The organism is Streptomyces sp. NPDC111520 (genome assembly GCF_055635295.1).
In genome coordinates this window covers 1-111546 of the sequence record NZ_JBVKBW010000017.1, presented here as the reverse complement: position 1 = coordinate 111546, position 111546 = coordinate 1, and the positions used below count along the sequence as shown (strand labels likewise).

The window sequence follows — 111546 nt, the reverse complement described above, 5'->3', positions numbered from 1 at the left end:
CTTTTACGGAGAGACGACAGTTTCGACGTGACATGTCCGCGGGGCGGACGTCGTGACTACCGCGTGAAGGGGGCCGAAGGTTGCGGCCGCCAAGAGTAAAGAGTTGGTAATGCAGCCGGATTCCCGGGGCGGTAAAGCGGAGCAATTCGGACGGAGCCGGAACTGCCGCGGAAACGTCACAGCCCTTGATCAGAAGCTTTTTTCGCACCCCCGAACGAGGGGATTCACATCTGATGGGTTTGGCGTATCAATCACCCGCCTGGGGGTGAATGCCCGCACTATTGCGCGACGGTGATCCTGACATCGCCCGCGGCGCCCCGCGCGGCGTCGGAATTCGACGCCGTCCAGCCCCGGTCGGATGCCTCCGCCGACCACTCGCGGTCCCCAAAGGTCACCTTCTCCACCTTCAGTTCATGGGCGTGCGCCACCGCCCACTGGGCCAGCTCCCAGCCCCGTCGGCCCTCGTCGCCGCGCGCCTCGTCCCTCGCCGGGGCCGACGGCACCGCCACCGTGCGGCGGGCCGGACCCCCGCCCCGCGCACCGTTCTTGGCGTCCTGCGTGGTCCCGTCGCCGGGGTCCGCCGGCGTCTCGGTGGTCCGCGGCGCCACGTCGGCACCGAACTCCCGCACCAGCCGGGCCCGCACCTTCGCCGGGTCGCCCCCGGAGACCGTCCCCGCGGCGACCGGGGTGACGCAGGTGAGCGCCCCGGCGTGCCGGCCGGTCAGCGCGCCGGCCAGCAGCGCGGCGTCCGCCTCGTGCTTGGCGTACGCCTGCGGGAAGCCGCTCTTCTGCACTTTCTGCGCGGCCACCGTGAGGGGCAGCCGGGAATAGCCGTGGATCTTCACCAAGCCGTCGAAGAATTCATTGGAGGCGTAGACCGGGTCCATGATCTGCGCGGCCGTGCCCCAGCCCTGCGAAGGGCGCTGCTGGAACAGGCCCACCGAGTCGCGGTCCCCGTGGTCGAGATTGCGCAGCGCCGACTCCTGCATGGACGTGGCCAGCGCTATCGTCACCGCGCGCTCCGGCAGCCCGCGCGAGGCCGCCACCGCGGCGATCGTCGAGGCGTTCGCCGCCTGCTGCGGCTCCAGGGTGAGGCTGCCGGCCTCCGTGGTGACCGTGCAGGCCGGATGGCGCGGACCGCCGCCGACACCGGCGAAGTGGTACGCGGCATAGCCCGCGACCCCCAGCAACACCAGCCCTGCGGTGGCCAGACGGGCGGCGCGCCCCCGCCTGCGGGGGGCGTGCGCGGCGGGTGTCGAGGTCGACGGTGGCTTCGGCACGCGCACACCGTACCGAAGCCCGCTGTGCCGGGGCCCCGACCCGCCCCCGGGTAGGGTCGGCGGCATGGAACGGCCCGTGCTCGATCTCAGTCAGGACGCCGCCGCCGTGACGGCGCAGCTCGTCGACATCCCCTCCGTCAGCCTCGCCGAGAAGCCGCTGGCGGACGCCGTGGAGAGCGCCCTGCGCGCCCTGCCGCACCTCACGGTCGACCGGGACGGGGACGCCGTCGTGGCCCGCACCCGCCTCGGCCGGGCGGAGCGGGTCGTCCTCGCCGGGCACCTGGACACCGTGCCGATCGCCGAGAACGTGCCCTCCCGCCTCGACGAGGACGGCGTCCTGTGGGGCTGCGGCACCTCCGACATGAAGTCCGGGGTCGCCGTCCAGCTGCGACTGGCCGCCACCCTCCCCGCCCCCAACCGCGACCTGACCTTCGTCTTCTACGACGCCGAGGAGATCGCGGCGGAGCACAACGGCCTCAAGCGGCTCGCCGAGAACCACCCGGAATGGCTCGCCGGCGACTTCGCCGTCCTCCTGGAGCCCACCGACGCCAAGGTCGAGGGCGGCTGCCAGGGCACCCTGCGGGTCCGTGTGGAGACCACCGGGCGCCGCGCCCACTCCGCGCGCAGCTGGCTGGGCGAGAACGCCATCCACAAGGCCGCGCCGGTGCTGGCCCGGCTCGCCGCCTACCAGCCGCGGCAGGCGGCCGTCGACGGCCTCACCTACCGCGAGGGGCTCAACGCGGTCATGATCGAGGGCGGTCACGCCGGCAACGTGATCCCCGACTCCTGCGCGGTGATCGTCAATTTCCGCTTCGCCCCCGACCGTTCCGAGGCCGAGGCCCTCGACCACGTCCGCGAGGTCTTCGAGGGCTTCGAGGTGCGGCTGACCGACAGCGCCCCCGGCGCCCTGCCGGGCCTGTCCCACCCGGCGGCGGCCGCCTTCGTCGCGGCCATCGGCACCGAGCCCGCGCCCAAGGAGGCCTGGACCGACGTGGCCCGCTTCTCCGCGCTGGGCGTCCCGGCGGTGAACTACGGCCCCGGGGACCCCCGGCTCGCCCACACCCGCGAGGAGCACGTCGCCGTCGCCGCCGTCCTGGAGGCGGAGGAGAAGCTGCGCGCCTGGCTGTCGTAACGAGCAATTCAGCGGCGCGTTCTTGATCCGCCCGGCGGACGCGGTCGTACCCTGACCGGACGGTAGTGAAAGGAGTCCGACATGGACAGGGACGCGGAGGAGGCGGCCGCCGCCGAGACGGCGGCGGCGGAGGGCCGGCCCATGGCACGCGGCTGGCCCGAGCGCCACACCGGGCCGGTCGTACGGCGCCGGGGCCAGGTGCAGAAGTCCACGACCGACCAGCGCCTGCTGGACACCCGGGAGCCCTCGGACTGGGTCCACAGCGACCCCTGGCGCGTGATGCGCATCCAGTCGGAGTTCGTCGAGGGCTTCGGCGCGCTCGCCGAACTCGGCAGGGCGGTCAGCGTCTTCGGTTCCGCCCGTACCGCCGAGGGATCGACCGACTACGAGACCGGCGTCCGCATCGGCCGGGCCCTGGCCGAGGCCGGCTTCGCCGTGATCACCGGCGGCGGCCCCGGCGCGATGGAGGCGGCCAACCGCGGTGCCTGCGAGGCGGGCGGGGTCTCGGTGGGGCTGGGCATCGAGCTGCCGTTCGAGCAGGGGCTCAACCCCTACGTCGACATCGGCGTGAACTTCCGCTACTTCTTCGTCCGCAAGACGATGTTCGTGAAGTACGCCTCCGGGTTCATCGTGCTGCCCGGCGGCTTCGGCACCCTCGACGAGCTCTTCGAGGCCCTCACGCTGGTCCAGACCCGCAAGGTCACGCAGTTCCCCATCGTCCTGTTCGGCTCCGCCTACTGGCGCGGCCTGGTCGACTGGGTCCGCGACACCGTCGTGGACGGCGGCAAGGCGTCCCCCGTCGACCTGGAACTCCTGCACGTCACGGACGACGTGGACGAGGCGGTCGCGCTGGTGACCAAGGAGATCGGCGACTGAACCGCCGGCGGGGCTACGCCAGCCCCCGTCGGGCGACCGCCGGGGGCCGGTGACCCGCGATCGAGGCCACCATGTCCAGCACCTGACGCGTCTCGGCGACCTCGTGCACCCGGTACACCCGGGCGCCGAGCCACGCCGAGACGGCGGTCGTCGCCAGGGTGCCGATCAGCCGCTCCTTGACGGGGCGGTCCAGGGTCTCGCCCACGAAGTCCTTGTTGGACAGCGAGACCAGCACCGGCCAGCCGGTGGCCGTCATCTCCGGCAGCCGCCGGGTCGCCTCCAGCGAGTGCCGGGTGTTCTTCCCGAAGTCGTGGCCGGGGTCGATGAGGACGGCGTCCCGCCGCACCCCCAGCGCGGCCGCCCGCTCGGCGAGGCCCACCGTCACCTTCAGGATGTCGGCCATCACGTCCGCGTAGCCCACCCGGTGCGGCCGGGTCCGCGGCAGCGCGCCGCCCGCGTGGGTGCACACCAGCCCGACGCCGTGCTTCGCGGCGACCTCGGCGAGCCGGGGGTCGACACCGCCCCAGGCGTCGTTGAGCAGATCCGCGCCGGCCTCGCAGACCGCCTCGCCGACCTCGTGGCGCCAGGTGTCCACGCTGATCACCACGTCGGGGTGGCGGCGGCGGACCTCGGCGACGAAACCGACCGTCCTGCGGATCTCCTCCTGCGCCGACACCTCCTCGCCGGGGCCCGCCTTCACCCCGCCGACGTCGATGATCGCGGCGCCCTCCGCGACCGCGCGCTCGACGCGTTCGAGGGCCGGAGCGTCGGTGAACGTGGCGCCCTGGTCGTAGAACGAGTCCGGCGTCCGGTTCACGATCGCCATGATCACGGGCTCGTGCTCGCCGAATTCCCGTGTGCCCAGCCGCAGCATGTCGCGCCTGCCTCCCTCGAAATGTCGTACGCCGATCGAAGATAGTCGCCGACCGCACGCCGCGCGCACGGCGCGACGTGGCACGATCGTGCCGTACACGTCGAGCCGACCCCGGGAGAGGTCTTGTTCTGGTTCATGCTCATCGCGTTGGTCGCGGTGGTCGGCGCGGTCGCCCTCGCGGTGCTCGGTGACGGCGGGGTGCTCCGTGACGTGCAGCCGGACCGGGTGGACGACCGGCTGCCGCCGGAGCGGCCGGTCGGCCGCGCGGACGTCGACCGGCTGCGCCTGCCGGTGACCGTGCGCGGGTACCGCATGGTGGACGTCGACGACGTGCTGGAGCGCCTCGGCGCCGAACTCGCCCAGCGCGACGCGCACATCGCCGACCTGGAGGCCGCCCTGGCCGGCGCCCACGCCACCCGGCTGGGCGGCCAGTCGCTGGTCAAGGACGCCGAGCAGGCCCCGCGGCCCCCCGAGGACCCGCGCGCCCCCGGGAGCGGGCTGTGAGCGACGGCGGCGTGGTGACCGGGCCGGACGGCCTGGCCCGCTGCCCCTGGGGGCTGTCCACCGACGACTACGTCGCGTACCACGACACCGAGTGGGGCCGCCCGGTGCACGGCGAGGCGGCCCTCTACGAGCGGCTGAGCCTGGAGGCCTTCCAGTCCGGCCTGTCGTGGATCACGATCCTGCGGCGCCGCGAGGGCTTCCGGAAGGCCTTCGCGGACTTCGCCCCGGAGGCGGTCGCCGCCTTCACCGACGAGGACCGGGAGCGGCTGCTCGCCGACACCGGCATCATCCGCAACCGCGCGAAGATCGACGCGGCCATCGCCAACGCGCACGCCACCCTGGCGCTGCGCGAGGCCCACGAGGGCGGCCTGGACGCCCTCGTCTGGTCGTACGCCCCCGACCCCGCCGGACGCCCGGCACCCCGCACGGTCGCGGACGTGCCGGCCGTCACGGCGGAGTCCACCGCGCTGGCCAAGGACCTCAAGAAGCGCGGCTTCCGCTTCGTCGGCCCCACCACCGCCTACGCGCTGATGCAGGCCTGCGGCCTGGTGGACGACCACCTGGCCGACTGCTGCGCCCGTCGCTGAGCGCCCGCAGGACCCACCGCGCCCCCGCCGCCCGGGCTCAGCGGCCCAGGAAGCGGGGCTTCTCCTTCTTCAGGAAGGCCTCGACGGCGATCCGGTGGTCCTCGGAGGCGCCGGCGGCCGTCTGCAGCTCGTCCTCCTTGGCCAGGGTGTCGACCAGTGAGTGCCCCTCGCCGTACGCGATGGAGGCCTTGACCGCCGCATAGGCGGCGGTCGGGCCCTCGGCGAGCTGCCGGGCGACCGAGGCGGCCTCGGCGGCCAGCTCGCCGGCCGGCACCAGCCGGTTGGCGATGCCCAGCTCGTACGCCTCCTGAGCGCCGATCGTGCGCGGGAAGAGCAGCAGGTCGGCGGCGCGGCTGCGGCCGACCAGCCGCGGCAGCGTCCAGGAGGCCCCGGAGTCGGCGGTCAGGGCGACGCCGACGAAGGAGGTGTTGAAGCCGGCCGTGTCGGCGACCACGCGGTAGTCGCAGGCGAAGGCGAAGCCCGCGCCGGCGCCCGCGGCGACCCCGTTGACCCCGGCGACGACGGGCTTGGGCATGCCGGCGATCGCGGTGACGATCGGGTTGTAGTGCTCGCGCACCGTGGACATGGCCGGACCGCCGCCCTCCTGCTGGAGGAACCCGACGTGCTCCTTGAGGTCCTGGCCGACGCAGAAGGCCTTGCCGTTCGCGGTCAGCAGCACGGCCCGCACCGCGGGGTCGGCGCCCGCCGACTGGAGGGCGTCCCGCAGCGCGACCTTGGTGTCGACGTTGAGCATGTTCATCGCCTCGGGGCGGTTCAGGGTGATGGTGGCGAGCCCGTCGCTCACCTCGTACAGCACGGTGTCGGCCATGTGGTCCCCTTCGTCGCGGCTCACGTTCGGGGTCAGCATGCCGGAGATCTCCGGGCGCGGACACGTGACCCCCGGCAAACGCGCCGGAGAGTGCGATCACCGAAATGGACGGTTTTGCGGGACAGGGTTCTCGAACGGATGGGAACCGATGTTGGTCATCAGGTCACCCGATGCGGGATAATGGCTGAGAACCAATGTGTTCGAGTCCGGTGGCGCCTGGGCCACCGGTTGCGAAGAGCTGGTTTCAGGAAGGGGAACGAGCATGGCGGCCATGAAGCCGCGGACGGGTGATGGCCCGCTCGAGGTGACCAAGGAGGGGCGGAGCATCATCATGCGCGTTCCGCTCGAGGGCGGCGGACGGCTTGTCGTCGAGCTGACTCCCGACGAGGCGGATGCACTCGGCGAGGCTTTGAAGAAGGCCATCGCCTGACAACCGGCCAATCCAAGCCTTGGGCCCCTGGCGGCATGTCGCCGGGGGCCCACTTGTTTCTCCGATTGGATGCCGGACCGGAAACAGGTGCATTCCGGGCGGGGAATTCTCAGCCGCGCCGTACCGCGCAGAGCAGCCCGTCGTCGGTGGGCAGCAGGACGGGCGCGAGGGCCGCGTGGTCCCGTACGGTCCGCATCAATTCGCGGAGCCGCATCACCTCCGGCTCGGAATGGGCGGCGTCCATCGAGCGGCCCTGGGCGAAGGCGCCCTCGAAGCAGACGAGCCCGCCGGGGCGCAGCAGCCGCAACGATTCGCCGAGGTAGTCCGGGTACTCCAGCCGGTCCCCGTCGCAGAAGACCAGGTCGTACCCGCCGTCGGCGAGGCGGGGGAGGACGTCCAGCGCCCGGCCGGGGATGAAGCGGGCCCGGTTCCCCGCGAACCCCGCCTCCCGGTAGGCGGTGCGGGCGAGCTGCTGGCGGTCCGGTTCGGTGTCGACGGTGGTCAGCACGCCGTCGGGGCGCATGCCGTGCAGCAGGTGGATCCCGGAGACGCCGGTGCCGGTGCCGATCTCGACGGCCGCCTTGGCGTCCGTGGCGGCGGCCAGCAGCCGCAGCGTCGCGCCGGTGCCGGGGGAGACCGGGCGCACGCCGGCCTCACGAGCTCGCCCGCGGGCTCGTATCAGCGCGTCGTCCTCGGCGACGAAAGCGTCCGCGAACGCCCAGCTCGCCTGCCGGTTGCCGGTAATTGCCCTCTCCTGTCCGCCTGACGGTTGCAGCCCGCCCGGCGACTGTATCCGTTGCGGTCGGGAACCCGCAGATGGGACCGCTCGTTGGTACCTGCGACGGACCTAGACGTCGGGGCCGGGCGAGATGAGCCCGGCACTTATCCGGAGCTAACGGGCGAGGTGGCTATGGTAGGGGCTCTACTGGACACCACCAGAGCCGACAGGGGAGGTGCGGCTGCGGCGGGTCACCGGGGAGTGCTCTCGCGCTTCCGCAGGTCGGCCGGCGAGCCGAAATCCGTGACCGATACAGCTGACGACCGTCCGCGCACCGACGAGTCCGCGACTGTGGTCGCCAACGCGACCTTCGCCACCGACGGGGACAACCAGGCGTGGACGCCCCCCTCCTGGGAGGAGATCGTCAGTACGCACAGCGCCCGGGTGTACCGCCTCGCGTACCGCCTCACCGGCAACCAGCACGACGCCGAGGACCTCACGCAGGAGGTCTTCGTGCGGGTCTTCCGTTCGCTGTCGACGTACACCCCCGGCACCTTCGAGGGCTGGTTGCACCGCATCACCACCAACCTCTTCCTCGACATGGTCCGCCGTCGCCAGCGCATCCGCTTCGACGCCCTCGGCGACGACGCGGCCGAGCGGCTGCCGAGCCGTGAGCCGTCCCCGGCGCAGCACTTCGCCGACACCCACTTCGACGCGGACATCCAGCAGGCGCTGGACACCCTCGCCCCGGAGTTCCGCGCGGCGGTCGTGCTGTGTGACATCGAGGGCCTGTCGTACGAGGAGATCGCCGCGACGCTCGGCGTGAAGCTGGGCACCGTGCGCAGCCGTATCCACCGCGGTCGTTCGCACCTGCGCAAGGCGCTGGAGCACCGCGCGCCGGCCGCCCGTCCGGGCCGCGCGCCCGTCCTGGCCACCGGCCGGCCGGCCCTGGAGGGCGGGAGCACGTGAGCAGCGGTGTCAGCCGGCACCTCACGTGTGCCGACCAGCACTTGGGTGACCATCTCGCCGCCTTCGTCGACGGCGAGCTGCACGACGACGCCCGCGACCGGGTGCTCGCGCACCTGGCGACCTGCACGGAATGCAAGGCCGCGGCCGACGAGCAGCGCCGGATGAAGGACGTGGTGGCCGCCGCCGCGCCGCCCACGCTCTCGGCGGGCCTGCTCGCCCGCCTCCAGGAGTTGCCCGGGGGTGACGGCGACGGTGGAAGAGGGCCCTTCGGTGACGGCGGACTGATGGAGACGGCCAGCCTCGGCGGCGAGCGCCTCGGCGGCGGCCTCTTCGGCAAGGCGCGCGAGGAGTTCTCGCTGCCCTTGTCCGCCTCCGCGTCCCGCGGCTTCCGGATCCACGAGAGCGGCCGCTCCGGCGCCGCGGTCGCGCCCGTCGGCCCCGCCTCGCCCACCAGCGCGGTCCGCGGGCGGCGCCGTTTCGCGTTCGCCGCGGCCGGCGCGGTCTCCATGGCCGCCATCGCCCTCGGCGGCGCCCTGCCGCTGGACGCGGCGGTGGACGGAGCCGGTGGCACCCCGCTCTCCCGCAGCGGCCCGGGCGCCCCCACGACGCCCTTCACCGGCGGCACCGCGCGTGCGGCAGCCGACGTGTGGAGCACCGCCACCAGCGACCTGCTGCACCCCGCCTCGGGCGGCATGCACCCGTACGGCGTCGGCGCCGCCGACGGAGTGCCCGCCGGCGCCGTCACCCGGCCGCTGGGTCTGTCCGGCGACGAGGGGCCGCTCACCACCCCGGCCGTATCGGCCGTTCCCGGGGTCACCCCGGCACCCGCCCTCGCCCCGCCCGCGACCACCGGCCCGAGCGCCTCCGCCACCTCGCCGAGCGGCACCACGGCCGCCCCGACCACGCCCGTTCCGTTCGACTCGGTCGTCCCCCTGGTCGGCCACTTCCCCGTGACCCGCTGAGCGGTCGGCTGCGGGCGGCGCCGACTCCTGGTTCAATCCAGGGAGGACTGGTCGTCGTAGGGGAGCACCGTGGACGAGGGGAAGGCCGAAGGGCCGAAGTGGTGGAGCCGGCCGGAGACGGTCACGCCGGTTCCCCCTGAGCCGCGGGACGGGCCCGCCCCGGACGCGCCCGACACACCCGCCGGGCCCCCCGCCGAAGCCGCCCCCCGGCACCCCCGGGACCCTTACGACACCCCGCCCTACGGCGAGCCCGGCCCCTGGGCGCCCGCGCCGCCCGTACAGCACCCCGCCGGCACGGCCCCGCCGCACCGGCCCGCGCCCCCGATCCCGCCCGGCGGCCCGCCCGCGACCCCGCCCCCGCCGCTGTCGGTGGGCCAGTGGCACCGCTACGACCCCTGGGCGCCCCCGGGCGGCACCACCGGCCCGCAGCGGCCCGCCGCCCAGTCGACGGGGAGCCGCCGCGCCCCGCTGGCGGCCGCACTCATCGCCGTCACCCTCATCGCCGGCGGCATCGGCGGGGCGCTGGGCGCCTACGTCCACGACAGCGGCGGCGCACCGGACGTGACCCTGCCGCAGGCCACGGCGGAGGCCGGCACCCGGGCCCCGGACAGCGTCGCCGGCATCGCCGCCCAGGTCCTGCCCGGCGTCGTGTACATCCACGTCAAGGGCGACGCCGGGGAGGGCACCGGCACCGGCTTCGTGCTGGACGACGAGGGCCACATCCTCACCAACAACCACGTGGTGGAGAGCGTCGCCAAGAGCGGCACCATCTCGGTGACCTTCAACGGCGGCCAGGTCGAACCCGCCACGATCGTGGGCCGGGACACCGGCTACGACCTCGCGGTCATCAAGGTCAGCGGCGTCAAGGGGCTCCACCCGCTGACCCTCGGCGACTCCGACGCCGCCCAGGTCGGCGACCCGGTCGTCGCCATCGGCGCCCCCTACGGCCTGGAGGGAACCGTCACCTCCGGCATCATCAGCGCCACCCAGCGCCCGATCACCGCCGGCGGGGAGACCAACAGCAACGACGTCAGCTACGTCGACGCCATCCAGACCGACGCCCCGATCAACCCGGGCAACTCCGGCGGTCCGCTGGTCGACGCCAAGGGCCTGGTCATCGGGATCAACAGCGCCATCCGCTCGGCGGACAGCGGCACCGACCCGTTCGGCAACAGCAGCCAGGGCGGGAGCATCGGCCTCGGCTTCGCCATCCCCGTCAACCAGGCCAAGCGGGTCGCCGAGCAGCTGATCAACGACGGCAAGGCCACCCACCCGGTGATCGGCGTCAGCATCAACCTGCAGTACTCCGGCGACGGCGCCCAGGTCAGCCCCGACGGCCAGGGCGAGGGGGACTCGGTCACCCCGAACGGCCCGGGCGCCAAGGCGGGCATCGAACCGGGCGACGTGATCACCGCCATCGACGGCAAGCGCGTGCACAACGGCGAGGAGCTGATCGTGCGGATCCGCGCCCACCGGCCGGGCGACACGTTGCAGCTGACCGTGAAACGGGGCGGCAAGGAGCGGGCCGTGGAGCTGACCCTGGGCTCGGCCAGCGGGAACTGAGCACGGCGAATTCGGGATTTACCGGGGCGCGACCTACTGTTGACCCTGCCTACTCCCGTGCAGGCGGTTGGGCCAGGTACGGTGAGATGCGCCGGATTCCGTCCGCCGGCCGAGGCCACGAGGAGCTGCACGGTGTTTTCAGACATAGGCGCGCTGGAGGTCGTCGCGCTCGTGATCCTTGCCGTGCTCGTGTTCGGGCCGGACAAGCTGCCCAAGGTCATCAAGGACGTGATGCAGTTCGTCCGCAAGGTCCGGGAGTTCTCGGACAGCGCGAAGGCCGACATCCGCAACGAGCTGGGCCCGGAGTTCAAGGACTTCGAGTTCGAGGACCTGCACCCGAAGAACTTCGTCCGCAAGCAGCTGATGGACAACGACGAGCTGGGCCTGAAGGAGATCCGCAACGGATTCGACTTCAAGGAGGAGATGTCGGCGGTCACGGACGCCGTGCACGGCCGCGACAGCGGCGGCGGCTCGGGCTCCGGGGCTTCCCCGGGCACCCCGGACCGGCTGCGCAAGCGCGACGTGTCCCCCGGCGAGGCCCCGCCGTTCGATTCCGACGCCACCTGATACGGGGGCCCTGCCCCGTTCCCGCTGCGCGAGTGGCTATTCTCCCTTTGTTTGCCCTTATGGAGGAGGCCCCGCGCGTATGGAGACCACAGCTGATCCGGCGGATCGTACGGTCGACGGCCATCTCACGGCCGACTTCCCCTGGTACGGGCTGGACGAGGCGTTCACCGGCGAGCGCTGGCTCGCCCCCGTCGGCCTGAACGCCGACGGCACGGTCGAGCACGGCTCCACCGGCCACGGCGACGAACCGTCCGTCAAGGTCGAGCCCACCCCCGACAACCGCCGCTTCGTGGTGGTCGTCACGGTCGCCGAGCGCCCCGTCCGGCGCAGCTCGGACGGCACCGGCGTGCTGGACGCCACCTCCGTCGCCACGGCGGCCTGGCTGGCGGGCTCGGGACTGCTCTCGTGCACCTGGCCCACCCAGATGGAGCGGCACCTGCGGCAGGACTGGCTCGACCAGCAGACCGCCATCGCCTGGGACCTCGCGGACAACCTCGAGGGCCCCGGCTGGTCGGCGCTCACCCTGCCCGTGGACGGCGCCCCGACACCCTTCCACTACCGGGAGTCGGAGTACGGCTGGGTGATGGCCGGATCGGCGCGCGGGGTGCACCTCGGTGCCTTCGGGCGCGGGATGAGCGCCTACGGCCTCGGCCTGGCCCAGGTGAAGGACATCACCACGTACCGGCCGTGAGAGACGACTCAGGGGCGCCTCCCGGACCGGGAGGCGCCCCTGAGGTGTTCACGGGGCCGGTACGCGGCCCTGCCGCCGCACGGACGGCCTGACCGTACGACCCGGCGTACCGGACGTACCGGGTCAGAACTTGTTGCGCGGCGTGATGCCCAGCGACAGACCGGCGAGACCGCGCTGGCGGCCGCCGAGCTTGCCCGCGATGGCCCGCAGCGCCGAGCCGGCCGGGGACTCCGGGTCGGTGAGGACGACCGGGCGGCCGTCGTCGCCGCCCTCGCGCAGCCGCACGTCGATCGGGATCTGGCCGAGCACCGGCACGGTGGCGCCGGTGGTGCGCGTCAGGCCCTCGGCGACCCGCTCGCCGCCGCCGGCGCCGAAGACGTCGACCATCTCGCCGCAGTGCGGGCAGGGCAGCCCGGACATGTTCTCGATGACACCGACGATCTTCTGGTGGGTCTGGACGGCGATGGTGCCCGCGCGCTCGGCGACCTCGGCCGCCGCCTGCTGGGGCGTCGTCACCACGAGGATCTCGGCGTTCGGGACCAGCTGCGCGACGGAGATCGCGATGTCGCCGGTGCCGGGCGGCAGGTCGAGCAGCAGCACGTCCAGGTCGCCCCAATACACGTCGGCGAGGAACTGCTGCAGCGCCCGGTGGAGCATCGGGCCGCGCCACACCACCGGGGCGTTGCCCGGGGTGAACATGCCGATGGAGATGACCTTCACGCCGTTGGCCGAGGGCGGCATGATCATGTTCTCGACCTGGGTCGGGCGGCCGTCCGCACCGAGCATCCGCGGCACGCTGTGGCCGTAGATGTCGGCGTCGACCACACCGACCTTCAGCCCGTCGGCGGCCATCGCGGCGGCCAGGTTCACCGTCACCGAGGACTTGCCGACGCCGCCCTTGCCGGAGGCGACCGCGTACACCCGGGTCAGCGAACCGGGCTTGGCGAACGGGATCTCGCGCTCCGCCTGGCCGCCGCGCAGCGAGGTGGCCAGCTCGCGGCGCTGCTCGTCGCTCATCACGTCCAGCTCGACGGTCACACCGCTGACCCCGGGGACCTTCGCGACGGCGGTCGTCACCAAGCTGGTGATGGTGTCCCGCATCGGACAGCCCGAGACCGTCAGGTACACACCGACCCGCACCGCGCCGTCGTCCGCGATGTCGACCGATTTGACCATGCCCAGGTCGGTGATCGGCTTGTGGATCTCGGGGTCGTTCACCGTCGCGAGCGCGGCCCGCACCGCGTCGGGCGAGGGGGAGGAGCCTGGGTGAGGATCGGTAGCCATGCGTCGATGGTACGTCCCGCACCGTGCCCGCAGGACCCCCGGTGGGCGGGTTCACACCCCCGCCGGCGCACCCCGTCGCTCACTCCGCCTCGGCCCGCTGCCGCTCCTCGATGTCCTTCAGCAGGTCCTGCAGTTCGGAGCGGATCCAGTCGCGGGTGGCGACCTCCCCCAGGCCCAGCCGCAGCGCGGCCACCTCGCGGGTCAGGTACTCGGTGTCGGCGATGCTGCGCTCGTTCGCCTTGCGGTCCTGCTCCAGGTTGACCCGGTCGCGGTCGTCCTGCCGGTTCTGCGCCAGCAGGATCAGCGGGGCGGCGTAGGAGGCCTGCAGCGACAGCATCAGGGTCAGGAAGATGAAGGGGTACGGGTCCCAGCGCAGCTCCCTCGGGGCCAGCGCGTTCCACGCCACCCACGCGATGATCACCACCGTCATCCAGACGATGAAGCGGCCGGTCCCCAGGAAGCGGGCGATCTTCTCCGACAGCCGCCCGAAGGCCTCCGGGTCGTAGGAGGGCAGCAGGCTGATCCGCGGTACCCGCGGCTGGTCCAGGCGGATGCGCGGGCGTTCCTCGCTCACTGCTCCGCCTCGTCAAGCTCCGCCTCGCGCAGCTCCGTCTCGCGCCAGTCCTCCGGCAGCAGGTGGTCCAGGACGTCGTCGACGGTGACGGCGCCCAGCAGGGAGCCGCCGTCGTCGACGACCGGCACCGACACCATGTTGTACGTGGCGAGGAAGCTGGTGACCGCCGGCAGCGGGGTGTCCGGCGCCAGCGGCTGCAGGTCGCGGTCGAGCAGCGCGCTGACCAGGGTGAACGGGGGGTCGCGCAGCAGCCGCTGGAAGTGCACCGTGCCCAGGTACTTGCCGGTCGGGGTCTCGTCCGGCGGCCGGCAGACGTACACCTGCGCGGCGAGCGCGGGGGACAGGTCCGGGTTGCGGACCCGGGCCAGGGCGTCGGCGACGGTGGCGTCGGGGCGCAGCACGATCGGTTCGGTGGTCATCAGACCCCCGGCGGTGCGCTCCTCGTACGACATCAGCCGCCGCATGTCGGCCGCCTCGTGCGGCTCCATCAGACCGAGCAGCCGTTCCTGCTCCTCCTCCGGCAGCTCCGCCAGCAGGTCGGCGGCGTCGTCCGGGTCCATCGCCTCCAGCACGTCGGCGGCCCGCTCCTCCTTGAGCTTGCCGAGGATCTCCACCTGGTCGTCGTCCGGCAGCTCCTCCAGGACGTCGGCGAGCCGGTCGTCGTCGAGGGCGGCGGCGACCTCGGCGCGGCGCTTGGGCGACAGGTGGTGCAGGACGTTCGCCAGGTCGGCCGGGCGCAACTGGTCGAAGGTGGCCAGCAGCGCCTCCGCGCCCTGTGCGTGCTCGTCCAGCGAGAAGCCGGTGACCGCCGACCACTCCACGGTCAGAGTCAGGCCGCTGCGCCGCAGCGGGCCGCCCTTGCCGCGGCGGACGAAGGCCTTGTCGATCTCCCAGTCACGGCGCGAGGCCAGGCGCACCATGGACACGTCCAGCACGGTCACCTCCTCGCCGGTCTCGACGAGCGTCACCCGGCGGTCGAGGAGTTCGCCGAGGACGAGGGTCTCGGTCGGGCGCTGTTCGAAGCGCTGCATGTTGACGACACCGGTGGTGATCACCTGACCGGACTCCACGCCCGTCACGCGCGTGATCGGCAGGAAGATCCGGCGCCGGCTGACGACCTCCACCACCAGCCCCAGCACACGCGGCGGCCGGCCCCCGACGCGCAGCATCACGACCACGTCCCGGACCCGGCCGACCTGGTCGCCGTTGGGATCGAAGACCCGCACCCCGGACAGGTGCGAGACGAAGACCCGGGAGGTTCCCGCTGGCATGCCGCCAGGCTAACGCCGCCCCCGCGGGCGGGGCGCGCGGTAATGCTCCACGGGTGCTTCGCACGGCGTTCACAGGGGTTCACCCGGCCAGCGGTACGCTGCGGTGGCTTCGGCTCCGCTTCGCCGCTCCCCTCGCGTGACGGGCGCGTACCACCGCAGGAGGAAGAGAACACGTGATCCTCGGCCGCACGTCGTCGTCGGTCCTCGTGAGCCTTCTGGGCACGGTCCTCGTCCTCGCCGGGGTGACAGCGTGCGCGGGCGACCCGGACGCGGGGACCAACGGCGTCGGCAAGCTGCCCGCCGGGACCATCGAGAAGCGCGCCCGCACCGCCGCCGACGCGGCCGACACGGTACGGCTGGCCGGCACCGTCGTCAGCAGGGGCCACACCTACACGCTCGACATGCGGCTGCGCGGCAACGGCGGCCTGGGCGAGGTCACCTCCGAGGGCAGCACCTTCGAGCTGCTGCGGGTGGGCGACGACCTCTACCTCAAGGCGGGCGCGGGGTTCTACGGCGACCAGGTCGGCGCCAAGCTCAAGAACAAGTACGTCAAGGTCCCCACCGCGGACCCCGCGTACGACCAGTTCAGCGGCTTCACCGACAAGGAGGTGCTGCTGGAGGGCCTGTTCGTGCTGCACGGCGCCCTCGCCGTAGGGGAACACCGCACGGTCGGCGGCGTCCGCACCATCGCCGTCACCGCGGACGGCGGCGAGGGCGGCACGATCGACGTGTCCCTGGAGGGCAAGCCGTACCCGCTGCGCTACGAACGCGCCGGCGGCGCCGGCACGCTGACCATGGACGACTGGGGCAAGGACTTCACGCTGCGGGCGCCCGACGAGGACGACGTCGTCGACTACGGCAAGGCCGTCACGCAGTAGTCCCGGGGGCCCCGGGACTCAGGACTTCCTGCGGCGCCGCAGCAGCAGCTTCGGCAGGCCCGCCGGCACCGGGCGGCGGGTGGTCGCGGGCGTCGGCACCGGGGCCGCCGCGCCGCTGCCGTCCGGCATCGCTCCCGGGCGCTCCAGCAGGTCGCCGACGGGTTCCAGGCGCAGTACGCGGCACTCGCGGGCCCAGCGCGCGGTCATCGTCTCCGCGTCCGGCGCGTTGAGGCGCTTGCCCTTGAGCTCCTCCACCGCGGCCGTCCACGCCTCGCCGTCCGGGCGCAGCTCGGTGACCCGGACCGGGAAGGCGACCAGCCGGCCGCCCTTGTCCTTGCTCCGGACGGTGACCGTGGCGGTGCCGCCGTCGGTGAGCCCGGGGCCGGGCAGCGGCTGCTCGCCGGGGCCGCCGCCGACGACCACCACGGCGCCGTCGACCCAGGCGTGCCACAGGGCCTGACCGTCGGCCCAGAGCAGACCGGACTTCTTCACGGCCTCCTCGACCAGGGCCTGGTCCAGCTGCGGCTGCGTCACGGTGTCCGTCATGCGTCCCACCCTATGGCGTGGCCCGCGCCGGGCGCCGCCGTGGTGCCGCACACATGGTGAGACGACAGGAGCTCAGGGCCGGAACGGGCCTTACGCTAAGGAGGTCACCGCCCCGCCCGCCCCGAGGAGACCCCGCGTGTCCGCCGCGCCGCCCGCCAGAACCACGCCCGCCGCACCGAAGGCGGACGCCGCGTCCGGCACGGTCCCGCACGGGAAGGCGCCGCTGGACTTCACGCTCCTCGCCGTCGCCATCGCCGGCGTCTCGCTGTCCGCCCCGCTGATCGCCGCGACCGCCGCGCCCGCGCTGGCCATCGCCTTCTGGCGGAACGCCATGGCCGTCGGGGTGCTGAGCCCCTTCGCCTGGCTGCGGCACCGGCGGGAGCTGCTGGGGATGGGCCGCCGGGCCTTCGGGCTCTCGCTCGCCTCCGGTCTGGTGCTGGCACTGCACTTCGGGCTGTGGCTGCCGAGCCTGACCATGACCTCGGTGGCGTCCTCCACGGCTCTCGGCACCACCACGCCGGTGTGGACCACCCTGATCCTGTTGATGCGCGGTCACCGCCCGCCCCGGATGGTGTGGCTGGGCTCCGCCCTCGCAGTTGCCGGCGTGGTGCTGCTGACCGGCGTCGACCTGTCGCTGTCGCCGCGCGCCCTGGCCGGGGACGCGCTGGCGCTGGGCGGCGGCATCGCGGCGGCCGGCTACGTCCTGCTCGGCGCGGAGGTCCGACGGACCGTCAGCACGACCGCGTACACCTACGTCTGCTACTCCACCACGGCCGTGGCCCTGCTCGCCGTCTGCCTGGCCTCGGGCTCCTCGCTCGGCGGCTACGACGGCGGCACCTGGGCCAAGCTGATCGCCCTGACGGTGGCCGCGCAGCTGCTCGGCCACAGCCTGCTCAACCGTGTGGTGCGCGGGCTCGGGGCGTCGACCACGTCCACGGCGATCCTGCTGGAGACGCCGGGCGCCGCCCTGGTGGCGGCGGTCTGGCTGGGCCAGACCCCGCCCGCGGCGGCCTACCCGGCGCTCGCGGTGATCCTCGCCGGACTCGCCCTGGTGATCCTGGCCGACCGCAGGAAGGCCGGTTAGCGCCGGCCCTACAGCCAGCCGTTGCGGCGCAGGATGCGGTGGATCGCGAAGCAGATCCCGCCGATGGCGACCAGCACCATCGGGTAGCCGAACCTCCAGCGCAGCTCGGGCATGTAGTCGAAGTTCATCCCGTACACGCCGCAGATCATGGTAGGGACGGCGATGATCGCCGCCCAGGAGGTGATCTTGCGCATGTCCTCGTTCTGCGCGACGGCCGCCTGGGCGAGGTTGGCCTGCAGGATCGAGTTGAGCAGGTCGTCGAAGCCGACCACCATCTCGTGGACGCGGGCGACGTGGTCGGCGACGTCCCGGAAGTACTTCTGGATCTCCGGGTCCACCACGCGCATCGGCCGCTCGCTGAGCATCTGCATCGGGCGCAGCAGCGGGGAGACGGCCCGCTTGAACTCCAGCACCTCGCGCTTGAGCTGGTAGATGCGCCCGGCGTCGGTGGCGCGCGGGGACTTGCCCTGGGCGGAGAAGACGTCGATCTCCACCTCGTCGATGTCGTCCTGGACGGCCTCGCTGACCGCCAGGTAGTCGTCGACGACCTGGTCGGCGATGGCGTGCAGCACGGCGGAGGGACCCTTGGCGAGCAGGTCCGGGTCGTCCTCGAGACGGTGCCGCAGGGCGCGCAGCGAGCCGTGGCCGCCGTGCCGGACGGTGATGACGAACTGCCGGCCGGTGAAGACCATCACCTCGCCGCTCTCCACCACCTCGCTGGTGGCGGTCAGTTCGGCGTGCTCGACGTAGCGGATGGTCTTGAAGACCATGAAGAGCGTGTCGTCGTAGCGCTCCAGCTTGGGCCGCTGGTGGGCGTGGACGGCGTCCTCCACGGCCAGCGGGTGGAGCCCGAACACCTCGGCGATCTCCGCGAACTCCCGCTCCGACGGCTCGTGCAGGCCGATCCACACGAAGCCGTCGCCGCCGCGCACCTTCTCCAGGGCCTCGCGCGGCGAGATGTGGTCGCTGCCGCGGCGGCCGTCCCGGTAGACGGCGCAGTCCACGACCGAGCTGGGCGTGGCCGACGAGGTGCGGGAGCGGTCCGGGCCGTAGTCGTATGACGTGCTGCTCTTGCGCAGGGCGGGGCGGACGACTGCGCGCAGGTCGCGGATCATCGACATGGCAAGCTCCTTCACGGACTGGCCGGGCTGAAATGCGGATCAGGGCAGGGGTGATCACCTTTGATCACTGCGCAGTTCAGGAGCTCTTCCGGAGGCGGCAGGGTGACCCGGACAGGTCCCGGGAGCGGGCACGCGGCGATGTCACGCGATCGCGCTCGCGGGAAATTCCGGGATTCCCCGGCGGTTCCGTGGTTCTTTGGTTTCAGGCCCGGACGACCGGGTACGGAACGCTGGGGATCAGGAGGGTTGCCGGGCGGAAGAGCTGCCGGTACTGCACGGTCGACTGGGATCCATTGCAGCCCCACCTCCTCCGGCCGATCCCCGCTGGGGGATGATGTGCACGCCTCAAGGGGCGTAGCCGACGGCCCACCTTATCAGGCGGCCCACGGGCGAAGCCGCGGCTTTGCACGTTCCATACGCGCTCTATGCTCACCCCATGGTCGACGTACTGGGGCTCGTTGAGGCGCGGCTGCGCATGGCCTTCGGTGAACCGGACGCCCGCGCCGCGGTCACCTTCCTGGGCGCCGAACGGATCGAGGTGCTCCGTTTCCGCGACGGTGAGCTGCTGCGGTACGTGACCCTCGGCATGTCGCGCGCGCCGATGAACGATCCCGTCGCCGTCGTCGCGGACCTCGTGCGCGGACCCCGCGCGGAGTTCGTGCTCACCCTGCGCGGCGGGCGCGGCGCCGACACCGACAAGGTCCTGCGGCCGCTCGCCGTACTGGCCGCCGGCCCCCAGGTCGAGGGCGTCGTCGTCGCGCCGGGGAACTCGCTGGACCTTGGCGAACCGCTGTGGCCCGGGGCGGCGTTCTCGGCCGTCTTGGTCGCCGAGCCCGGCGGTCTCGTGGAGGACCTGGAACTCGACGCCCCGATGGACCCGGTCCGCTTCTTCCCGCTGCTGCCGATGACGCCGAACGAGGCCGCCTGGAAGCGGGTGCGCGGCGCGGGGGCGCTCCAGGAGCGCTGGCTGCAGGCGGGGACCGACCTGCGCGACCCGCTGCGCGCGACGGTCGCGCTGACGGACTGAGCCCGGGCGGTCCGTGACGCCCCCTCAGACGGGCCCCGCGGGCGACGCCCCGGCCGGCCGGTGTGGCCGGTGGGGGAGGTGTGCCGTACGACGGCGCCACGCGCCGGACTCGGACGGGTGATCGTCCTTGACGCGGGCACGCCGCGGGAGGACCGTGGGGCGTTATGAGAGGCGAACCCAGTTGCCCGAAGTGCGGTGGCCGGGTCCGAGCACCCGGGCTCTTCGCCGACTCCTGGCAGTGCGACGAGCACGGCGCCGTGTACCCGTTGCAGCCTGTCGTCCCGCCGAGCGTGGAAGCCCTCGGCGTGGTCGTGAGCCGGTCACGCGTCCCGGTGTGGATGCCCTGGCCCCTGCCGGTCGGCTGGCTCTTCACCGGGGTGGCGTCCGCCGGGGACGACCGCAGCGGCGGACGGGCCACGGCGGTGGCGTGCTCGGGGCCGGGGCCGCTCGGCGGTCAGGGCGAGATGGTGCTGGTGGCGGAGGAGCTCGGGGTCGGGCTCGGGGCGAGGTTCGCCGGGATCCCGGGGCCGGACCCCGGACCGGCGATGTGCCTCGGCAAGCCGCCGGCCGCCAAGGTGATCGCGGCCGGCCGGCCGACCGGCCTGTGGCACGTGAACGGGACGCCACCGGACCGGGCGGTCTTCGCGGGGGAGTCCTTCGGGCTCTGGCTGTGGGCGATCGTGTGGCCGGAGGAGTCGGGCCTGCTCATGTACGACGAGCTGATACTGACCGATCTGCGCGAGGCCGGCGCCGAAGTCGATCTCGTTCCGTGCGGGGCGCTCTCCCCTCGCCTGCTCTCCTGAGATTCAGAGGTTGGCCGGACAGTTATCCTGGTAATCACAACCCCCGAATCCGTCCGAGCACCGAGCGCCTGGAGTGACCTGAGTGCGAATCGACCTGCACACCCACTCCACGGCCTCCGACGGCACGGACACCCCCGCGGAACTGGTCCGGGCCGCGGCCGCGGCCGGCCTGGACGTCGTGGCCCTCACCGACCACGACACCGTCGGCGGCCACGCCGAGGCCGAGAAGGCGCTGGCCGAGCTGCACGCCGCGGGCGTCGCGGCACCGGCCCTGGTCACCGGCGCCGAACTCTCCTGCCGCATCGACGGGGTGAGCCTGCACATGCTCGCCTACCTCTTCGACCCGCAGGAGCCCGAGCTCCACCGGGAACGCGAACTCGTACGCGACGACCGGGTGCCCCGCGCGCAGGCCATGGTCGCCCGGCTCCGTGAGTACGGCGTGCCGGTGACCTGGGAGCGCGTCGCCCGGATCGCCGGCGACGGCGCCGTGGGCCGGCCGCACATCGCCCAGGCGCTGATCGAGGCGGGACTGGTGGACAGCATCGCCGAGGCGTTCACCCCCGAGTGGATCGGGCCGGGCGGGCGCGCCTACGCCGAGAAGCACGAACTCGACCCCTTCGAGGCGGTCCGGCTCGTCAGGAACGCGGGCGGGGTGACCGTCTTCGCCCATCCCGCCGCCGTCAAGCGCGGCACCTGCGTGCCCGAGAGCGTCATCCACGACCTGGCCGCGGCCGGGCTGGACGGCATCGAGGTGGACCACCTGGACCACGACGGGCCGACCCGCGCCCACCTGCGCTCCCTCGCCGCCGAGCTGGGACTGCTCACCACCGGGTCCAGCGACTACCACGGCACCCGCAAGACCGTCCGGCTCGGCGAGCACACCACCGACCCCGAGGTCTACCGGGAGATCGTCCGCCGGGCCACCGGCGCGGCGCCGATCACCCCGTGAACCGCTGAGCGGCCGGAACCGCCGGCTCCCGAACATCCCCCCACCCCCCTGTCACCGCACCACCGCTAGGCCCATGGATCTTTTCTCCCTCACCCTGTTCGGCTCGGTCTTCGTCACGCTCTTCGTGATCATGGACCCGCCCGGGATCACCCCGATATTCCTCGCCCTCACCTCCGGCCGCGCGGCCAAGGTCCAGCGCCGCATGGCCTGGCAGGCCGCCGGCGTCGCCCTGGGCGTCATCACCGTCTTCGGCATCTGCGGCCAGCAGATCCTCGACTACCTGCACGTCTCGGTGCCGGCCCTGATGATCGCCGGCGGCCTGCTCCTGCTGCTCATCGCCCTCGACCTGCTCACCGGCAAGGCGGACGAGCCCACCCAGACCAAGGACGTCAACGTCGCGCTGGTGCCGCTGGGCATGCCGCTGCTCGCCGGGCCGGGCGCGATCGTCACCGTGATCCTCGCGGTGCAGCGCGCGCACGGGTTCGGGCAGCAGCTGTCGGTGTGGGTCGCCATCGCCGCGATGCACGTGGTGCTGTGGCTGACGATGCGTTACTCACTGGTGATCATCCGTCTGATCAAGGACGGCGGTGTGGTGCTGGTCACCCGGCTCTCGGGCATGCTGCTCTCCGCGATCGCGGTGCAGCAGATCGCCAACGGGGTCTTCGGCTTCATCCGCGGCGAGGGCTGACGGACCGTCGGCGCGATCCGGACGCGACGAGGGCCCCGTACCGTGATGTACGGGGCCCTTCGCGTTCATGGCGTCCGGCCGTGCGGCCACGCCGGGGTGACGGAGCCTTACTGGGCGGGGCGGATGTAGATGCGCTGGCCGATCGCGGCGGCCTGCTGGACGATCTGGTCGACGGAGGCGGCGTCCACGACCGTGCAGTCGACGGCACGGCCGTCCTGGTCGTTGAGGCGCATGATCTCGAAGCGCATGGTGTTCACGGCTTCTCCCTTCGCGTCCGGGCACTCCTCCATTGGAGTACGGGGCTGCTTCGCAGCCGTTACCTGCCGGGGTCATTCATGTATCAACAACAGTTGCCCCCGCGAAAACCTTCCCTGTCCTAAAGAAAATTTTTCCCACGCATCTACTGGCGGGTAGCCACCGGTACCGGCGGTCCTGGTTCCGGTTGTGTGTGCGGACGGAACCGCCGGACAATGTGATCTCTATGAACGACGACGCCCTTTCCGCCATCGCCGCCGGCATCGAGCGCACGAACGAGCTACTGCAGCGGGTGCTCGCCGAGGTCGCCACGACCCCGGCGACCCACGCCGTGTTCGTCGACGCCGGCTACGTGTACGCCGCGGCCGGTCGACTCGTCGCGGGCACCGAGGACCGGAGGGCCTTCGAACTCGACGCCGAGGGCATCATCGAGGCCTTCATCGACCGGGCCCGCACCCTGTTCGCCGACAGCCGCCTGCTGCGTGTCTACTGGTACGACGGGGCACGCCGCCGCATCCACACCGCCGAGCAGGAACGCATCGCCGAGCTCCCCGACGTCAAGGTGCGGCTCGGCAACCTCAACGCCAGCCGCCAGCAGAAGGGCGTCGACTCCCTGATCCGCAGCGACCTGGAGTCACTGGCCCGGCACCGCGCCATCAGCGACGCCGTCCTCATCGGGGGCGACGAGGACCTGGTGTCCGCGGTCGAGGCCGCCCAGGGCTACGGCGCCCGCGTCCACCTGTGGGGCATCGAGGCCGCCGACGGCCGCAACCAGGCCGACCCCCTGCTGTGGGAGGTCGACAGCCTGCGCACCCTCGACCTGGACTTCTGCAAGCCGTACATCACCCGGCGCACGGTCCCCGTCTACGGCGACGCGCCGATCCCCACCGGGCCCATCCCGTCCCGCGAGGACGTGCACTTCGTCGGGGCCCGGGTCGCCGCGCAGTGGCTGGCGACCCGCGGCCGCGACACCCTGGCCGAGCTGCTGCCCGGTCACCCGTACCTGCCGCCCGCCTTCGACCAGGAACTGCTCGTCGAGGCCGAGGGCATGCTCAACATCTCGCTGCGCGGCCACGCCGACCTGCGGCGCGTCCTGCGCGACGGCTTCTGGGAGCACCTGCAGGCGCGCCTGTAGGCCCCGGCTAGGCCTCCGCCCGGTCCTCCCCGGAGCCGGCGGTGGCCCAGAAGTCCAGGAGGGCGCGCGCGGTCGGGGCCGGCTGCTCGGCGTTCGGGGAGTGCTCGGCCCCCTCGACGACGACCCGGCGGGCGCCCAGGCGCTCGGCCATCGCGTCCAGCCACGGGACGGGCCAGGCGTGGTCCACCGTGCCGGAGATCACCAGCTTGGGGAGCGGGACCGCCGCGAGTTCGGCCACCCGGTCCGGCTCGTCGATCAGCTGCCGTCCGGTGACGACCAGCTGCTCCGGCACCGTCGCCAGCCAGCGGTCGTGCAGGAAGTCCTCGACCGGGCCCGTGGCGTTCGCCGTGCCTTCGAGGTCCTCCGCGTCCAGCTCGCGCATCGCGCGCCACACGCCCTCCATGTCCATCGCCGACAGCGCCCCCAGCAGCAGCTTCGTACGGGCCTGCTGCGCGGCCTCGATGGCCGCCGGACCGGAGCTCATCAGGGTCAGCGACGCCCAGGGCAGGGCGGCGCCCCCGCCGTGCGCGGCCAGGACGGCGGCGCGGACGACCAGGCCGCCCATCGAGTGCCCCAGCAGGTGCACCGGCTCACCGGCCGGGCCGGCCAGCGCGGCGGTCTGCGCGAGCACGTCGGCGGCCAGCTCGCCCTGTGCGTACGCCGTCTCGTTCCGCGGGCCGGGCGTCTCGTGCTGGCCCCGGCCGTCCACGGCGACGGTGCGGTAACCGGCCGCCGCGAGCGGCTCCAGCAGCGCGACGAAGTCCTCCTTGCTGCCGGTGAACCCGGGCACCAGCAGGGCGGTGCCGCGCCGCGGCGTGCCGGCCGGCGGGACGGCGTCCAGCACGGCGAAGGCGCCGCGGGCCGTCTCCAGCAGGTGCGCGGTGGCGTTCGGGGGCAGGGTCAGGAAGGGCGGTCGGCTCATGGGCCGAGGCTAGCCGTGCCGGATTGCCCCCACACGACGTGGGCCCCAACCCCGGACGCCGGGCGGGCGGAACGCCGACGGCCGGGCACCCCCGTCAGGGGCGCCCGGCCGTCGGCGGTACGGGTGCGCGTCAGCCGGTGGCCTCGTCGGCCGGCTTGGCCGTCCGCGTGCGGCGACGGCGGCGGACGGTCTTGGCCGCGCCCTCGCCCTCGGCGGGTGCCGCCTCGGGGGCCGTGGCCTCCGCCGCGGTCTCGGCGGCGACGGGAGCCTCGGCGGCGGTGGCGCCGGACCGGGTACGGCGGCGGCGCGGCGCCGGGACCTCCTCGGCCGCCGGGGCGGCCGCGACCGTCTCGGTGCCTGCCGTGCCCGCCGTGCCCGCCGTGCCTGCCGTGCCCGCCGCGGCCGCACGGGTGCGGCGACGACGGCGCGGGGCCGGGGCCTCGGTGGCCGGGGCCTCGACGGTCTCCACGACCGCCTCCGCCTCGGCGGGAGCCTCGCCGAGCGACTGCCCGCCGCGGGTGCGGCGGCGCTGGCGCGGCGTACGGGTGCGGGCCGGACGCTCCTCCGCCTCGGCGGAGGCGGCGGGGCCGGACTTGCGGCCGCCGCGGCCACGACCGCGGCCGCCGGTCTCGCCGAGGTCCTCGATCTCCTCGGCGTCGAGCCCGGCACGGGTGCGCTCCGCACGCGGCAGCACGCCCTTGGTGCCCTCGGGGATGCCGAGCAGCTCGTAGAGGTGGGCCGAGGTGGAGTACGTCTCCTCCGGCGCGTTGAACGGCAGGTCCAGCGCCTTGTTGATCAGCTGCCAGCGCGGGATGTCGTCCCAGTCGACCAGGGTGATCGCCGTGCCGGACGCGCCCGCGCGGCCGGTGCGGCCGATGCGGTGGAGGTAGGTCTTCTCGTCCTCCGGCGTCTGGTAGTTGATCACGTGCGTGACGCCCTCGACGTCGATGCCGCGGGCGGCGACGTCGGTGCAGACCAGGACGTCGACCTTGCCGTTGCGGAAGGCGCGCAGCGCCTGCTCGCGGGCGCCCTGGCCGAGGTCGCCGTGGACGGCGCCGGAGGCGAAGCCGCGGCGCTCGAGCTGCTCGGCGACGTCGGCGGCGGTGCGCTTGGTGCGGCAGAAGATCATCGCCAGGCCGCGGCCCTGCGCCTGCAGGACGCGGGAGACGAGCTCCGGCTTGTCCAGCGAGTGGGCGCGGAAGATGTGCTGGGTGATGTTGGCGACCGTCGCGCCCTCGTCGTCCGGCGAGGTGGCCCGGATGTGCGTGGGCTGCGACATGTAGCGACGGGCGAGACCGATGACGGCGCCCGGCATGGTCGCGGAGAAGAGCATCGTCTGCCGCTTGACCGGCAGCATGTCGATGATCTTCTCGACGTCGGGGAGGAAGCCCAGGTCCAGCATCTCGTCGGCCTCGTCCAGGACGAGCGAGCGGACGTGGCGCAGGTTGAGCTTCTTCTGGCCCGCCAGGTCCAGCAGGCGGCCCGGGGTGCCGACGACGACGTCGACGCCCTTCTTCAGGGCCTCGACCTGCGGCTCGTAGGCGCGGCCGCCGTAGATCGCCAGGACACGGACGTTGCGCACCTTGCCGGCGGTCAGCAGGTCGTTGGTGACCTGCTGGCACAGCTCACGGGTCGGGACGATGACCAGGGCCTGCGGACCGTCGACGACGTCCTCGGGCGTGGCCCGCCCGGCCTCGACGTCGACCGGCACGACGACCCGCTCCAGGAGCGGCAGGCCGAAGCCCAGGGTCTTGCCGGTGCCCGTCTTCGCCTGGCCGATGACGTCGTTGCCCGCGAGGGCGACCGGGAGCGTCATCTCCTGGATCGGGAAGGGAGTGGTGATGCCGACGGCCTCGAGGGCCTCGGCGGTCTCGGGGAGGATCCCCAGATCGCGGAAAGTCGTGGTGGTGGTCAGGATGCTGCCTCTTCTGGTTGGACGCGGCGCCGAGCGTTGTCCGGGGAGGGTCGGGCGCAAGTAACTGCGCTGACCGCGCGGAGTGTCGTCCGGCCGTTGATGGCCGAGGTGCGCGGGACCACTGCCCTCGTGCGCGCCGCGAAGCTGTCCCCCTCCATGTGAGGAGGGCGGTCGGTAGGAGCCGATCGGGCCACCGACCGGGCATCCATTCATGCGCGACCCGCCGGGTCACCTGGCGGGTCCATATCACTGTACCCCGGAATCACGCACCCGCGGCGGATGGATTTTCCGGTACGTGGGACAGGTCACCGCACCGCTCCCGCGCGGCGGGCCGCACGGGATGGTTGCCGCGCTGGTGGGGTTGGCTATTGTGCGCAGCATGGAGACGCCTGACACCCCCGCCGAGACCCCCGCCGAGACGACCATCGCCGCCAAGGACTGGGCCGCCGCCTCCGCGGACCCGCAGTACCGCGCGGCGGTCGTGGACCTGCTCGGGGCACTCGCCTACGGCGAACTGGCCGCCTTCGAGCGGCTCGCGGAGGACGCGAAGCTCGCACCGTCCCTGGCGGACAAGGCGGAGCTCGCGGCGATGGCGTCCGCCGAGTTCCACCACTTCGAGCAGCTCCGCGCGCGGCTCGCCACCATCGAGGCGGAGCCGACCGAGGCGATGCGCCCCTTCGCCGCCGCACTGGACGAGTTCCACCGCCAGACCGCGCCGTCGGACTGGCTGGAGGGCCTGGTCAAGGCGTACGTCGGCGACTCCATCGCGTCCGACTTCTACCGCGAGGTCGCCGCCCGGCTCGACACCGACACCCGCGAGCTGGTGCTGGCGGTGCTCGACGACACCGGCCACGCCTCCTTCGCGGTGGGCAAGGTGCGCTCCGCCATCGAGGCCGACCCCCGGGTCGGCGGGCGGCTCGCGCTGTGGGCGCGCCGGCTGATGGGCGAGGCGCTGTCGCAGGCGCAGCGCGTCGTGGCGGACCGGGACGCGCTCAGCACGATGCTGGTCGGCGGGGTCGCCGACGGCTTCGACCTGGCGGAGGTCGGCCGGATGTTCACCCGGATCACCGAGGCCCACACCAAGCGGATGGCGGCGCTGGGCCTGTCCGCCTGAGCCCTCCGGGCCGCACGGCTCAGGCCGTGCGCGGCGCGGACCGGCGGGTGCCGCGGGGCGGGCGCACCAGCAGCGAGAGCAGGGCGGCCGCCACCCCCACCGACACGGCGAGGTTGATCAGGAACCGGTCGGAACCGAGGACGGTACGGGTGATGAGGCCGCCCAGCACGGCGGCGACCACGCCCGTGGCGAGCACGAGCGTCGCCGCCGGAAGGCGGCGGCGGGGCAGCAGGCGCGTCGCGGCGTACGCGACGGACAGTCCGACGGCGGCGAACGCGAGCGCTTCCCACATCATCGTGCGGCCCCTCCCGGAGACTTCGGTCGCACGGGTCCTACCCCGCGGGCCCGCACGGCGAAACGGCGGGTCACCCCATTCGGGGGTGACCCGCCGTACGTACTCCCGTCACGGGAGCGGCGAGGCTGTGACCTGCCCCGGAGCGCCTGCCCCGGAGCACACGGCCTAGAGCTGGGCGCCGAAGCCGACCCGGCGGGCCGCCGGCTCGCCGATCTCGACGTAGGCCAGCCGGTCGGCCGGCACGAGCACGCGCTTGCCGTGCTCGTCGGTGAGGCTGAGCAGCTTGCCCGTGCCCGTCAGCGCCTCGGCGACGGCCTTCTCGACCTCCTCGGCCGTCTGCGCGCTCTCGATGATGATCTCGCGCGGCGCGTGCTGCACGCCGATCTTGACCTCCACGGCTTTGGTCCCTCCGAACGGTCTGCGGTGTGCGCGGTTGGAAATCGCGCCGTACGCAGGACACATTAGCCGCGCCCGGCAACCGGGCACCGGCGGACGGGCACGCCCAGAGCGAACAGGCCGGGGTCGGTCAGTGCTCGCTGCCGTGCAGCGGGAAGCCCGCGATGCCGCGCCAGGCCAGGGACGTCAGCAACTGCACCGCGGTGTCGCGGGGCATGGAGCTGCCGCTGGAGAGCCAGTAACGGGCCACCACCTGAGAGACGCCGCCGAGGCCGACGGCGAGCAGCATGGACTGCTCGGTGGTCAGCCCGGTGTCCTCCGCGATGACCTCGCTGATCGCCTCGGCGCACTGCAGCGCGACCTTGTCGACGCGCTCGCGGACGGCGGGCTCGTTGGTGAGGTCGGACTCGAAGACCAGGCGGAAGGCGCCGCCCTCGTCCTCCACGTACGCGAAGTACGCGTCCATGGTCGCCGCCACGCGCAGCTTGTTGTCGGTGGTGGAGGCCAGGGCGGTGCGCACCGCGTCCAGCAGGGCCTCGCAGTGCTGGTCCAGCAGGGCCAGGTAGAGCTCGAGCTTGCCGGGGAAGTGCTGGTAGAGCACGGGCTTGCTGACGCCCGCACGCTCGGCGATGTCGTCCATCGCGGCGGCGTGGTAGCCCTGGGCGACGAACACCTCCTGAGCCGCGCCCAGCAGCTGGTTCCTCCGGGCCCGGCGCGGCAGGCGCGTGCCGCGAGGGCGCGCCTCAGTCTGCTCGATGGCTGTCACGCCGCCTCCCAAGTGATGTCGTTCTGCGCTGCGGGTGCCATCGTACTTTTCGGTAGCGGGGGCATGCGCTGTGCGAACGCACATTCTCACCAAGTGGAACTCAGCGATAGTCGTCCTCGTCGAGTTCCACCACCCTGTGCTGCTCGGCGACGTCCGCCGGATCGGCGTCGTCCGGGCGTTCGGTGATCGGGACATCGCGGTGCTGCAGCAGTTCGAGGTGCTGTTCGGCGATGTCCGCCTCGGGCGCCTCGATGTCGGCCTCGGCGTCCTCCAGGTCGTCGATGACGTCGTCGTCGAAGGTCTCGATGTCGTCGGACACAAGCACCTCCCGTCTGGTCGTGCGCTGCCGTCCCCCGCTGCTACCCACTGTCCCCCTCTTTCCCCTTCTGCGAGCGTAGGAGACAGGGACGGGGTGTGCAGAGTGACGGGAGGGGCGCGAAATCCTCACGACGCGTGTGAGGGCGAACACACGAGCGTGCGCGTGATCACCTCGTAACATTGGCCCATGTCCTCGACGGAGTCATCCGAAGCCGCTCTCGCCGCCGTGCCCGTACCGCCTTCGGGAGCCGGAGCCGGGGACGGGGAGAAGGTCCGGACCGTGGCGTTGCCAGGGCGGACGGTGAGCGTGCGAGCGCGGGCGGAGCAGGCCGGAGGGCTGCCGCCCGCGCTCTTCGTCCACGGCCTGGGGGGCTCGTCCTCCAACTGGTCGGCGCTGATGCGGCTGCTCGCGGACCGGGTGTCGTGCGAGGCCCTCGACCTGCCCGGTTTCGGGTACTCGCCGCCGCCGGACGACGGCAACTACTCGATCGGGGGGCACGCGCGCGCCGTCGTGCGCCTGCTGGAGGCTTCCGGGCGCGGGCCCGTGCACCTCTTCGGCAACTCGCTGGGCGGAGCCGTCGCCACCAAGGTGGCCGCGGCCCGGCCCGACCTGGTCCGCACCCTGACGCTGATCTCGCCGGCCCTGCCGGAGGTGCCGCCCCGGCCCGGCGCCTGGCCGACCGCCTTCCTCGGGCTGCCCGGCGCGAGCGCGGTGGTCACCCGGGCCACCCGCGACTGGTCCGTGGAGCGGCGCACCAAGCAGTTGCTGGACCTCTGCTACGGGGACCCGTCGCAGGTCAGCGACGATTCCTTCGCCGAGCACGCCACGGAGTACGAGCGCAGGCTGGCGCTGCCCTACTTCTGGGACGCGCTCACCCGTTCGGCGCGCGGCATCGTCGACGCCTACACGCTCGGCGGCCAGCACAACCTGTGGCGGCAGGCCGAGCGGGTGCTCGCGCCGACGCTGCTGGTGTACGGCGGCCGGGACCGGCTCGTCTCCCCCCGGATGGCGTACCGTGCCGCCCGGACGTTCCGTGACGCGCGGCTGCTGACGCTCCCCGACAGCGGGCACGTCGCGATGATGGAGCACCCCGATGCGGTGGAGCGGGCCTTCCGCGAGCTGCTGGACGCCACGGACGCGCGGACGGATCACTGACTTCATGGGCAGGCACAGCGCACCGGGCGGCCGCGACGGCCGCCGCGACGACGTACCGGGCATAGCCGGCGGCGGTTCGGGCTCCGGCCGGCGCCGGCGTACCGGCCCGGCGGCGACGACCCCGCAGCGGCCGGGCGGGCCGGGCCAGGCGCCCGGTGGCCCCGTGCCGGGCGGCCGGGACGGCTTCCGGGCCGGCGATCCCGGGCACGGGGACGTCCCGGGCCACTCCCACCCCGAGCACCGGGAGCACTCGGCCTGGGGCCGGGCCGGTTCCTGGGCCCCGCCGCGCACACCGCGGGGCACCCGGCCCACCGAGCTGGCGGACGGCGCGCTGGGCACCGAGTACCCGGAGGACGAGGACCCCCTCGACGGGGGCGCCCGCACCGCGGCCCGGATAGCCGGCTTCCCGCGGCAGCGCCGGGCGCCCGGCGCTGCCGCGGGAGCACGGAACGTCCCCGGGCCGCGGAAGGACTTCGTCGCGGCCTTCGACGCCCCCTCCGTCCCCGCCGCCACTGAACCCGGGGCACCCGCCGGGGGCGCGGCGGAGGCCGGGGAGGCCGGGGAACCACCCGGACGGCCCAGGACGGCCGTCAGGACCCGGGCGCTCAGCGGCGCGGCCGCCGCGGCGGTCGTGACCGTGCTGGCCGTCGTCGTGGCGGGCCAGATGGCCGCCGGGGGTGAGAAGCGTCACCCGTCCGCCGCGGCGAAACCGGGCGGCAGCCGGGCCGCGGACGACTCCGCGTCCCGCTCCGAGGGCCGGGCCACCCCCTCCGGCTCACCCTCCGCGGTCGCCGCGCCGCTCACGTACGGCGAGGCCATGACCCGGGCCTACCCGCTCGACCAGGACCTGGGCCTGGCCGGGAAGTTCCAGACCGTGGGCGGCCACGAGAAGGCACCGGGCAAGGGCCGGCTGCTGCGGGTACGGGTGGACGTCGAGAAGGGGCTGCCGCTCAACGCCCGGCTCTTCGCGGACGCCGTCTACAAGACGCTGAACGACAAGCGCAGTTGGGCGCACGCCGGGGCCCGCACCTTCGAGCGGGTCTCAACGGGCCCCGCCGACATCGTGGTCACGCTGGCCAGTCCCGGCACCACGGCCACCTGGTGCGCCAAGTCCGGCCTGGACACCACGGTTGACAACGTGTCATGTGACGCGGCGTCGACCCCGCGCACGATGATCAACGCGTACCGCTGGGCCCAGGGCTCGGAGACCTACGGCCCGGACCGGATGCTCGACTACCGCGAGATGCTGATCAACCACGAGGTCGGGCACCGGCTCGGCTACGGCCATGTGCTCTGCCCCAAACAGGGCGCCCTCGCCCCGGTCATGATGCAGCAGACCAAATTCCTCTCCTACGGGGGCCTGACCTGCAAGCCCAACGCCTGGCCCTACCCCCGGGGCTAGCTTTTTGACATCGGGCGATTAATCGTTCAATGTTTTCGGCATGCCGCACAGCCCCGCCACCGACGACGACGCCAGCATCGAGCTGGCGCTCATCGGCGTGGCCGGGCACTGCGTGGCCGACATCCTGTGTCGGTGTTCCACGGTGCCGGGCGCGTAAAAGGGGCACGTTCCCCCCTCGCCCCGGACCTCTCCGCCCGTGGGCACAGTGCTCGACGCACGATCGATCCTTCCCGGCCTCCGCATGAGGCCGTCGCCGCTGCCTGCGGGCCTTCCACAGCCCTGCCCTCCTCATCTCGCAGCCGCGAAAGGGATCTTCGATGTCTCACCCGTCCGTCACACCCCGCCGCCTCGCGGCGGCCGCCGTCGTCCTCGCGATCACCGGTGGCGCCGCCGCCTGCGGCCCGGAGGACAGCGGGGCCAAGGCGGCCGACGGCAAGCCGGCCAAGGGCGGCACGCTGTACGTGCTCAACCAGTCCCCGCAGGAGGACTTCGACCCGGCGCGGCTCTACACCTCCGGCGGCGGCAACGTCCCCGGCCTGGTCTTCCGCACGCTGACCACCCGCAACCGGGAGGACGGCGCGGACGGCGCGAAGGTCGTCCCGGACCTCGCCACCGACACCGGCACGCCGAACGGGGACGCCACCGTCTGGACGTACCACCTCAAGGACGGCCTGAAGTACGAGGACGGCTCGCCCATCACCACCGCCGACATCAAGTACGGCATCGAGCGCTCCTTCGCCGCCGAACTGTCCGGCGGCGCCCCCTACCTGCGGGACTGGCTGACCGGCGGCAAGGACTACCAGGGCCCGTACAAGGACAAGGGCGGCCTGGACTCCATCGAGACCCCGGACGCGAAGACCATCGTCTTCCACCTGGACAAGCCCGAGGGCGACTTCCCGTTCCTGGCCACCCAGACCTCCTTCGCGCCGGTCCCGCAGGCCAAGGACACCGGCACCAAGTACGAGAACCACCCCTTCTCGTCCGGCCCCTACAAGGTCGTGTCGAACCAGAACGACGGCGAGCACCTGGTCCTGGAGCGCAACACCCACTGGGACCCGAAGACCGACGAGGAGCGCAAGGCCTACCCGGACCGCATCGACGTCCAGTCGGGTCTCGCCGCCGCCGTGATCAACCAGCGGCTGTCCTCCGGCGCCGGCAAGGACGCGGCCGCCGTCACCACCGACACCAACCTCACCGCCGCCGAACTCGCCAAGATCACCGGCGACAAGGAGCTGGCGAGCCGCGTCGGCACCGGCCACTTCGGCTACACCGACTACATCGCCTTCAACCCGAAGGTGAAGCCCTTCGACGACCCGAAGGTGCGTCAGGCCATCGCCTACGCGACCGACCGCACCACCGTCGTCAACGCCCTCGGCGGCTCCTCGCTCGCCGAGGCCGCCACCACCTTCCTCCCGGCGCAGGAGTCCTTCGGCCACACCCCGTACGACCCGTTCCCCGCGGGCCCGAACGGCAACGCCGCCAAGGCGAAGGAGCTGCTGAAGGAGGCCGGTTACGCGGACGGCCTGACCGTCACCCTCACCCACGACTCCGCCACCGGCGACGAGCAGGGCCCCGAGGTCGCCACCGCCCTCCAGGACGCGCTGAAGAAGGCCGGCATCACCGTCAAGCTCGAGGGCCTGGAGTCCAGCGCCTACAGCGAGAAGATCCACGGCCTGAAGACCGAGCCGGGCTTCTTCCTCACCGGCTGGGGCGCCGACTGGCCGTCCGGCGGTCCCTTCCTCGCCCCGATCTTCGACGGCCGGCAGATCGTCAAGGACGGCTACAACTTCAACAACGCGCAGCTGGACGACCCGGCCGTGAACAAGGAGATCGACGAGATCAACAAGCTCACCGACCTCCAGGCCGCCGCCACCCGCTGGGGCGCGCTGGACAAGAAGATCGGTGAGCAGGCGCTGACCGTGCCGCTGGTGCACCCCGTCTACAAGCGCCTGTACGGCAAGGACGTCAAGAACGTCGTCATCAGCGACTGGACCGGTGTCCTCGACGTCGCGCAGGTCGCGGTCAAGTGACCACCACCGACGTGCTCGCCGCGCCCGGCAGCTCTGGCGGCGGCTGCGCGCCCAGCGCGCCGCCCTCGCCGGCGTCGCCGTGATCGCCCTGCTCGTCCTGGTGGCCCTCGCCGCGCCGCTGCTCGCCGCCCTGGAGGGCCAGGACCCGGACGCCTACCACGCCTCGGCCGTCGACTCCGCCCTCGGCGGCGTCCCGCTCGGCTCCTTCGGCGGCGTGAGCGCCGACCACTGGCTCGGCGTCGAACCCGGCACCGGGCGCGACCTGTTCGCCCGGCTCGCCTACGGCGCCCGGATCTCGCTCGGCATCGGCCTCGCCGCCACCGTCGTCCAGGTCGTCATCGGGGTCGCGGTCGGCCTCGCCGCCGGACTCGGCAACCGCTTCCTGGACAACCTGCTCAGCCGGACCACCGACGTCATGCTGGCGCTGCCCACCCTGGTCTTCTCCATCGCCCTGCTGGCGATCGTGCCCGCCGGCTTCCCGCGGCCGGTGCTGCTGGTCCTCGTCCTCGGCCTGCTCGGCTGGGGCGGCACCTCCCGCATCGTCCGGGCCCAGACGCTCAGCCTGAAGTCCCTCGACTACGTGGCCGCCGCCCGGCTCGGCGGCGCCGGCCGCTGGCGGATCGCCCGCCGCGAACTGCTGCCCTCGCTGGCCGCGCCCGTGGTGACGTACAGCGCGCTGCTGGTGCCGTCCAACATCGCCTCGGAGGCCGGGCTGTCCTTCCTCGGCATCGGCGTCAAGCCGCCCACACCCTCCTGGGGACAGATGCTCTCCTCCGCGACCACCTGGTACCAGGCCGACCCGACGTACGTGCTGCTGCCCGCCGGCCTGATCTTCGTCACCGTCCTCGCGTTCACCGCGCTCGGCGACGGCGTGCGCACCGCCCTCGACCCGCGGGCGGGCAGCCGCCTGCGCGCCGTGACCCGCAGGCGGAAGGAGGCGCGCCCATGACGCTCCTCACCCGCTTCGCGCTGCGCCGCCTGCTGGCGGCGCTGCTCGTGCTGCTCGTGCTGAGCGTCGCGGTCTACGCGCTCTTCTACGTCCTGCCCGGCGACCCGGCCCGGCTGGCCTGCGGGCCCAAGTGCACCGCCGACCAGGTCGCCCAGGTCCGCACCCAGCTGGGCCTCGACGACCCCGCCTTCGCGCAGTACGCGCACTTCCTGCACGGCCTGTTCGCCGGTACCGACATCAGCACCGGCGTCGGCACCGAGCACTGCGGCGCCCCCTGCCTGGGCTTCTCGTACCAGAGCGGCGAACAGGTCACCTCCCTGCTCGCGCAGCGGCTGCCCGCCACCGCCTCGCTCTCCCTCGGCGCGATGGTGCTGTGGCTGGTCATCGGCGTCGGCACCGGTGTGCTCTCGGCGCTGCGCCACGGCGGGCTCACCGAACGGCTGCTGACCGCGGTCACCCTCGCGGGCAACGCCGTGCCGGTCTTCATCATCGGCATCCTGCTGATGCTGCTGTTCGTCTCGGTGCTGGGCTGGCTGCCCTTCCCGTCCTACGTCCCGCTGACCGAGGACCCCGAGCAGTGGGCCTGGAACCTGGTGCTGCCCTGGCTCTCGCTGGCCATCCTGGAGAGCGCCAAGTACGCCCGGCTGACCCGCGGATCGATGCTGGACACGCTCTCCGAGGACCACGTGCGCACCTTCCGCGCCTACGGCGTCCGCGAGCGCTCCGTCATCGGGCGCCACGCGCTGCGCGGCGCGCTGCCGCCGGTCATCGCGCTCACCGCGCTGGACCTCGGGACGATGTTCGGCGGCGCGGTGCTCACCGAGTCGCTCTTCGGCATCCCCGGCCTCGGCAAGAGCCTGGTGGACTCGGTGCGGACCGAGGACCTGCCGGTCGTCGTCGGGCTCGTGCTGGTCACCGGGTTCTTCGTGGTCCTCGCCAACGCCGTCGCGGACGTCCTGTACGCGGTGGCCGACCGACGGGTGGTGCTGGCATGACGTCACCGCTGATCGAGGTCGAGGACCTCACGATCGACTTCCCCACCGGCACGGGCACCGTGCGCGCCGTGGACGGGCTCTCCTTCTCCCTGGAACAGGGCGGGGCCCTGGGCATCGTCGGCGAGTCCGGCAGCGGCAAGAGCGCCACCGCCTTCACCCTGCTGGGACTGCACCGCGGCAGCGGGGCGCGGATCGGCGGCTCGGTGCGGGTGGCCGGCGTCGACGTCCTCACCGCGGGGGAGAAGGAACTGCGCGGCCTGCGCGGCGGGCTGGCGGCGATGGTCTTCCAGGACCCGCTGTCCTCGCTCGACCCCTACTTCGCGATCGGCGACCAGATCGCCGAGGTGTACCGGGTGCACCACCCGGGGGCGTCCCGGCGCGCGGCCCGCGCGCGGGCGGTCGAGGTGCTCGACCGGGTCGGCATCGCCGACGCCCCGCGGCGGGCCCGTTTCCGGCCGCACGAGTTCAGCGGCGGCATGCGCCAGCGGGCCCTCATCGCCATGGCGCTCGCCTGCGAGCCGCGGCTGCTCGTCGCCGACGAACCGACGACGGCGCTCGACGTCACCGTCCAGGCGCAGATCCTCGACCTGCTCGGCGACCTGCGCCAGGAGACCGGGATGGGGCTGCTGCTGGTCACGCACGACCTGGGCGTGGTGGCCGGGAGCGTCGACGAGGTCCTGGTCATGAAGGACGGCCGCGCCGTGGAGCGCGGACCGGTCGGCACGGTGCTGGGCGCGCCCCGGCAGCCGTACACCCGGAACCTGGTGGCCGCGGTCCCGCGGGTGGGGACGGCGCGGCCGCGCGGCGGCGTCACGGGCGAGGTGCTCCTCGAAGCCGTCGGCGTACGGCGGGAGTTCGGCCGGCGCGGCGCCCGGGTCGCGGCGGTCGACGGCGTCTCGCTCACCGTGCGCGCGGGCGAGACGCTCGGCGTCGTCGGGGAGAGCGGCAGCGGCAAGACCACGCTGGGACGGATGCTGGTGGGGCTCCTGGAGCCCACGGGCGGCGAACTGCGGCGGCCCGGCGTGCGCTCCGGCGCGGGCGCATCGGGGCTGCAGATGGTGTTCCAGGACCCGGTGTCCTCGCTCAACCCGCGGCGCAGCATCGGCGAGTCCGTCGCGGACCCGCTGCGGACGGCCGGCGTGCTCGACGACGCCGCGGTCACCGCCCGCGTGCGCGAACTGCTGGAACGGGTCGGACTCGACCCCGACTGGTACCACCGCTACCCGCACGAGTTCAGCGGCGGACAGCGGCAGCGCGTCGGCATCGCCCGGGCGCTGGCGCCCGAGCCGCGGCTGATCGTCTGCGACGAACCGGTCTCGGCGCTGGACGTCACGACGCAGGCGCAGGTCATCGGGCTGCTCGGCGAACTGCAGCGCGAGCTGGGTCTCGCGCTGGTCTTCATCGCCCACGACCTGGCCGTGGTGCGCCAGGTCAGCGACAACGTCGCGGTGATGCGGGCGGGCCGGGTCGTGGAGTACGGGCCCGCGGCGCAGGTCTACGAGGCGCCGGAGCACGAGTACACCAAGGGGCTGCTGGCGGCGGTCCCGGTCCTCGACCCGGAGGAGTCCGCCGCGCGGCGGGCCGCCCGCCGCGCCCTGGCACCCACCGCCTGACGCACGGCGGGGGCACGGCAGGCGTGCCGTCCCCCGGCGGCTGCGTCCGGGGCCGGCGGTGTGCCACCGGCCGGGAGCCTCCGCTCCCGGCCACCGGCCCGGGCGGGCCCTGCGCGCGGATGCGGGCGTTCCAGCGCGTGCCGGACGGCGGCGCCGTCCGGCAGCCAGCAGGGCAGTCCCGCGCCGATCAGCGGGTCGGTGTCGAACAGGCCGAGCTCGCGGCCGAGTCTGCGGTGGTCGTGCATGACGGTCTCCTCGCGGACGGAGGGCGAGTGACCGCAGACGAAAGCCCCGGGGCACTCGCCCCGGGGCTTCGTCGTGACATGGGTCAGCGCGCCGGGACACTCTCCGGCGTCGTCGTCATGGCAGCGCGCTTCATGCCGTTCACGGTGACAGGCACCCGCGGTGCGCGCGGGAGTGATCCGCGCCGCCTCCGCACGCCCGTGGACCACCCGGCAGACGTCTACCCGGTCACAACGCGCAACGCCGGGGAAAGTCACGTCTCTTCACCCCTTTCGGTGGCACGGCGGACAACCGTCCGTCGTGCCCCCACTTCGCCGGAATACGGTCATCGCGCCCGAACAGACCGGTGCCGAGAGGGGGCAGACGTGCGTATCGCATTACTCGCGGAGGGTGGTTATCCGTACGCCCGGGGTGAGGGGGGCGCCTGGGTCGACCGGCTCGTACGCGGGCTCACCGGGCACGAGTTCGCGGTGTACGCGCTGGGCAGGACCGAACGGGCCGAGGCCGGGGGGCTGGTGGCGCTGCCACCCCAGGTGACCGGCGTGCGCGCGCTGCCGCTGTGGGGGCCCGCGCCGGGTCCGGGGGCCGTGTCGGGCAAGGCGCGCCGCCGGCGGGCGCAGGCGCTGGAGCAGTACCGCGACCTCGTCGGGGTGCTGGCGGGCGACGCCGGCGCCAACGGCGTGGCGGACCGTTTCGCCTCCGCGCTCTACGCCCTCGCCGAACTCGCCCGCGAAGACGGCGGGTTGCCGGTGCTGCTCCGCTCCGAGCACGCGGTGCGCGTGCTGGAGGAGGTCTGCCGGGCGCCCGGCGCGCGGCCCCTCGTCGCGGACGCCGGGGTGGGCGACCTGCTGCTCGCCGCCGACCAGCTGGAGCGCGTGCTGCGGCCGCTCTCCGCGCCCTGGTACGACGAGTTCGGCGACGCCCTCGCCACCGCCGACCTCTGCCACGCCGTGACGGGTGGCACCGCCCTGCTGCCCGCGCTGCTGGCCAAACGGTTCTTCGGCACACCGCTGCTGGTGACCGAGTACGGCGTGCGGCTGCGCGAGACCCTGCTGCTGCACCGCGCCGCGGGCCTGCCCGCCCCCGTACGCGCCCTGCTCGCCGCCTTCCACCGCCACCTGGCGGGCGAGGCCTACCGCGGGGCCGCCCTGGTCACCCCCGGCAACGCCCACGCGCGCCGCTGGCAGGAGCACTGCGGCGCCGAGCGGGACCGGGTCCGCACGGTCTACCCCGGCTACCAGGGACCCCTGCCCGAGCCCGCCGCCGAGGCCGAGGAGGGCGACCCCACACTGGTGTGGGTCGGCCGGGTCGACCCCGGCAAGGACCTGACCGGGCTGCTGCACGCCTTCGGGGAGGTGCGCAAGGAGGAGCCCGGGGCGCGGCTGCGGGTCGTCCGCGCCGGCGAGGGCGACCCCGCGCACCTGGAGCGCTGCCGCGCCCTGGCGGCGCAGCTCTTCCCGGACGAGGCGGCCGACGCCGTGACCGCGGGGGAGAACCCGGTCACCTTCGAGGAGCTCGGCTCGCCGGGCGCCCCGGCGCTGCCCGACGCGTACGCGGCCGGTGACGTGGTCGTGCTCTCCAGCGTCGTCGAGGGATTCCCGGTCACCCTGGTCGAGGCCATGTTCTGCGGCCGGGCCACCGTCTCGACGGACGTCGGCGCCGTACGGGAGGTCATCGGCGGCACCGGCCTGGTCGTGCCGCCGCGCAACCCGAAGGCGCTCGCCGAGGCCTGCGTCGCCCTGCTGCGCGACCCCGAGCGCCGGCAGCGGCTGGGCGCCGCCGCGCGCGAACGCGCCCTGGAACTCTTCACCGTCGAGCGGAACCTGGCGGCCTTCCGCGAGATCTACCTCGACCTGGTGGCCCACACGCCCGGGCGGCACGCCCCGCTGATCGATCCGGACGGCACCCCCGTCCCCTTCGGCAGGCCCGCCGAATCCCGTGTCCCGGGGCGCTGGACGGCCGCCCCCGCCTGGGCGCTGGCCGCCCGTGAGCCCGCGTACGCCGGAGCCGAGGGGCGGGAGCGCGCATGAGCCACGTGCAGGAGGGCGAGACCGGCGCCCGCAGGACCGGCCCCCGCAGACGCGGGCCCGCCGACCCCGTCCGCGGCCTGATGCACCGCCACAAGGAGCTGTGCGCCGAGGCCGTCGACCCGCTGGAGATCGTGGCGGGACTGGAGGCGCAGGGCGTCACCGACCGCGTCGCGGCGGGTTTCCGGCACCGCGACGTCTTCACCCTCGCCGAGGAGCTGTACGCCCGGGTGCCCCGCGCCGGTGCCGCGCCCGCCACGGGCCGGCCCACCGGCCGCCCCGCCCTGCTGCTCGCCCTCGCCCCGGGCGCCGTCTGCGCCGCCGCGAGCGGGGCGCTGCGCGTGCTGCCGCCGCTCACCGTGGTCGCCGTGGCCGTGCCGCTGCTGCTGCTCGCGCTCCTGGCCGCCCTGCGCCGCGGACCGCTGCGGGCGCCGTACGGCACGGGCCCGGGCGGCGCGGTGTGGAGCTACTGGCTGGTGGGCTTCGGGCTGTACGGGCCGCGCGCCGTCGACGGTCTCGCCGGGGGCGTGCTGCCCGCCGCGGACGCCGCCGAACTGACCGCGCTGGCGCTCTCCCTCGCACCCGCCGCCTGGTGCGCCCACCGCTTCGCCGTGCGTTCCCGCGGCCATCTGCTGCGCAGCCGCACCCTGGAGGAGTTCGGCGGCTCCGTACGGCCGCTGCTGGCGGGCACGCTGGCGCTCTTCCTCGGCTGCGTGCTCGCGCTGCTGTGCGCAGCCCGCGCCGTGGCCGGGGCCCCGCTGACGCCCGGGGCGCTGGCCGGCCCGGCCGCGCTCGCCCTGCTGCTGTTCACCGCGCGGCTGCTCGCGGTGCACGGCCACCCGGACCCGGCCGCCATCGGCACCGGGCTCGCCTGCGCCACCGAGGCCGTGGCCCTCGCCGCCGCCCTGCTGGACCGGTTCCCCCTGCCGCCGGCCGCCGTCCCGGCCCTGGCCTGCGCGGCCGCCGCCCTGGCGCTGGCGGCCCACGCCCTGACCACGCTCTCGCGCGCCTCCGCGTACACGGCCGCGGCGGCGCCGCGATGAGCGGGCGGTGGCCGGCCCGGCCCGGCACACCCCGCAGTTCCGAAGAAGAAGCCAAGGAGCAACCCACGATGACCCACCCGCACCCCCGGCCACGGCACGCGCAGCGGAGGCGCTCGCGATGAGAGTCCTCCTCCTGGGCGCCAACGGATTCGTCGGCCGCCACGTGGCCGAGCGGCTGCTGGCCGACCCCGCCGTGCAGCTGACCGCGCTCGGCCGCAGCGACGACGCCGACGTGCGCTTCGACCTGTCGTCCGGCAGCCCCGGCGCCCTGGCCCGCTTCATGGACGCCGTCCATCCCGGGGTCGTCGTCAACTGCGCGGGCGCCACGCGCGGCGGGGCCCGCGACCTGACCCGGCACAACACGATCGCGGTCGCCTCCGTGTGCGAGGCGATGCGCCGCAGCGCCACCTCGGCCCGGCTGGTCCAGGTGGGCTGCGCCGCCGAGTACGGGCCCTCGCCCACCGGTTCCTCGACGGCCGAGGACGCCGTGCCCCGGCCGGGCGGCCCGTACGGGGTCAGCAAGCTCGCCGGGACGGAACTGGTGCTGGGCTCCGGGCTCGACGCGGTCGTGCTGAGGGTCTTCACCCCGGTCGGGCCGGGGACGCCCACCGCCTCGCCCATCGGACGGCTCGCGGAGGCGATGCGCCGGGCCATGCAGACCGGCGACGGCGACCTGAAGCTGACCGGCCTCGGCGTGCAGCGGGACTTCGTGGACGTGCGCGACGTGGCCCGCGCCGTGCACGCGGCCTCGCTGTCCGCCGCCCAGGGCCTGGTCAACATCGGCACGGGCCGCGCCGTACCGCTGCGCGAGGTCGCCGCGGCGCTGGCCAACGCCGCGGGCTACGCGGGCGCCCTCCACGAGGTCGAGGACCCGCACCTGACGGCGAACGGCAACACCCACCCCCACTACCCCGACGGCTGCGGCGTCTGGCAGCAGGCCGACATCCGCACCGCCCGCGACCGCCTCGGCTGGCGACCGCGCATCGCCCTCGAGGAATCCCTCGCCGACGTCTGGATGGAGGCGGCATGCCGCGTGTGAATCCGAGCGGCCTGCGCAGGCCGGTCGACCGCTGCGACGGACTGGGCTTCGGGGTCCCCGCGTACGCGCACCCGCTGGTCGCCCCGGGCGAGTGGGCCGAACTGGCCCGCCCCGGCGCCCCGATGCACTGGGTGGTGCTCAACGTGGCGCGCGGCCCCGGCGCCCGGGTCGACCCGCTCTACACCGAGGCGTGCGCCCGGCTCCGCGACGCGGCCGTGCCCGTGCTCGGCTACCTGGACACCCGGCACGGGGCGCGCCCCTTCGGCCAGCTGGTCGCCGACGCGCACCGCTTCCTCGACTGGTACCGGGTCGACGGCTTCTACCTCGACCGCGCCCCCACCACGAGTTCGGAGCTGCCGGACTGCCGGCGGGTGATCACCACCCTGCGCGCGCTGCTGAGCGTGGAGGGCGGCAGCACCGGGCACATCGTGCTGGGCCACGGCTGCCACCCGTACGAGGGGTACGCCCAGGCCGCCGACCAGCTGGTGACCTTCGCCGGGCCCTGGACGCAGTACCGCTGGTCGGAGGCCCCGGAGTGGACGGCCGCCCACCCGCCGGAGCGCTTCTGCCACCTGGTGCACGGCGTCCCCGCACCGCACCTGGAGAACGCGATGCGGATCGCCCGCTGGCAGGGCGCGTCGACGGTCTACTTCACCGACCGCACCGACCACGCGGCATGGGACGGCCTTCCGGCCTACTGGGACGAGGCCTCGCGGATGCTGCGCCGTCAGCCGCCGCCCAGCATGTGACCAAGAATCGTCTCGGTCCTCGGGACGGCGGTCTTGGAATGAAGAAGGGCGTGGCAGTGTTACGGGGAGAACCACCCGTAGTGATCGATCGACAAACGGAGTCCCCGTGTCGCTGCCACCCCTGGTCGAGCCGGCCGCCGAGCTCACCGTCGACGAGGTCCGCAGGTACTCCCGCCACCTGATCATCCCCGATGTGGGGATGGACGGGCAGAAGCGGCTGAAGAACGCGAAGGTGCTCTGCGTGGGCGCCGGCGGTCTCGGCTCGCCCGCCCTGATGTACCTGGCCGCCGCCGGTGTGGGCACGCTCGGCATCGTGGAGTTCGACGAGGTCGACGAGTCCAACCTGCAGCGCCAGATCATCCACAGCCAGGCGGACATCGGCCGCTCCAAGGCGGAGTCCGCCCGCGACAGCGTCAAGGGCATCAACCCGTACGTCAACGTGGTCCTTCACGAGGAGCGGCTCGAGGCCGACAACGTGATGGAGATCTTCAGCCAGTACGACCTGATCGTCGACGGCACGGACAACTTCGCGACCCGCTACCTGGTCAACGACGCGTGCGTGCTGCTGAACAAGCCGTACGTCTGGGGCTCCATCTACCGCTTCGACGGCCAGGCGTCGGTCTTCTGGTCCGAGCACGGCCCCTGCTACCGCTGCCTCTACCCCGAGCCCCCGCCGCCGGGCATGGTGCCCTCCTGCGCCGAGGGCGGCGTCCTGGGCGTGCTGTGCGCGTCCATCGGCTCCATCCAGGTCACCGAGGCGATCAAGGTCCTCACCGGCACGGGCGAGCCGCTGGTCGGCCGCCTGATGATCTACGACGCCCTGGAGATGCAGTACCGCCAGGTCAAGGTCCGCAAGGACCCCGACTGCGCGGTCTGCGGCGAGAACCCGACCGTCACCGAGCTCATCGACTACGAGGCCTTCTGCGGCGTCGTCTCCGAGGAGGCGCAGGAGGCGGCGATGGGGTCGACGATCACTCCGAAGCAGCTCAAGGAGTGGATCGACGACGGCGAGAACATCGACATCATCGACGTCCGCGAGCCCAACGAGTACGAGATCGTCTCCATCCCGGGCGCCCGGCTGATCCCCAAGAACGAGTTCCTCATGGGCAACGCCCTCCAGGACCTCCCGCAGGACAAGAAGATCGTCCTGCACTGCAAGACCGGTGTCCGCTCCGCCGAGGTCCTCGCCGTGCTGAAGGCCGCGGGCTTCGCCGACGCGGTCCACGTCGGCGGCGGCGTCATCGGCTGGGTCAACACGATCGAGCCGGACAAGCCGGTCTACTGACCGACGCGAGAGCGGAGGCCCACGGAGTCCGGCCGGTCCGGACGCCGTGGGCCTCTGCCGTTGCCGTGGGCCCCTGCCGTCGGAGTGGGCCGGACGTCACGGACCCGCCGGAGTGACCCCGGCCGGTTCGCGCCGTGCCGGGGCCGCAGCGACGGAACGGCGCAGCACCGGCAGGGACTTCCAGGAGCGGTGCCGTTTGAAGGGCAGCTCGAAGACCCGGGCGAACAGCCACGCCGCCAGCAGCGAAACGGGCAACGCCACCAGGAGCGTGAACCAGAACGTGGGCAGTCCCGGGGCGACGAACCGCGGCGCCACGCGCCGGATGACGGCCATGACGACCGGCAGGTGGACCAGGTAGAGGCTGTACGACACGTTGCCCAGGCCCCGGACGGGACGTGCGGTCAGCAGCCGGAGCAGGAAGGCCGGCCGGCCCGTGGCGACCGCGGCGATCAGCATCGTCATGGCGGGGACGACGGCGAGGTCCACCCAGAAGTAGTGGTCCACCGTCCAGACCCGGCCCTTGACGGCGGCGAGCGCCGCGACGGGCGCGGCGGACGCCACGGCGAACCAGTGCCACGGCAGACGCCGGACGCGCGCCGAGGCGACGACGATCCCCGCGCCCACCAGCCCGGCGACGAACACCGGCGCCAGGTGCGGGGTGAGCCAGTTGTCCCCCTCCACCGGGGACGCGCCCGGCGCCATCAGGCCGTACACCACGACCGGCAGCGCCGCCCCCGCGACCAGCACCACGGCGCCCAGCCGCCGCCGCACGAGCAGCAGCAGCGGGAAGAGCAGGTAGAGCTCCGCCTCCACGGCGATCGACCAGAACGTGCCGTTCGGCGTCGGCGCGTTCAGCACGTCCTGACCGAGGAGGCCGTACACCACGACCGTCGCGCCGGTGGGCGGCCCGAAGTGCGAGGCCGGCACCACGTACCGGGCGATGACCAGGCTCGCCGCGAGCGCCGCCCAGTACGGGGGCAGGATGCGCCAGGCCCGGCGGCGCAGGAAACGGGGGGCACCGCCCAGCCGCCAGCCGTCCCGCGCCGGGGCGACGGCCAGCGAGAACCCGGACAGCACCAGGAAGAAGACGACGGCGAGGCGCCCGTACATGAGCCCGTCCAGCCACCGCGGGGCCGAACTGTCGGGATACCCGGGGAACGTGTAGAGCCAGCAGTGGAACAGCAGTACGTACAGGGCGGCCAGGCCGCGGAGCCCTTCGAGGCCCGGCACCTCGGGCCGGGCGTGGCCTTCGCGCGCGGTGCTGACGGGACGGCTCGCATCCACGGGGATCGTTGGGCCCTTCCTCCGGCGTCGGCGGCCCGGTGCCACCCACAGAGACTCGTACGTCGCCGTGGGCCGGGCGGTTCAACGGGCCGCGCGGCCTCCCGTCCGGGTCACTGCACGCCGTTGCGGATGACGTCCGGGCGGTTGGTGATGATGCCGTCGGCCCCCAGGGCCGCCATGCGGACGGCGGTGGTCAGGTCGTCGACCGTCCACGCGTTCACGCGCAGCGGCTTGCCGTCGGGGCCGTCGACGCTGTGCACGGCCTGCACGTAGGCGTACGTGACGTCCTTCTCGTCCGGGTTGATCTGGTCGGCGAAGGCCGCGTACTCCTTCAGGCGGGAGACGGGCGGGCTGCCCAGGAACCCGGTCACGACGGCCGGGCGCAGTTCGTGGGTGCGGCGCAGGGCGTCGGCGCTGAAGCTCTGGATGACCAGCCGGCCGGCGAGGTGCGCCTGGTCGAGCCAGCCGGCCTTCTGGAGGGCGTCGACGGTCTGCTGCTCGACGCCGGGGTAGAGCTCGGGCTGCTTGAGTTCCAGCAGCAGCCCCTGCTGGTTCCGGTCGAGGAGCTGCAGGTACTCCTGGAGGGTGGGGACCCGCTCGCCGCGGAAGCGGGGCGCGAACCAGCTGCCGGCGTCGAGCCGGCGGATCTCGGCGAGCGTGAAGTCGGCGACGCGCCAGGGGGCGCGGTCGGGGAAGACCTGCTCGACGTCGGTGGTGCGGTTCAGCGTCGCGTCGTGGATCACGACCAGGGCCCCGTCCTTGGTGCGCTGGACGTCGTTCTCGATCCACGCGATGTGCTGCTCGTGGGCCCGGCGCACGGCCGCCAGGGTGTTCTCGGGGGCTTCGGTGGAGGCGCCCCGGTGGGCGAAGACCGTGGGGGACGAGGGGTCCGCGGGCGCGGCGTGGGCCGGCATGGTGACGAACGCGGAGGTTCCCAGCAGGAGGGCGGCCGTGACGCCACGGGCGAGGTGTTGGTGCATGCGTACTCCTCACGACGGCACGGTCCCCTCCCGACCGAGGTTCGCAGCCCGTACCAGGACACGGCGGTGCACGACATGACAAACGGGTGAATAACATCATCCCGTTCCCCCGTCAGGGTGGCACGGATGGCGTCCGGGCGCAGGTCGTGAGGAGCGCCCGCCCCCCCGGGGGGAGTCGCGACGGGCCGCGGGGCCGCCCGGGGCGCCGCCGTGGGCGCCCCGGACGACCCCGCGGTCACGGAACGTGAGGTCCTCGCCTGTCGCCGGGGTCAGCGGTGGCGGCCCTCCACCATCGCCTGCAGCGTGTCCCGGTGCAGGATCAGCGCGTCGGGGTCGGCCGGCGTCTCGCGCTCCCCGAAGTGGATCTGGCGGTGGCCGATCCGCAGCATCACGACCGCGTGCCGCAGCGCGGCGTACAGGAGGTGGAAGTCCAGGTCGCGCGGGGTGTGCCCGGTGAGTTCGGCGTAGGTCGCGGCGGTCCGGTCGCGGTCGAGGAAGTCCGGCATGCCGGGGAAGCCGGCGGTGACGGTGAGGTCCTGGAAGAAGCGGTGCAGGTACACCAGCCAGGCCAGGTCGAGTTCGCGGGGGCCGGAGGAGGCCATCTCCCAGTCGAGGACCGCGACCGGGGTGAAGTCCGCGTCGTAGACGATGTTGCCGATCCTGGCGTCGCCCCAGCTGAGCACCGACGGGCCGGGGTCGGCGGGCCAGTGCTTCTCCAGCCAGGCGAAGGCCCGCTCGACGAGGGGGGAACGGGTCCGCCCGTCGACGACCCATTCGTAGTAGGCCCGTTGGGCGTCGACGTGCGCGCGCAGGGTCCCCTCGCCGGGGACGGTGTGGAGTTCGGCGAGCACCCGCACCGTCGAACGCTCCAGCCGTGCCCGCTCCTCCTCGGAGGCGTCGAAGAGCCAGTTGCCGCCGTAGGTGTACGGCATGACGTCCGGCGGGACGCGGCCGGGGACCCGTTCCATGACGAAGAACGGCGCGCCGAGCGGCCCCGGGTCCGGCTCCAGCCACAGCAGTTCGGGCACGGGGACGCGGGTGCGGGCCGCGACCGTCCGCATGACGCGGTACTGCTCGGCCATGTCGTACGTCGGGAAGACGGCGTACGCGTCGGGGTCGCCGGCCAGCCGCAGCACGCAGGGGCGGATGCGCTGCCGCGCGGTGCCCGCCGGGTGGGGGACGGCCAGGTCGAACAGGACGGTCTCGCTGGACAGGCCGTTCGCGGCCGGCAGGTGCACGCCGCGGCAGTGGGCGCCGGGGTGCTTCGCGGCCAGCCACTCGTCGAGGCGACTGCGCAGCAGTCGGGGGTCGCGGGTGGTGGTGCGCACCGTTGTCACATGGCCTCCTGACCGGTGAAGCCGCTGGGGGAGTGGCGGCCGAAGCTGCCGTGCTCAAAGATGCCGTAGCCGACCCGGCCGTCCCAGGCGAAACGCGCGGCGTGGTCGGTGACTCCGTACGCGGCGGGCGCGGTCACCGCCGGATCCGTCAGGTCATACGCACGGCGGTCGAGCCAGCCGCGGCCCTTCCACTCGCCGTGCTGCCAGTCGCGGGCGGGCGGGTAGCCCGCGCCGACCGCGAGCGGGCTGGAGACCAGCACCTCGGCCCCGATCTTCCCGCCGTCGAGGTGGACGACGGCCGAGACCGGTGTGCGGGTGCCCTCCCGGTAGGTGATGTCGACCCGGGCGCGGCCCAGTTGCCGGTCCGGGCCGTGCTCGGTGATCTGCAGGGCCTCGTCCAGGGAGCGGTAGCCCTCGGCGTCCTCCTGGGCGATCACCATGACGAAGCGGTCGTCGAACCGGATCGGTATCCACAGCCAGTGGAAACCCCGCGGGCGGTGCTCCTCCTCGGCCCGCCCCGGAGCCTCGCCGGGCACCGGGCGCACGCCCCAGCTGCGGTCCCGCGTGGCCGTCCAGCGACCGCGTTCCACGCGGATCTCCTCGCCGTCGCCGGTGCGGACCACGCCGTGGCAGGTGCCGGCCTGCACGAAGCGGCTGGCCTCCAGGAAGAGCCGGCCGCCCCGGTACTGGGCGTGGTGCGGCTCCTCGACGGCCGGGAAGGCGGCCTCCCATTCCAGGTCGTAGGAGAGGAACTCGTCGTCGCAGGTCAGCCGGAGCCTGCGGAGCGGTTCCAGGACGTCGACGCGCAACGGCCCGACCTGCTGCCGCATCCGGTCCTCGCCGAGCGCGTCGGAGGCGCGCACCGCGAGCATGCCGGTGCCGCGGGTCAGGGTCGCGTAGGCGTCGGTGACGCCGAGGTTGGGGTGGACGCCGAGGCCCGTGATGAGCAGGGCCCGGCCCTCGTGGTCGAAGAAGTGGAAGATCGAACGGTCGTAGGCGTTGCGGTCACCGGTCGCGACGTGGCGCATGGAACGGGCGATCTGATGGACCGGGTACTCGTCCAGGGGCACGGGTCGAGGCGCGGGCATGGGCCTGATGATGCGTCAGTGCGGCCCCGCTGGGAAGGGGTCGCGCCGCCCTCCGGCCCCTCGGGGGCCGGGGGCGTGCCGCGCCGCGGGTCGTGCGTGGTGCCATGCGGGGCGCGCTGTGCCGTGCTGTGACGCGCGGCGTGTCCGTGCCGGGCCGCGCCGCGCGGCGGGCGCCGATTCGCGCCGTACCGCGGCCTGTTTCGTGCGGTGCGTGGGGTCGTAGGGGGTGCCGCGCCGTGCGGTGGTGCCGTACCGAACCGCCCGTCTCCTGCGCCGCCGCCCCGAGGCGTGCGACGTGCCGTGCGCCGTCGTGCCCGGCCCAGCGCCGCGCCGGGCGCCCGGGCACACGGGTCTGCCGCGTCGTCAGTCCCCGGCGCCCCCGTCGGCCGGCTTGCGGCGGGCCCTGCTCGGCTGGACGCGCAGCGGTTCGCCGGGCATCTTGGGGTGGTCCGGCGGGTACGGCATGTCGCCGAGCCCGTGGTCGTGTTCGTCGCGTTCGGCCAGTTCCAGCACGGCGTCCAGCCGGTAGGCCCGCTCCTCCATGTCCGCGTGGACGTCGCCCAGCTCGGCGTACCGCGCGGGCATCGTGACCAGGTCGAAGTCCCGCGGGTGCACCTGCGGCACCTCCTCCCAGCGCAGCGGCGCCGAGACCGGGGCGTGCGGCCTGGGCCGTACGGAGTAGGCGGAGGCGATGGTGCGGTCGCGCGCGGTCTGGTTGTAGTCGACGAAGATCTTCTCGCCGCGCTCCTCCTTCCACCACGCGCTGGTCACCTGGCCGGGCATCCGCCGCTCCATCTCGCGGGCGATGGCGATGGCGGCCCGCCGTACCCCCGTGAACGTCCACGCGGGCTCGATGGGGACGAAGACGTGCAGGCCCCGCCCGCCGGAGGTCTTCGGCCAGCCGCGCAGGCCCAGTTCCTCCAGCAGCCCGCGCAGTTCGCCGGCGACGACCACCGCGTCGGAGAAGTCGGTGCCCGGCTGCGGGTCGAGGTCGATGCGCAGCTCGTCCGGGTGGTCGAGGTCGCCCCGCCGGACCGGCCAGGGGTGGAAGGTGAGGCAGCCGAGGTTGGCGCCCCAGACGACCGCGGCGGTCTCGGTCGGGCAGATCTCGTCGGCGTACCGGCCGGAGGGGAAGCGGATGCGGCCGGTGGGGATCCAGTCCGGGGTGTTCTTCGGCGCGCGCTTCTGGAAGAACGACTCGCCCCCGACGCCGTCCGGGTAGCGCTCCATGGTCGTCGGCCGGTCGCGCAGCGCCCGCAGGACGCCGTCGCCGACCGCCAGGTAGTAGCGGGCCACGTCCAGCTTGGTGAAGCCCGGTTCCGGGAAGTACACCTTCCCCGGGTTCGAGATCCGGACCGTCCGCTCGCCGACGGTCAGCTCGACCGCCTCCGCCATGCCGTCACCGCCTCTCCCGGCACCGCCTCTTCCGTCCCCGACACGGTAGGCCCGACGGGCGGGCGGCGCCTGTCGGGCGGAGAATCGCCGCATGGACCTGCCGGTGATGCCGCCCCTGAAGCCGATGCTCGCCAAGTCCGCCGCCGCGATCCCGCCCGGCATGCTGTACGAGGGCAAGTGGGACGGGTTCCGCGCCATCGTCTTCCGGGACGGCGCCGAGGTGGAGATCGGCAGCCGCACCGGCAAGCCCCTGACGCGCTACTTCCCGGAGGTCGTCGAGGCGGTCCGCGCCGAACTGCCGCCGCGCGCCGTCGTCGACGGGGAGATCGTCATCGCCCGCGAGGGACGGCTGGACTTCGACGCGCTGCTGGAGCGCATCCACCCCGCCGACTCCCGGGTGCGGCAGCTCGCCGAACGCACCCCCGCCTCCCTCGTCGCCTTCGACCTGCTGGCGCTCGGCGACCGCTCCTTGATGGCCGACCCGCAGACCTGGCGCCGCCAGGCCCTGGTCGACGCGCTCGGCCCGGCGGGGGCGCCGGTCCACGTCGCCCCCGCCACCACCGACATCGAGCTGGCGCGGCGGTGGTTCGAGCAGTACGAGGGCGCGGGCCTGGACGGCGTCGTCGCCAAGCCCCCGGACCTCGGCTACCGGCCCGACGAACGCACCATGTTCAAGGTGAAGCACGAGCGCACCGCCGATTGCGTGCTCGCCGGCTTCCGCTGGCACAAGTCCGGTCCCGTGGTCGGCTCCCTGCTGCTCGGCCTGCACGACGCCGCCGGCCGTCTCCAGCACGTCGGCGTCTGCGCGTCCTTCCCGATGCGCCGCCGCGAGGAACTGGTCGGCGAGCTGGAGCCGCTGCGCATGGACTCCACCGAGGGCCACCCCTGGGCGGACTGGGCGGAGGCCGCGCCGGGCGGCCGGATGCCGGGGGCCCAGAGCCGCTGGAGCGCGGGCAAGGACCTCTCCTGGATCCCCCTGCGACCCGAACTCGTCCTGGAGGTCGCCTACGACCACATGCAGGGTGACCGCTTCCGGCACACCGCCCAGTTCCGCCGCTGGCGCCCCGACCGCGACCCCGCCGGCTGCAGCTACGCCCAGCTGGAGGAGCCGGTCGGCTACGACCTCGGCGACGTCCTGCGCTGAGCCCCGTCGGGTCCGGGCGCCGGGACGCGTACCGGCGCCAGCCGCAGCCGCTGCACGGGCCGCAGCAGCGGGTGATCGGCCACCCCGGCGGGCAGGACGGGCAGTCCGGGCCGCGGCCGGGCGTCGGGGAAGGCGGTGAACCACAGGACGACGTCCTCGCCGGTGCGGACCGGCAGCGCCGGGAAGTCGTTCACGGCGTGCTCGCTGCGGTGCACCGCGGCGTCCGGCGGCAGCCCGCCGGGCCCGGCGAGTGCCCCGGCGAAGGCCTCCGGGTCGGCGGGATGACAGATGGTCACGACGACCTGCCCCGCGTCCGGCGGCACCCGGTGGCCGGGGCCGCGCAGCAGCAGGACGTCGTCCGAGTCGGTCATGGTGGCGTTGGCGGCGTCCCGGTGCGCCCGCCACAGCGGGCCCCCGTAGAAGGCGTGCAGCGAGCGGAGCCGCGCGGGCATGCCGGGGAAGGCGCGCATCCACACGAAGCGGTCCGGGTCGTCCAGGTCGGTGAAGCGGCCGCCGACCCGGATCCCGGCGGCCTCCTGGCCGGTGACGAACTCGCGCTCGAACAGCTCGACCAGGGTGTCCCGGGCGCCGGGGCGCAGCGTGTACTGCCGTAGCTCGACGACGTGCGTGGGGTCCATGACCGGGGACCGTAGGGGCGGCCCACTGACATCTCCTGTCAGTGGGCCCTCGTCACAGTGCCTGCCGCCTGGTGAGCGTGGTGAACGCCAGCCAGCCGGGCAGCACCGGCAGCCAGAAGGTCAGCACCCGGAAGAGCAGCACCGCGGAGGTGGCCGTCGCCGAGTCCAGGTGGCCGATGGTGGTCAGACCGGCGATCAGCGCGCCCTCGACCGCGCCCAGGCCGCCCGGCGTCGGGGCCGCGGAGCCCAGGGCGTTGCCCGCCAGGAAGACCACCGCGATCGCCGCGAAGTTCACCTCGCCGTGGAAGGTGCGGATGCTGGCGTCCAGGCACAGCACGAAGGCGAGGGTCAGCAGCAGGGTGCCGCCGATGCCCGTGGTGAGCTTCATCGGCTGCTGCAGCACGTCCAGCATGCGCGGCACCACCCCGGCGAACAGCGCCCGCACCCGCGTGGAGACGAAGCGCCGCAACGGCGGGACGGCGGTGACCACCAGGAACAGCACGCCGGCCGTCAGCAGACCCGCCATCACCGTGCGGGACGGCGACAGCGAAGGCGTCTTCTCGGTGCCGGTGATGTAGCCGAACACCAGCAGCAGGCTGATGTGCGAACCGAGGCCGACCAGCTGCGAGGCCCCCACGCTCGCCACCGCGAGGCCCGGGCGCACACCGGACTTCTGCAGGTAGCGCGTGTTCAGCGCCACGCCGCCGATGGCGGCGGGGGCGACCAGCTTCACGAAGGAGCCGGCGATCTGCGCCAGCGTGGTGCGCAGGAAGGACAGCTTCTCCGGCACGAAGCCGGACAGCGCCATCGCCGCCGCCACGTAGCTGAGCGCGGAGGCCAGCACGGCCACGATGACCCAGATCCAGTTCGCCTCGCCGAGCAGTGTCGCCGGGTCGATGCTGCTGATCTGGGAGAGCAGGAAGTACGCGGCGAAGGCGCCCGCGATGATGCTGATCAGCGTGCGCGGCCGCACCCGTTCCAGCCGCACCGGCTCCACCGGTGCCTGCGGGCGGATGAGCAGCACCTGGTGACGGATCCGGGTGAGCAGGTCCTCCTCACGGGCCCCGTCCAGCGCGTCCTCCATCGCCTTCTTCTCGGCGCGCCGCTCCGCCTTGGTCTCCTTGCCCGTCTCCTTGGTGCCGCTTCCGTCGGCCTCCCCGTCCGCCCGCCGGGCCCGGGACGCGGCCAGCACGGCGTCGCGCTCGCGCTGCGCCCGCTCCCTGGCGAGCTGCTTGAGCGTGGCCCGGGTGGTACGGCTCAGGGCGATGGGCTGCAGCAGGGGCAGCGAGTCGGCGACGGCGTCCGGGCCCAGCACGGCGACGGCCGAGGCCACCGACCGCTCCGGGCCGACGCGCAGCGCCAGGGTGGTGAGCAGCTGCGCCACGTCCATGCGCAGCACGATGTCGCCCGCGGCGATCTCCCCGCCGCGCAGGTCGGTCAGGAAGACGCCGCCGCAACGATCCATCTTCAGGGCCTCGCCGACCAGCCGGCGGTGCGCGATCCGCCGCGACTGCAGCGCCCGCACCTGCTCCCAGGCGCCGTGCAGCACCTCGTCGGTGATCTCCTCGTCCGACAGCGCGTCCAGCGAGCGCCCGCTCATGTGCTCGTAGACCAGCATCACGGCGTCCGGACCCAGCTCCGAGGTGGCGATCAGCCGAGGCGCGTTGGCACCGGCGGCGATGGCCGCGTAGGCGAGCAGCGCCTCCTGCTCCAGCGCCTGGCGCAGCGACTGCAGGCTGCGCCGCTGGGTGATCCCGCGCAGCTGGAGCCGGCGCCACATCCGGTAGAAGAAGCCGTGCGCCTGCTGCTCGCGGTCCACCACGGTGACGTCGAGCAGCGGGCCGTCCTCGAGCGTCACCAGGTAGCGGCGGCCCCGGTCGGAGTCGGGCGCGTCGGGGAACTCGTCCTCCGCGCGGACCGCCGTCAGCGGGGCGAAACCCACCCGGCGCAGGCCCGCGAGCAGGTTCTGGCCGGTCGGGCGGACGTTGGGCGAGCCGACCCCGTAGAGCGTGCCGTAGGCGACGGTCCAGCCGATGAGCACCGTCACGACGATCGAGAACGGTGTGGTGTAGCCGCCGACCAGCACCGCGAAGGAGTCCACGACCAGCACGAACCACAGGGCCACTCGCCAGCGGGGGCGCCGGGCCATGCCGACGGCCGTCATGTAGGCGATGACCGGTGCCAGGTAGCCGTGGACGGGGTCGGTGATGCCGCCGCCGGGCGCGTCGCGGGTCAGCGCGTCCCGGATCGCCACGGGCGCCGCGTCCGACACCCACAGGTCGGTCGCGAGCGACACCCCGTGCGCCAGGACCGCGGCCAGCACACCGTCCGCGATGCGCAGTCCGTCCCGTTTGATCAGCCGTTCCACGGCGAACGCCACGGGGACGATCAGCACCGCCACGGTCGCCAGAAGCCCGGCGATGGTGATCAGCGGCTCGGGTGCGTGCGTCGCGCCCTCGGCGATGTCCTGCTCCACGCCGGAGGTCGTCGCGTGCGCGAAGCCCGCGATCATCAGCACGATCGCGATGCCGAGCAGCCCGAAGAGCAAGCGCATGAGGTCGACGGGCCGGTGCACGCGCGCGGGCAGCAGCGGTTCGTCGCGCGCCACCGGGTCGGTGTGCGGGGAGGTGCCGGTGGTCCGTGCGCCGTCGTCCGCGACGTCCGCGTCGTCCGCGCCGGGTTCGCCCGGTGGCCGTGCCGCGTCCGCGTCGTCCGCGGTGTCCCCTTCCGGCTCCCCGGCCGGGGTCTCCTCCGCCGGAGCGGCCGGGCCGTCACCGCCGGGGTCCGCACCGGCCGCGCCGCGGGCCTGCGGTTCCTCGTCCGGCCCGGGGTGCGCGGCGGCCCGCTCGTCACGGCCGGCCCCGTCCTCCGCCGCGGTCACGGCGTCGTCGCCGGAGGCCGGCGCCGCACCCGTGGACGGCGGGACCCCGGCCCCCTCGTCCGTGTCACCGGGCGCACGCGGGGCCTGCGGCACGGCGGTGGGACCCTCGGCCGGGGCGCCGTCCCCGGGGCCCTCGGAGGCAGCGGGGACCGCGCGAGCGGCTCCGTTCCCGCTCGCGTCGTGCTCTCCGGCTGTCTCTTTTTGATCTCGTATCACCAGTCACCGCCCGGATGATGGTGGCACGAGCGGCCCGCGCATGGGCGCAGGAGGGGGCAATTCGCCGTTCCGGGCGCCCCCGTGCGCGCTCCCGCCGCCCACGACTGTCGGTGCCGTGGGGCACCATGTGACGGATGAGCAAGGACACCGCGCACGACCCGGACGACGGTCCGGGCGACGTCCCGGAGCTGCCCGCGTACGCGGAGCGTGTGCTGGACGTCGCCGAGCGGATCCCGCCCGGACGGGTCATGACGTACGGCGACGTCGCCGAGTGGCTGGGGGAGGGCGGCCCCCGGCAGGTGGGCCACGTCATGGCGCTGTACGGCGGGGCCGTGCCGTGGTGGCGCGTGGTGCGCGCGGACGGCGGGCTGCTGCCGGGCCACGAGCTGCGCGCCCTTGAGCACTACCGCGCGGAGGGCACCCCGCTGCGCCCGGCCCCGCGCGCCGCGAAGGGCCACATACCCCGTCTGGACATGCGCGTGGCCCGCTGGGACGGCACGGACCCCGTGCCCGCCCCCGGCGGGGACGACTGACGACCGGACGCTCACACCATCCAGCTTCCGCCATCGGGGACCGGTTGATGCGATCCGCCGTCCGGAAGGAGTACGGCCCCCCGCGCCCGGCCGCTCCCGCATCCGTACCGGAAGGACGGGACGCGCGGCGCCCCCGGTGACCGGTGGCGTACCGTCGGCACCCGGCCTCCCCCGGCCACCGGGAGCCCAGGCCCCCGCATCCGCACCCGCACGCACACGGAACCGGCGAACCACGTGACCTCCTCCTCCACACGCCAGACGGACGCCGCCGCACGGCGCTCCGGGGGGACGGTCGGGCCTTCCGGCGGCTACCGCCTGCTACGGACCGCTCCGGATCCGGTGACGCCCCCTGAACTGGACGCCGCGCAGCGCGCCGTGGTTGAGCACCCCGGCGGTCCGCTGCTCGTCCTGGCCGGGCCGGGCACGGGGAAGACCACCACCCTGGTCGAGGCCGTCGCCGAACGCGTGCGGCGCGGCACCGACCCGGAACGGATCCTCGTCCTCACCTTCGGGCGCAAGGCCGCGGGCGAACTGCGGGACCGCATGGCCGCCCGGATGGGCGGCGCGGTCGCACCGCAGGCCACCACCTTCCACTCCTTCTGCTACGCGCTGGTCCGCGCCCACCAGGACCCCGAGCTGTTCGCCGACCCGCTGCGGCTGCTGTCCGGCCCCGAGCAGGACCTGGCGGTGCGCGAGCTCCTGGCGGGCGAGGCCGGACTGGAGCGCCGGGGGCGGACCCGGGTCCGCTGGCCGGACGAGCTGCGCGCGGCCCTGACGACCCGCGGCTTCGCCGACGAGGTGCGGGCCGTGCTGGCCCGCACCCGCGAGCTGGGCCTCGGCCCGCGCGCCCTGGCCGTGTTCGCCAGCCGCACGGGCCGCCCCGACTGGTCGGCGGCGGCCGGCTTCCTCGCCGAATACCTGGACGTCCTCGACCTGCAGGGGGTCATCGACTACGCCGAACTGGTGCACCGCGCGGTGCTGCTGGCGGGGCGCCCCGACGTGGCCCGCCACCTCGCCGGGGCCTACGAGGCCGTGTACGTCGACGAGTACCAGGACACCGACCCGGCGCAGGTGCGGCTGCTGCAGGCGCTCGCCGGCGGCGGCCGCCACCTGGTGGCGTTCGGCGACCCCGACCAGTCCATCTACGCCTTCCGCGGCGCCGACGTGAACGGCATCCTCGGCTTCCCCGAGGCCTTCCGGCACGCCGACGGCCGCCCGGCCGGCGTCCGGGTCCTGACGACCTCCCGCCGCTCCGGCGCCGGTCTGCTGGCCGCCACCCGGCTGGTCACCCGGCGGATGCCGCTGACCCGGCTCCCGGCCGCGGCGGTGCGCGCCCACCGCGAGCTCACGCCGGTCCGCGAGGGGGGCTCGGTCGCCGTCCGCACCTACCCGACGCCCGGCGCCGAACTCGACGGCATCGCCGACGTCCTGCGCCGCGCCCACCTGGAGGACGGCGTCCCCTGGTCCGACATGGCCGTGCTGGTCCGCGCCGGGTCCCGCTCGCTGCCCGTGCTGCGGCGGTCCCTGACCTCCGCCGGGGTGCCCGTCGACATCGACGGCGACGACCTCCCGCTGCGCGACGAGCCCGCCGTCGCCCCGGTCCTGCTCGCCCTGCGGGTCTGCGCGCAGGCCGTACTGCCCGACGCCCCGGAACCGGGCATCGGCGTCGAGGACGCCCTGACCCTGCTCGGCTCCCCGCTCGGCGGCATGGACGCCGCCGACCTGCGCCGCCTGGGCCGCGCCCTGCGCGAGGAGGAGCGGGCCGCCGGGGTGGCCGTACCGCGGCCGTCGGACGAGCTGATCGCGCAGGCGCTGGCGGAGCCCGAGCGCCTGGTGGCGCACGACCCCTCGTACGCGCGGGGCGCCCAGCGGCTCGGCGGGCTGCTGCGCAAGGGACGCGAGCTGCTGGCCGGCGGCGGCACCGCCGAGGAGGCGCTGTGGGAGCTGTGGGACGGCACCCCCTGGCCGGGCCGCCTGGAGCGCGCCGCGGCACGGGGCGGCGCGGCCGGCCGCAACGCCGACCGTGACCTGGACGCGGTGTGCGTGCTCTTCGACACCGCCGCCCGCGCCGAGGAGCGCACCGGAGGCCGCGGCGCGCTCAACTTCCTGGAGGAGCTGTCCGCCCAGGACATCGCCGCCGACGTGCTGACCCGCCGTGCCGTCCGGCCCGACGCCGTACGCCTGATGACCGCGCACCGCTCCAAGGGCCTGGAGTGGGGGCTCGTCGTCGTCGCGGGCGTCCAGGAGGGGCTCTGGCCCGACCTGCGACGCCGCGGCTCGCTGCTGGAGGCCGACCGCATCGGCCGTGACGGCCTCGCGGAGCCGCTCACCCCGGGCGCGCTGCTCGCCGAGGAGCGCCGGCTGTTCTACGTCGCGGCCACCCGGGCCCGCGAGCGGCTCGTCGTGACCGCCGTGAAGGCCGCTGCCGACGACGGTGACCAGCCCTCCCGCTTCCTCACCGAACTCGGCGTCGAGCCCGCCGACGTCACCCACCGGGCGCGCCGCCCGCTGTCCGTGGCGGCCCTCGTCGCCGAGCTGCGCGCCACGACCGTCGACCCGGCCGCCTCCCCTGCCCTGCGCGAGGCCGCCGCCCGCCGCCTGGCGCGCCTCGCGGGCCTGGAGGACGCGGGCCAGCCGCTGGTGCCCGCCGCCCACCCGGAACGCTGGTGGGGCCTGTACGAGCAGACCCGCTCCGGGGTGCCGCTGCGCGACCGCGACGAGCCGGTCACCCTCTCCGGCAGCGCGCTCGACCAGCTGGCCAACACCTGCGCCCTGCAGTGGTTCCTCGGCCGCGAGGTGAAGGCCGAGCCGCCCTCCACGGCTGCCCAGGGCTTCGGCAACGTCCTGCACGTCCTCGCCGACGAGGTCGCCTCCGGCAGCACCCCGGCCGACCTGGACGTGCTCATGGAGCGGCTGGACTCGGTGTGGAACGCGCTGGCCTTCGACGCGCCCTGGAAGTCCCAGCAGGAGAAGGAGAACGCCCGGGCCGCCCTGGAGCGCTTCCTGCGCTGGCACGTCATGGAGCGCGGCCGGCAGGCCGTCGCCTCCGAGCACGGCTTCGACGTCACCTTGGAGACGGGGGACGTGGCCGTCCGCATCCGCGGCAGCATGGACCGCGTCGAGACCGACGAGGACGGCAACGCCTACGTCGTCGACTTCAAGACCGGCAAGGCCAAGCCCACCGCCGCCGAGGTCGAGGGCCACCCGCAGCTCGCCGTCTACCAGCTGGCCGTCCGCGAGGGCGCCGTCGACGAGCTCTTCCACGGCACCCGGCCCGCCCCAGGCGGCGCCGAACTCGTCCAGCTGCGCATCGGGGCCGCCCGTCGCGACGGCGGCGACGCCCAGCCCACCGTCCAACACCAGGAGGCGCTGAGCGGCGACTGGGCCGACTCCCTGCTCGCCGGCGCGGCCGCCCGCGTCCTCGACGAGCGGTTCACCCCCTCCACCGGTCAGCACTGCGAGAACTGCGCCTTCCGCGCCTCCTGCAGCGCCCGCGCGGAGGGGCGGCACGTGGTCGAGTGAGGCGCGGGTCTCAGCAGCCGGGGGCCTCGGCCCGCAGCCCGATGTCCTGGGCGGCCTTCAGCAGGCGCTGGTCGTACGTGACGAAGACGAGCGGCTCCGCGCCTGCCTGACCGGCCAGGAGCTGCGCCGTCGCGAGGTGGATCGAGTCGAGCGAGCGGAGCAGCGGATCGCTGTGGGCGGAAGCCGTGGCACGGACGGCCGCGTCGATCTCGAACCGGTAGAGCCGGGTGATCACACCGGGGACGCCGGCGAGTGCCTGCGGGGCCGACGGGCGCAAGGCACGTGGCACCTCCACCTCGACGAGCGACGAGGACACCAGGGGTTCGTCAGGGCGGTCGTTCAGCCAAGCGATCAACTCGCGTGTGCCCTGCTCCCGGCGGACCATCTTCACGATCGCCGCCGAATCCAGGTAGATCACCAGCGCTCCTCCTCGCGCATGGCGACGAGTGCGGCCGCCGTGTCGATCCCCGGATCGCCGAGCACAGGCGGCGCCGGGACCGGACCCGAGGCCGCGGGTGGGGTGGCGCGTCCCTCGGCGACCATGCGGTCCAGCACGGACTGGCTGCCCGAGATGGGCACGAGACGGGCCACCGGGGTTCCGCTCACGGTCACCTCCAAGGTTTCGCCGTGCTGCACGCGCGCGAGCACGGCGCTGGTGTTCTGGTTCAGCTCGCGTACCGGGATGCGCTCCATGCTTCGGGCGTAGAACGCGATGTTCTACATCGGTAGGGCGGAATGCGCCCGAACCGGTGACAGCCCGCGTACCGGGCGGCGGCGGCCGCTGTCGGTGGTGCCCGATAACCTCCCCTTCGTGTCCTCCCGCATCACCGGTCCCGAGCAGCTGAAGGAGCTGCTGGGCATCCCGTTCACCCCGGAGCAGCTGGCGTGCATCACCGCGCCGCTCGCCCCGCAGGTGATCGTGGCCGGGGCCGGGTCCGGGAAGACGACCGTCATGGCGGCCCGCGTGGTGTGGCTGGTCGGCACCGGGCAGGTCGCGCCCGAGCAGGTGCTGGGTCTGACGTTCACCAACAAGGCCGCCGGTGAGCTGTCGGAGCGCGTGCGCAAGGCGCTCGTCCGGGCCGGCGTCGGCGATCCGGACCCGGCGGACCCCGACCACGCGCCGGGCGAGCCGCAGATCTCGACGTACCACGCCTTCGCCGGACAACTGCTCAAGGAGCACGGACTGCGCATCGGGCTGGAGCCGACCGCCCGGCTGCTCGCCGACGCGACGCGCTACCAGCTGGCGGCGCGCGTCCTGCGCGCCGCGCCCGGTCCCTTCCCCGCGCTCACCAAGGGCATCCCGAACCTGGTCAGCGATCTGCTGGCGCTGGAGGGCGAGCTCGCCGAGCACCTGGTGCCGCCCGAGCGGCTGCTCGCCCACGACCGGGAGTGGCTCGCCGCCCTCGGCGGCATCCGGCTGGGCAACGCGGATCTGCGCAGACTCCCCGAGACGGCCCGCGCCCGCATCGACCTGACCGGGCTCGCCGCCGCCTACCGTGCCGAGAAGAAGCAGCGCGACCTGCTCGACTTCGGCGACCAGATCGCCCTCTCGGCGACCCTGGCCCGCACCCGCCCCGAGGTCGGCCGCATCCTGCGCGAGCAGTACGCCGTGGTGCTGCTCGACGAGTACCAGGACACCTCCGTCGCCCAGGGCCTGCTGCTCTCCGCGCTGTTCGGCGACGGCACGGGGCATCCGGTGACCGCCGTCGGCGACCCCTGCCAGGCCATCTACGGCTGGCGCGGTGCCTCGGTGGCCAACCTCGACGACTTCCCGGTGCACTTCGCGCACGCCGACGGGAGCCCCGCCCGGCGCCAGTCCCTGTCGGAGAACCGGCGCAGCGGCGGCCGGCTGCTCGACCTCGCCAACGACCTCGCCGCCGAGCTGCGCGAGCGCCACGAGGGCGTCGAGGCGCTGCGGCCCGCGCCCGGCGCGGAACGGGACGGCGTCGTGCGCTGCGCGCTGCTGCCCACCCAGGAGGCGGAGATCGCCTGGCTCGCCGACTCCATCGCGCACCTGGTCCGCACCGGCACCGCGCCCGGCGAGATCGCCGTGCTGTGCCGGGCCGCCGGTCACTTCGCCGACATCCACGCGGCGCTGGTGGCCCGTGACGTGCCGGTGGAGGTGGTGGGACTCTCCGGGCTGCTGCACCTTCCGGAGGTCGCCGACCTGGTCGCCGTCTGCGACGTGCTGCAGGACCCGACGGCCAACGCCGCCCTCGTCCGGCTGCTCACCGGGCCGCGCTGGCGGATCGGGCCGCGCGACCTGGCCCTGCTCGGACGGCGGGCGCGGCTGCTGGTGCCGGGCCGCGGCGACACCGCGGACCGGCTGGCGGCCGCGGTGGCGGGCGTCGACCCGGCCGAGGTGATCTCGCTCGCCGACGCCCTGGAGACCTTCGTCGACGGCGAGCCCGCGGACCGCCTGCCCTTCTCCGCCGAGGCGCGGGTGCGCTTCGCGCGCCTGGCGACCGAGATACGCGAGCTGCGCCGCGCCCTCGCCGACCCGCTCATGGACGTCCTGCACCGGGTGCTGGCCGTCACCGGCCTGGAGGTCGAGCTCTCCGCGTCCCCGCACGCCCTGGCCGCCCGCCGCCGGGAGACCCTGCATGCCTTCCTGGACATCGCGGCCGGCTTCGCCTCCCTGGACGGCGACGCCACACTGCTGGCCTTCCTCGGCTTCCTGCGCACGGCGGCGCAGTACGAGAAGGGCCTGGACAGCTCGCTGCCCGGCGGCGAGAACACGGTGAAGGTGCTCACGGCGCACAAGTCCAAGGGCCTGGAGTGGGACGTCGTCGCCGTCCCCGGGCTGGTGCGCAAGGGGTTCCCGAGCGAGCGGGGCCGCGAGCTGTGGCACTTCAACGCCAAGGTGCTGCCGCACTCACTGCGCGGTGACGCCGCCACCCTGCCCGACGTGGAGGAGTGGTCCCGGGCGGGCCTGGCCGGGTTCAAGGCGGCCATGGCCGAGCACAACCGGGTCGAGGAACTGCGGCTCGGCTACGTCACCTTCACCCGCCCGCGCTCCCTGCTGCTCGGCTCCGGCCACTGGTGGGGGCCCAGCCAGAAGCGGCCCTTCGGCCCGTCCGCCTTCCTCGAGGCGCTGCGCGCGCACTGCGAGGCCGGGCACGGCGAGGTCGAGCACTGGGCCGAGGAGCCCGCGCCCGACACCGGCAACCCGGCGCTGACCCGTACGGGTGAGACGCCGTGGCCGCTGCCCCTGGACGAGGCCGCCCTGACCCGCCGCCGCGAGGCCGCACGCAGCGTGCTGGCCCACCTGCGGGCCCCGGCCGCGTACCCGGCGGCAGCCCCGCCCGACCCCGACTGGCCGCCCCCCGAGGACGAGGAGGAGCCGCCGCCGCCGTACGACGAGTACGACGGCTACGGGGACTACGACGGCTACGGGGACTACGACGGCTACGGGGACTACGACGACTACGACGACTACGACGCGTACGGCGACCCGTACGAGGAGGGCCCCTACGGCCCGGACGACGCGGGCGACGGGGGCGACCGGGAGGACGCGCCCGCGCCCCGCGCCGCCATCCCGGGCCAGCCCGGCCCGCCCGCGTCCGGCCACGGAAGCGGCGACGAGGGGCTGCTCCCCGAGGAGGCCCGCGCCGTCGCGTCCTGGGACCGGGACCTCGACGCCCTCACCGAGGAACTGCTCCGCTCCCGCGCGGCCGTCCGCGACGTCCCGCTGCCCGCCACGCTCAGCGCCTCGGCGCTGCTGCGGCTGGCCGCCGACCCCGACGGCTTCGCCCGCGAGCTGGCCCGCCCCATGCCCCGCCCGCCGCAGCCCGCGGCCCGGCGCGGCACCCGCTTCCACGCCTGGGTCGAGTCCCGATTCGAGGAGCTGCCGCTGATCGCCCCCGAGGAGCTGCCCGGCATCGAGGGCGACGACGAGATCGCCGACGAGCGCGACCTCGCCGCGCTCAAGGAGGCGTTCCTGCGGACCCCGTACGCCGAGCGCACCCCCTACCGCGTCGAGGCGCCGTTCCAGATCGGCCTCGCCGGGAGGGTGATCCGCGGCCGGATCGACGCGGTGTACCGGGAGGGTGACAGCTACGAGATCGTCGACTGGAAGACCGGGCGGTCCGGCACGGCGGACCCGCTGCAGCTGGCCGTCTACCGGCTCGCCTGGGCCGAGCGGCACGGGGTGCCGTTGTCGCAGGTCACGGCGGCTTTCCTGCACGTCAGGACGGGGGAGGTGAGCCGGCCGGAGCCCCTGCCGGACCGGGCCGCGCTGGAACGCCTGCTGCTGGGCGGGCCGGAACCCGGGCCCGGGACCGCGTCCGGTGCCGACGCCGGGGGTCCCGGCGTCGCCCGATAGGCTCAAGGCCATGAGCACCACCCCGGACAGCGTCGTCCGCACGTACGTCGAAGCCCATCGCGAAGCCTTCCTCGGCGACCTCGCCGAGTGGCTGCGGATCCCCTCGGTCTCGGCCGATCCGGAGCGCGCCGCCGACGTACGGCGCAGCGCCGAGTGGCTGGCGGCGAAGCTGAAGGAGACCGGCTTCCCGGTGGCCGAGGTCTGGGAGACGCCCGGCGCCCCCGCGGTCTTCGCCGAGTGGCCCTCCGACGCCGCGGACGCGCCGACGGTGCTCGTCTACGGCCACCACGACGTGCAGCCCGCCGCCCTGGAGGACGGCTGGGACGGCGACCCCTTCGAGCCGCGGGTCCGGGACGGCCGGATGTACGCGCGGGGCGCCGCCGACGACAAGGGCCAGGTGTTCTTCCACACTCTCGGGGTCCGCGCCCATCTGGCCGCCACCGGCCGCACCGCCCCCGCGGTGAACCTGAAGCTGCTGATCGAGGGCGAGGAGGAGTCCGGCTCGCCGCACTTCACCGACCTCGTGCGCGCCCACGCCGGGCGGCTGGCCTGCGACACCGTGATCGTCTCCGACACCGGCATGTGGGACGAGGACACCCCCACCGTCTGCACCGGCATGCGCGGCCTGGCCGACTGCCAGATCGACCTGTACGGCCCCGACCAGGACATCCACTCCGGCTCCTTCGGCGGCGCCGTCCCCAACCCGGCGACCGAGGCGGCCCGGCTCGCCGCGGCGCTGCACGACGCGGACGGCCGCGTCGCGATCCCCGGCTTCTACGACGGCGTCGTCGAGCTCAGCGGCCACGAGCGTGAGCTCTTCGCCCGGCTGCCCTTCGACGAGGAGCGCTGGCTGCGCACCGCCAGGTCGCACGCGACGAGCGGCGAGGCCGGCTACTCCACCCTGGAGCGGGTCTGGGCCCGGCCGACCGCCGAGGTCAACGGCATCGGCGGCGGCTACCAGGGCCCCGGCGGCAAGACCATCGTGCCGTCCTCGGCACAGCTGAAGCTGTCCTTCCGGCTGGTGGCCGGGCAGGACACCGACCGGGTGCAGCGGCTGGTCACCGACTGGGTCGCGGCCCGCGTCCCGGCCGGGATCCGGCACGAGATCACCTTCTGGGGGGCCACCCGCCCCTGTCTGACCCCGCTGGACCACCCCGCGCTGCGCGCGGTGACCCGGGCGATGGGTCGGGCCTTCGGCAAGGAGGTCCTGTTCACCCGCGAGGGTGGTTCCGGTCCGGCGGCCGACCTGCAGGACGTGCTCGATGTCCCCGTCCTGTTCCTGGGAATTTCCGTGCCGTCCGACGGTTGGCACTCGGTGAACGAGAAGGTGGAGCTCGACCTTCTGCTCAAGGGCGTGGAGACGTCCGCGTACCTCTGGAGCGAGTTCACGACTCTGTAAGCATCCGCACACATCCGCGCGCTACGGGGAGTTGACAGCAATCTTGTCCGATACGTCCGGAACCGGCGCCACCTTCGACGTGACCGCCTTCCCGCCGCCCCTCGCCCGCCCGTCGGGCGTGGACCGTGCCTCCGAGCACCGGCTCGACGAGGCGTGGCTGGCGGCCGCCTGGAGCCACCCGGCGACCAGGGTGTTCGTGGTCTCCGGGGGGCAGGTCCTGGTCGAGGACACCCCGGACGGCCGCACCGAGCTGGTGATGATGCCGAGCTTCGAGGCGCCCGAGAGCGAGGTGCACCGCTACTTCCTCGGCGTCGACGAGGAGGGCGTCCGCTACTTCGCGCTGCAGAAGGACTCGCTGCCGGGACGCCTGGACGAGGCGGCCCGCCCGGCCGGGCTCCGGGAGGTCGGGGCCCTGCTGTCGGACCGCGACGCCGGCCTGATGGTGCACGCGGTCGCGCTGGAGAACTGGCAGCGCATGCACCGCTTCTGCTCGCGCTGCGGCGAGCGCACCGTGGTGGCCGCCGCCGGCCACATCCGCCGCTGCCCGGCCTGCGGCGCCGAGCACTACCCGCGCACCGATCCCGCGGTGATCATGCTGGTCACCGACGACGAGGACCGGGCGCTGCTGGGCCGCCAGGCGCACTGGCCCGAGGGGCGCTTCTCGACGCTGGCAGGCTTCGTGGAGCCGGGCGAGTCCATCGAGCAGGCCGTGGTGCGGGAGGTCGCCGAGGAGGCCGGGGTGACCGTCGGCGAGGTGGCGTACGTCTCCAGCCAGCCCTGGCCGTTCCCCTCCAGCCTGATGCTGGGCTTCATGGCGCGCGCCACGTCCGCGCAGATCACCGTGGACGGCGAGGAACTGCACGAGGCGCGCTGGTTCTCCCGCGAGGAGTACCGCAAGGCGATGGAGACCGGCGAGGTCCTGCCGCCGTACGGGATCTCCATCGCGGCGCGGCTGATCGAGCGCTGGTACGGGATGCCGCTGCCGGCCCGCCGCTGAGGGCGGGCCCGGCGCTGCCCGGCCGTGCTGACGCGCGGCCGGGCGGGACCTGCCTCAGCCCGCGAGGGCCTGCTTGACCTGGGCCAGGCTGGGGTTGCTGAGCGCCACGGCCTCGGCGCCGCTCTTGGGCGCCACCAGCAGCGTCGGGACGAGCTGGTTGCCCCCGTTGACGCTCTCGACGAACTTCGCCGAGTCCGGGTCGTGCTCGATGTTGACCTCCGTGTAGGCGATGCCCTCACGGTCCAGCTGGCCCTTCAGGCGGCGGCAGTAGCCGCACCACGTGGTGCTGTACATCGTCACAGTGCCGGACATCGGTATTCGCTCCTTCAAGGCTGGGGATGACGTCGTTCCCAGAACGCTAACCCCTCGCCGCGGCATTCCTTGCAATCGTTCGCGGTACGACCATCCGACCTCAGCTGTGGATAACTTTCCCGCCCGTCTCCCGGGACCTGGCAGCATGGCGGGGTGACTGCACCAACCCACACCCCGCTCTTCCCGGACTTCCCCGCCGTCCCGGAGTCGGCGGACGCCGTGCTCGCCGGGCTCGACCCCGAGCAGCGCGCGGTGGCCACCGCCCTGCACGGCCCGGTGTGCGTGCTGGCCGGAGCCGGTACGGGCAAGACGCGCGCGATCACCCACCGGATCGCGTACGGGGTGCGGGCCGGGATAATGCAGCCGGCCAGTGTGCTCGCCGTCACCTTCACCGCCCGCGCGGCGGGGGAGATGCGCGGGCGGCTGCGGCAGCTCGGCGCGGGCGGCGTGCAGGCGCGCACCTTCCACTCCGCGGCGCTGCGGCAGCTGCAGTACTTCTGGCCGCGGGCCGTCGGCGGCGAGATGCCGCGGCTGCTCGAGCGCAAGATCCAGCTCGTCGCGGAGGCCGGGGCCCGCTCCCGCATCCGGCTGGACCGAGGCGAGCTGCGGGACGTCACCGCCGAGATCGAGTGGGCCAAGGTCACCCAGACCGCCCCCGAGGACTATCCAGGGGCCGCCGCCAAGTCCGCGCGCGACGTGCCGCGCGACCCCGCCGAGATCGCCCGGGTCTACACGACGTACGAGCAGCTCAAGCGCGACCGCGGGGTGATCGACTTCGAGGACGTGCTGCTGCTCACCGTCGGCGTCCTGGAGGACCGGCCGGACGTCGCCGAGGCCGTCCGCTCCCAGTACCAGCACTTCGTCGTCGACGAGTACCAGGACGTCAGCCCCCTGCAGCAGCGCCTGCTGGACCTGTGGCTCGGCGGCCGGGACACCGTCTGCGTCGTCGGCGACGCCTCGCAGACCATCTACTCCTTCACCGGCGCCACCCCGGAGTTCCTGCTCGGCTTCCGCAGCCGACACCCGGAGGCCACGGTGGTCAAGCTGGTCCGCGACTACCGCTCCACACCCCAGGTGGTGCACCTGGCCAACGGGCTGCTGTCCCAGGCCCGGGGCCAGGCCGCCCAGCACCGCCTGGAACTGGTCTCGCAGCGCGAGGCCGGCCCCGAACCGGTCTACACCGAGTACGCGGACGAGCCCGCCGAGGCCGAGGGCACCGCCCGGCGGATCCGCGAGCTGATCGACGAGGGCGTGCGGCCCAGCGAGATCGCCGTGCTCTACCGGGTGAACGCCCAGTCCGAGGTCTACGAGCAGGCGCTCGCCGACGCCGGCGTGCCGTACCAGCTGCGCGGCGCCGAGCGCTTCTTCGAGCGTCCCGAGGTCCGTGAGGCCGGAATGCTGCTGCGCGGTGCCGCGCGGGCCGGCGGCGGCTCCGACCCGGGAGTGGACGACGCGGACCTGCCCGGCCACGTGCGGGCGGTGCTCAGCACCCGCGGCTGGTCCACCGAACCGCCGGCCGGATCGGGCGCGGTCCGCGACCGCTGGGAGTCGCTGGCCGCCCTGGTGCGGCTGGCCGAGGACTTCTCCCGGGCCCGGCCGGAGGCCGCGCTCGCGGACTTCGTCGCCGAGCTCGACGAACGCGCCGGCGCCCAGCACGCCCCGACCGTCGAGGGCGTCACCCTGGCCTCGCTGCACGCCGCCAAGGGCCTGGAGTGGGACGCGGTGTTCCTGGTCGGCCTGACCGAGGGCACGATGCCGATCACCTACGCCAAGACCGACGAGCAGGTCGAGGAGGAGCGCCGGCTCCTCTACGTCGGCGTCACCCGCGCCCGGTTCCACCTCGCCCTGTCGTGGGCGCTGTCCCGCTCGCCGGGTGGCCGCGGCGGACGGCGCCCCTCGCGCTTCCTGGACGGGCTGCGGCCCGGCTCGGCGGCCCGGGGCCGGGCGGGCGGCCGTTCGGCCGCCACGGGCGGCGTGGAGCGCGGCTCGGGCGGCAGGAAGCGGCGCGGGCCGGTGCAGTGCCGCGTGTGCGGGCGCACCCTGTCCGACGCGGGCGAGATCAAGCTGATGCGCTGTGAGGACTGCCCCTCCGACATGGACGAGGCGCTGTACGAGCGGCTGCGCGAGTGGCGGGTGGAGCAGGCGAAGGCACTGGGCCAGCCGGCCTACTGCGTCTTCACCGACAAGACGCTGCTGGCGATCGCCGAGGTGCGGCCCACCACGGAGGGGGAGCTGTCCGTCATCTCCGGCGTCGGCGCCCGCAAACTCGACAAGTTCGGCGCCGACGTCCTCGCCCTGTGCGAGGGCCGCGAGCCGGGCGGCGAGGCCGGTGCCGAGGCCGGTGGCGAGGCACTTGACGAAGCCGTTGCAGAAGAGCCGGGAAAATAGTTTGCGCGCCCCGAGGAAATCCCCATAGCCTGCGTGAGCGCGAACGACGCGGCTCTGTGAAGGACCTTCCCGGAGCGGTGGAATCCGTGATGTACTGACCCAGCACCACCTGCCAGACCAGCCCTACGAGACGCCGAGAGGAGGCGAGACCAGTGACCAGCTTCATGACGAAAATGACCGATCGTCCGGTCGCCGCCGCCTGCTCCCTTGGTGCCTCGCTCCGTGGCACCGGTCTGTCCAGCCGCCTGTCCGGCGGTCTGCCCACCACTGTCCTCTCCATTCAAGAGCGCGGCGGCGAGCGACCGACGCAGGCGCCGGTGGTGGCAGTGATGGCTGAGGCTCAGGCCTATGCCTTTGCGGCGACCAATGGTGCCGGAAACCAGAAGCAGCAGCACCCGAAGTGGGCCTTCCGCGGGCTCGAACCCTGGAGTGATCCAGTCTGATCGACGATCAGGCCGGCGCCTTCAGGGCCGCGGAATCCCAGACCGGGATCCGCGGCCCTTCTGTTTTCCCACCCCCCGACAAACAGACGAGGAACGAAGCGATCGTGCATCTCACCCCGCACGCACCGTCCGTACCCGCCCCCGCACGCCCGCCCGTCATCCAGCACGTCGCTGGTGACGAGGCACTCCGCGCCGCACCGCCTGACCCTGACCCGGAGGTCCCCTTGCTGCCCCTCACCGAGCTCGACGACGAGATCGACCGCCTCGGCGTCCCCGTCCCGTGCCGGACCTACGACCCGGAGGTCTTCTTCGCCGAGTCCCCGGCCGACGTCGAGTACGCCAAGTCGCTGTGCCAGACCTGCCCGGTCCGCGAGGCCTGCCTCGCCGGCGCGAAGGACCGCCGTGAGCCCTGGGGTGTCTGGGGTGGCGAGCTCTTCGTCCAGGGCGTCGTGGTGCCGCGCAAGCGTCCCCGTGGCCGTCCGCGCAAGAACGCGGTTGTGGCATGAAGCGCCCAGCCGTCGGAACGATCGACCGTCCCCTCACGCACGACCCCAAGAAGCAGGCCCCGATGAGCCCGTCCGCCACCGAACGTCCCGCCCCGCCCTCCGACGCTCCCGCTGAGCGTCAGAACAGGAACCTCGAAATGCAACTCATGCCAGAAGCCCTGGCCCGTGCCCATATGCAAGAGCGCCTCTACGAGGCCGAGCACGAACGGATGGCCCTCCGCGTGCTCAGGGCCCGGCGCCTGCAGCGCCGTGCCGAGCGTGCCTCGCTCCGCGCCCGCCGGGCGCTGGCGATGGCCGTGATGCAGTAGCGCCGGCACATCGGCAACGACACACAACCGCGGGGCCGGTCGATTTCGACCGGCCCCGCGATATCGTCACGAAGTGGACCAGAAGACTCAATTCGAACGGGTCGGGACTGCTCCTACGACGACGACGTGTGCCCGGTGCGGGGCCGTCGCCGAGGGACTCCCCCTCACCTGGACCTGCTCCGTCGAGAACGGCAGTCGCGTGTACTTCTGCGACGACTGCGCCCGCACCAACATCCGCAGCATCGAGGGCCGGCTGGACTCCTCCTGGTGGTAGCGCCGCCCGGGGCCCCTGTACCTAGGCCGAGGCGTCCTCGGTCTCGGGCAGCGGGGCCAGGCCCTCCCCGGAGAAGCCCGGCAACCACTCCAGCAGCTCGTCCCGCAGCCTGACCGTGGCCGCCAGCTGGCACAGCACCCCGATGGTGCTGAGCGTCACCCGGTGGATGAGCAGGTACGAGGGCGGCAGGTTGAGCTGCTTGCCGAGCTGGTGCGCCGGTGAGCGCGGGTCGGCGATCCGCGCCGCCTGCGCGCGCATCCAGCCGCGCGCGAAGGTGAACTCCTCCACCGCCGCGGGCTCGATGATCGGCCGCAGGTAGTCCAGCACGGCGTCGGGGTCCAGCGCGATGGTCGGCTTGACGAAGCCCTCCTGGCAGAGCATCGCGTGCACCGAGTCCGCGTCGTCGGCGAGCGCCAGGCGCAGCGCCGTCCCTATGGGCAGCGGCAGGCCCTCGGGGAGGCGGTCCACCGTGCCGAAGTCGAGCACGCCCAGCCGCCAGCCCTGCGCCGGGCCGTCGTCGACGAGCAGCCGGAAGTTGCCCGGGTGCGGGTCGGCGTGCAGCAGTCCGGTGCGGGCCGGACCGGCGAACAGGAAGTGCGCCAGCAACTGGCCCGCGCGGTCGCGCATCTCCGGCGTGCCCCGTGAGATCACCTCCGCCAGCGGCACCCCGTCCATCCACTCGGTGACCAGTACCTGGTCCGTGCGGTGCACCACGTCCGGGACCACCACGTCCGGGTCGTCGGCGAACTCCACCGCGTGGGCGTGCTGTGCCTGCGCCTCCAGCTCGTAGTCCAGTTCCTCGGAGACCCGGTCGCGCAGCTCCGAGATCAGCGGCTTGATGTCCATGCCGGGGATGAGAGGCCCGAACAGCCGTGCCACCCGGCTGAGTTGGTTGAGGTCCGACAGCAGGGCGTCCCCCGCGCCGGGGTACTGGACCTTCACCGCGACCTTGCGGCCGTCGTGCCACACGGCCCGGTGCACCTGCCCGATCGAGGCGGCCGCCGCCGGCTGGTCCTCGAACTCGGTGAAGAACGTGCGCCAGTCCTCGCCCAGACGTTCGGCCAGCACGGCGTGCACGGTGCGGGCGGGCATCGGCGGCGCGGCGTCCTGCAGTTTGGTGAGGGCGGCACGGTAGGGGCCCGCGACCTCCTCGGGCAGGGCGGCCTCGAAGACCGAGAGGGCCTGCCCGAACTTCATGGCACCGCCCTTCAGCTCGCCGAGCACCTTGAAGAGCTGCTCGGCCGTCCGCTCCTGCAGCTCGGTGGCGACCTCTTCCGCGGGGCGCCCGCCGAGCCGCTTGCCCAGCCCCAGCGTCGCCCGCCCGGCGAATCCCAGTGGGAGCGCCGCCAACTTGGCGGTACGGGTCACCGCTTTGCGCGGAAGATCAGACATGCGCCCCCTCTTTCCGATCGGTCACGTCGTCATTGTCCCCCGCCCCTCCCGGAGCATGGCACGGCGGTGTCACAAACCTGCGGCGTCGTCGGTCACCCCGGCCTCCACGGCGTGCGCACCGCACCCGCACCTGCGGTCGCCCGGCACCGGCCGCACCTCCGTCGTCAGCCGGGCGAGCCCCAGCTCGACACGCCCGCCGCAGCTCGGCGGCCGGCCGCCGTCGACGAAGGCCAGGGCGTGCGCCGCCGCGAGCCCCGCGACCGTGGTGGCCAGCGCGACGTCGCAGGCAGGGACCCCGCCCCGGCCGGACCGCAGCTGCGCCAGCACCCGCGGCCAGGCGGCGTCGGCGTCCGCCATCCGCAGCCCCAGGCATCCCGCGCACCCCGTGCTCCCCGGCACCACCAGCGGACCCACCACTCCCCGGCCCTCCAGCACCCCCGTGTAGAGATGGGGGATCCCGGCGGCCATCAGCGGCTCGGCCTCCTGGGCGTCGGGGGCGTAGGCGGCCAGGCCTTCCCGCGGCGCGACCACCACCAGGGACAGCCCGGGCTCCGGCACGGCGGCCGGCCCCCGGCGGCCCGCCGCCGCGGCCCGCGGGTCGGGTGCCGTCCTGCGCACCAGACCGCGCGCCGCCGCGTCCCGGCGCTCACCGATGTGCTCGGCGGGGATGCCGCCCGGCGCGGTGTCCCAGGGCTCGACCCGGCCGCCGTCACGCACGTCGACCCTGCCGACCCCCGCCGCGGACAGGACCGCCGCGACCGTGGCGCCGACCCGGCCCGCCCCGGCCACCCGTACCCGGGCGGCCCGCCGCCGGCCCATCCGGTCCGCCGCCCCGCCGGGGTCGGAGTGCACCACCGACAGGGCCGCCAGGTCGGGACGGAGCCGGTCCAGCGCGGCCGAGTGGTGCCGTATCGTCTCGGACAGCTCGGCGTGCGCCGTGGCGTCGTCGAGCACACCGCCCTCGGCCAGCAGCCCGAGCAGCCGCCGGGCCTGCGGGGGCCGCAGCCCCAGCGACTCGGCCTCGCGGGAGAGCGGACCGAGCCCGCGCGTGCCGTCGAGCAGGTCGAGGAAGGCGGCGGCCGCGCCGTCCACCGGGTCCAGGACCACCGCGTGCGCCGGGTCGACGCCGAATTGCAGGCTTTCCCGGCTGCGCCAACTACGGCGCATCGCCGGCTTGAGCATGGGACGCATCGCCACCCCCGTGGGCAGAGTTCCCGATCCAGGGACCGTTCCGATTCCGTGCCGTACCAGCATGCACGGAATCCGCGGACAGGCCGTGAAAGTTATCCACAGGCACGACGAATGATCATTCGATATGACCGGGACGCGGCATCTTCCCGCCCTCCTTTTCCACCGGGCACCACCGGGGGCGGGACTTCCCGGACCCGGTGCGGGTAACGTCGGGGCGTGTCCGCCGACCCCGCCCAGAGCCTTTCCGGCCATTCTCCGCGCGCCCCCCGGACCAGTGCGGTCGAAGTACGCCGGAGCGCCCGCCGACGCCGCACGGTCTCGGCATACCGGGAGGGCGACGTCACCGTCGTCCTCATCCCCGCCCGGATGTCCGTCGCCGAGGAGAAGCGGTGGGTGACGGTCATGCTCGACAAGCTCGCCGCCCAGGAGAGCCGCCGACAGCTCGGCGACGACGAGCTGACCGCGCGCGCGGCGCGGCTGTCCGCGCAGTACCTGGGCGGCCGCGCGATACCGCGGACCGTGCGCTGGGTCACCAACCAGAACTCCCGCTGGGGCTCGTGCACACCGGCCGAGGGCAGCATCCGCCTCTCCCACCGGCTCCAGGGCATGCCCGAGTACGTCGTCGACTACGTCCTCCTCCACGAACTCGCCCACCTGCTGGTGCCCGGTCACGGGGCGGACTTCTGGAAGCTGCTGGAGTCCTACCCGCGCACCGAACGCGCGCGCGGCTACCTGGAGGGCGTCGTCGCCGCGGCCCGGCTGCCGCACCCACCCACGGCACGCGAGGAATAACGGGGGAATAGCCCCTGTCACGGCCAGCGGTTAGCCTGGCGCAACGCAGCGAGTAGGTACGTACGGATGGGGGGACGGTCCTAAGCGATGGCCAGGGAATTCCAGCGCGGCCACAAGGCCAAGATCAGCGACCTGACCGCAGGGACGGATCTGTACATCGGCGTGCAGATCAGCGGCCCCGGTCTCCGCTTCGACATCAGCTGTTTCGGGCTCGACGCCGGGGAACAGCTCTCCGACGACCGCTACTTCATCTTCTACAACCAGCCCAAGTCGCCCGAGGAGGCGATCCAGCAGCTGGGTGCGCAGGCCGGGGACACCGAATCCTTCCGGGTGACGCTGGACCGGATCCCCCCGCAGATCCAGAAGCTGAGCTTCACCGCGACGATCGACGGCGCCGGGCAGATGTCGCAGGTCGGCCCGGGCTACGTCCGGATCGTCGCCGGGGGCGAGGAGGTCGCCCGTTACGCCTTCACGGGCGCCGAGTTCAGCACCGAGCGCGCGGTGATGCTCGCCGACTTCTACCTCAAGGACGTCTGGCGCTTCGCCGCCGTCGGCCAGGGCTTCGACGGCGGACTGGACGCCCTGCTGAAGAACTTCGGCGGCGAGGTCGCCGAGGAGCAGCAGGCCGCGCCCCAGCAGCCCGCCGCCGCACCGGGCTTCGCGCCCCCGGCCGGTCCCGCCCCGGGGTTCGCGCCCCCCGCGTCCTCCACGCCCGCCGCCGTGCCGCAGCCCGCACCGGCCTTCGGCGCTCCGCCCGCACCCGCTCCGGCACCGGCGCCCGTGCACGCGGCCCCCACCATGGTGGCGCCGATGACCACGCCGGCGCCCCAGGCGCCCCCGGGCCAGCCGCCGTTCGGCCAGGTCCCGCCGCCGCAGGCGCCTCCGGGCCAGCTGCCGGGCCAGCCGCCCTTCGGCCAGCCGCCGTACGGTCAGCCCGCACCGGGACAGCCCCCCTACGGTCAGCCCGCACCGGGCCAGGCGCCGTACGGTCAACCCGTCCCCGGCCAGCCGATGCCCGGTCAGGGCATGCCCGGCCAGCCCGCCTTCGGCCAGCCTCCGCAGGCCCCGCACGCCGGCCACGTCCCGCAGACCCCGGGCGCCGGGCTCGCGGCCGCCATGCAGAAGTACCGCGAGCTGCCCACCGGCCAGCGCTGGACCCAGCAGAACCCGAAGCTGATGCGAGCCGACCTCGCACAGGCCGGCGGCCAGCCGGTGCTCGCCCGGCAGGGCAGCATGGTGCTGTACCAGGGCAAGGTCGAATTCGGTTACAAGGGCGCCGGGTTCACCGGCCGCATCGTCGGCAACATGACCGGCCAGGAGATGCAGCTGATGCGCTGCACCGGCCGCGGCCAGGTCTTCTTCGCCGAGGACGCGTCCTACCTGCACCCCATCGAGCTCCAGGGCGACGCGATCTGCGTCTCCGCCGAGAACGTGCTCGCCTTCGACGAGTCACTGCAGCACGAGGTCCGCCGCATCGAGGGCCACGGCATCCCCGGCGGCGCCCTGTTCACCATGCAGTTCCAGGGCACGGGCACGGTCGTGGTCAAGACCCACGGCACCCCGGTGGTGCTGCCGGTCACCCCGACGACCTACGCCGACAGCAACGCGATCGTCGCCTGGTCGGCCGCCTCGCAGGTGGTGCTCTCCAGCCAGGTGCGGCTGCGCAGGAACGCCTACCCGGGACACAGCGGGGAGACCGTGAACCTGCAGTTCCGGGGCGCCCCGGGCAACTTCATCATCGTCCAGCCGTACGAGGTCTGAGGGGGAGCCCGTCATGGACCAGTCACTGATCTCCGGGTACGCCCCGGCACCGGTCACCGCCCGCATGGAGAACCACGGCAGCAGCATGCTGAAGGTGGCCATGCAGAGCGGCCAGGACCTCTACGCGCGCACCGGTTCGATGGTCGCCTACGAGGGCTTCGTCCAGTACGAGCCCAACCCGCCCGCCGTCCGCCAGATGGCCTCGCAGTGGCTCACCGGCGAGGGCGCACCCATCATGAAGTGTTCCGGCGACGGGCTGCTCTACCTCGCGGACTACGGCGCCGACGTGGTCTGCGTCTACCTCAACAACGAGGCGCTGTCGGTCAACGGCAGCAATCTGCTCGCCTTCGACGCCCACCTGCAGTGGGGCGTGGAGCGGGTGAAGGGCCTGGCCAAGTTCGCCGGCCAGGGGCTGTTCAACGTGGGGATCTCGGGCACCGGCTGGGTGGCCGTCACCTCGCGCGGCACCCCGGTCGTGGTCGACTGCGGCCGCGGCGAGGACGAGACCTACGTCGACCCGGACGCGCTCGTGGCCTGGTCGAGCGGACTGAAGACGAAGGCGAAGCGCAGCTTCAAGGCGTCCGCCCTCATCGGGCGCGGCAGCGGCGAGGCCTTCCAGATCGGCTTCTCCGGTCAGGGCTTCGTCGTCGTACAGCCCAGCGAGGACAGCACCGACCGCCTCCGAGTGCGGGGCTGAGGGGGAGCGAGAGATCATGCAGAGCCCGCTTTTCGGCTACACCGAGGTCCAGACCGAGGACCAGTACGCACTCCAGAACCCGTACCTGCTGCGGGTCAAGCTCGACGGCCGCACCGACTGCCTGGCCCGCAAGGGCGCGATGGTCGCGTACCAGGGGCTGATCGAGTTCGACGGCGAGTACCAGAGCCACGCCCAGCGCTCCTCCCGCTACCGCACCGGTGAGGGGCTGGACCTGATGCGCTGCTCCGGGCAGGGCACGGTCTACCTGGCCAACCTCGCCCAGCACATCCACGTCGTCGACGTGGACCAGGAGGGCCTGACGGTGGACGGCGCCTATGTGCTGGCGCTCGACTCCGGGCTGCACTGGGAGGTCATCTCCGTCGACAGCCAGTTCGGCATCTCCGGCAGCGGCGCCTACAACCTCAACATCACGGGGCACGGCAAGGTCGCGCTGATGACCTCGGGCAAGCCGCTGCTGATGCCGGTCACCCCGGACAAGTACGTCTCCGCCGACTCCGACGCGGTCGTCGCCTGGTCGTCCTCGCTCCGGGTGCAGATGCAGGCGCAGACCAGTTCGTCCGGCGTCTGGCGGCGGCGCGGCAACACCGGCGAGGGCTGGGAGCTCAACTTCCTCGGCCAGGGCTACGTCCTGGTGCAGCCCAGCGAGCTGATGCCGCCGCAGAACGCCCAGCTCGGCGGGGGAGTCGGCGCGCAGTACGGCTTCGGGCAGCAGGGCGCGCACGGCATGAACCAGGGCAACATCTTCAGCAACCGCTGAGCGCCCACCGCGGGTCCCGCCCCGCGCGCCGCATCAGAGCAGCGCGCGGGTGCGGGCCAGCAGCGTCCGGACGGAACCGTCCGCGACGTCGGCGACCTCGTCGTAGCCGAACCACGCGAGGTCCAGTGACTCCTCGCTGATCTCCTCGACCGCGCCGGGCGGGGCCACGGCCGCGTACTGCACGTCCAGGTGCCAGGCGCACGGAGTCAGGTGCCGGTCGAGGTTGACCGGCTCGGGACGCAGCAGGGTGAGCCCTCGGATGCCCGACTCCTCCACGCCCTCGCGCAGCGCGGCCGCCGCCAGGGAGGTGTCCTCCGGCTCGCAGTGACCGCCCATCTGCAGCCACATCCCGAGCTTCTTGTGCAGGGTCAGCAGCACCCGCCCGCGCTCCGGGTCCACCACCAGCGCGCTGCCCGTGATGTGGCCCTCGGCGCAGGCCTTCCACATGCCGTCCGGGTGGGCCTCCAGGTGGGCCAGGTAGGTCTCCCGGAGCCGGTCCTGGCCCGTGTCGGGTGCGGACCAGTCCTTCAGGACGCGCACGGCGTCTTCGTGCAGGCTCACTTCGCGTCGTCGCCCTTGTCCTCGCCGCGGCCGTCGTGCTTGCCGTCGCCCTTGTCGTCCCCCTGGCCGCCGGCCCCGGCCTCGCCGAGCATCTTCTCGAGCTCGGAGAAGTCCAGCTGCTCACGGTGCACGAAGCCGTCGGGGTCGTCCAGGTCCGCGGCGGTGGGCAGCATGTCGGGGTGGGCCCACAGCCCGTCGCGCCCGTCGACGCCTCGGGCGTCGGTGAGGGAGGCCCACAGCCGGGAGGCATCCCGCAGCCGGCGGGGCCGCAGCTCCAGTCCGATCAGCGTGGCGAAGGTCTGCTCCGCGGGGCCGCCGCTCGCCCGGCGGCGACGCAGCGTCTCGCGCAGCGCCCCGGCCGACGGCAGGTGCGGGGCGGCGGCCGCGTGCACGACCGCGTCCACCCAGCCCTCGACGAGGGCGAGGGCCGTCTCCAGCCGGGCCAGCGCCGCCTTCTGCGCCGGGGTGTCCTCGGGCTGGAACATGCCCTGCTGCAGGGCGTCCTGGAGCGCCTCGGGGTTCGACGGGTCGAGCTGTCCGACCGCGTCCTCCAGCTTCGAGGTGTCCACCTTGATACCGCGGGCGTACCCCTCCACGGCGCCGAACAGGTGTGCCCGCAGCCACGGGACGTGGGCGAACAGCCGCTGGTGCGCCGCCTCGCGCAGCGCCAGGTAGAGCCGGACCTCGTCCTGCGGCACGCTCAGGCCCCGGCCGAAGGTCTCCACGTTGGCCGGGAGCAGCGCGGCCTTGCCGGCCGGGCCGAGCGGCAGGCCGATGTCGGTCGAGCCCACGACCTCACCGGCGAGCGTGCCCAGCGCCTGCCCGATCTGGGTGCCGAACATGGCGCCGCCCATGGAGCGCATCATGCCGAGCAGCGGGCCCGCCATGGCCTGCATCTCCTCGGGCAGCACGTCGCCCATCGCGGTGCCGACGCGCTCGGCGACCGGGTCGACCAGCTCCTTCCACACGGGAAGGGTCGCCTCGACCCACTCGGCGCGGCTCCACGCCACCGCCGAGCCGGCGCCGGAGGGCATCGACGTCACGCCGTCGAGCCACAGGTCGGCCAGCCGCAGCGCCTCCTGGACCTTCGCCCGGTCCGCGGTGCCCACGCTGACGTCCTTGGAGCCGTCCGGAGTGCCCTGGGCCACCGTCTGGCGGGCGATGTCCTTGGCCATCTCCCAGTTCACCGGGCCGCCCTCGTACGAGAGCATCTGGCCCAGCTGCTGGAAGGCGGCGCCCAGGTCGTTGGGGTTCAGCGAACCGAACATCGCGGCGAACGGGTTGTCGCCGGCGGGGCCGCCGCCGAAGGGATTCCCGCCGCCGAAACCGAAGGGACCGGCCGGTTCCCGGGAGCCGCCGCCGGAACCGCCCGGCTTCTTGCCGTCGTCCCCTTCCTCGGGCTCCTCGGGAGGGACTCCGAATCCGAATGGGATGTCGCTCACGGTTTCCTCGGCTCTGTGTGTTGTGGGCTGTACCTCCAGCCTAGACACCCGTCAGGCAGGATGGCTGCGTACGGACCGCGGTTGCGGACCGCGCACCCGGTACCAGAGACAACCGTGGGAGACACCTGGTGAGTTCCCCAGAACCGACCGTTCGCCCAGAGCGGAGCGGCGGCAGGGCCCCCGCCGGACCTGTGGTCGCCGTCACAGGCGCCGCCTCCGGTGTCGGCCTGCGGCTCGCGCTGCGGCTGGCCGAATCCGACCAGGTCAAGAAGGTCGTGGCGATCGACGAGCGCCGCGGCGACGTCCCCGGCGCCCAGTGGGCGGTGCTCGACGTACGGGACCCGGCGATCGCCGAGCGGCTGCGCGGCGTGGACGTCGTCGTCCACCTCGCGCTCGACCTGGACCTGGAGTCGGACCCCAAGGCGCGCAGCGCCTTCAACGTGCGCGGCACGCAGACGGTGCTGACCGCGGCGGCCGCGGCGGGCGTGCGGCGCGTGGTGCTGTGCACCTCCGCCATGGTCTACGGCGCCCACGCGGACAACGACGTCCCCCTCGCCGAGGACGCGCCGCTGCGCGCGACCGCGGAGGCGTCCTTCGTGGGCGACCTGCTGGAGATCGAACGGCTCGGCAAGCGCGCCCCCCGCGCCCACCCCGGCCTCAACGTGACGGTCCTGCGGCCGGCCGTGCTGGTCGGCGGCACCGACACCGCGCTGACCCGCTACTTCGAGTCGCCGCGCCTGCTGGTGGTGGGCGGCAGCCGCCCCTGCTGGCAGTTCTGCCACGTGGAGGACCTGGTGACGGCGCTGGAGCACGCGGCGCTGGAGAGGGTCGACGGCGAGATGACCGTGGGCTGCGACGGCTGGCTGGAGCAGGAGGAGGTCGAGGAGCTCTCGGGCATCCGCCGCATGGAGCTGCCGCCCGCGGTGGCGCTCGGCGCGGCCTCCCGGCTGCACCGGCTGGGGCTCACCCCGTCCCCGGCGGGCGACCTGGCGTACACGATGCACCCCTGGGTGGTCAGCGGCAGCAGGCTGCACGAGTCGGGCTGGCGCCCGAAGTGGACGAACGAGGAGGTGCTGGCCGTCCTGCTGGAGGAGGTCTCCGGACGCAACTCCGTCGTCGGGCGGCGGCTGGGCCGCAAGGACGCGGCCACGCTCGGCGCGGCGGGTGCGACGGTCGCCCTGGTCGGCACGGCGGCGATGGTGCGCAGGGCGCGCCGGCGCCGCGGTGTCTGAGCGTCGTCGCGCGAACTCGCTCCGGAAGGGGGTTTCCGCATGGCGGGCGATGGGGCAGCATGAGCCGCATGGCACAGACGCACGACGAACCCCTCCGGCTCATCGCGGTCCGGGACACCGAACTGTCCGTGGACGAGGTCTTCCGCGCCGTGGGGCACGACTCCGCGGGGGGCACCGCGCTGTTCGTCGGTACGGTCCGTGATCACGACGGCCCCTCGGACGCCGTGGTGACCGGACTCGGCTACTCGGCGCACCCCGGCGCGGAGGCGGAACTGCGCCGGGTAGCGGAGAAGGTCGCCGCGGACTTCCCGGTCAAGGCGCTGGCCGCCGTCCACCGCGTCGGGGACCTGCGGGTCGGCGACCTCGCGGTCGTCGTGGCCGTCTCCTGCCCGCACCGGGCCGAGGCCTTCGCCGCCTGCCGGCGGCTGATCGACGACCTCAAGCGCGAGGTCCCGATCTGGAAGCACCAGGCCTTCGCCGACGGCACCGAGGAGTGGGTCGGGGCCTGCGCCCACTGACCACCGCGCACGCGTTCGCACCGGTCCCTCACCCGGATGGCCCACGGGGTGGCCCACCTGCGGTTGCGTAACCTGCGACCCGCTCTGAACGTTGTAGCAGCAGAAGATTAGTCTGCTCATAGTTCTTGATCGGCATGCGCGTCCAGGAGGCCGAAGTGGCAGCGCTCGCATGGTTGCTCATCCCGCTGGTCGCCGCCATCGCCGCGGCCGTCTGGGGAAGCTGGGCGGCGCGTACGCGCTCCACCGGGGACGGTGCCTCGCTCGCCGACTACGAGCGTTTCCGCGAGGCCATGCAGCGCACCGGATCGGGCGGACCGGCCTGAGGGCCCACGGGGCGGCTGCCGGTTCCGTACCGTACTGTCGTTCCATGCCACGCCGCACCGCGACGCTGCTCGCATCGACCCTGACCCTGATAGCGCTGCTGTGCGTCGCGCTGCTGTGGCCCGTCCCGTACGCGGAGATGTCGCCGGGGCCGACGGTGAACACGCTCGGGTCGCACGACGGGGACCCGGTGCTGCAGATCTCGGGGCACAAGACGTACCCGACCAGCGGTCACCTCAACATGACCACGGTGCGGGTGACGAGCGCGGACTACTCGATGAACCTGGTCGAGGCGGTCGTCGGCTGGCTGGCGCACGACCAGAAGGTCGTCGAGCACGACACGCTCTACCCCAAGGGGCAGACGGCCGAGCAGGCCGACCAGGAGAACGCCGAGGAGTTCACGCAGTCCCAGGACAGCGCGAAGGTCGCGGCACTCGACGAGCTCGGCATACCCGTCGGCTCCCGGGTGATCGTCTCCGCCGTGGTCAAGGGCGCCCCGGCCGAGGGCGAACTCCACGCGGGCGACGTGGTCAAGGCCGTCGACGGCCGGCCGGTCAAGGCGGCGGGCGACGTCGCCGAGCTGGTCACCAAGCACCAGCCGGGGCAGAAGGTGGTCTTCACGGTCGTGCCCAAGGGCGCGAAGGGCGACGGCACCCGGGACGTCACCATCACCACGAGGAAGTCGGACGACGACGGCGAGGCCCGGGCGGTCGTGGGCATCCAGGCCGGGGTCGAGCACACCTTCCCGTTCACGATCGACATCAAGCTGGCGGACGTCGGCGGGCCCAGTGCCGGCCTGATGTTCGCGCTGGGCATCGTCGACAAGCTCACCCCGCAGGACCTCACCGGCGGCAAGTTCGTCGCCGGCACCGGCACCATCGACGACGAGGGCAAGGTCGGCCCCATCGGCGGCATAGACATGAAGACCATCGGCGCACGCCAGAAGGGCGCCGAGTACTTCCTCACCCCCGCCGACAACTGCGAGGAGGCGGCGGCCGACACCCCGAGCGGCCTCACCCTCGTCAAGGTGAAGACCATCGACGACGCCATGGACGCGCTCAAGGACATCCGCGAGGGCAGGACGTCGGCGCTCCCCTCCTGCACCACGGGCTGAGCCCGCGGGCGATCCGCACGGTCCGACGGCCCCGGGGAGCAGCGCCCCCCGGGGCCGTCGGCGTCAGTCCTCGAAGGTCGCCGCCAGGGCGTCGGCCAGCCCCGGCACCAGCGAGGAACCGGTCAGCACCTCGGTGGGGGAGTCCTTCTCGCGCAGCCGCACCGCGGACTCCCGGGACCCGTCACGCAGCACGCCCACCGTCATGCGGACCTCCTGGCGGTCGGGGTGACCGGCGACCCAGCGGGCCAGCGCGGCCTCGTCCAGTCCCTCCGGGATGGACTCCTCGGCGGACGGCGGCAGCATCAGCCGCTCCACGGTGAGGGCGCAGCCGCTGACGACGCCGGGCCAGGCGATGGTGGCGAGGAACTCGTCCAGCGCGGCGCCCGGCGGGAGCTCGTCCTGCTCGATCGGGGTCAGTCCGGCGGCCTTGTCGCCGCCGAGGCCGAGTTCCTCGGCCAGTTTCGGCTCCTGGGCGCGCAGCGCCGCGGTGTCGACCAGGGCGAAGAGCCGGGCGGGCTGGTCCCAGCCCAGGCCGGACGCGTAGTCGTCGATCTCCAGGACGGCACGGGTGAGCGGGTTCGCGGCGAGCGGCGCACCCTCGGACGTGATGTTGGACATGCTCAATATCCTGCCTGTTCTGTGACCCGCATCCCCAATCGGGAGCCTTGGGGAACTGAGTAAACGCTGAGTAAGTTGCATCAGTGGGCGCCGGGACGGCGTCCGACGGAGACCGACACTTCGAGGTGCGCACCTTGGTATTCCAGATGCCGGACCGCGGCGGGGGTCCGCACGGGCCGCGGATCAGAGTGGGCCGCCCGTCGCGGCGAGCCCGGACACTGCTCATGACCCTGGGCGTACTGGCCGTGCTGGCCATGGCCTTCGTCATGTTCTCGGGCTTCTGGACCGACTGGCTCTGGTACCGCTCCGTCCACTATTCCTCGGTCTTCACCACCACGCTGTGGACCAAGATCGGCCTGTTCTTCGTCTTCGGCCTGCTGATGGCCGCGGCCGTCGGCGTCAACGTGTACCTGGCGCACCGGCTCCGGCCGCCGCTGAGCGCGATGTCGATGGAGCAGCAGAGCCTCGACCGCTACCGAATGGGCATCGCACCCTACAAGAAGTGGGTGCTGCTCACCGTCTGCGCGCTCGTGGGGCTGATCGCGGGCGCGTCCGCCTCCAGCCAGTGGCGCACATGGCTGCTGTGGACGAACTCCACCCCGTTCGGCACCAAGGACCCGCAGTTCCACGTCGACATCGCCTTCTACGCGTTCGACCTGCCCTGGTACCGCTTCCTGCTGAGCTTCGGCTTCGCGGCCGTCGTGCTCTCGCTGCTGGCGGCGGCGCTGGTGCACTACCTGTACGGGGGCCTGCGGATCACCTCCCCGGGCGGCCGGGCGACGGCGGCGGCGACCGGGCACCTGTCGGTGCTGCTGGGCCTGTTCGTCACGCTGAAGGCCGTCGCGTACTGGCTGGACCGCTACTCGCTGGCGGTGAAGTCCGGCAACCTCAGGTCGGGTGACTGGACGGGTCTGCGCTACGTGGACGCCAACGCCTACCTGCCGGCCAAGACGATCCTGTTCGCCATCGCCATCATCTGCGCGCTGCTGTTCTTCGCCACCTTGTGGCGGCGCACCTGGTCGCTGCCGCTGATCGGGTTCGGCCTGATGGTGCTGTCCGCGATCCTGATCGGCGGCCTGTACCCGGCGATCGTGCAGAAGTTCCAGGTGCAGCCGAACGAGGCCGCCAAGGAGCAGCCGTACATCCAGAAGAACATCGACGCCACACGTGAGGCGTACGGCATCGACCACGCCGATGTGACGGAGTACTCGGGCACGAGCAGCGACGGCAAGGAGAAGCTGCGCGGCGACGCCGACACCGCGGCGTCCATCCGCCTGCTCGACCCGAACGTGGTCTCGCCGACCTACCAGCAGCTGCAGAAGGTGCGCGGCTACTACGCCTTCCCGTCCACGCTCGACGTCGACCGCTACACGATCGACGGCAAGGAGCAGGACACCGTGGTGGGCCTGCGGGAGCTGAACCTCGAGGGCATCCCGCAGCACAGCTGGATCAACGACCACTTCAAGTACACGCACGGTTACGGCATGGTGGCGGCCAAGGGCACCACCACGACCGCCAGCGGCGAGCCCGACTTCACCGAGTACAACCTGCCGACCAAGGGCGACCTCGGGACGTACCAGCAGCGGATCTACTACGGCGAGCAGACCAAGCAGTGGTCGATCGTCGGCGACCGGTCCACGCCGGAGATCGACTACACCGACGACAGCGGCGAGAAGCCGTACACCTACACCGCCAAGAGCGGTGTCGGCCTGAAGAACCCGGTGACCCGGCTCGCCTACGCGGTGGCCTTCGGCGAGCCGCAGATCTTCTACTCCGGGGCCGTCGGCGACGACTCGCAGATCCTGTACAACCGCATGCCCAAGGAGCGGGTCGAGGCGGTCGCGCCCTGGCTGACGATCGACGGCGACTCCTACCCGGCGGTCGTGGACGGCCGGATCGTGTGGATCGTCGACGCGTACACGACGAGCAACGGCTACCCGTACTCCTCGCGCACCACCCTCGGCGACACCACCGCGGACTCGCTGACCGACGGGCAGCGCGCCGTGCTGGCGCAGCAGAACCAGGTCAACTACATCCGCAACTCGGTGAAGGCGACCGTCGACGCGTACAGCGGCAAGGTCACGCTCTACCAGTGGGACACCGAGGACCCGGTGCTGAAGACCTGGATGAAGGCCTTCCCGGACACGGTCGAGCCCAAGTCGGCGATCGGCGACGCGCTGATGGCGCACCTGCGGTACCCGCAGGACCTGTTCAAGGTGCAGCGCGAGCTGCTGACCCGCTACCACGTCACCAAGGCGTCGACCTTCTACAGCGGCAGTGAGGTGTGGGCGGTGCCCAACGACCCGGCCGCCAAGACCGGGAAGTCGGTGCCGCCGTACTACCTGAGCCTGAAGATGCCCGGCCAGAACGAGCAGGCCTTCTCGCTCACCACGACCTTCACTCCCAACAAGCGCGAGAACCTCAGCGCCTTCATGGCGGTCGACGCGGACGCCAAGAGTCCGGAGTACGGCGCGATCAAGGTGCTGAAGCTGCCGTCCAACACCACGGTGTCCGGACCGCAGCAGGTGCAGAGCCAGTTCAACTCCGATCCCGACGTGGCGGAGAAGATCAGGCTGCTCAAGGGCGGCGACTCGGAGGTCGAGTACGGCAACCTGCTGACGGTGCCCCTCGACGGCGGGCTGCTGTACGTGGAGCCGGTCTACGTCCGCGGCGCGGGCACCAACTACCCGCTGCTGAAGAAGGTGCTGGTGAGCTACGGCGGCCAGACCGAGTTCGAGGACACGCTCGGGCAGGCGCTCGACGCCGTCTTCGGATCGGACGGCGGGCAGCCCGTGACGCCGCCGGAGACGGGCGGCGGCGGGGGCACCGAACCGCCGGCCGCGGGCAACCCGACGGTCGCCCAGGCCCTGGAGGACGCCCAGGAGGCGTACGACGCGGGTCAGAAGGCGCTGAAGGACGGCGACTGGGGTGCGTACGGCCAGGCGCAGAAGGACCTCGCCGACGCGCTGAAGCGCGCGAAGGACGCCGAGCAGCAGGCGGAGAAGACGGGCTGACGGGACCCACTCCGCGTCGTGGTACTGTTGGTGCACCGACGCGGGGTGGAGCAGCTCGGTAGCTCGCTGGGCTCATAACCCAGAGGTCGCAGGTTCAAATCCTGTCCCCGCTACTGTTGGAAAGGGCCCGGAGTCAATAGACTCCGGGCCCTTTCACTTGTTGGGGGGAACTCCTTCCGCTGAGGTTTCGGCAGGCGCTCTGTCGGGAAGTCGACAAAACGCTGTAGTGACCTACGAAGTGACCAACTGGGATCGGCCGAGCTGTGCAGGTTTGCCGCATACCAGGTGTACTGCGGGTACGGGTGATGCGACGATGGACCTCATGGGGGATGGTGCAAGGCTGCTGAACGCTCGTCAGATCCGGGATACCGGGTCCGCGGGGCGGACGACCGTGCCCGCGGCCGGGGCCGCGCTCGTGCCGGCCGTCGCCGACCTGCTCCCCGGTCCGCGGGTGGGCGGTCTCGACGAGGAGCGCCTCATCGAGTCCGAACTCCCGGACGAGGAGACCCTGGAGGCCCGCGAGGAGGCCGAACTCGAGGCGCGCCACCGGCGGGCCGCCGAGCACGGCGACATCGGGGCCATGAGCGTGCTGGGCACCCTGCTGCTGCGCCGCGGCGACCTCGAGGGCGCCGAGCCCCATCTGCGCGGCGCCGCCGCCGGAGGGGACCGCCCCGCCGCCAACAACCTGGGCCTGCTGCTGCACCAGCGCGGCTACGCCGACGAGGCCGCCGCCTGGTGGCGGATCGCCGCGGTCGCCGGTTCCGCCGCGGCCGCGCACGCGCTCGGCCGGCACTTCCGCGAGCGCGGCGACGAGCCCGGCGCCGAGTACTGGCTGCGCCAGGCCGCCGAGTCCGGGCACACCCTGGGCGCGTACGCGCTGGCCGACCTCCTGGACCACCGCCGCGACGTCGGCGCCGAGCGCTGGTTCCACGCCGCCGCCGAGCACGGCCACCGCGAGGCCGCCTACCGCCTCGCCGGCATCTGCGCCGAGCGCGGCGAGGAGCGCGAGGCGGAGCAGTGGTACCGGCAGGCCGCCGCCCGCCGGCACCGCAGGGCCGCCCTGCGCCTGGGCACGCTCCTGGAGGAGCGCGGCGAGTTCGAGGAGGCCAAGCGCTGGTACCTGACCGCCGCCCGCGACGGGGAGCCGCGCGCGGCCTGCGCGCTCGGCTTCCTGCTGCGCGACGCGGGGGACGTGGACGGCGCCGCCACCTGGTGGCGGCGCGCCGCCAACGCCGGTGACGGCAACGCCGCCAACGCCCTGGGCGCGCTGCACGCCCAGGAGGGCGAGACCCAGACCGCGGAGCGCTGGTACCGGGCCGCCCTGGAGGCGGGGGACGTCAACGGCGCCTTCAACCTGGGTCTGCTCTGCGCCGGGCAGGGCCGCACGACCCAGGCCGAGCAGTGGTACCGCAAGGCCGCCTACACCGGGCACCGCGAGGCCGCCAACGCGCTCGCCGTGCTGCTGCTGCAGCGCGGCGACGCGGCGGGCGCCGAGCCCTGGTTCTCCAAGGCCGCGGAGGCGGGCAGCGTGGACGCCGCCTTCAACCTCGGCATCCTGTACGCCGGGCGGGGCGACGACGTCACGGCGCGCCGCTGGTACGAGCGCGCGGCGGCCAGCGGGCACGGCGAGGCCGCGCTCCAGGTGGCCATTGCCCTGCAGAAGGAGGGCGACGCGCATGGCGCCGAGCGGCACCTTCGCTGCGCCGCGGGCGGCGGCAGCCCGGAGGGCGCCTTCCGGCTCGGCGCGCTGCTGGACGCCCAGGACGCGCCGGAGACCGCCGTCGAGGCCGAGGAGTGGTACGCCCGCGCCGCCGGCCAGGGGCACCGCCGCGCCCAGGTGCGGCTCGGCATGTGCGCCGCCAAGCGCGGGGACGTCGTCGACGCCGCCCACTGGTACCGGGAGGCCGCCGAGGGCGGCAGCCGCAACGGCGCCTTCAACCTGGGGCTGCTCCTCGCCCGCGAGGGCGCGGAGCCGGAGGCGGCCCTGTGGTGGACCCGGGCCGCCGACGCGGGGCACGGACGCGCCGCGCTGCGGCTGGCCCTGCTGGCCGCACGGCACGGACAGCTCGCGGACGCCCAGGCGTGGTGCGCCCGGGCCGTGGAGTGCGGCCCCGCCGAGGTGGCCGAGCGGGCGGCCCGGCTGACCGACGCCCTGGAGCACGAGCTCTCCGCCTGAGAAGCGATTTGCGCTGCTCAGGAACGGCAGGTTAACCTAGGGACACAACGACGCGGGGTGGAGCAGCTCGGTAGCTCGCTGGGCTCATAACCCAGAGGTCGCAGGTTCAAATCCTGTCCCCGCTACTGAAAGGGAAGGGCCCGGAAGCCAAGGCTTCCGGGCCCTTCTCGTATGCGTTAGGTACAGCCCAGGCATGGTTCGGGCAAAAGGGTGCGGACGGTCCTGGGCCGGCCGGCGCCGGCGCGCGATCCTGAGGACAGGCCCTCAGGCGGCGCGAGGAGGCGGGGTTGCTGCGCAGGCGGCGTAAGCGGCGGCCGACGGAACTCATGGATGTGACGCGGTGGGGTCGGCTGTGCGCGGCTGCGGACGTGGAGGAGCTGCTCCGTGAGCTGCGGGGCGCCGCGGTGGACGAGGACGCCGCCTACGACCGCGCGGCGGCACTGAAGGCGCTGGCGGCCGCGCCGCCCCGGTTGTGGCTGCTGATGGACCGTGCCGCCCGGGTGGAGGAGGGCGCGCCCCTGGTGCCGGGTGACGTGGAACCCCTGCGCCTGCTGCTGGCCGCGATGGACCGGGACGGCCGGACGCGGCAGGCCGCCGTGGAGGGGCTGGCGGTGCACGGCGGGCCGTTGGTGGCGTCTGCCCTCGCGCTGCGGACGGCAGACTGGGTGGACCAGGTCCGCGAACGCGCCCTGGCGGCGCTGCTGCGCCGCACCGCCCCGGACGAGGCCGCCGCGGCCGTACGGCTGCTGCTGAGGCTGCGCGGGCGGAGCCGGGCGACGCACACCGCCGAGGAGTACCGCGGGGTGCTGGCGGCTCCCGAGGCCCGGCGTGCGGTGCGTGCGCTGGCGGCCGACGCGGACCCGCTGACCCGGCGGTTCGGGGTCGAGCTGGCCCTGGAGCTCGGTGAGTTCGTCCGCGGGGACCTGGTGCGCACCGCGCTGCGCGACCCGGACCAGCTGTGCCGCAGGCTGTGCGCCGAGCGGCTGCTGCAGATGGACCCGGACCAGGCGGGGCGGCTGCTGTGGGCCCGCTCGGCGGCGGTGCGGGAGCTGGCGGTCGCGGCGCTGCCGGACGACGTGCCGGCGGCCCGGCTGACCGCGCCGCTGGCCGACCCGGCGCGGATCGTGCGCGCGCAGGCCCGCTGGCGGCTGTACAGCAGGGGCGAGCCCCCGGCGCTGGCGTACCGGAGGCAGTTGCTGCGCTGCGGCCCGCAGAGCCCGCCGCGGCTGGTGGCGGGGCTGGTGACGGGGCTGGGGGAGTGCGGGGACGCCTCGGACGCACCCCTGCTGCTGCGGCTGGCACGTGAGGCGCGCACCCCGTGGCCGCCGGTGGTGCGCCGGGCCGCGGTGCGGGCGGCGGGCCGGCTCCTCCCCCGGGAGGGGCTGCTGCCGCAGATGGCGCCGCTGGCCGTGGACCGGGATCCCGGGGTGGCCAGGGAGGCCTTCGAGGCGCTCGCCAAGGTGGCGGGCCAGGTGCCGGTGGAGACGGTGTGGGTGGGCCGCACACGGCCGGAGCCGGAGGTGCGGAAGGCCGCGGAACGCGTGCGGCGGGCCGCGCAGCGTCAGGCGCAGGCGGGGCACAGGCCCCGGTAGGTGACCTCCACGCCAGAGACCGTGAAGCCGAAGCGCTCCGCGTCGGGCAGGTCCGTCAGCGGGTTCCCGTGCGGGTGGACGTCCCGGATCGTGCCGCAGCCGGAGCACAGCAGGTGCTGGTGCGGACGGTGGGCGTTGGGGTCGTAGCGCTTGGCGCGGCCGTCGGTGGCGACCTCCATGACCTCGCCGAGCGAGACCAGTTCGCCCAGCGTGTTGTAGACGGTCGCGCGGGAGATCTCGGGCAGCCGGGCCGCCGCCCGGGCGTGCACCTCGTCGGCGGTCAGGTGGACGTGGTCGCCGTCCAGGACCTCGGCCACGACGCGCCGCTGCGCGGTCATGCGCCATCCGCGGCCGCGCAGTCGTTCCAGCAGGTCACTCATTCCGGTTCACCTATCAGTGGGATGCGAACAGCTTAACAGTGACGGTCCGTGTTCCGACCGGGTACGAGTTTGGGGCCCTTCTTGACTTGGACTTAGTCCATTGTAGGATCGCATCCGGCGAAGGCCACGGCACAGCACCAACCCAGGGAGAGCACGTGACGGCTCAGGAGACCGGCCCGCTGACCACGGAGGCGGGCGCCCCGGTCGCGGACAACCAGAACAGCGAGACCGCGGGCCCCGGAGGGCCGGTCCTGGTCCAGGACCAGCAGCTGCTGGAGAAGCTCGCCCGCTTCAACCGCGAGCGCATCCCGGAGCGCGTGGTGCACGCCCGCGGCGCGGGGGCCTACGGCACCTTCACCGTCACCGCCGACGTGACGAAGTACACGCGGGCGAAGTTCCTCTCCGAGGTCGGCAAGCAGACGGAGACCTTCCTGCGGTTCTCCACCGTGGCCGGCAACCTCGGCGCGCCGGACGCGGTGCGCGACCCCCGGGGCTTCGCGCTGAAGTTCTACACCGAGGAGGGCAACTACGACCTCGTCGGCAACAACACCCCGGTGTTCTTCATCAAGGACGCCGTCAAGTTCCCGGACTTCATCCACACCCAGAAGCGCGACCCGTACACCGGCTCCCAGGAGGCGGACAACGTCTGGGACTTCTGGAGCCTGTCCCCGGAGTCGACGCACCAGGTGACGTGGCTGTTCGGCGACCGCGGCATCCCTGCGAGCTACCGCCACATGAACGGCTACGGCTCGCACACCTACCAGTGGGCCAACGAGGCCGGCGAGGTCTTCTGGGTCAAGTACCACTTCAAGACCGACCAGGGCGTGCGGAACCTCACCCAGGACGAGGCCGACCGGGTCGCCGGTACGGACCCCGACTCCCACCAGCGCGACCTGCGCGAGGCCATCGAGCGCGGTGAGTTCCCCAGCTGGACCGTGCAGGTGCAGATCATGCCCGCGGCCGAGGCGGCGGGCTACCGCTTCAACCCGTTCGACCTCACCAAGGTGTGGCCGCACGAGGACTACCCGCCGATCGAGATCGGCAGGCTGGAGCTCAACCGCAACCCGCGGAACATCTTCGCCGAGGTCGAGCAGTCGATCTTCTCCCCGGCGCACTTCGTGCCCGGCATCGGCCCGTCCCCGGACAAGATGCTGCAGGGCCGGCTCTTCGCCTACGGCGACGCCCACCGCTACCGCGTCGGCATCAACGCCGACCACCTGCCGGTGAACCGCCCGCACGCGACCGAGGCGCGCACCCACGGCCGCGACGGCGCCCTCTACGACGGCCGCCACGGCGGAGAGCGCAACTACGAGCCGAACAGCTTCGGCGGTCCGGCCCAGACCGACCGCCCCCTGTGGTCGGCCACCGCGGTCACCGGGCACACCGGCAACCACGAGGCGCCCTCGCACGCCGAGGACGACGACTTCGTGCAGGCGGGCAACCTCTACCGGCTGATGTCGGAGGCGGAGAAGGCGCGCCTGGTCGCCAACCTCTCCGGCTTCATCGCCAAGGTGTCGCGCGCCGACATCGCAGAGCGGGCGATCGGCAACTTCCGCCGCGCCGACGAGGACTTCGGCAAGCGGCTGGAGGCCGCCGTCCAGGCCCTGCGCGGCTGAGCGGAGTCCGTCCCACAGGCCCGGAGGGGGCCGGGTGCGTCCAGGCGCCCGGCCCCCTCCGATCCATGTCCCGGGCCGGCCGTCAGCCCGCCAGGGTCGCGTGCACGGGCTGCCAGCAGCGCACGATGTCGCGTACCGAGACCATGCCGACCGGGTTGCGGTCGTCCAGCACCACCAGGTGCCGAAATCCGCCGCGCACCATCGCGGCGGCGGCCTCCTCCAGGGTCCACCGGGGCGCGGCGAAGACCACGTCGGTGGTGGTGTGGGCGGCGGCGAGTTCGTGGTCGGGGTCGAGCCCCGCACCGATGGCGTTGAGGATGTCGCGCTCGGTCAGGATGCCGAGACCGCAGGTGTCGGGATCCAGCACCACCGCGGCGCCCACCCGTCGGGCGGACATCAGCCGGGCGGCCTGGCGGAGGGTGTGGGCGGGACCGACCGTGAGAACGACCGTGCTCATGGCGTCGCGTACGAGCATGGGATACCCCTCGGGCTGCGTCGTGGCCGTCTTGAGAACAGTTTCACAAATGCACAAGCTCACGCATTCTCATGTTCACATGCGCCGGGGGCCGCAGCAAGGGGCGTGCGGAGGTTGATCGGTAGTGTGAGGGGGCGGGGAGTCACGCGCGGTTCAGGTGGGCGAGCATCTCCTCGTGCAGCAGGCCGTTGGACGCCGCCGCGTTGCCGCCGTACGGCCCCGGGGTGCCGTCCAGGCTGGTGAAGCGGCCGCCGGCCTCGCGCACGATCACCTCGTTCGCCGCCATGTCCCACAGGCTCAGCTCGGGCTCGGCGCAGATGTCCACGGAGCCCTCGGCGACCATCATGTACGGCCAGAAGTCACCGTAGGCACGCGTCCGCCAGCAGGACCTGGTCAGGTCGAGGAACCCGTCCAGCCGGCCCTGCTCCTCCCAGCCGCTCAGCGAGGAGTACGCGAATGAGGCGTCCTGCAGCCGGCCGACCTGCGACACCCGCAGCCGCGTGGCGGAGGACAGGCTGCGCCCGGTGTACGCCCCGCCGCCCTTCACCGCCCACCAGCGGCGCCCCAGGGCGGGCGCGGACACCATGCCGACCACGCCCTCGTCGCCGCCCTCGCCGCGCACCATCAGGGCGATCAGGGTGGCCCACACCGGCACCCCGCGGACGTAGTTCTTGGTGCCGTCGATCGGGTCGACGATCCAGCGCCGCGGGCCGCTGCCCTCGGTGCCGTACTCCTCGCCGAGCACGGCGTCGCGCGGCCTGGCCCGCCCTAGCTGGCTGCGGATCAGTTCCTCGGCCCGCTTGTCCGCCTCGCTGACCGGCGTCATGTCGGGCTTGGTCTCGACCTTGAGGTCCAGGGACTTGAAGCGCTCCATGGTGGCGGCGTCGGCGGCGTCGGCAAGGATGTGCGCGAGGCGCAGATCGTCGTTGAAGTCCGGCATGGAGCGAACAGTATCGATCGTGGCAGGTCGAGGTCACGCAGGGTACGCGGGCGGGGTTGACACGGACCGACGGCGCGTCAATTCTGAGCCCACAGCCCTCTGAGGCCGCTCGGCGCCGGTTGAGACCGCTCGGGAACGCTTGAGACCGCTTGGGACGCTTGGAGGCGAACGTGCCGACAGCGCGTGATTCACTCCTGAACGCGGCACTGTCCGCACTCGGCGACCGGTCCTGGGCGACGGTCAGGATGGTGGACGTCGCGGCCGTCGCCGGGGTGTCGCGGCAGACCCTCTACAACGAGTTCGGCACCAAGGAGGGGCTCGCGCGGGCCCTGGCACGGCGGGAGGCCGAGGCGTTCCTGGCGGGCGTGGAGCGCGCCCTGGACACCGCCGGGCGGCACGGCGCCGACGCCGGCGACTGCTTCGCCGCGGCGACCGCCTGGACCCTGCACAGTGCCCGCCGCAGCCCGCTGGTGCGCGCGGTGCTCACCGGCTGCCGCGGGGACCGGGTCCCCGCCGCTGCCGTCGTGCCGGTGCCGCTGCCCCGGCTCCCGGGCCGGCGGCCGCGCAAGGACGACACCCCTATCGCGCCCGCCGAGCTGCTCGACGCCTTCCGTGCGCGCGCCGTCACCGCGCTCGGGCGACGCTTCCCCGCGCTCGACCGGGCCGAGGCCGACTGGGCCTGCGGGACCGCGGTCCGCGTCACCGTCTCCTACGTCGTCGCGCCCGCCGGCTCCGACGAGGAGGCGTGCCGGCGGATCGCCCGGCTGGTCCGGGGGCTCCTCCAGCGCGGCTGGTGACGGAGCCGGATCAGTGGGCGGGGCCGGATCGGTGGGTGGAGCCGGATCGATGGGTGGAGCCGGATCAATGGGTGGAGCCGGAGAGTTGGAGCCCGATGACGCCCAGGACGACCAGGCTGATGGAGATCAGCTTCAGGGTCGAGACGACGTCACCGAGGAAGGCCATGCCGTAGATCGCCGTCCCCGAGGCCCCGATGCCCGTCCACACCGCGTAGGCCGCCCCGACGTCCAGCTTCTTCAGGGCCAGCGTGAGCAGGCCGAAGCTGCCGAGCGCGAAGGCGCAGAACGCGATGGTCGGCCACAGGCGGGTGAACCCGTGGGAGAGCTTGAGGGAGACCGCGAAGCCGGTTTCGAGGAGACCGGCGACCACCACGAGGAGCCAGGCCATCGAACGCCCTCCCGTTTCCGTCTGTCGATGAGCGATCATCACACAGCATGCCCGGAAATGGCGTCTCAGTCCCCTTCCTTGCGCTCACGCGTCGCGAGCAGCCGCCGTAGCGAGAACAGACGGGCGGGTTCGGCGTGCCCGTCGGCGACCCAGGCGTCCAGCACGCAGTCGGGTTCGTCGTGGCTGCAGGCTCGCGGGCAGTCCGCCGTGCCCGGCTCGAGGTCGGGGAAGGCGTGGATGACCCGGGACGGGTCGATGTGGGCCAGGCCGAAGGAACGTACGCCGGGGGTGTCGATGACCCACCCCTCCTCGGCGCGCAGGGGCAGCGCGAGCGCGGAGGTGGTGGTGTGCCGGCCCCGGCCGGTGACCGCGTTGACGTGGCCGGTCGCGCGCTGACGCTCCACCAGCGCGTTGACCAGGGTGGTCTTCCCGACGCCGCTGTGGCCGACGAAGGCGGTGACGCGGTCCTTCAGGTGCTCGCGCACGGCCTCCGTCGCCCCGGCGTCGAAGTTCTCGTGACTGGTCACCACATAGGGGACGCCCAGCGGCGCGTACGTCTCCAGGAGCGGTCCGGCCGGCGCGAGATCGGACTTGGTGAGCACCAGCAGCGGTTCGAGACCGGCGTCGTAGGCCGCCACCAGGCAGCGGTCGATGAGCCGGGGCCGCGGCTCGGGGTCGGCGAGGGCGGTGACGATGGCGAGCCGGTCCGCGTTGGCGACGACCACCCGCTCGAACGGGTCGGTGTCGTCCGCGGTACGGCGCAGCACCGAGCTGCGCTCCTCGACGCGCACGATCCGCGCCAGGGTGTCCTTCTCCCCGGACAGGTCGCCGACGATGCCCACCCGGTCGCCGACCACGATGCCCTTGCGGCCCAGCTCGCGGGCCTTCATCGCGGTGACCGTGCGGTCCTCGACGAGGCAGGTGACGCGGCCGCGGTCGACGGTGAGGACGAAGCCCTCCTCGGCGTCCTCGTGCTTGGGCCGGATGCTGGTGCGGGGCCGGTTCCCCTTGCGGTTCGGGCGGACCCGGACGTCGTCCTCGTCGGTGTGCTTGCTGTAGCGCCGCATCGTTCAGGCCCGCACCGGGGACGCGGGGGCCGCCGGCGCCGCGCCCAGCATGGCCGTCCACATCTCGGGGAAGTCCGGGAGGGTCTTGCCGGTGGTGGCCACGTTCTCGACCAGGACGCCGTCGACGGCCAGGCCCAGGACGGCGCCCGCGGTGGCCAGTCGGTGGTCGTCGTAGGTGTGGAAGACGCCGCCGCGCAGCGGCCGCGGCCGGATGCGCAGTCCGTCCTCGGTCTCGGTGACGTCGCCGCCGAGCTCGTTGATCTCCTTGCTCAGCGCGGCCAGCCGGTCCGTCTCGTGCAGCCGAAGGTGGCCCACGCCGCGCAGCACGGATTCGGAGTCGGCGAGCGCGGCGACCGCCGCGATGCCGGGGGTGAGTTCGCCGACCTCCGACAGGTCGGCGTCGATGCCGTGGATCCGGCCGGAGCCGGTGAGGACCAGGCCCGAGTCCGTCAGCTCGCACGAACCGCCCATCCGGGTGAACAGGTCACGCAGCGCGTCACCGGGCTGGGTGGTGCGGCGCGGCCAGTCGGGGACGACCACGCGGCCGCCGGTGACGAGCGCGGCGGCCAGGAAGGGCTGGGCGTTGGAGAGGTCCGGCTCGACGGTGACGTCGACGCCGAGCAACGCGCCCGCGTCGACCCGCCACACGTTCGGCTCGCCGCCGTTCTCCGGGGTGTCGACCTTGGCGCCGGCGCGGCGCAGCATCTCCACCGTCATCTTGATGTGCGGCAGCGAGGGCAGCGTCGGACCGGTGTGCCGCACCTCGACGCCCTGGTTGAAGCGGGGGCCGGACAGCAGCAGCGCGCTGACGAACTGGGAGGACGAGGACGCGTCGACCGACACCGGGCCGCCGTCCAGCGCCCCGCCGCCGTGCACGGTCAGCGGCAGCGCGCCGCGGCCCTCGTCGTCGATGCGGGCGCCCAGCGAGCGCAGCGCGTCGATGACCCCGTTCAGCGGGCGTTCGTGGCTGCGCGGGTCCCCGTCGAAGTGCACCGGGCCGTCGGCGAGCGCGGCGACGGGCGGCAGGAACCGCATCACCGTGCCGGCGTTGCCGACGTCGACCGTGGCCGGTCCGTGCAGCCCGGCCGGGATGACCCGCCACGCCTCGCCGCCGTAGGGGTTGACCACCTCGTCGATCTGGACGCCCATGGCGCGCAGCGCGTCGGCCATGAGCACGGTGTCGCGGCTGCGCAGCGGACGGCGCAGCCAGCCCGGCTCGGAGGCGAGCGCCGCGAGCACCAGGGCGCGGTTGGTGACCGACTTGGATCCGGGCACGGTGACCGTCGCCTGGACGGGGGCGGACGCGAGCGGCGCGGGCCACAGGGCGGTGTGCGCGGGGTTACCGGTCATGGCCCCAAGCGTAGTGGCTCAAGCAGAAGGCGAATCGCTCACAAAGCGGACGAAACCTGAAGGAAACAGTTACCCGCTCGCAAGGGCTACAGACCCACCAGCCAGCGGCCGCCGCCGAACAGCGACAGCAGCGCCACCGCGTAGAACAACAGCATCCACAGTGCCGCAGGGGTGTGCGTCAGCCGGGCCAGCTGGTCCGCGTCCGAGCCGGGGGCCGCGCCGCCGCGCCGCTTGTGCTGGAGTTCCAGCACCGGCCGCACGCCCCCGAACAGCAGGAACCACACCACGAGGTAGGCGAACACCGCCTGGACCGCGGGCTCGGTCAGCCAGGACACCAGCAGGAAGAGGCCACCGGTCAGGAACACCGTCAGCACCCCGTACGCGTTCCTGATCATCACCAGCATCACCAGCAGCAGGGCCGTCGCCCCCCACAGCAGCGCCGTGATGTGCCCGGCCGCGAGCAACAGGGCCCCGCCCAGGCCGAGCAGGGAGGGGGCGGTGTAACCGGCCGCCGCGGTGAGGACCATGCCGAGGCCGTACGGCTTGCCGCGGGAGACGGTCAGGCCCGAGGTGTCCGAGTGCAGCCGGATGCCCTGCAGCTGCCGTCCGGACAGCAGGGCGACCAGGCCGTGACCGCCTTCGTGGGCGATCGTGATCGCGTTGCGGGAGAGCCGCCATATGGCGTGCGGCAGCACCGCGGCCAGGGCGACGGCCGCGGTGACGCCCACCAGCCAGGAGGAGGGCGCGGGCTGGGTGCCGAGGAGGGAGTCGATGAGCTGCACGGTTCCGCACCATACGACGCCCGGCTGTGTCCGCGCCGTGGCAATCTGACACTCATGTGCGGTCGATATGCAGCGAGCCGGAGCCCCGAGGACCTCATCGGGCTGTTCGACGTGCAGAAATGGGATCCCACCGAGGCACTGGACCCCAATTGGAACGTCGCGCCCACCGACGGCACCTACGCGGTGCTGGAGCGGCCGGACAAGGAGACGGGCGAGGTGGTGCGGCAGCTGCGCGCCCTGCGCTGGGGGCTGGTGCCGAGCTGGGCGAAGACACCCGACACCGGCGTCAAGATGATCAACGCGCGCGCCGAGACCGTGCACGAGAAGGCCTCCTACCGCCGCCCCTTCGCCTCGCGCCGCTGCCTGCTGCCCGCCGACGGCTACTTCGAGTGGGTCACCGGCAAGGACGAGCGGCAGCTGGAGGAGCAGGGGAAGAAGAAGCGGTCCCGCAAGCAGCCGTACTTCGTCACCCCCGTCGACGGCTCGGTCTTCGCGATGGCCGGGCTGTACGAGTTCTGGCGCGACCGCACCCTGCCCGACGAGCACCCGCGTGCCTGGTGGGTCACCTGCACCGTCATCACCACGGAGGCCGAGACCGAGCCCTTCGCGGACGCCGGCGAGCGCCCCGGCGGTCCGCAGTCGCTGGCCGGGATCCATCCGCGCATGCCGCTGTGGATCACCCCCGACCGCTGGGACGAGTGGCTCGACCCCGCGCGCACCGATGTCGAGGAGCTGCGCGGGCTGCTCGCGCCGCCGCGCCCCGGCATGCTGCGCGCGTACCCGGTGCGCACCGAGGTGAGCAACGTCCGCAACAACGGGCCGGAGCTGGTCGAACCGATAGCGGCGCCCGAGGAGGCGACGCTGTTCTGACCGCCCGCGGTGCCAGACTGGCCGCTGTGAGCGAGATCATGGAGACCGTGCCGACGCCCGCCGGGGACGCGCGCGTCACCTGGCACCGGGCCCGTCGCCCCCGTGCCGTCGTGGCGCTGGGCCACGGTGCCGGAGGCGGCGTGGAGGCGCGCGACCTGCGGGCCCTGGCCGAGGCCCTGCCGGCGCGCGGCTGGACGGTCGCGCTGGTGGAGCAGCCCTGGCGGGTGGCCGGCAGGAAGCTGGCGCCCGCGCTGAAGACCCTGGACGCCGCGTGGACGGCGCTGTGGCCCGCGCTGGCCCGGCCCGGCGCGCGGGTCGTCGCGGGCGGCCGCAGCGCGGGGGCCCGGGTGGCCTGCCGTACGGCGGCGGAGCTGGGCGCGGTCGCGGTGCTGGCGCTGTCCTTCCCGCTCCACCCGCCGGGCAGGCCGGAGAAGTCCCGCGGGGACGAGCTCCTCGCGCCGGGGACGGCGGGCCTGCCGCTCCTGGTCGTCCAGGGCGGCCGCGACCCCTTCGGCCGCCCCGAGGAGTTCCCCGAGGGGTACGAGCCGGTCGGGGTGCCCTTCGCCGACCACGGGTTCGCCGTGCCGAAGTCCGCGGACCTCACCCAGGAGGCTGCACTGAGCGTCATCACGGACGCGGTGCTGGGCTGGCTGGAGGAACTGCCGCCGCTTCGGGAATGAGCGGTGCGTGGCCCGTGTTGTGCGAGTCGTCCGCACGAAAGAACGTACGCACAGTGAGGAAGGCAGCCGGATGGTCAGAGCCGAGTGCCGCGCACGTGCCGAGGCGCCCTACCTGTCGTGGCCGGAGTGGCCGTCGACGGGCGGGACGAGCAGGAACAGCGCGCCGATCCCGCCCGGGATATCCTCCGATGGCGTGGGGTCCGCTTACGGCCCCGTGACCGTCGTGGAGGAGGTGGGTCCGGTCAGCGGCAACGACGACAGCCCGTCCGAGGTGCCTGAGGTGCAGGTGGTTCCGGAGTCCGACGTGGAGCGCAGCGCGCGCTTCGAGCGGGACGCCCTGGAGTACCTGGACCAGATGTACTCGGCGGCGCTGCGCATGACCCGCAACCCGGCCGATGCCGAGGATCTGGTGCAGGAGACGTACGCGAAGGCGTACGCGTCGTTCCACCAGTTCCGTGAGGGCACCAACCTGAAGGCGTGGCTGTACCGCATCCTCACCAACAGCTTCATCAACTCCTACCGGAAGAAGCAGCGCGAGCCCCAGCGCAGCGGTACGGAGGAGATCGAGGACTGGCAGCTGGCGCGCGCCGAGTCGCACATGTCCACGGGTCTGCGCTCCGCCGAGTCCCAGGCCCTGGACCACCTTCCCGACTCGGACGTGAAGCAGGCGCTGCAGGCGATCCCGGAGGAATTCCGGATCGCGGTGTATCTCGCGGACGTCGAGGGCTTTGCCTACAAGGAGATCGCCGACATCATGGGAACCCCCATCGGTACGGTGATGTCCCGCCTGCACCGGGGGCGGCGGCAGCTGCGTTCGCTGCTGGAGGACTACGCGCGGGAGCGCGGGCTCGTCCCGGCGGGCGCGGGAGACGAGAAGGGCTCGGGCACATGAGCTGCGGCAACCCGCATGAGACGGACTGCTCCGAGGTACTCGAACACCTTTACGAGTACCTGGACAACGAGATGTCCGACGACGCCTGCGCCAAGTTCAAGCAGCACTTCGACGAGTGCCACCCTTGCTTGGAGAAGTACGGCCTCGAGCAGGCCGTCAAGAAGCTGGTCAAGCGCTGCTGCGGCCACGACGACGTGCCCACGGACCTGCGCGCCAAGGTGCTCACGCGGATCGAGCTGATCCGCGCGGGCGACGTGGCGCCGGTGCCGGAGCCGGCCGACGGCGGCAACGCGCCGACCGGCTCGCCGGCCGCCTGACGAACACCGCACCGCCGGGTCACCCGGGATCACCCGAAGGCGGGAATCGCGGCCGCTCGCCCACCGGGCGGCGGCCGCGCCCCTAGCCTCGGTGGGGTGCGTGCGAAGCGGGCGGTCCGGATGCTCCCCGTCGCGGCTCGGGTCTACATCCCGGTCGTCGTGGTGTCGGCGTGCGGCGCCCTCGTCACCGGCCCCCACGAGGGCACTCCCTGGGCGACCGCCGCGGTGCTGGCGGCGCTCTACGCGGCGGGGGAACGCACGGGGGCGTCACTGCCCCCGGTGCTCTTCACGGCCGCGCTCCTGCTACCCCCGGGCGCGGCCGCTCTCGTCGCCGTGCCCGGCGGGCTGCTGGCGCCCGTACGGGGAGAGCCGCGCCCGGTGCGCCGCGTGTGGCACGCCGCGCAGCTCGCCCTGGCGACGGCCGCCGCCGCCCAGGTGCGCACCGCCTTCGGGGACGGCCCCTTCGCGCGGCTGCCGGGACTGCTGGTGCCCGCGCTCGCCGCCGTCCTCGCCTTCTGCCTGTACTCCGCGGCCCTCACCGCCGGCGTGCTGGTCACCGCCGAGCGCACCGCCCCCGCCGCGGCCTGGCGGGAGTCCCTGCTGGAGCCGCTCGCCCCGCACCTCACCTACGGCCTGGTGGGGCTCATGGCCGCGGTGCTCTGGCAGGGCCCGTACGGGGCGGTGGCCGCGGTCCTGGCCCTGCTGCCGACGCACATCGCGCGCTGGGTCGTCGGCCAGGCGCGCCGCGAGCGGGCCGCGCACCAGGCTACGGTGCGGGCGCTGGTGCAGGCCGTGGAGATCAAGGACCGCTACACCCGGGGCCACAGCGAGCGCGTCGGCCGGGCCTCGGCGCTGATCGCCCGTGAGATCGGGCTGCCGCCCGAGCGGGTGGAGGCCCTGCGGCTGGCCGGCATCCTGCACGACATCGGCAAGCTGGGGGTGCCCACCCGGGTGCTGCGCAAGGACAGCCCACTCACCCCGGAGGAGCGGCGGATCATCGAGCTGCACCCCGGATACGGGCACGAGATGGTGCGCGGCATCGCCTTCCTCGACGACGCCCGTACCGCGATCCTCCACCACCACGAACGCCTCGACGGATCGGGCTACCCGTACGGCCTGGCGGGCGAGGCCATCCCGTCCTCCGCCCGGCTGGTGGCCGTGGCCGACGCCTTCGACGCGATGACCTCCACCCGCGCCTACCAGGCCACCCGCGGCGTCGACGACGCCCTGGGGGAGCTGCGCCGCTGCGCGGGCAGCCACTTCGACCCGCTCATGGTGCAGGCCCTGGTCCGCGCCGTCCGCAGGGAGGGCTGGAACCCGGCGGTCACCGCCGACGAGCCGGAGCCCTTCGCCCCGGCGCAGGCCAGACGCCACGCCCGGCGTGAGGCCCCGCCCCACCGCACCCCCGAGCCCCGCCCGTGAGCGCCTCCGGACGCCGCGGCGGCGGCGACCACCGGCGTCATCGCCGGCGCACGCCCTCCGTCGTGTTCGCCGTCCACGGGCTCGCGCTCGCCGTGGGCGGCGCCGCGTCGGTGTGGACGGCGGTGCACGGCGTCGCCGATCCCGCGGCGGCAGCCGCGTTCGGGGCGCTGGTCGTCGTCGGCGAGGCGCTGCGGATCCCGGAGCCCGAGGGCCGGGAGGCCGCCCCCGTCGCCTTCGCCGGCGCCCTGGCCTACGCGCTGCTCGCGGCCGAGGCGGTGGCGGTCGTCGTGGCGGTCTCCGCCGCCGCGGTGGTCGCCGGGCAACTGCGGGGCGCGACCCGCGACGCGGCGGCACGCCGGGTGCTGACCGTGGCGTTCGCGGCCGCGACCGCGCAGCCGCTGTACGGCGGCAGCGGCGGCCATCCGGGGTACGCCGTCCTGCTGCTGGCCAGCACGATCCTCTGCGACGCCGTGCTGGCCGCCGTGCTGGGCGCCGCCCGCGCCGGACATCCCTTCGCCTCCGTCCTGCGCGACGAGTTGGCCGTGCTGCCGGGCGTCGGCTCGGCCGTGTGCGCCGGCGGGGTCGTGCTGGCGCAGGCCGAGCAGGCCGCCGGGTTGTGGGCGCTGCCCGTGTGCGGGGTGCCGCTGCTGCTGACCCAGACGGCCTTCCGGCGGCACGCGGCGATCCGGGCCACCCACCGGGAGACCATCGCCTCGCTGGCCCGGGCCACCGAGGTCGCCGGCTACACCCCGGCCGGGCACGCCCGCCGGGTCAGCGCCCTCAGCCACGCCATGGGACGCGAACTCGGCCTGGGCGGCAAGGCGCTGGCGGCCCTGGAGCACGCCGCGCTGATGCACGACATCGGCCAGCTCTCCCTCGTCGACCCCGTGCCCGGCGGCGCCACCTCGTCCCTCGATCAGGTGGAACGCCGCCGCATCGCGCTGCTCGGGGCGGAGGTCGTACGCCGGACGGGTGCCCCCGAGGAAGTCGCGCGGATCGTGGAGGGCCAGGCCGATCCGTACCGGGAGCAGCCGCTCGCCGGACGCATCGTGCGTACGGCCAACGCCTACGAGGACCTGGCCGGAGGCGGTACGGCCGTGGGCCGGGGGCTGCAGGCGCTGGAGCGGTTACGCCTCGATACCGCGCACGAATACGACCCTCGCGTGGTTGAGGCGCTGACCAGGGTCGTTGCCCGGGCAGGGCAGTGAACCCACCGGTAATGAGCGGGCGCACCAAGGGGCATGGTTGGATGCCCGCAGAGGCGCAGAGCGCTCAAGAGGCGCACCATGGCGCCGATGCTGCCAAACCGACGAGCCCGGCCGTGTGTGACAGGCCCTGCCGATGGCAAGGAGGACTGATGAGCACCGCTGAGCACGGGACGTGGGGGAACGGACGGGGCACCGTGGAGCACCAGCGAACGCGAACGGCAGGCGGGACACCTTGAGGATCTTCGGCAGGGCACGGCATCGGCCGTCCGCCACCTGGCGGCAGGCGACCGACCGGGCGTTCACGCTGATCAGCGACGGGCGGTACGAGGACGCCGGTGCGCTGCTCATCCGTGCGGCCGACCTGGAGCCCTGGCGTTCGGAGTCCTGGTACAACCTCGCTCTGCTGCACAAGTTCCGGCACGACTGGGAGCAGGCCCGCACCACCGGCCTGCGGGCCGTCGCCCTGCTGGACCGCGCCCCCGGCGCCCCCGACTGGTGGAACGTCGGCATCGCCGCCACCGCACTCCAGGACTGGCCGCTGGCCCGCCGCGCCTGGCAGGCCTACGGGCTGCGGCCCGACGCCGCCGGGACCGGCCCCGTCGAGATGGCGCTGGGCAGCTCCGCGGTGCGGCTCTCCCCGGAGGGCGAGGCGGAGGTGGTGTGGGGCCGCCGGATCGACCCGGCCCGCATCGAGGTGCTGAGCATCCCGCTGCCGTCCTCCGGCCGCCGCTGGGGCGAGGTCGTGCTGCACGACGGCGTCCCGCACGGCGAGCGGCGCACCGCCGACGGCGCCACGTACCCCGTCTTCGACGAGATCGAGCTGTGGGCGCCCTCGCCCGTGCCGACCTGGCTCGTCCTGCTGGAGGCGGCGACCGAGTCGGACCGCGACGCCCTGGAGCAGCTCGCCGCCGACGCCGGCTACGCCGCGGAGGACTGGTCGTCCTCCGTACGTCTGCTGTGCCGCACCTGCTCCGAGAGCCGGATGCCGACCGACGACGGCTCCGACGGCTCACGCGACCCGCACGACCAGGGCGAACCCGGCCACCCCGGCCACCTCAGCCACCGCACCCCCGGCGCCCTGTGGGCACCCGAGCGCGAGTGCGGCATCGCGGCCCCCGTCGGGCTGGTGCGGGGCCTGCTGGACAGCTGGGTCGCCGACAGCCCGGACACCCGTGACTGGCGCGATCTCGAAGAGGTCTGCTGACCCCTCCGCGGGCACGTACCCTTGATGGGCCATTGAGCTTTGGTGAAGGCCCCAGGAAGGCGTACGACGGACCATGTCCCAGCAGGAGACCGAGCAGACCGCATTCACCGACGACGTGACGGACGCGGAGGAGCGCGAGGCCGCCCACCGCGAGCGCGGCACGGCCCGCCCCGTCACGGTCGTCGGCAACCCGGTGCTGCACCACCCGTGCACGACGGTCACGTCCTTCGACGACGAGCTGGCCGCACTGATCGACGACATGTTCGCCAGCCAGCACGCCGCCGAGGGCGTCGGCCTCGCCGCCAACCAGATCGGCGTGCCCCTGCGGGTCTTCGTGTACGACTGCCCGGACGACGACGGCGTCCGCCACGTCGGCCACGTGGTCAACCCCGTCGTCGACGACCTCCCCGCCGAGCGCCGCGTCCTCGACGACGGCAACGAAGGCTGCCTGTCCGTGCCGGGCGCGTACGCCGAACTGCCGCGCCCCGACTACGCGGTCTGCCGCGGCCAGGACCTGCACGGCAACGACATCGTCGTCGAGGGCACGGGCTTCTTCGCCCGCTGCCTGCAGCACGAGACCGACCACCTCAACGGCTACCTCTACATCGACCGGCTCTCCAAGCGCGACCGCAAGGACGCGCTGAAGCAGATGGCGGAGTCGACCCCGAAGTACGAGACGGTCCCGAACGACTGATCGGCCGCGGCGGCACCGCGGACCGGCCTCGCCCGGCGCGCGGTGCCCGAACCCGTGTGGGACCGGCGTCGTGGCACGAGGCAAGTGGCTGGGCTGAGCTGCGGTACCCCGGAGGAGGACCGCATCATGACCACCCAGCCCGAGCACCACGGGGCAGAACTCATCGCACGGCCGGTGAGGACGTCCGACGCACTCCGCACGGCACTTGCGCAGGTGGCCCCGCACCGCCTCGCGGAGATGGAGCGGCAGAAGAACGAGGCGATCGCCCTCTCCGTCGACCCGGGCTCGATCGAGCCGCTGCGCGGACTCCTCACTGCGTGGGCCGTCCACGTCGAGATCGCCCGTGACCTCGACACTGCGGGACGCCTGCGCTCGGCGGAGCACGCGGCCCGGACGCTTGACCGGGACGATCCGGCGTGGACGGCGGCCATGGCCGAGATTCGGGCGATCTTCAACCAGGCCCGCACGGCGGTGGGTCAGTGAGCTGGTCCTGGGAGTACGAGCCCAGCGAGGAGTACGTGGTCGGCGGGGCGAACCCGGCTCCCGGACGACTGATCGACGCCTGCCGTTAATCTGTGTGTTCCCGGCGTGATCACGTCGGGGACGAACAGGGGAGGGACATGCGACACAGAGCGCTGACGGCCGCCGCGGCGGGCGCTGCGGCGATGGTCGTCCTGACGGCGCCGGCCGCGCACGCGGAGGGGCGGGGGGACATCCGCGTCATCAAGACGGTGGTGGACCACGGCACCAATGTGATCGTCGGGACGAAGAAGGCCATCGAGTTCCCGATCGTCATGACGATCAGGGACAACTCGGGGGTCAAGAAGGTCTCGAGGGTGGGTGCCATCAACGTGAAGAACGGGTGGGGCCCCGGCGACACCTTCGACACCCGCTGCGTGAAGAAGAGCGCCACCACGTCGGTGTGCACGGGTACGTTGACGATCTACCCGGAGTGGATCCGTCCGTCGGTGGTGGGTGATCCGGACTGGAACGCCAACCAGGTCGCGGGCGTCTGGCGGGTCGACGCCACCGTGCACGCGAACGACGGCGACTACTGGATCAGCGACAACATCGCCCGGTTCAAGGTGAAGCGCGCCTCGGTGCTCACCACCGACGCCGGGCCCGAGCCGGTCGTCAAGGGGCGCACCCTGACCGTCAAGGGCAAGCTCACGCGGGCGAGCTGGCAGAGCCTGAAGTACTGGGGCTACGCCGGGCAGCCCGTCAAGCTGCAGTTCAAGAAGGCGGGTTCCACGAAGTGGAGCACCGTCAAGACGGCCACCACGAGCAGCACCGGTGGCCTGAGCACCAAGGTGACCGCCACCGCGGCGGGCAGTTGGCGCTGGTTCTTCCCGGGCACGACCACGACGGCCCAGGTGACCTCGGCCGCCGACGCGGTCGCCCTGAAGTGACCGCGGGTGGGGCCCGGCCGATGCGGCCGGGCCCCACCCCCCGCGGTGCGGGGACGCGCGGATCAGAAGTCGTCGTCGAAGGAGACCGTGCCCTCGACCGCCACCTGGTACGCGGAGGCGCGGCGCTCGAAGAAGTTGGTCAGCTCCTGGACGTTCTGCAGCTCCATGAAGGAGAACGGGTTCTCCGAGCCGTAGCGGGCCGGCAGGCCGAGGCGGACCAGGCGCTGGTCGGCGACGCACTGCAGGTACTCGCGCATGGAGTCGGTGTTCATGCCGGGCAGGCCGTCGCCGCACAGGTCGCGGGCGAACTGGAGCTCGGCCTCGACGGCCTCCTCCAGCATCGCGGTGACCTGCTTGACCATCTCCTCGTCGAAGAGGTCGGGCTCCTCCGCGCGGACGGTGTCGACGACGTGGAACGCGAAGTCCATGTGCATCGACTCGTCGCGGAACACCCAGTTGGTCCCGGTGGCGAGCCCGTGCAGCAGGCCGCGCGAGCGGAACCAGTACACGTACGCGAAGGCGCCGTAGAAGAACAGGCCCTCGATGCAGGCCGCGAAGCAGATCAGGTTGAGCAGGAAGCGGCGGCGGTCCGCCTTGCTCTCCAGGCGGTCGATGGACTCCACCGAGTCCATCCAGCGGAAGCAGAACTGCGCCTTCTCGCGGATGGAGGGGATGTTCTCCACGGCCGCGAACGCGGCCGTGCGCTCCTCGGGATCGGGCAGGTAGGTGTCGAGCAGCGTCAGGTAGAACTGGACGTGCACGGCCTCCTCGAAGAGCTGCCGCGACAGGTACAGCCGCGCCTCGGGGGAGTTGATGTGCTTGTAGAGCGTCAGCACGAGGTTGTTGGCCACGATCGAGTCGCCGGTGGCGAAGAAGGCGACCAGCCGGCCGATCATGTGCTGCTCGCCGGCGGACAGCTTGGCGAGGTCGGCGACGTCGGAGTGGAGGTCGACCTCCTCCACGGTCCAGGTGTTCTTGATGGCGTCGCGGTAGCGCTCGTAGAAGTCCGGGTAGCGCATCGGACGCAGGGTCAGTTCGAAGCCCGGGTCGAGCAGGTTCTTGGTGGAGCTCATCACTGGCAGGCCTCGCAGGACTCGGGGTTCTCAAGGGAGCAGGCGATCGCGTCGGCGTCGGGCGTCGTCGCCTGCACGGGGATGGGGGCGGCCGCGCGGGCGGACTGGGCGATGCGCGTGGCCGGGCGGGAGCGCAGGTAGTACGTCGTCTTCAGGCCCTGCTTCCAGGCGTACGCGTACATCGAGCTGAGCTTGCCGATGGTGGGCGAGGCCATGAAGAGGTTGAGCGACTGGCTCTGGTCGAGGTACGGCGTACGGGCCGCGGCCATGTCGATCAGGGCGCGCTGCGGCAGCTCCCAGGCGGTGCGGTACAGCTCGCGGACGTCCGCGGGGATCCAGGTGAAGCCCTCGACGGAGCCGTTGGACTCGCGCAGCGCGTCGCGGGTCTGCGCGTCCCAGACGCCGAGCTTCTTCAGGTCGGCCACCAGGTAGGAGTTGACCTGGAGGAACTCACCGCTGAGCGTCTCGCGCTTGAAGAGGTTGGAGACCTGCGGCTCGATGCACTCGTACACGCCGGCGATCGAGGCGATCGTGGCGGTCGGGGCGATGGCCAGCAGCAGCGAGTTGCGCATGCCGGTGGCGGCGACGCGGGCGCGCAGCGCCTCCCAGCGCTCCGGCCAGTTCTCCGCGGTGTCGTAGTGGTCCGGGTGCAGCACCCCGCGGGCGGCGCGGGTCTGCGACCAGGCCGGGTGCGGGCCGTGGCGCTCGGCCAGGTCGCAGGAGGCCTCGTAGGCGGCGAGCATGATGCGCTCGGCGATCCTGGTGGAGAGCACCTTGGCCTCGGCGGAGTCGAAGGGCAGCCGCAGCTTGAAGAAGACGTCCTGCAGGCCCATCGCGCCCAGGCCCACCGGGCGCCAGCGCTCGTTGGAGGCGGCGGCCTCGCGGGTCGGGTAGAAGTTGATGTCCACGACGCGGTCGAGGAAGGTCACGGCGGTGCGGACGGTGGCGTCCAGCCGCTCCCAGTCGATCGAGCCGTCCTCACCCACGAACGCACCGAGGTTGACCGAACCGAGGTTGCAGACCGCGGTCTCGCCGTCGTTCGTGACCTCCAGGATCTCCGTGCAGAGGTTGGAGGAGTGGATGACGCGGCCGGGCTCGGCGGTCTGGTTGGCGGTGCGGTTGGAGGCGTCCTTGAAGGTCATCCAGCCGTTGCCGGTCTGCGCGAGGGTGCGCATCATGCGGCCGTACAGCTCCCGCGCCGGGAGGGTCTTGCGGGCCAGGCCCGCGGCCTCGGCCTTGCGGTAGGCGGCGTCGAACTCCTCGCCCCACAGGTCGGCCAGCTCGGGCACGTCGGCGGGGGAGAACAGCGACCAGGTGCCGTCGGTGTCGACACGGCGCATGAACTCGTCCGGGATCCAGTGCGCCAGGTTCAGGTTGTGGGTGCGGCGCGCCTCCTCGCCGGTGTTGTCGCGCAGTTCCAGGAACTCCTCGATGTCCGCGTGCCAGGTCTCCAGGTAGACGCAGGCCGCGCCCTTGCGGCGGCCGCCCTGGTTCACGGCGGCGACGGAGGCGTCGAGGGTGCGCAGGAACGGGACGATGCCGTTGGAGTGCCCGTTGGTGCCGCGGATCAGCGAGCCGCGGGAGCGGATGCGGGAGTAGGACAGACCGATGCCGCCGGCGTGCTTGGACAGCCGGGCCACCTGGTGGTAGCGGTCGTAGATGGAGTCCAGCTCGTCCAGCGGGGAGTCCAGCAGGTAGCAGGAGGACATCTGCGGGTGCCGGGTGCCGGAGTTGAAGAGCGTGGGGGAGCTGGGCAGGTAGTCCAGCCGGCTCATCAGTCCGTAGAGCGCCGCGACCTCGTCCACCGAGCGGCTGGTGCCGTCCTCGGCCAGGCCGCAGGCGACGCGGAGCATGAAGTGCTGCGGGGTCTCGACGACCTGGCGGGAGATCGGGTGGCGCAGAAGGTAGCGGCTGTGCAGGGTGCGCAGGCCGAAGTAGCCGAAGCGGTCGTCGGCGCCGTCGGCGAGCGCGGTGTCGACCAGGGCGTCCAGCCGGCCGGCGTGCTCGGCGACGAAGGCGGCGGTGCCGTCGGCGATCAGGCCTTCGCGGTGGCCCACGGCGATGGACGCGGAGAAGGAGACCGCGCCCTCGCCCGCCGCCTCGTCGGCGATGGCGAGGGTGAGCAGACGGGCGGCGAGCCGCGAGTACTGCGGGTCCTCCGCGATCAGTCCGGCGGCGGCCTCGGTGGCCAGCGCCCGCAGTTCCGCCTCGTCCGCGGCGGCACTGCGGCCGCGCAGCGCGGCGGCGGCGACCCGGCCGGGGTCGGTGTCGGGGAGGTCTGCGGTCAGTTCCGTCAGGGTGCGCAGCAGTTCGGCCCCGGTTGAGGCAGGGTCCGATGCGGTGGCGGGTGCGGCGGGCGCGATGGTCACGTGTGCTCTCTCCCTCGTACGGCGGCGACGCGGAGGAGCGACGGGGCGCACGCGGGGCAGGCCAGGGCATGCCGCGGCGCGTCCGCCGGCCCAACCCGCGAGGCCCGGACACTTCACCGTCCGGACGGCGCGCCGGACGGTGCCGTCGGCAGGTACTCGGACTCGCGGGTATGCCCTGGGGCGCCCGCACACCGTTGCGGGGCAGTCCCGGATTCCCACCGGCTTCCCCTGCGGCGACAGCGGAGTTGAGCATACATCTAGTGGCGCCCGCTGGTGACACCACCAGATGTTGTGTCGACGCGGTTACAGAGCGACGAGTTCACCGGTGCCAGTCGTGGCCGTCGCGGGAGTCGTGGACGTGTCCGGTCAGGGCCGCGAGGGCCAGGGCCAGGAAGAAGACCAGTGCGGTGACCGTGGCGAGGAAGGTTTCCATGCCCTCGACTCTCCTCCTCGCGCGGCCCTGCCGGGAGTGGCAGGACTGACGTGCTACCGCGAAATCCTGCCACGCCCTACGGCCGGTCTGCCATCCTGGAGGCATGCTGCAGAACGTGGCCGTGGTCCTGCTCGACGGAGTCCATCCCTTCGAACTCGGGGTCGTCTGCGAGGTGTTCGGAATCGACCGGTCGGACGACGGTCTGCCGGCCTACGACTTCGCCGTGGCCTCCGCGGAGAGCCCGACGCTGACGACGCCCGCCGGGTTCACCGTCGGCACCCGGCACGGACTGGAACGGCTGGAGGAGGCCGACCTGGTCGCGGTGCCGGCCGGCGACTCCTATGTGGACCGGGAGTACCCGCCGGAGCTGCTGGACGCGCTGAACCGTGCCGTCGGACGCGGGGCGCGGGTGCTCAGCGTCTGCTCGGGGGTCTTCGCGTTGGCCGCCGCCGGCCTGCTGGACGGCCGCCGCTGCGCCGTCCACTGGAAGCACGCGGAGGAACTGGCGCGGCGCTACCCCCGGGTGCGGGTAGAGCCCGACGTGCTCTACGTGGACGAGGACCCGGTGATCACCTCGGCCGGCACCGCCGCCGGGATCGACGCCTGCCTGCACCTGGTGCGCAAGGAGCAGGGCAGCGACGTGGCCAACGCCATCGCCCGGCGCATGGTGGTGCCGCCGCACCGGGAGGGCGGCCAGGCCCAGTACGTCGACCGACCGCTGCCGCGCACCCGCTGCGACACCGTGGGCGAGGTCCTGGCGTGGATGGAACGGCACCTGGACCGCGAGGTCACCGTCGACGAACTGGCCGCCCGGGCGCACATGTCGCCACGCACCTTCGCCCGCCGCTTCCAGCAGGAGACCGGTACGACGCCCTACCGCTGGCTGCTGGGCCAGCGCGTCCTGCTGGCCAGGGAGTTGCTGGAGGGCACCGACGAGACGGTGGACGCCGTCGCCGCGCGCGCCGGATTCGGCAACGCGGCCACCCTGCGCCACCACTTCGCCCGCTGGGTGGGCACCACCCCCCAGGCGTACCGGCGCACCTTCCGCTGCCCGGTGCCGGCCGCCCGTACCGCATGACGACGGGCCGCCACCCCGTCCCAGGGCGGCGGCCCGTGCTCGTGGCCGGTGCGGCGGTCAGTGACCGGCGCCCACCGGCAGGTCCTTCTGCACGCCCGGGTCGCCGGCGTCGGCCGTGAAGTCGGCCTGGCTGGTCTCGTCGACGCCCTCTGGGGCCTTGAGGGCCCGCAGGACGAAGGTGAGGACGACGGTCACCACGACGTTGAGCACGAAGGCGGTCAGGCCGATGTAGCCGATCTGGCCGATGACCGGGATGGTGTCGGAGGAGCCGCCGAAGTGCTTCTGGGCCGGGCTGGCCACGCCGTACGCCACCCAGGTGCCGTAGACCATGCCGACCGCCCAGCCCGCCAGCAGCGCCCAGCGGTGGAACCAGCGGGTGAACAGGCCGCCGACCAGGGCGGGGAAGGTCTGCAGGATCCAGATGCCGCCCAGCAGCTGGAAGTTGATCGCGACCGTCTTGTCCATGGTGAGGACGAAGACCAGGGCGCCGACCTTGACCAGCAGCGAGACCACCTTGGAGACCTGGGTCTCCTGCGCCGGGGTGGCGTCGGGCTTGAGGAAGTCCTTGTAGATGTTGCGGGTGAAGAGGTTGGCCGCGGCGATCGACATGATCGCCGCCGGCACCAGCGCGCCGATGCCGATCGCGGCGAAGGCCACGCCCGCGAACCAGGACGGGAACATGTTCTCGAACAGCTGGGGGATCGCCAGCTGGCCGTTGTAGCCCTTGACCCCGGCGCCGACACCGCTGGCCAGCGCCATGAAGCCGAGCATCGCCAGCAGGCCGAGCATCAGCGAGTACAGCGGCAGCACGGTGGTGTTGCGGCGGATGACGTCGCGGCTGCGGCTGGAGAGCACGGCCGTGATGGAGTGCGGGTACATGAACAGCGCGAGCGCCGAGCCCAGCGCCAGCGTGCCGTACGCCCACTGGGCGGTCTCGCCCGGGGCCAGGGATCCGCGCGGCTTGCCGGTGGCGGGGTTGACCTGCGAGTAGGCGTCGCCGGCCTTGGCGAAGATGTCGTCGAAGCCGCCCAGCTTGATCGGGATGTAGATGATCGCCACCGCGATGACGATGTAGATCAG

At 73.4% G+C, this 111546-nt stretch carries 106 protein-coding genes, 2 tRNA genes, 1 pseudogene and 1 riboswitch; of the genes and pseudogenes, 67 read left to right on the top strand and 42 right to left on the bottom strand.

Features of this window, described 5'->3' with window-relative positions; translation table 11 throughout:
- Window positions 1-278: 278 nt before the first annotated feature.
- The gene (locus ACZ7MY_RS32820; protein WP_499607054.1) at window positions 279-1280 is read right to left on the bottom strand and encodes a VldE C-terminal domain-containing protein; all 1002 of its coding nucleotides are present in this window, start codon (window positions 1278-1280) and stop codon (window positions 279-281) included.
- Window positions 1281-1344: 64 nt separating this feature from the next.
- On the opposite strand from ACZ7MY_RS32820, the gene dapE reads away from it, so the two are divergent.
- Both dapE and ACZ7MY_RS32810 read left to right on the top strand, forming a co-directional pair.
- Window positions 1345-2412: a succinyl-diaminopimelate desuccinylase gene (gene dapE / locus ACZ7MY_RS32815; protein ID WP_499607051.1), complete on the top strand. Its 1068-nt coding sequence runs from the start codon at window positions 1345-1347 to the stop codon at window positions 2410-2412.
- 141 nt (window positions 2413-2553) lie between these two features.
- Window positions 2554-3288: an LOG family protein gene (locus ACZ7MY_RS32810; protein WP_499607230.1), complete on the top strand. Its 735-nt coding sequence runs from the start codon at window positions 2554-2556 to the stop codon at window positions 3286-3288.
- Window positions 3289-3301: 13 nt separating this feature from the next.
- Here the strand turns inward: ACZ7MY_RS32810 and folP are convergent, their stop codons facing one another.
- Window positions 3302-4162: a dihydropteroate synthase gene (folP, locus tag ACZ7MY_RS32805; protein WP_499607048.1), complete on the bottom strand. Its 861-nt coding sequence runs from the start codon at window positions 4160-4162 to the stop codon at window positions 3302-3304.
- 123 nt (window positions 4163-4285) lie between these two features.
- Here folP and ACZ7MY_RS32800 point away from each other — a divergent pair, with 123 nt between their 5' ends.
- Both ACZ7MY_RS32800 and ACZ7MY_RS32795 read left to right on the top strand, forming a co-directional pair.
- Window positions 4286-4666 carry a cell division protein DivIVA gene (locus ACZ7MY_RS32800; RefSeq protein WP_499607045.1) on the top strand — a complete coding sequence of 127 codons (381 nt, stop codon included), beginning with the start codon at window positions 4286-4288 and terminating at the stop codon, window positions 4664-4666.
- Entirely contained in the window at window positions 4663-5253 is a 591-nt protein-coding gene (locus ACZ7MY_RS32795; RefSeq protein WP_499607042.1) for a DNA-3-methyladenine glycosylase I, read from the top strand. The genes ACZ7MY_RS32800 and ACZ7MY_RS32795 overlap by 4 nt, the downstream gene beginning before the upstream one ends.
- Window positions 5254-5290: 37 nt before the next feature.
- Here ACZ7MY_RS32795 and chcB read toward each other — a convergent pair whose 3' ends face one another.
- Entirely contained in the window at window positions 5291-6082 is a 792-nt protein-coding gene (gene chcB / locus ACZ7MY_RS32790; RefSeq protein ID WP_499607228.1) for a 2-cyclohexenylcarbonyl CoA isomerase, read from the bottom strand.
- A gap of 262 nt (window positions 6083-6344) precedes the next feature.
- Here chcB and ACZ7MY_RS32785 point away from each other — a divergent pair, with 262 nt between their 5' ends.
- A complete protein-coding gene (locus tag ACZ7MY_RS32785) occupies window positions 6345-6512 on the top strand; it encodes a DUF3117 domain-containing protein (protein ID WP_018561471.1) in 168 nt (55 codons plus the stop codon).
- A 109-nt stretch (window positions 6513-6621) separates the two neighbouring features.
- Here ACZ7MY_RS32785 and ACZ7MY_RS32780 read toward each other — a convergent pair whose 3' ends face one another.
- Entirely contained in the window at window positions 6622-7287 is a 666-nt protein-coding gene (locus ACZ7MY_RS32780; RefSeq protein WP_499607225.1) for an O-methyltransferase, read from the bottom strand.
- A gap of 135 nt (window positions 7288-7422) precedes the next feature.
- Between ACZ7MY_RS32780 and sigE the strand changes: the two genes are divergently transcribed.
- The 5 genes from sigE (at window position 7423) to ACZ7MY_RS32755 (ending at window position 11982) form a co-directional block, all read left to right on the top strand.
- Window positions 7423-8199: an RNA polymerase sigma factor SigE gene (sigE, locus tag ACZ7MY_RS32775; RefSeq protein ID WP_499607223.1), complete on the top strand. Its 777-nt coding sequence runs from the start codon at window positions 7423-7425 to the stop codon at window positions 8197-8199.
- Window positions 8196-9161: a zf-HC2 domain-containing protein gene (locus ACZ7MY_RS32770; RefSeq protein WP_499607040.1), complete on the top strand. Its 966-nt coding sequence runs from the start codon at window positions 8196-8198 to the stop codon at window positions 9159-9161. Before sigE ends, ACZ7MY_RS32770 begins: the two co-directional genes overlap by 4 nt.
- 69 nt (window positions 9162-9230) lie before the next feature.
- Window positions 9231-10724: a S1C family serine protease gene (locus ACZ7MY_RS32765; protein ID WP_499607037.1), complete on the top strand. Its 1494-nt coding sequence runs from the start codon at window positions 9231-9233 to the stop codon at window positions 10722-10724.
- Between the two features lie 132 nt (window positions 10725-10856).
- The gene (locus ACZ7MY_RS32760) at window positions 10857-11291 is read left to right on the top strand and encodes a sec-independent translocase (protein WP_499607034.1); all 435 of its coding nucleotides are present in this window, start codon (window positions 10857-10859) and stop codon (window positions 11289-11291) included.
- A gap of 79 nt (window positions 11292-11370) precedes the next feature.
- Window positions 11371-11982, top strand: coding sequence for a hypothetical protein (locus ACZ7MY_RS32755; protein ID WP_499607031.1), 612 nt, complete (start codon window positions 11371-11373; stop codon window positions 11980-11982).
- Window positions 11983-12105: 123 nt separating this feature from the next.
- Here ACZ7MY_RS32755 and ACZ7MY_RS32750 read toward each other — a convergent pair whose 3' ends face one another.
- The 3 genes from ACZ7MY_RS32750 to ACZ7MY_RS32740 form a co-directional block, all read right to left on the bottom strand.
- Complete coding sequence (locus tag ACZ7MY_RS32750; RefSeq protein WP_499607028.1) at window positions 12106-13266, bottom strand: Mrp/NBP35 family ATP-binding protein; 1161 nt, start codon at window positions 13264-13266, stop codon at window positions 12106-12108.
- A 79-nt stretch (window positions 13267-13345) separates the two neighbouring features.
- On the bottom strand, window positions 13346-13840 hold the full coding sequence (locus ACZ7MY_RS32745) for a DUF1003 domain-containing protein (protein WP_499607026.1): 495 nt from the start codon (window positions 13838-13840) through the stop codon (window positions 13346-13348).
- On the bottom strand, window positions 13837-15111 hold the full coding sequence (locus ACZ7MY_RS32740; RefSeq protein ID WP_499607023.1) for a magnesium transporter MgtE N-terminal domain-containing protein: 1275 nt from the start codon (window positions 15109-15111) through the stop codon (window positions 13837-13839). Before ACZ7MY_RS32740 ends, ACZ7MY_RS32745 begins: the two co-directional genes overlap by 4 nt.
- 173 nt (window positions 15112-15284) lie before the next feature.
- Between ACZ7MY_RS32740 and ACZ7MY_RS32735 the strand changes: the two genes are divergently transcribed.
- Complete coding sequence (locus ACZ7MY_RS32735; protein WP_499607022.1) at window positions 15285-15989, top strand: hypothetical protein; 705 nt, start codon at window positions 15285-15287, stop codon at window positions 15987-15989.
- Between the two features lie 18 nt (window positions 15990-16007).
- On the opposite strand, the gene ACZ7MY_RS32730 is transcribed toward ACZ7MY_RS32735, so the two are convergent.
- Window positions 16008-16535, bottom strand: coding sequence for a hypothetical protein (locus tag ACZ7MY_RS32730; RefSeq protein WP_499607020.1), 528 nt, complete (start codon window positions 16533-16535; stop codon window positions 16008-16010).
- A 136-nt stretch (window positions 16536-16671) separates the two neighbouring features.
- Here ACZ7MY_RS32730 and ACZ7MY_RS32725 point away from each other — a divergent pair, with 136 nt between their 5' ends.
- A complete protein-coding gene (locus tag ACZ7MY_RS32725; RefSeq protein ID WP_499607017.1) occupies window positions 16672-17619 on the top strand; it encodes a DMT family transporter in 948 nt (315 codons plus the stop codon).
- Between the two features lie 8 nt (window positions 17620-17627).
- On the opposite strand, the gene ACZ7MY_RS32720 is transcribed toward ACZ7MY_RS32725, so the two are convergent.
- Window positions 17628-18740 carry a magnesium and cobalt transport protein CorA gene (locus ACZ7MY_RS32720; protein WP_499607014.1) on the bottom strand — a complete coding sequence of 371 codons (1113 nt, stop codon included), beginning with the start codon at window positions 18738-18740 and terminating at the stop codon, window positions 17628-17630.
- 436 nt (window positions 18741-19176) lie between these two features.
- Between ACZ7MY_RS32720 and ACZ7MY_RS32715 the strand changes: the two genes are divergently transcribed.
- From ACZ7MY_RS32715 to ACZ7MY_RS32700, 4 genes are all read left to right on the top strand, one after another.
- Window positions 19177-19767, top strand: a complete 591-nt coding sequence (locus ACZ7MY_RS32715; RefSeq protein ID WP_499607011.1) for a suppressor of fused domain protein — start codon at window positions 19177-19179, stop codon at window positions 19765-19767.
- A gap of 164 nt (window positions 19768-19931) precedes the next feature.
- A complete protein-coding gene (locus ACZ7MY_RS32710; protein ID WP_026251441.1) occupies window positions 19932-20570 on the top strand; it encodes a DUF6758 family protein in 639 nt (212 codons plus the stop codon).
- Window positions 20571-20652: 82 nt separating this feature from the next.
- Complete coding sequence (locus ACZ7MY_RS32705; RefSeq protein WP_499607009.1) at window positions 20653-21519, top strand: PHP domain-containing protein; 867 nt, start codon at window positions 20653-20655, stop codon at window positions 21517-21519.
- 73 nt (window positions 21520-21592) lie between these two features.
- Window positions 21593-22207: a MarC family protein gene (locus ACZ7MY_RS32700; RefSeq protein ID WP_499607007.1), complete on the top strand. Its 615-nt coding sequence runs from the start codon at window positions 21593-21595 to the stop codon at window positions 22205-22207.
- A 107-nt stretch (window positions 22208-22314) separates the two neighbouring features.
- On the opposite strand, the gene ACZ7MY_RS32695 is transcribed toward ACZ7MY_RS32700, so the two are convergent.
- Window positions 22315-22455, bottom strand: coding sequence for a DUF8834 family protein (locus ACZ7MY_RS32695; RefSeq protein ID WP_086020735.1), 141 nt, complete (start codon window positions 22453-22455; stop codon window positions 22315-22317).
- Between the two features lie 233 nt (window positions 22456-22688).
- Here ACZ7MY_RS32695 and ACZ7MY_RS32690 point away from each other — a divergent pair, with 233 nt between their 5' ends.
- Complete coding sequence (locus ACZ7MY_RS32690) at window positions 22689-23597, top strand: NYN domain-containing protein (protein WP_499607005.1); 909 nt, start codon at window positions 22689-22691, stop codon at window positions 23595-23597.
- Window positions 23598-23604: 7 nt separating this feature from the next.
- On the opposite strand, the gene ACZ7MY_RS32685 is transcribed toward ACZ7MY_RS32690, so the two are convergent.
- Both ACZ7MY_RS32685 and ACZ7MY_RS32680 read right to left on the bottom strand, forming a co-directional pair.
- Window positions 23605-24519: an alpha/beta fold hydrolase gene (locus ACZ7MY_RS32685; protein ID WP_499607003.1), complete on the bottom strand. Its 915-nt coding sequence runs from the start codon at window positions 24517-24519 to the stop codon at window positions 23605-23607.
- A gap of 130 nt (window positions 24520-24649) precedes the next feature.
- Window positions 24650-26335, bottom strand: a complete 1686-nt coding sequence (locus tag ACZ7MY_RS32680) for a DEAD/DEAH box helicase (RefSeq protein WP_499607221.1) — start codon at window positions 26333-26335, stop codon at window positions 24650-24652.
- Between the two features lie 478 nt (window positions 26336-26813).
- On the opposite strand from ACZ7MY_RS32680, the gene ACZ7MY_RS32675 reads away from it, so the two are divergent.
- Complete coding sequence (locus tag ACZ7MY_RS32675; protein ID WP_499607000.1) at window positions 26814-27548, top strand: ferritin-like fold-containing protein; 735 nt, start codon at window positions 26814-26816, stop codon at window positions 27546-27548.
- Between the two features lie 19 nt (window positions 27549-27567).
- On the opposite strand, the gene ACZ7MY_RS32670 is transcribed toward ACZ7MY_RS32675, so the two are convergent.
- The 4 genes from ACZ7MY_RS32670 to ACZ7MY_RS32655 form a co-directional block, all read right to left on the bottom strand.
- Window positions 27568-27843: a hypothetical protein gene (locus ACZ7MY_RS32670; RefSeq protein WP_499606997.1), complete on the bottom strand. Its 276-nt coding sequence runs from the start codon at window positions 27841-27843 to the stop codon at window positions 27568-27570.
- A 165-nt stretch (window positions 27844-28008) separates the two neighbouring features.
- The gene (locus tag ACZ7MY_RS32665; RefSeq protein ID WP_431960353.1) at window positions 28009-28239 is read right to left on the bottom strand and encodes a DUF3107 domain-containing protein; all 231 of its coding nucleotides are present in this window, start codon (window positions 28237-28239) and stop codon (window positions 28009-28011) included.
- 130 nt (window positions 28240-28369) lie between these two features.
- The gene (locus ACZ7MY_RS32660; RefSeq protein ID WP_499606995.1) at window positions 28370-29005 is read right to left on the bottom strand and encodes a TetR/AcrR family transcriptional regulator; all 636 of its coding nucleotides are present in this window, start codon (window positions 29003-29005) and stop codon (window positions 28370-28372) included.
- Between the two features lie 100 nt (window positions 29006-29105).
- Window positions 29106-29324: a hypothetical protein gene (locus ACZ7MY_RS32655; RefSeq protein ID WP_202470921.1), complete on the bottom strand. Its 219-nt coding sequence runs from the start codon at window positions 29322-29324 to the stop codon at window positions 29106-29108.
- A 186-nt stretch (window positions 29325-29510) separates the two neighbouring features.
- Between ACZ7MY_RS32655 and ACZ7MY_RS32650 the strand changes: the two genes are divergently transcribed.
- The 7 genes from ACZ7MY_RS32650 to ACZ7MY_RS32620 all read left to right on the top strand — a co-directional run bounded on the left by ACZ7MY_RS32650 (window position 29511) and on the right by ACZ7MY_RS32620 (window position 37468).
- Complete coding sequence (locus ACZ7MY_RS32650; protein ID WP_499606993.1) at window positions 29511-30479, top strand: alpha/beta fold hydrolase; 969 nt, start codon at window positions 29511-29513, stop codon at window positions 30477-30479.
- Between the two features lie 4 nt (window positions 30480-30483).
- The gene (locus tag ACZ7MY_RS32645; protein ID WP_499606991.1) at window positions 30484-31881 is read left to right on the top strand and encodes a DUF3152 domain-containing protein; all 1398 of its coding nucleotides are present in this window, start codon (window positions 30484-30486) and stop codon (window positions 31879-31881) included.
- 40 nt (window positions 31882-31921) lie between these two features.
- A complete protein-coding gene (locus ACZ7MY_RS32640; protein ID WP_499606988.1) occupies window positions 31922-32038 on the top strand; it encodes an Ms4533A family Cys-rich leader peptide in 117 nt (38 codons plus the stop codon).
- Window positions 32039-32198: 160 nt separating this feature from the next.
- Window positions 32199-33911 carry an ABC transporter substrate-binding protein gene (locus ACZ7MY_RS32635; protein ID WP_499606985.1) on the top strand — a complete coding sequence of 571 codons (1713 nt, stop codon included), beginning with the start codon at window positions 32199-32201 and terminating at the stop codon, window positions 33909-33911.
- Window positions 33877-34860: an ABC transporter permease gene (locus ACZ7MY_RS32630; RefSeq protein ID WP_499606983.1), complete on the top strand. Its 984-nt coding sequence runs from the start codon at window positions 33877-33879 to the stop codon at window positions 34858-34860. Before ACZ7MY_RS32635 ends, ACZ7MY_RS32630 begins: the two co-directional genes overlap by 35 nt.
- Window positions 34857-35855, top strand: coding sequence for an ABC transporter permease (locus tag ACZ7MY_RS32625; protein WP_499606981.1), 999 nt, complete (start codon window positions 34857-34859; stop codon window positions 35853-35855). The genes ACZ7MY_RS32630 and ACZ7MY_RS32625 overlap by 4 nt, the downstream gene beginning before the upstream one ends.
- Entirely contained in the window at window positions 35852-37468 is a 1617-nt protein-coding gene (locus ACZ7MY_RS32620; protein WP_499606978.1) for a dipeptide ABC transporter ATP-binding protein, read from the top strand. The genes ACZ7MY_RS32625 and ACZ7MY_RS32620 overlap by 4 nt, the downstream gene beginning before the upstream one ends.
- A gap of 62 nt (window positions 37469-37530) precedes the next feature.
- Here ACZ7MY_RS32620 and ACZ7MY_RS32615 read toward each other — a convergent pair.
- Window positions 37531-37713: pseudogene (locus ACZ7MY_RS32615) on the bottom strand (threonine--tRNA ligase); the annotation flags it as partial.
- A gap of 363 nt (window positions 37714-38076) precedes the next feature.
- Here ACZ7MY_RS32615 and pelF point away from each other — a divergent pair.
- From pelF to moeZ, 5 genes are all read left to right on the top strand, one after another.
- Window positions 38077-39741, top strand: coding sequence for a GT4 family glycosyltransferase PelF (gene pelF, locus ACZ7MY_RS32610; protein ID WP_499606975.1), 1665 nt, complete (start codon window positions 38077-38079; stop codon window positions 39739-39741).
- Window positions 39738-40781, top strand: a complete 1044-nt coding sequence (locus ACZ7MY_RS32605; protein ID WP_499606973.1) for a hypothetical protein — start codon at window positions 39738-39740, stop codon at window positions 40779-40781. Before pelF ends, ACZ7MY_RS32605 begins: the two co-directional genes overlap by 4 nt.
- Window positions 40782-40899: 118 nt before the next feature.
- Window positions 40900-41820, top strand: a complete 921-nt coding sequence (locus ACZ7MY_RS32600) for an NAD-dependent epimerase/dehydratase family protein (RefSeq protein WP_499606970.1) — start codon at window positions 40900-40902, stop codon at window positions 41818-41820.
- Window positions 41808-42569, top strand: coding sequence for a spherulation-specific family 4 protein (locus tag ACZ7MY_RS32595; RefSeq protein WP_499606967.1), 762 nt, complete (start codon window positions 41808-41810; stop codon window positions 42567-42569). Before ACZ7MY_RS32600 ends, ACZ7MY_RS32595 begins: the two co-directional genes overlap by 13 nt.
- 106 nt (window positions 42570-42675) lie before the next feature.
- Window positions 42676-43854: an adenylyltransferase/sulfurtransferase MoeZ gene (gene moeZ / locus ACZ7MY_RS32590; RefSeq protein ID WP_499606965.1), complete on the top strand. Its 1179-nt coding sequence runs from the start codon at window positions 42676-42678 to the stop codon at window positions 43852-43854.
- 96 nt (window positions 43855-43950) lie between these two features.
- Here the strand turns inward: moeZ and ACZ7MY_RS32585 are convergent, their stop codons facing one another.
- The 5 genes from ACZ7MY_RS32585 to ligD all read right to left on the bottom strand — a co-directional run bounded on the left by ACZ7MY_RS32585 (window position 43951) and on the right by ligD (window position 49938).
- The gene (locus tag ACZ7MY_RS32585; RefSeq protein WP_499606963.1) at window positions 43951-45138 is read right to left on the bottom strand and encodes an acyltransferase family protein; all 1188 of its coding nucleotides are present in this window, start codon (window positions 45136-45138) and stop codon (window positions 43951-43953) included.
- A gap of 110 nt (window positions 45139-45248) precedes the next feature.
- A complete protein-coding gene (locus ACZ7MY_RS32580) occupies window positions 45249-46118 on the bottom strand; it encodes a glycerophosphodiester phosphodiesterase (protein WP_499606960.1) in 870 nt (289 codons plus the stop codon).
- A gap of 269 nt (window positions 46119-46387) precedes the next feature.
- Window positions 46388-47455, bottom strand: coding sequence for a phosphotransferase family protein (locus ACZ7MY_RS32575; protein ID WP_499606957.1), 1068 nt, complete (start codon window positions 47453-47455; stop codon window positions 46388-46390).
- Entirely contained in the window at window positions 47452-48543 is a 1092-nt protein-coding gene (locus ACZ7MY_RS32570; RefSeq protein WP_499606954.1) for an Rv3169 family protein, read from the bottom strand. The genes ACZ7MY_RS32575 and ACZ7MY_RS32570 overlap by 4 nt, the downstream gene beginning before the upstream one ends.
- A gap of 363 nt (window positions 48544-48906) precedes the next feature.
- Complete coding sequence (gene ligD / locus ACZ7MY_RS32565) at window positions 48907-49938, bottom strand: non-homologous end-joining DNA ligase (RefSeq protein WP_499606951.1); 1032 nt, start codon at window positions 49936-49938, stop codon at window positions 48907-48909.
- A 91-nt stretch (window positions 49939-50029) separates the two neighbouring features.
- On the opposite strand from ligD, the gene ACZ7MY_RS32560 reads away from it, so the two are divergent.
- A complete protein-coding gene (locus ACZ7MY_RS32560) occupies window positions 50030-51082 on the top strand; it encodes an ATP-dependent DNA ligase (RefSeq protein WP_499606948.1) in 1053 nt (350 codons plus the stop codon).
- On the opposite strand, the gene ACZ7MY_RS32555 is transcribed toward ACZ7MY_RS32560, so the two are convergent.
- Together ACZ7MY_RS32555 and ACZ7MY_RS32550 are read right to left on the bottom strand one after the other, a co-directional pair.
- Window positions 51055-51720: an NIPSNAP family protein gene (locus ACZ7MY_RS32555; protein ID WP_499606946.1), complete on the bottom strand. Its 666-nt coding sequence runs from the start codon at window positions 51718-51720 to the stop codon at window positions 51055-51057. The two genes, ACZ7MY_RS32560 and ACZ7MY_RS32555, sit on opposite strands and share 28 nt — an antisense overlap.
- Window positions 51721-51772: 52 nt before the next feature.
- Window positions 51773-54274: a lysylphosphatidylglycerol synthase transmembrane domain-containing protein gene (locus tag ACZ7MY_RS32550; RefSeq protein WP_499607218.1), complete on the bottom strand. Its 2502-nt coding sequence runs from the start codon at window positions 54272-54274 to the stop codon at window positions 51773-51775.
- Window positions 54275-54951: 677 nt separating this feature from the next.
- Between ACZ7MY_RS32550 and ACZ7MY_RS32545 the strand changes: the two genes are divergently transcribed.
- Window positions 54952-55350, top strand: coding sequence for an MGMT family protein (locus tag ACZ7MY_RS32545; protein WP_499606944.1), 399 nt, complete (start codon window positions 54952-54954; stop codon window positions 55348-55350).
- A 234-nt stretch (window positions 55351-55584) separates the two neighbouring features.
- Window positions 55585-58872 (top strand): ATP-dependent helicase, encoded by a 3288-nt coding sequence (locus ACZ7MY_RS32540; RefSeq protein ID WP_499606941.1) that lies wholly within the window; start codon window positions 55585-55587, stop codon window positions 58870-58872.
- Window positions 58873-58882: 10 nt separating this feature from the next.
- On the opposite strand, the gene ACZ7MY_RS32535 is transcribed toward ACZ7MY_RS32540, so the two are convergent.
- Both ACZ7MY_RS32535 and ACZ7MY_RS32530 read right to left on the bottom strand, forming a co-directional pair.
- Window positions 58883-59290 (bottom strand): type II toxin-antitoxin system VapC family toxin, encoded by a 408-nt coding sequence (locus ACZ7MY_RS32535; protein WP_499606938.1) that lies wholly within the window; start codon window positions 59288-59290, stop codon window positions 58883-58885.
- A complete protein-coding gene (locus ACZ7MY_RS32530) occupies window positions 59287-59565 on the bottom strand; it encodes a type II toxin-antitoxin system Phd/YefM family antitoxin (protein ID WP_018561520.1) in 279 nt (92 codons plus the stop codon). Before ACZ7MY_RS32530 ends, ACZ7MY_RS32535 begins: the two co-directional genes overlap by 4 nt.
- Before the next feature lie 118 nt (window positions 59566-59683).
- Between ACZ7MY_RS32530 and ACZ7MY_RS32525 the strand changes: the two genes are divergently transcribed.
- From ACZ7MY_RS32525 to nudC, 3 genes are read left to right on the top strand one after another with little or no spacing between them, the layout of a single operon-like run.
- A complete protein-coding gene (locus ACZ7MY_RS32525) occupies window positions 59684-63196 on the top strand; it encodes an ATP-dependent helicase (RefSeq protein ID WP_499606935.1) in 3513 nt (1170 codons plus the stop codon).
- 10 nt (window positions 63197-63206) lie between these two features.
- Window positions 63207-64595, top strand: a complete 1389-nt coding sequence (locus tag ACZ7MY_RS32520) for a dipeptidase (RefSeq protein ID WP_499606932.1) — start codon at window positions 63207-63209, stop codon at window positions 64593-64595.
- Window positions 64596-64638: 43 nt separating this feature from the next.
- Window positions 64639-65592, top strand: coding sequence for an NAD(+) diphosphatase (gene nudC / locus ACZ7MY_RS32515; protein ID WP_499606929.1), 954 nt, complete (start codon window positions 64639-64641; stop codon window positions 65590-65592).
- A gap of 54 nt (window positions 65593-65646) precedes the next feature.
- On the opposite strand, the gene ACZ7MY_RS32510 is transcribed toward nudC, so the two are convergent.
- Window positions 65647-65904 (bottom strand): mycoredoxin, encoded by a 258-nt coding sequence (locus ACZ7MY_RS32510; protein WP_499606927.1) that lies wholly within the window; start codon window positions 65902-65904, stop codon window positions 65647-65649.
- Between the two features lie 153 nt (window positions 65905-66057).
- Between ACZ7MY_RS32510 and ACZ7MY_RS32505 the strand changes: the two genes are divergently transcribed.
- The 5 genes from ACZ7MY_RS32505 to ACZ7MY_RS32485 all read left to right on the top strand — a co-directional run bounded on the left by ACZ7MY_RS32505 (window position 66058) and on the right by ACZ7MY_RS32485 (window position 69823).
- Window positions 66058-68292 carry an ATP-dependent DNA helicase UvrD2 gene (locus ACZ7MY_RS32505; protein WP_499606924.1) on the top strand — a complete coding sequence of 745 codons (2235 nt, stop codon included), beginning with the start codon at window positions 66058-66060 and terminating at the stop codon, window positions 68290-68292.
- A gap of 152 nt (window positions 68293-68444) precedes the next feature.
- The gene (locus ACZ7MY_RS32500; RefSeq protein WP_499606921.1) at window positions 68445-68735 is read left to right on the top strand and encodes a hypothetical protein; all 291 of its coding nucleotides are present in this window, start codon (window positions 68445-68447) and stop codon (window positions 68733-68735) included.
- A gap of 104 nt (window positions 68736-68839) precedes the next feature.
- The gene (locus ACZ7MY_RS32495) at window positions 68840-69241 is read left to right on the top strand and encodes a WhiB family transcriptional regulator (protein ID WP_499606919.1); all 402 of its coding nucleotides are present in this window, start codon (window positions 68840-68842) and stop codon (window positions 69239-69241) included.
- Entirely contained in the window at window positions 69238-69549 is a 312-nt protein-coding gene (locus ACZ7MY_RS32490; RefSeq protein ID WP_499606918.1) for a putative WhiB-interacting protein, read from the top strand. The genes ACZ7MY_RS32495 and ACZ7MY_RS32490 overlap by 4 nt, the downstream gene beginning before the upstream one ends.
- 73 nt (window positions 69550-69622) lie before the next feature.
- Window positions 69623-69823 (top strand): hypothetical protein, encoded by a 201-nt coding sequence (locus ACZ7MY_RS32485; RefSeq protein WP_326572546.1) that lies wholly within the window; start codon window positions 69623-69625, stop codon window positions 69821-69823.
- A 21-nt stretch (window positions 69824-69844) separates the two neighbouring features.
- Here the strand turns inward: ACZ7MY_RS32485 and ACZ7MY_RS32480 are convergent, their stop codons facing one another.
- Window positions 69845-71215, bottom strand: coding sequence for an ABC1 kinase family protein (locus ACZ7MY_RS32480; protein WP_499606915.1), 1371 nt, complete (start codon window positions 71213-71215; stop codon window positions 69845-69847).
- Window positions 71216-71284: 69 nt separating this feature from the next.
- The gene (locus tag ACZ7MY_RS32475) at window positions 71285-72406 is read right to left on the bottom strand and encodes a TOMM precursor leader peptide-binding protein (RefSeq protein ID WP_499607216.1); all 1122 of its coding nucleotides are present in this window, start codon (window positions 72404-72406) and stop codon (window positions 71285-71287) included.
- A 216-nt stretch (window positions 72407-72622) separates the two neighbouring features.
- Here ACZ7MY_RS32475 and ACZ7MY_RS32470 point away from each other — a divergent pair, with 216 nt between their 5' ends.
- From ACZ7MY_RS32470 to ACZ7MY_RS32455, 4 genes are all read left to right on the top strand, one after another.
- Window positions 72623-73198, top strand: coding sequence for a M48 metallopeptidase family protein (locus ACZ7MY_RS32470; RefSeq protein ID WP_499606913.1), 576 nt, complete (start codon window positions 72623-72625; stop codon window positions 73196-73198).
- Window positions 73199-73285: 87 nt separating this feature from the next.
- Window positions 73286-74959 (top strand): TerD family protein, encoded by a 1674-nt coding sequence (locus ACZ7MY_RS32465; protein WP_499606910.1) that lies wholly within the window; start codon window positions 73286-73288, stop codon window positions 74957-74959.
- 13 nt (window positions 74960-74972) lie between these two features.
- Window positions 74973-75656 (top strand): AIM24 family protein, encoded by a 684-nt coding sequence (locus tag ACZ7MY_RS32460; RefSeq protein ID WP_499606907.1) that lies wholly within the window; start codon window positions 74973-74975, stop codon window positions 75654-75656.
- A gap of 16 nt (window positions 75657-75672) precedes the next feature.
- Window positions 75673-76434 carry an AIM24 family protein gene (locus tag ACZ7MY_RS32455; RefSeq protein ID WP_499606904.1) on the top strand — a complete coding sequence of 254 codons (762 nt, stop codon included), beginning with the start codon at window positions 75673-75675 and terminating at the stop codon, window positions 76432-76434.
- A gap of 33 nt (window positions 76435-76467) precedes the next feature.
- On the opposite strand, the gene ACZ7MY_RS32450 is transcribed toward ACZ7MY_RS32455, so the two are convergent.
- Both ACZ7MY_RS32450 and ACZ7MY_RS32445 read right to left on the bottom strand, forming a co-directional pair.
- Entirely contained in the window at window positions 76468-76995 is a 528-nt protein-coding gene (locus ACZ7MY_RS32450; protein ID WP_499606902.1) for an NUDIX hydrolase, read from the bottom strand.
- The gene (locus ACZ7MY_RS32445; protein WP_499606899.1) at window positions 76992-78437 is read right to left on the bottom strand and encodes a zinc-dependent metalloprotease; all 1446 of its coding nucleotides are present in this window, start codon (window positions 78435-78437) and stop codon (window positions 76992-76994) included. The genes ACZ7MY_RS32450 and ACZ7MY_RS32445 overlap by 4 nt, the downstream gene beginning before the upstream one ends.
- 128 nt (window positions 78438-78565) lie before the next feature.
- Here ACZ7MY_RS32445 and ACZ7MY_RS32440 point away from each other — a divergent pair, with 128 nt between their 5' ends.
- The 4 genes from ACZ7MY_RS32440 to ACZ7MY_RS32425 all read left to right on the top strand — a co-directional run bounded on the left by ACZ7MY_RS32440 (window position 78566) and on the right by ACZ7MY_RS32425 (window position 81622).
- Window positions 78566-79669: an SDR family oxidoreductase gene (locus ACZ7MY_RS32440; RefSeq protein ID WP_499606896.1), complete on the top strand. Its 1104-nt coding sequence runs from the start codon at window positions 78566-78568 to the stop codon at window positions 79667-79669.
- 59 nt (window positions 79670-79728) lie between these two features.
- Complete coding sequence (locus ACZ7MY_RS32435) at window positions 79729-80187, top strand: molybdenum cofactor biosynthesis protein MoaE (RefSeq protein WP_499606894.1); 459 nt, start codon at window positions 79729-79731, stop codon at window positions 80185-80187.
- Between the two features lie 155 nt (window positions 80188-80342).
- Complete coding sequence (locus tag ACZ7MY_RS32430) at window positions 80343-80510, top strand: hypothetical protein (protein ID WP_179279782.1); 168 nt, start codon at window positions 80343-80345, stop codon at window positions 80508-80510.
- Between the two features lie 44 nt (window positions 80511-80554).
- Window positions 80555-81622, top strand: a complete 1068-nt coding sequence (locus ACZ7MY_RS32425; protein WP_499606891.1) for a YlbL family protein — start codon at window positions 80555-80557, stop codon at window positions 81620-81622.
- 63 nt (window positions 81623-81685) lie between these two features.
- Here ACZ7MY_RS32425 and ACZ7MY_RS32420 read toward each other — a convergent pair whose 3' ends face one another.
- Complete coding sequence (locus tag ACZ7MY_RS32420) at window positions 81686-82240, bottom strand: PPA1309 family protein (RefSeq protein ID WP_499606888.1); 555 nt, start codon at window positions 82238-82240, stop codon at window positions 81686-81688.
- A gap of 146 nt (window positions 82241-82386) precedes the next feature.
- Between ACZ7MY_RS32420 and ACZ7MY_RS32415 the strand changes: the two genes are divergently transcribed.
- From ACZ7MY_RS32415 to ACZ7MY_RS32395, 5 genes are all read left to right on the top strand, one after another.
- Window positions 82387-85254 (top strand): UPF0182 family membrane protein, encoded by a 2868-nt coding sequence (locus ACZ7MY_RS32415; protein ID WP_499607214.1) that lies wholly within the window; start codon window positions 82387-82389, stop codon window positions 85252-85254.
- A gap of 39 nt (window positions 85255-85293) precedes the next feature.
- A tRNA-Met gene (locus ACZ7MY_RS32410) sits at window positions 85294-85367 on the top strand.
- A gap of 209 nt (window positions 85368-85576) precedes the next feature.
- Entirely contained in the window at window positions 85577-87430 is a 1854-nt protein-coding gene (locus tag ACZ7MY_RS32405; RefSeq protein ID WP_499606885.1) for a tetratricopeptide repeat protein, read from the top strand.
- 51 nt (window positions 87431-87481) lie between these two features.
- A tRNA-Met gene (locus tag ACZ7MY_RS32400) sits at window positions 87482-87555 on the top strand.
- 201 nt (window positions 87556-87756) lie between these two features.
- Entirely contained in the window at window positions 87757-89022 is a 1266-nt protein-coding gene (locus ACZ7MY_RS32395) for a hypothetical protein (protein ID WP_499606883.1), read from the top strand.
- Here ACZ7MY_RS32395 and ACZ7MY_RS32390 read toward each other — a convergent pair.
- Window positions 88992-89402 (bottom strand): Fur family transcriptional regulator, encoded by a 411-nt coding sequence (locus ACZ7MY_RS32390; RefSeq protein WP_499606881.1) that lies wholly within the window; start codon window positions 89400-89402, stop codon window positions 88992-88994. The two genes, ACZ7MY_RS32395 and ACZ7MY_RS32390, sit on opposite strands and share 31 nt — an antisense overlap.
- A gap of 155 nt (window positions 89403-89557) precedes the next feature.
- Here ACZ7MY_RS32390 and ACZ7MY_RS32385 point away from each other — a divergent pair, with 155 nt between their 5' ends.
- Window positions 89558-91018 carry a catalase gene (locus ACZ7MY_RS32385; RefSeq protein ID WP_499606879.1) on the top strand — a complete coding sequence of 487 codons (1461 nt, stop codon included), beginning with the start codon at window positions 89558-89560 and terminating at the stop codon, window positions 91016-91018.
- A gap of 82 nt (window positions 91019-91100) precedes the next feature.
- On the opposite strand, the gene ACZ7MY_RS32380 is transcribed toward ACZ7MY_RS32385, so the two are convergent.
- Both ACZ7MY_RS32380 and hisN read right to left on the bottom strand, forming a co-directional pair.
- A complete protein-coding gene (locus ACZ7MY_RS32380; RefSeq protein ID WP_499606877.1) occupies window positions 91101-91493 on the bottom strand; it encodes a CBS domain-containing protein in 393 nt (130 codons plus the stop codon).
- Between the two features lie 142 nt (window positions 91494-91635).
- Window positions 91636-92433 (bottom strand): histidinol-phosphatase, encoded by a 798-nt coding sequence (hisN, locus tag ACZ7MY_RS32375; RefSeq protein WP_499606875.1) that lies wholly within the window; start codon window positions 92431-92433, stop codon window positions 91636-91638.
- Window positions 92434-92603: 170 nt separating this feature from the next.
- On the opposite strand from hisN, the gene ACZ7MY_RS32370 reads away from it, so the two are divergent.
- On the top strand, window positions 92604-93230 hold the full coding sequence (locus ACZ7MY_RS32370; protein ID WP_499606873.1) for a TetR/AcrR family transcriptional regulator: 627 nt from the start codon (window positions 92604-92606) through the stop codon (window positions 93228-93230).
- A 64-nt stretch (window positions 93231-93294) separates the two neighbouring features.
- Here the strand turns inward: ACZ7MY_RS32370 and ACZ7MY_RS32365 are convergent, their stop codons facing one another.
- From ACZ7MY_RS32365 to ACZ7MY_RS32350, 4 genes are all read right to left on the bottom strand, one after another.
- The gene (locus ACZ7MY_RS32365) at window positions 93295-93618 is read right to left on the bottom strand and encodes a DMT family transporter (RefSeq protein ID WP_499606871.1); all 324 of its coding nucleotides are present in this window, start codon (window positions 93616-93618) and stop codon (window positions 93295-93297) included.
- Between the two features lie 65 nt (window positions 93619-93683).
- Entirely contained in the window at window positions 93684-94685 is a 1002-nt protein-coding gene (gene rsgA, locus ACZ7MY_RS32360; protein ID WP_499606869.1) for a ribosome small subunit-dependent GTPase A, read from the bottom strand.
- A 3-nt stretch (window positions 94686-94688) separates the two neighbouring features.
- Window positions 94689-96035 carry a 3-phosphoshikimate 1-carboxyvinyltransferase gene (aroA, locus tag ACZ7MY_RS32355; protein WP_499606867.1) on the bottom strand — a complete coding sequence of 449 codons (1347 nt, stop codon included), beginning with the start codon at window positions 96033-96035 and terminating at the stop codon, window positions 94689-94691.
- Between the two features lie 86 nt (window positions 96036-96121).
- The gene (locus ACZ7MY_RS32350; RefSeq protein WP_499606865.1) at window positions 96122-96817 is read right to left on the bottom strand and encodes a M50 family metallopeptidase; all 696 of its coding nucleotides are present in this window, start codon (window positions 96815-96817) and stop codon (window positions 96122-96124) included.
- Window positions 96818-96871: 54 nt separating this feature from the next.
- Here ACZ7MY_RS32350 and ACZ7MY_RS32345 point away from each other — a divergent pair, with 54 nt between their 5' ends.
- From ACZ7MY_RS32345 to ACZ7MY_RS32300, 10 genes are all read left to right on the top strand, one after another.
- A complete protein-coding gene (locus ACZ7MY_RS32345) occupies window positions 96872-97687 on the top strand; it encodes an SOS response-associated peptidase (protein ID WP_499606863.1) in 816 nt (271 codons plus the stop codon).
- 38 nt (window positions 97688-97725) lie between these two features.
- On the top strand, window positions 97726-98367 hold the full coding sequence (locus ACZ7MY_RS32340; RefSeq protein WP_499607211.1) for an alpha/beta hydrolase family protein: 642 nt from the start codon (window positions 97726-97728) through the stop codon (window positions 98365-98367).
- Window positions 98368-98599: 232 nt separating this feature from the next.
- Window positions 98600-99259, top strand: a complete 660-nt coding sequence (locus tag ACZ7MY_RS32335; protein WP_499607209.1) for a sigma-70 family RNA polymerase sigma factor — start codon at window positions 98600-98602, stop codon at window positions 99257-99259.
- Window positions 99256-99576, top strand: coding sequence for a mycothiol system anti-sigma-R factor (gene rsrA, locus ACZ7MY_RS32330; protein ID WP_499606861.1), 321 nt, complete (start codon window positions 99256-99258; stop codon window positions 99574-99576). The genes ACZ7MY_RS32335 and rsrA overlap by 4 nt, the downstream gene beginning before the upstream one ends.
- A 120-nt stretch (window positions 99577-99696) precedes the next feature.
- Window positions 99697-100998, top strand: a complete 1302-nt coding sequence (locus tag ACZ7MY_RS32325; RefSeq protein WP_499607206.1) for an HD-GYP domain-containing protein — start codon at window positions 99697-99699, stop codon at window positions 100996-100998.
- Window positions 100995-102206 carry an HD-GYP domain-containing protein gene (locus ACZ7MY_RS32320; RefSeq protein WP_499606859.1) on the top strand — a complete coding sequence of 404 codons (1212 nt, stop codon included), beginning with the start codon at window positions 100995-100997 and terminating at the stop codon, window positions 102204-102206. Before ACZ7MY_RS32325 ends, ACZ7MY_RS32320 begins: the two co-directional genes overlap by 4 nt.
- A 232-nt stretch (window positions 102207-102438) precedes the next feature.
- Window positions 102439-103410, top strand: coding sequence for a tetratricopeptide repeat protein (locus tag ACZ7MY_RS32315; protein ID WP_499606857.1), 972 nt, complete (start codon window positions 102439-102441; stop codon window positions 103408-103410).
- A 73-nt stretch (window positions 103411-103483) separates the two neighbouring features.
- Window positions 103484-104104 carry a peptide deformylase gene (def, locus tag ACZ7MY_RS32310; protein ID WP_499606855.1) on the top strand — a complete coding sequence of 207 codons (621 nt, stop codon included), beginning with the start codon at window positions 103484-103486 and terminating at the stop codon, window positions 104102-104104.
- A gap of 126 nt (window positions 104105-104230) precedes the next feature.
- Window positions 104231-104587, top strand: coding sequence for a DUF6247 family protein (locus ACZ7MY_RS32305; protein ID WP_499606853.1), 357 nt, complete (start codon window positions 104231-104233; stop codon window positions 104585-104587).
- 137 nt (window positions 104588-104724) lie between these two features.
- A complete protein-coding gene (locus tag ACZ7MY_RS32300) occupies window positions 104725-105513 on the top strand; it encodes a hypothetical protein (protein ID WP_499606851.1) in 789 nt (262 codons plus the stop codon).
- 62 nt (window positions 105514-105575) lie between these two features.
- Here the strand turns inward: ACZ7MY_RS32300 and ACZ7MY_RS32295 are convergent, their stop codons facing one another.
- Together ACZ7MY_RS32295 and ACZ7MY_RS32290 are read right to left on the bottom strand one after the other, a co-directional pair.
- A complete protein-coding gene (locus ACZ7MY_RS32295) occupies window positions 105576-106586 on the bottom strand; it encodes a ribonucleotide-diphosphate reductase subunit beta (protein ID WP_499606849.1) in 1011 nt (336 codons plus the stop codon).
- Complete coding sequence (locus ACZ7MY_RS32290; RefSeq protein WP_499606847.1) at window positions 106586-108955, bottom strand: ribonucleoside-diphosphate reductase subunit alpha; 2370 nt, start codon at window positions 108953-108955, stop codon at window positions 106586-106588. The genes ACZ7MY_RS32295 and ACZ7MY_RS32290 overlap by 1 nt, the downstream gene beginning before the upstream one ends.
- Window positions 108956-109085: 130 nt before the next feature.
- A riboswitch (cobalamin riboswitch) is annotated at window positions 109086-109245 on the bottom strand.
- 246 nt (window positions 109246-109491) lie between these two features.
- Between ACZ7MY_RS32290 and ACZ7MY_RS32285 the strand changes: the two genes are divergently transcribed.
- Window positions 109492-110466 (top strand): GlxA family transcriptional regulator, encoded by a 975-nt coding sequence (locus tag ACZ7MY_RS32285; RefSeq protein ID WP_499606845.1) that lies wholly within the window; start codon window positions 109492-109494, stop codon window positions 110464-110466.
- A 57-nt stretch (window positions 110467-110523) separates the two neighbouring features.
- Here the strand turns inward: ACZ7MY_RS32285 and ACZ7MY_RS32280 are convergent.
- Window positions 110524-111546, bottom strand: a 1023-nt coding sequence (locus ACZ7MY_RS32280; protein ID WP_499606843.1) for a sodium:solute symporter family transporter, incomplete at its 5' end; no start/stop codon positions are given.

What these genes read in the sequence shown, in the direction of transcription:
- dapE (WP_499607051.1), top strand. Translation starts at nt 1,345, where the DNA reads ATGGAACGGCCCGTGCTCGATCTCAGTCAGGACGCCGCCGCCGTGACG.
- ACZ7MY_RS32810 (WP_499607230.1), top strand. Translation starts at nt 2,554, where the DNA reads ATGGCACGCGGCTGGCCCGAGCGCCACACCGGGCCGGTCGTACGGCGC.
- folP (WP_499607048.1), bottom strand. Translation starts at nt 4,162, where the DNA reads ATGCTGCGGCTGGGCACACGGGAATTCGGCGAGCACGAGCCCGTGATC.
- chcB (WP_499607228.1), bottom strand. Translation starts at nt 6,082, where the DNA reads ATGGCCGACACCGTGCTGTACGAGGTGAGCGACGGGCTCGCCACCATC.
- ACZ7MY_RS32785 (WP_018561471.1), top strand. Translation starts at nt 6,345, where the DNA reads ATGGCGGCCATGAAGCCGCGGACGGGTGATGGCCCGCTCGAGGTGACC.
- sigE (WP_499607223.1), top strand. Translation starts at nt 7,423, where the DNA reads ATGGTAGGGGCTCTACTGGACACCACCAGAGCCGACAGGGGAGGTGCG.
- ACZ7MY_RS32755 (WP_499607031.1), top strand. Translation starts at nt 11,371, where the DNA reads ATGGAGACCACAGCTGATCCGGCGGATCGTACGGTCGACGGCCATCTC.
- ACZ7MY_RS32750 (WP_499607028.1), bottom strand. Translation starts at nt 13,266, where the DNA reads ATGGCTACCGATCCTCACCCAGGCTCCTCCCCCTCGCCCGACGCGGTG.
- ACZ7MY_RS32740 (WP_499607023.1), bottom strand. Translation starts at nt 15,111, where the DNA reads ATGCCAGCGGGAACCTCCCGGGTCTTCGTCTCGCACCTGTCCGGGGTG.
- ACZ7MY_RS32730 (WP_499607020.1), bottom strand. Translation starts at nt 16,535, where the DNA reads ATGACGGACACCGTGACGCAGCCGCAGCTGGACCAGGCCCTGGTCGAG.
- ACZ7MY_RS32720 (WP_499607014.1), bottom strand. Translation starts at nt 18,740, where the DNA reads ATGTCGATGATCCGCGACCTGCGCGCAGTCGTCCGCCCCGCCCTGCGC.
- ACZ7MY_RS32715 (WP_499607011.1), top strand. Translation starts at nt 19,177, where the DNA reads ATGGTCGACGTACTGGGGCTCGTTGAGGCGCGGCTGCGCATGGCCTTC.
- ACZ7MY_RS32710 (WP_026251441.1), top strand. Translation starts at nt 19,932, where the DNA reads ATGAGAGGCGAACCCAGTTGCCCGAAGTGCGGTGGCCGGGTCCGAGCA.
- ACZ7MY_RS32700 (WP_499607007.1), top strand. Translation starts at nt 21,593, where the DNA reads ATGGATCTTTTCTCCCTCACCCTGTTCGGCTCGGTCTTCGTCACGCTC.
- ACZ7MY_RS32695 (WP_086020735.1), bottom strand. Translation starts at nt 22,455, where the DNA reads ATGCGCTTCGAGATCATGCGCCTCAACGACCAGGACGGCCGTGCCGTC.
- ACZ7MY_RS32690 (WP_499607005.1), top strand. Translation starts at nt 22,689, where the DNA reads ATGAACGACGACGCCCTTTCCGCCATCGCCGCCGGCATCGAGCGCACG.
- ACZ7MY_RS32685 (WP_499607003.1), bottom strand. Translation starts at nt 24,519, where the DNA reads ATGAGCCGACCGCCCTTCCTGACCCTGCCCCCGAACGCCACCGCGCAC.
- ACZ7MY_RS32680 (WP_499607221.1), bottom strand. Translation starts at nt 26,335, where the DNA reads ATGACGCTCCCGGTCGCCCTCGCGGGCAACGACGTCATCGGCCAGGCG.
- ACZ7MY_RS32675 (WP_499607000.1), top strand. Translation starts at nt 26,814, where the DNA reads ATGGAGACGCCTGACACCCCCGCCGAGACCCCCGCCGAGACGACCATC.
- ACZ7MY_RS32670 (WP_499606997.1), bottom strand. Translation starts at nt 27,843, where the DNA reads ATGATGTGGGAAGCGCTCGCGTTCGCCGCCGTCGGACTGTCCGTCGCG.
- ACZ7MY_RS32650 (WP_499606993.1), top strand. Translation starts at nt 29,511, where the DNA reads ATGTCCTCGACGGAGTCATCCGAAGCCGCTCTCGCCGCCGTGCCCGTA.
- ACZ7MY_RS32645 (WP_499606991.1), top strand. Translation starts at nt 30,484, where the DNA reads ATGGGCAGGCACAGCGCACCGGGCGGCCGCGACGGCCGCCGCGACGAC.
- ACZ7MY_RS32640 (WP_499606988.1), top strand. Translation starts at nt 31,922, where the DNA reads ATGCCGCACAGCCCCGCCACCGACGACGACGCCAGCATCGAGCTGGCG.
- ACZ7MY_RS32635 (WP_499606985.1), top strand. Translation starts at nt 32,199, where the DNA reads ATGTCTCACCCGTCCGTCACACCCCGCCGCCTCGCGGCGGCCGCCGTC.
- ACZ7MY_RS32625 (WP_499606981.1), top strand. Translation starts at nt 34,857, where the DNA reads ATGACGCTCCTCACCCGCTTCGCGCTGCGCCGCCTGCTGGCGGCGCTG.
- ACZ7MY_RS32620 (WP_499606978.1), top strand. Translation starts at nt 35,852, where the DNA reads ATGACGTCACCGCTGATCGAGGTCGAGGACCTCACGATCGACTTCCCC.
- ACZ7MY_RS32605 (WP_499606973.1), top strand. Translation starts at nt 39,738, where the DNA reads ATGAGCCACGTGCAGGAGGGCGAGACCGGCGCCCGCAGGACCGGCCCC.
- ACZ7MY_RS32600 (WP_499606970.1), top strand. Translation starts at nt 40,900, where the DNA reads ATGAGAGTCCTCCTCCTGGGCGCCAACGGATTCGTCGGCCGCCACGTG.
- ACZ7MY_RS32595 (WP_499606967.1), top strand. Translation starts at nt 41,808, where the DNA reads ATGCCGCGTGTGAATCCGAGCGGCCTGCGCAGGCCGGTCGACCGCTGC.
- ACZ7MY_RS32580 (WP_499606960.1), bottom strand. Translation starts at nt 46,118, where the DNA reads ATGCACCAACACCTCGCCCGTGGCGTCACGGCCGCCCTCCTGCTGGGA.
- ACZ7MY_RS32570 (WP_499606954.1), bottom strand. Translation starts at nt 48,543, where the DNA reads ATGCCCGCGCCTCGACCCGTGCCCCTGGACGAGTACCCGGTCCATCAG.
- ligD (WP_499606951.1), bottom strand. Translation starts at nt 49,938, where the DNA reads ATGGCGGAGGCGGTCGAGCTGACCGTCGGCGAGCGGACGGTCCGGATC.
- ACZ7MY_RS32560 (WP_499606948.1), top strand. Translation starts at nt 50,030, where the DNA reads ATGGACCTGCCGGTGATGCCGCCCCTGAAGCCGATGCTCGCCAAGTCC.
- ACZ7MY_RS32555 (WP_499606946.1), bottom strand. Translation starts at nt 51,720, where the DNA reads ATGGACCCCACGCACGTCGTCGAGCTACGGCAGTACACGCTGCGCCCC.
- ACZ7MY_RS32550 (WP_499607218.1), bottom strand. Translation starts at nt 54,274, where the DNA reads ATGCGCTTGCTCTTCGGGCTGCTCGGCATCGCGATCGTGCTGATGATC.
- ACZ7MY_RS32545 (WP_499606944.1), top strand. Translation starts at nt 54,952, where the DNA reads ATGAGCAAGGACACCGCGCACGACCCGGACGACGGTCCGGGCGACGTC.
- ACZ7MY_RS32530 (WP_018561520.1), bottom strand. Translation starts at nt 59,565, where the DNA reads ATGGAGCGCATCCCGGTACGCGAGCTGAACCAGAACACCAGCGCCGTG.
- ACZ7MY_RS32520 (WP_499606932.1), top strand. Translation starts at nt 63,207, where the DNA reads ATGAGCACCACCCCGGACAGCGTCGTCCGCACGTACGTCGAAGCCCAT.
- ACZ7MY_RS32510 (WP_499606927.1), bottom strand. Translation starts at nt 65,904, where the DNA reads ATGTCCGGCACTGTGACGATGTACAGCACCACGTGGTGCGGCTACTGC.
- ACZ7MY_RS32490 (WP_499606918.1), top strand. Translation starts at nt 69,238, where the DNA reads ATGAAGCGCCCAGCCGTCGGAACGATCGACCGTCCCCTCACGCACGAC.
- ACZ7MY_RS32480 (WP_499606915.1), bottom strand. Translation starts at nt 71,215, where the DNA reads ATGTCTGATCTTCCGCGCAAAGCGGTGACCCGTACCGCCAAGTTGGCG.
- ACZ7MY_RS32475 (WP_499607216.1), bottom strand. Translation starts at nt 72,406, where the DNA reads ATGCGTCCCATGCTCAAGCCGGCGATGCGCCGTAGTTGGCGCAGCCGG.
- ACZ7MY_RS32465 (WP_499606910.1), top strand. Translation starts at nt 73,286, where the DNA reads ATGGCCAGGGAATTCCAGCGCGGCCACAAGGCCAAGATCAGCGACCTG.
- ACZ7MY_RS32460 (WP_499606907.1), top strand. Translation starts at nt 74,973, where the DNA reads ATGGACCAGTCACTGATCTCCGGGTACGCCCCGGCACCGGTCACCGCC.
- ACZ7MY_RS32455 (WP_499606904.1), top strand. Translation starts at nt 75,673, where the DNA reads ATGCAGAGCCCGCTTTTCGGCTACACCGAGGTCCAGACCGAGGACCAG.
- ACZ7MY_RS32435 (WP_499606894.1), top strand. Translation starts at nt 79,729, where the DNA reads ATGAGCCGCATGGCACAGACGCACGACGAACCCCTCCGGCTCATCGCG.
- ACZ7MY_RS32425 (WP_499606891.1), top strand. Translation starts at nt 80,555, where the DNA reads ATGCCACGCCGCACCGCGACGCTGCTCGCATCGACCCTGACCCTGATA.
- ACZ7MY_RS32420 (WP_499606888.1), bottom strand. Translation starts at nt 82,240, where the DNA reads ATGTCCAACATCACGTCCGAGGGTGCGCCGCTCGCCGCGAACCCGCTC.
- ACZ7MY_RS32415 (WP_499607214.1), top strand. Translation starts at nt 82,387, where the DNA reads ATGCCGGACCGCGGCGGGGGTCCGCACGGGCCGCGGATCAGAGTGGGC.
- ACZ7MY_RS32405 (WP_499606885.1), top strand. Translation starts at nt 85,577, where the DNA reads ATGGGGGATGGTGCAAGGCTGCTGAACGCTCGTCAGATCCGGGATACC.
- ACZ7MY_RS32395 (WP_499606883.1), top strand. Translation starts at nt 87,757, where the DNA reads ATGGATGTGACGCGGTGGGGTCGGCTGTGCGCGGCTGCGGACGTGGAG.
- ACZ7MY_RS32390 (WP_499606881.1), bottom strand. Translation starts at nt 89,402, where the DNA reads ATGAGTGACCTGCTGGAACGACTGCGCGGCCGCGGATGGCGCATGACC.
- ACZ7MY_RS32380 (WP_499606877.1), bottom strand. Translation starts at nt 91,493, where the DNA reads ATGCTCGTACGCGACGCCATGAGCACGGTCGTTCTCACGGTCGGTCCC.
- hisN (WP_499606875.1), bottom strand. Translation starts at nt 92,433, where the DNA reads ATGCCGGACTTCAACGACGATCTGCGCCTCGCGCACATCCTTGCCGAC.
- ACZ7MY_RS32365 (WP_499606871.1), bottom strand. Translation starts at nt 93,618, where the DNA reads ATGGCCTGGCTCCTCGTGGTGGTCGCCGGTCTCCTCGAAACCGGCTTC.
- rsgA (WP_499606869.1), bottom strand. Translation starts at nt 94,685, where the DNA reads ATGCGGCGCTACAGCAAGCACACCGACGAGGACGACGTCCGGGTCCGC.
- aroA (WP_499606867.1), bottom strand. Translation starts at nt 96,035, where the DNA reads ATGACCGGTAACCCCGCGCACACCGCCCTGTGGCCCGCGCCGCTCGCG.
- ACZ7MY_RS32345 (WP_499606863.1), top strand. Translation starts at nt 96,872, where the DNA reads ATGTGCGGTCGATATGCAGCGAGCCGGAGCCCCGAGGACCTCATCGGG.
- ACZ7MY_RS32340 (WP_499607211.1), top strand. Translation starts at nt 97,726, where the DNA reads ATGGAGACCGTGCCGACGCCCGCCGGGGACGCGCGCGTCACCTGGCAC.
- rsrA (WP_499606861.1), top strand. Translation starts at nt 99,256, where the DNA reads ATGAGCTGCGGCAACCCGCATGAGACGGACTGCTCCGAGGTACTCGAA.
- ACZ7MY_RS32325 (WP_499607206.1), top strand. Translation starts at nt 99,697, where the DNA reads ATGCTCCCCGTCGCGGCTCGGGTCTACATCCCGGTCGTCGTGGTGTCG.
- def (WP_499606855.1), top strand. Translation starts at nt 103,484, where the DNA reads ATGTCCCAGCAGGAGACCGAGCAGACCGCATTCACCGACGACGTGACG.
- ACZ7MY_RS32305 (WP_499606853.1), top strand. Translation starts at nt 104,231, where the DNA reads ATGACCACCCAGCCCGAGCACCACGGGGCAGAACTCATCGCACGGCCG.
- ACZ7MY_RS32300 (WP_499606851.1), top strand. Translation starts at nt 104,725, where the DNA reads ATGCGACACAGAGCGCTGACGGCCGCCGCGGCGGGCGCTGCGGCGATG.
- ACZ7MY_RS32295 (WP_499606849.1), bottom strand. Translation starts at nt 106,586, where the DNA reads ATGAGCTCCACCAAGAACCTGCTCGACCCGGGCTTCGAACTGACCCTG.
- ACZ7MY_RS32285 (WP_499606845.1), top strand. Translation starts at nt 109,492, where the DNA reads ATGCTGCAGAACGTGGCCGTGGTCCTGCTCGACGGAGTCCATCCCTTC.